Annotated in this window: 115 protein-coding genes, 1 pseudogene and 1 riboswitch (2 of these 117 only partly in view); of the genes and pseudogenes, 57 read left to right on the top strand and 59 right to left on the bottom strand. The window is 45.5% G+C overall.

Annotated elements, in window-relative coordinates:
• The 6 genes from pilB to yacG form a co-directional block, all read left to right on the top strand.
• Positions 1-381 carry the final stretch of a type IV-A pilus assembly ATPase PilB gene (pilB, locus tag AC08OG_RS02345; RefSeq protein WP_292356090.1) on the top strand. 1,338 nt of this gene lie to the left of the window's left edge, so the window shows 381 of its 1,719 coding nt (coding positions 1,339-1,719); the start codon falls outside the window, past its left edge; it ends in the stop codon at positions 379-381.
• 3 nt (positions 382-384) lie between these two features.
• Positions 385-1,632: a type II secretion system F family protein gene (locus tag AC08OG_RS02340; protein WP_482929994.1), complete on the top strand. Its 1,248-nt coding sequence runs from the start codon at positions 385-387 to the stop codon at positions 1,630-1,632.
• 117 nt (positions 1,633-1,749) lie between these two features.
• Positions 1,750-2,505, top strand: coding sequence for a prepilin peptidase (locus AC08OG_RS02335; RefSeq protein WP_482929993.1), 756 nt, complete (start codon positions 1,750-1,752; stop codon positions 2,503-2,505).
• Between the two features lies 1 nt (position 2,506).
• The gene (coaE, locus tag AC08OG_RS02330; protein WP_482929992.1) at positions 2,507-3,115 is read left to right on the top strand and encodes a dephospho-CoA kinase; all 609 of its coding nucleotides are present in this window, start codon (positions 2,507-2,509) and stop codon (positions 3,113-3,115) included.
• A gap of 44 nt (positions 3,116-3,159) precedes the next feature.
• The gene (zapD, locus tag AC08OG_RS02325) at positions 3,160-3,930 is read left to right on the top strand and encodes a cell division protein ZapD (RefSeq protein ID WP_292356082.1); all 771 of its coding nucleotides are present in this window, start codon (positions 3,160-3,162) and stop codon (positions 3,928-3,930) included.
• Positions 3,931-3,932: 2 nt separating this feature from the next.
• A complete protein-coding gene (gene yacG / locus AC08OG_RS02320; protein WP_292356324.1) occupies positions 3,933-4,118 on the top strand; it encodes a DNA gyrase inhibitor YacG in 186 nt (61 codons plus the stop codon).
• A gap of 55 nt (positions 4,119-4,173) precedes the next feature.
• Here yacG and mutT read toward each other — a convergent pair whose 3' ends face one another.
• From mutT to AC08OG_RS02290, 6 genes are all read right to left on the bottom strand, one after another.
• A complete protein-coding gene (gene mutT, locus AC08OG_RS02315) occupies positions 4,174-4,575 on the bottom strand; it encodes an 8-oxo-dGTP diphosphatase MutT (protein ID WP_292401073.1) in 402 nt (133 codons plus the stop codon).
• A 3-nt stretch (positions 4,576-4,578) separates the two neighbouring features.
• Positions 4,579-4,764, bottom strand: coding sequence for a zinc-finger domain-containing protein (locus tag AC08OG_RS02310; protein ID WP_292356078.1), 186 nt, complete (start codon positions 4,762-4,764; stop codon positions 4,579-4,581).
• Between the two features lie 17 nt (positions 4,765-4,781).
• On the bottom strand, positions 4,782-5,894 hold the full coding sequence (nadA, locus tag AC08OG_RS02305; RefSeq protein WP_439502940.1) for a quinolinate synthase NadA: 1,113 nt from the start codon (positions 5,892-5,894) through the stop codon (positions 4,782-4,784).
• A 36-nt stretch (positions 5,895-5,930) separates the two neighbouring features.
• Positions 5,931-7,715 carry an aspartate--tRNA ligase gene (gene aspS, locus AC08OG_RS02300; RefSeq protein WP_292356075.1) on the bottom strand — a complete coding sequence of 595 codons (1,785 nt, stop codon included), beginning with the start codon at positions 7,713-7,715 and terminating at the stop codon, positions 5,931-5,933.
• A gap of 71 nt (positions 7,716-7,786) precedes the next feature.
• Entirely contained in the window at positions 7,787-8,419 is a 633-nt protein-coding gene (locus AC08OG_RS02295; RefSeq protein ID WP_292356073.1) for a DUF502 domain-containing protein, read from the bottom strand.
• A gap of 8 nt (positions 8,420-8,427) precedes the next feature.
• Positions 8,428-8,694, bottom strand: a complete 267-nt coding sequence (locus AC08OG_RS02290; protein ID WP_292356071.1) for an FmdB family zinc ribbon protein — start codon at positions 8,692-8,694, stop codon at positions 8,428-8,430.
• 731 nt (positions 8,695-9,425) lie between these two features.
• Between AC08OG_RS02290 and AC08OG_RS02285 the strand changes: the two genes are divergently transcribed.
• The 6 genes from AC08OG_RS02285 to AC08OG_RS02260 all read left to right on the top strand — a co-directional run bounded on the left by AC08OG_RS02285 (position 9,426) and on the right by AC08OG_RS02260 (position 13,613).
• Positions 9,426-9,872 (top strand): plastocyanin/azurin family copper-binding protein, encoded by a 447-nt coding sequence (locus tag AC08OG_RS02285; protein ID WP_292401080.1) that lies wholly within the window; start codon positions 9,426-9,428, stop codon positions 9,870-9,872.
• Positions 9,873-10,041: 169 nt separating this feature from the next.
• Positions 10,042-10,635 (top strand): ubiquinol-cytochrome c reductase iron-sulfur subunit, encoded by a 594-nt coding sequence (gene petA, locus AC08OG_RS02280; RefSeq protein WP_292401083.1) that lies wholly within the window; start codon positions 10,042-10,044, stop codon positions 10,633-10,635.
• Between the two features lie 5 nt (positions 10,636-10,640).
• On the top strand, positions 10,641-11,846 hold the full coding sequence (locus tag AC08OG_RS02275) for a cytochrome b (protein WP_439503195.1): 1,206 nt from the start codon (positions 10,641-10,643) through the stop codon (positions 11,844-11,846).
• Positions 11,843-12,553, top strand: a complete 711-nt coding sequence (locus tag AC08OG_RS02270) for a cytochrome c1 (protein WP_439502942.1) — start codon at positions 11,843-11,845, stop codon at positions 12,551-12,553. The genes AC08OG_RS02275 and AC08OG_RS02270 overlap by 4 nt, the downstream gene beginning before the upstream one ends.
• A 32-nt stretch (positions 12,554-12,585) precedes the next feature.
• Entirely contained in the window at positions 12,586-13,206 is a 621-nt protein-coding gene (locus AC08OG_RS02265) for a glutathione S-transferase N-terminal domain-containing protein (RefSeq protein ID WP_292356061.1), read from the top strand.
• Positions 13,206-13,613: a ClpXP protease specificity-enhancing factor gene (locus AC08OG_RS02260; RefSeq protein ID WP_292401087.1), complete on the top strand. Its 408-nt coding sequence runs from the start codon at positions 13,206-13,208 to the stop codon at positions 13,611-13,613. The genes AC08OG_RS02265 and AC08OG_RS02260 overlap by 1 nt, the downstream gene beginning before the upstream one ends.
• A gap of 1 nt (position 13,614) precedes the next feature.
• Here AC08OG_RS02260 and AC08OG_RS02255 read toward each other — a convergent pair whose 3' ends face one another.
• The 4 genes from AC08OG_RS02255 to AC08OG_RS02240 are packed head-to-tail and all read right to left on the bottom strand — an operon-like array spanning position 13,615 to position 17,190.
• Complete coding sequence (locus AC08OG_RS02255) at positions 13,615-14,991, bottom strand: sigma-54-dependent transcriptional regulator (protein ID WP_482929991.1); 1,377 nt, start codon at positions 14,989-14,991, stop codon at positions 13,615-13,617.
• A gap of 8 nt (positions 14,992-14,999) precedes the next feature.
• Positions 15,000-16,460 (bottom strand): sensor histidine kinase, encoded by a 1,461-nt coding sequence (locus tag AC08OG_RS02250; protein ID WP_482929990.1) that lies wholly within the window; start codon positions 16,458-16,460, stop codon positions 15,000-15,002.
• Positions 16,461-16,507: 47 nt separating this feature from the next.
• Positions 16,508-16,750, bottom strand: a complete 243-nt coding sequence (locus AC08OG_RS02245; protein WP_482929989.1) for a hypothetical protein — start codon at positions 16,748-16,750, stop codon at positions 16,508-16,510.
• Complete coding sequence (locus AC08OG_RS02240; protein WP_482929988.1) at positions 16,726-17,190, bottom strand: hypothetical protein; 465 nt, start codon at positions 17,188-17,190, stop codon at positions 16,726-16,728. Before AC08OG_RS02240 ends, AC08OG_RS02245 begins: the two co-directional genes overlap by 25 nt.
• A gap of 75 nt (positions 17,191-17,265) precedes the next feature.
• Here AC08OG_RS02240 and AC08OG_RS02235 point away from each other — a divergent pair, with 75 nt between their 5' ends.
• Positions 17,266-17,727, top strand: a complete 462-nt coding sequence (locus AC08OG_RS02235; RefSeq protein ID WP_439502945.1) for a DUF302 domain-containing protein — start codon at positions 17,266-17,268, stop codon at positions 17,725-17,727.
• A 38-nt stretch (positions 17,728-17,765) separates the two neighbouring features.
• Here the strand turns inward: AC08OG_RS02235 and AC08OG_RS02230 are convergent, their stop codons facing one another.
• The 3 genes from AC08OG_RS02230 to gltX all read right to left on the bottom strand — a co-directional run bounded on the left by AC08OG_RS02230 (position 17,766) and on the right by gltX (position 22,164).
• Positions 17,766-18,641: a quinoprotein dehydrogenase-associated putative ABC transporter substrate-binding protein gene (locus tag AC08OG_RS02230; protein WP_292401103.1), complete on the bottom strand. Its 876-nt coding sequence runs from the start codon at positions 18,639-18,641 to the stop codon at positions 17,766-17,768.
• Positions 18,642-18,776: 135 nt separating this feature from the next.
• Positions 18,777-20,555, bottom strand: a complete 1,779-nt coding sequence (locus tag AC08OG_RS02225) for a methanol/ethanol family PQQ-dependent dehydrogenase (protein WP_482929987.1) — start codon at positions 20,553-20,555, stop codon at positions 18,777-18,779.
• A gap of 205 nt (positions 20,556-20,760) precedes the next feature.
• Positions 20,761-22,164 carry a glutamate--tRNA ligase gene (gene gltX / locus AC08OG_RS02220; protein WP_439502947.1) on the bottom strand — a complete coding sequence of 468 codons (1,404 nt, stop codon included), beginning with the start codon at positions 22,162-22,164 and terminating at the stop codon, positions 20,761-20,763.
• A gap of 91 nt (positions 22,165-22,255) precedes the next feature.
• Here gltX and AC08OG_RS02215 point away from each other — a divergent pair, with 91 nt between their 5' ends.
• Both AC08OG_RS02215 and AC08OG_RS02210 read left to right on the top strand, forming a co-directional pair.
• A complete protein-coding gene (locus AC08OG_RS02215) occupies positions 22,256-23,188 on the top strand; it encodes a quinoprotein relay system zinc metallohydrolase 2 (RefSeq protein ID WP_292400500.1) in 933 nt (310 codons plus the stop codon).
• A 64-nt stretch (positions 23,189-23,252) separates the two neighbouring features.
• Positions 23,253-24,005, top strand: a complete 753-nt coding sequence (locus AC08OG_RS02210; protein ID WP_292400503.1) for a quinoprotein dehydrogenase-associated SoxYZ-like carrier — start codon at positions 23,253-23,255, stop codon at positions 24,003-24,005.
• Positions 24,006-24,084: 79 nt separating this feature from the next.
• On the opposite strand, the gene AC08OG_RS02205 is transcribed toward AC08OG_RS02210, so the two are convergent.
• The gene (locus AC08OG_RS02205; RefSeq protein WP_292354675.1) at positions 24,085-24,444 is read right to left on the bottom strand and encodes a hypothetical protein; all 360 of its coding nucleotides are present in this window, start codon (positions 24,442-24,444) and stop codon (positions 24,085-24,087) included.
• A 214-nt stretch (positions 24,445-24,658) separates the two neighbouring features.
• On the opposite strand from AC08OG_RS02205, the gene AC08OG_RS02200 reads away from it, so the two are divergent.
• From AC08OG_RS02200 to htpX, 5 genes are all read left to right on the top strand, one after another.
• Positions 24,659-25,525, top strand: a complete 867-nt coding sequence (locus AC08OG_RS02200; protein WP_292411173.1) for an NAD(P)-dependent methylenetetrahydromethanopterin dehydrogenase — start codon at positions 24,659-24,661, stop codon at positions 25,523-25,525.
• 310 nt (positions 25,526-25,835) lie between these two features.
• Positions 25,836-26,576 carry a beta-ribofuranosylaminobenzene 5'-phosphate synthase family protein gene (locus AC08OG_RS02195; RefSeq protein WP_482929986.1) on the top strand — a complete coding sequence of 247 codons (741 nt, stop codon included), beginning with the start codon at positions 25,836-25,838 and terminating at the stop codon, positions 26,574-26,576.
• A gap of 9 nt (positions 26,577-26,585) precedes the next feature.
• The gene (locus AC08OG_RS02190; RefSeq protein WP_292400512.1) at positions 26,586-27,491 is read left to right on the top strand and encodes an NAD(P)-dependent methylenetetrahydromethanopterin dehydrogenase; all 906 of its coding nucleotides are present in this window, start codon (positions 26,586-26,588) and stop codon (positions 27,489-27,491) included.
• A 24-nt stretch (positions 27,492-27,515) separates the two neighbouring features.
• Complete coding sequence (locus AC08OG_RS02185) at positions 27,516-28,619, top strand: ATP-grasp domain-containing protein (RefSeq protein WP_482929985.1); 1,104 nt, start codon at positions 27,516-27,518, stop codon at positions 28,617-28,619.
• Between the two features lie 54 nt (positions 28,620-28,673).
• A complete protein-coding gene (gene htpX, locus AC08OG_RS02180) occupies positions 28,674-29,555 on the top strand; it encodes a protease HtpX (protein ID WP_292354666.1) in 882 nt (293 codons plus the stop codon).
• Positions 29,556-29,622: 67 nt separating this feature from the next.
• Here htpX and AC08OG_RS02175 read toward each other — a convergent pair whose 3' ends face one another.
• The 6 genes from AC08OG_RS02175 to glyQ are packed head-to-tail and all read right to left on the bottom strand — an operon-like array spanning position 29,623 to position 36,001.
• The gene (locus AC08OG_RS02175) at positions 29,623-31,704 is read right to left on the bottom strand and encodes an EAL domain-containing protein (protein ID WP_439502952.1); all 2,082 of its coding nucleotides are present in this window, start codon (positions 31,702-31,704) and stop codon (positions 29,623-29,625) included.
• Positions 31,691-31,840, bottom strand: a complete 150-nt coding sequence (locus AC08OG_RS02170) for a hypothetical protein (RefSeq protein ID WP_482929984.1) — start codon at positions 31,838-31,840, stop codon at positions 31,691-31,693. The genes AC08OG_RS02175 and AC08OG_RS02170 overlap by 14 nt, the downstream gene beginning before the upstream one ends.
• A 5-nt stretch (positions 31,841-31,845) precedes the next feature.
• The gene (locus tag AC08OG_RS02165) at positions 31,846-32,442 is read right to left on the bottom strand and encodes a lysophospholipid acyltransferase family protein (RefSeq protein ID WP_482930516.1); all 597 of its coding nucleotides are present in this window, start codon (positions 32,440-32,442) and stop codon (positions 31,846-31,848) included.
• The gene (gmhB, locus tag AC08OG_RS02160) at positions 32,442-32,981 is read right to left on the bottom strand and encodes a D-glycero-beta-D-manno-heptose 1,7-bisphosphate 7-phosphatase (RefSeq protein ID WP_292400527.1); all 540 of its coding nucleotides are present in this window, start codon (positions 32,979-32,981) and stop codon (positions 32,442-32,444) included. Before gmhB ends, AC08OG_RS02165 begins: the two co-directional genes overlap by 1 nt.
• 9 nt (positions 32,982-32,990) lie before the next feature.
• A complete protein-coding gene (gene glyS, locus AC08OG_RS02155; RefSeq protein ID WP_482929983.1) occupies positions 32,991-35,069 on the bottom strand; it encodes a glycine--tRNA ligase subunit beta in 2,079 nt (692 codons plus the stop codon).
• Positions 35,066-36,001, bottom strand: a complete 936-nt coding sequence (gene glyQ / locus AC08OG_RS02150; RefSeq protein WP_292354657.1) for a glycine--tRNA ligase subunit alpha — start codon at positions 35,999-36,001, stop codon at positions 35,066-35,068. Before glyQ ends, glyS begins: the two co-directional genes overlap by 4 nt.
• Positions 36,002-36,179: 178 nt before the next feature.
• On the opposite strand from glyQ, the gene gshB reads away from it, so the two are divergent.
• The 3 genes from gshB to AC08OG_RS02135 are packed head-to-tail and all read left to right on the top strand — an operon-like array spanning position 36,180 to position 39,209.
• Positions 36,180-37,124, top strand: a complete 945-nt coding sequence (gene gshB, locus AC08OG_RS02145; protein ID WP_482929982.1) for a glutathione synthase — start codon at positions 36,180-36,182, stop codon at positions 37,122-37,124.
• The gene (locus AC08OG_RS02140) at positions 37,121-38,167 is read left to right on the top strand and encodes an FAD:protein FMN transferase (RefSeq protein ID WP_482929981.1); all 1,047 of its coding nucleotides are present in this window, start codon (positions 37,121-37,123) and stop codon (positions 38,165-38,167) included. The genes gshB and AC08OG_RS02140 overlap by 4 nt, the downstream gene beginning before the upstream one ends.
• A gap of 4 nt (positions 38,168-38,171) precedes the next feature.
• Entirely contained in the window at positions 38,172-39,209 is a 1,038-nt protein-coding gene (locus AC08OG_RS02135) for an energy transducer TonB (protein WP_482929980.1), read from the top strand.
• A 4-nt stretch (positions 39,210-39,213) separates the two neighbouring features.
• On the opposite strand, the gene AC08OG_RS02130 is transcribed toward AC08OG_RS02135, so the two are convergent.
• Entirely contained in the window at positions 39,214-39,837 is a 624-nt protein-coding gene (locus AC08OG_RS02130) for a CYTH domain-containing protein (protein WP_292400543.1), read from the bottom strand.
• Positions 39,834-42,653 (bottom strand): excinuclease ABC subunit UvrA, encoded by a 2,820-nt coding sequence (gene uvrA, locus AC08OG_RS02125; RefSeq protein WP_482929979.1) that lies wholly within the window; start codon positions 42,651-42,653, stop codon positions 39,834-39,836. The genes AC08OG_RS02130 and uvrA overlap by 4 nt, the downstream gene beginning before the upstream one ends.
• Before the next feature lie 50 nt (positions 42,654-42,703).
• Between uvrA and AC08OG_RS02120 the strand changes: the two genes are divergently transcribed.
• From AC08OG_RS02120 to ppnN, 10 genes are all read left to right on the top strand, one after another.
• A complete protein-coding gene (locus AC08OG_RS02120; protein WP_482929978.1) occupies positions 42,704-44,089 on the top strand; it encodes an MFS transporter in 1,386 nt (461 codons plus the stop codon).
• Positions 44,090-44,125: 36 nt separating this feature from the next.
• Positions 44,126-44,626 (top strand): single-stranded DNA-binding protein, encoded by a 501-nt coding sequence (gene ssb / locus AC08OG_RS02115; RefSeq protein WP_292354642.1) that lies wholly within the window; start codon positions 44,126-44,128, stop codon positions 44,624-44,626.
• 266 nt (positions 44,627-44,892) lie between these two features.
• Positions 44,893-44,993: riboswitch (guanidine-I (ykkC/yxkD leader) on the top strand.
• Between the two features lie 60 nt (positions 44,994-45,053).
• Positions 45,054-46,121: a putative urea ABC transporter substrate-binding protein gene (locus tag AC08OG_RS02110; protein WP_292748475.1), complete on the top strand. Its 1,068-nt coding sequence runs from the start codon at positions 45,054-45,056 to the stop codon at positions 46,119-46,121.
• Positions 46,122-46,145: 24 nt separating this feature from the next.
• Complete coding sequence (locus AC08OG_RS02105) at positions 46,146-46,973, top strand: ABC transporter permease (protein ID WP_482929977.1); 828 nt, start codon at positions 46,146-46,148, stop codon at positions 46,971-46,973.
• Positions 46,970-47,707, top strand: a complete 738-nt coding sequence (locus AC08OG_RS02100) for an ABC transporter ATP-binding protein (RefSeq protein ID WP_482929976.1) — start codon at positions 46,970-46,972, stop codon at positions 47,705-47,707. The genes AC08OG_RS02105 and AC08OG_RS02100 overlap by 4 nt, the downstream gene beginning before the upstream one ends.
• A gap of 41 nt (positions 47,708-47,748) precedes the next feature.
• Positions 47,749-48,489, top strand: coding sequence for an urea amidolyase associated protein UAAP1 (locus AC08OG_RS02095; protein ID WP_482929975.1), 741 nt, complete (start codon positions 47,749-47,751; stop codon positions 48,487-48,489).
• A gap of 20 nt (positions 48,490-48,509) precedes the next feature.
• Positions 48,510-49,148, top strand: coding sequence for an urea amidolyase associated protein UAAP2 (locus AC08OG_RS02090; protein WP_482929974.1), 639 nt, complete (start codon positions 48,510-48,512; stop codon positions 49,146-49,148).
• An 87-nt stretch (positions 49,149-49,235) separates the two neighbouring features.
• A complete protein-coding gene (gene uca, locus AC08OG_RS02085; RefSeq protein ID WP_482929973.1) occupies positions 49,236-52,832 on the top strand; it encodes an urea carboxylase in 3,597 nt (1,198 codons plus the stop codon).
• Positions 52,832-54,625 (top strand): allophanate hydrolase, encoded by a 1,794-nt coding sequence (gene atzF, locus AC08OG_RS02080; RefSeq protein ID WP_482929972.1) that lies wholly within the window; start codon positions 52,832-52,834, stop codon positions 54,623-54,625. Before uca ends, atzF begins: the two co-directional genes overlap by 1 nt.
• Positions 54,626-54,785: 160 nt before the next feature.
• A complete protein-coding gene (gene ppnN / locus AC08OG_RS02075; RefSeq protein WP_439502964.1) occupies positions 54,786-56,147 on the top strand; it encodes a nucleotide 5'-monophosphate nucleosidase PpnN in 1,362 nt (453 codons plus the stop codon).
• Positions 56,148-56,156: 9 nt separating this feature from the next.
• Here ppnN and AC08OG_RS02070 read toward each other — a convergent pair whose 3' ends face one another.
• From AC08OG_RS02070 to AC08OG_RS02060, 3 genes are all read right to left on the bottom strand, one after another.
• Positions 56,157-56,537 (bottom strand): nuclear transport factor 2 family protein, encoded by a 381-nt coding sequence (locus AC08OG_RS02070; protein WP_482929971.1) that lies wholly within the window; start codon positions 56,535-56,537, stop codon positions 56,157-56,159.
• A gap of 77 nt (positions 56,538-56,614) precedes the next feature.
• On the bottom strand, positions 56,615-57,205 hold the full coding sequence (locus AC08OG_RS02065; RefSeq protein WP_482929970.1) for a hypothetical protein: 591 nt from the start codon (positions 57,203-57,205) through the stop codon (positions 56,615-56,617).
• Positions 57,206-57,216: 11 nt separating this feature from the next.
• Complete coding sequence (locus tag AC08OG_RS02060) at positions 57,217-58,689, bottom strand: AmpG family muropeptide MFS transporter (protein ID WP_482929969.1); 1,473 nt, start codon at positions 58,687-58,689, stop codon at positions 57,217-57,219.
• Positions 58,690-58,911: 222 nt separating this feature from the next.
• Between AC08OG_RS02060 and dinB the strand changes: the two genes are divergently transcribed.
• The 3 genes from dinB (at position 58,912) to AC08OG_RS02045 (ending at position 60,780) form a co-directional block, all read left to right on the top strand.
• On the top strand, positions 58,912-59,523 hold the full coding sequence (gene dinB, locus AC08OG_RS02055; RefSeq protein ID WP_482929968.1) for a DNA polymerase IV: 612 nt from the start codon (positions 58,912-58,914) through the stop codon (positions 59,521-59,523).
• Positions 59,495-60,010 carry a DinB/UmuC family translesion DNA polymerase gene (locus tag AC08OG_RS02050; RefSeq protein ID WP_482929967.1) on the top strand — a complete coding sequence of 172 codons (516 nt, stop codon included), beginning with the start codon at positions 59,495-59,497 and terminating at the stop codon, positions 60,008-60,010. The genes dinB and AC08OG_RS02050 overlap by 29 nt, the downstream gene beginning before the upstream one ends.
• 101 nt (positions 60,011-60,111) lie before the next feature.
• Entirely contained in the window at positions 60,112-60,780 is a 669-nt protein-coding gene (locus AC08OG_RS02045) for a hypothetical protein (protein WP_482929966.1), read from the top strand.
• Positions 60,781-61,405: 625 nt separating this feature from the next.
• On the opposite strand, the gene AC08OG_RS02040 is transcribed toward AC08OG_RS02045, so the two are convergent.
• Positions 61,406-61,753, bottom strand: coding sequence for a cupin domain-containing protein (locus tag AC08OG_RS02040; protein WP_292354615.1), 348 nt, complete (start codon positions 61,751-61,753; stop codon positions 61,406-61,408).
• Between the two features lie 181 nt (positions 61,754-61,934).
• On the opposite strand from AC08OG_RS02040, the gene recQ reads away from it, so the two are divergent.
• Positions 61,935-64,061 carry a DNA helicase RecQ gene (gene recQ, locus AC08OG_RS02035; RefSeq protein WP_482929965.1) on the top strand — a complete coding sequence of 709 codons (2,127 nt, stop codon included), beginning with the start codon at positions 61,935-61,937 and terminating at the stop codon, positions 64,059-64,061.
• Between the two features lie 834 nt (positions 64,062-64,895).
• On the opposite strand, the gene AC08OG_RS02030 is transcribed toward recQ, so the two are convergent.
• Positions 64,896-65,063 (bottom strand): DUF6435 family protein, encoded by a 168-nt coding sequence (locus AC08OG_RS02030; RefSeq protein ID WP_482929964.1) that lies wholly within the window; start codon positions 65,061-65,063, stop codon positions 64,896-64,898.
• A gap of 55 nt (positions 65,064-65,118) precedes the next feature.
• Positions 65,119-65,898 carry an exodeoxyribonuclease III gene (locus AC08OG_RS02025; RefSeq protein ID WP_292403912.1) on the bottom strand — a complete coding sequence of 260 codons (780 nt, stop codon included), beginning with the start codon at positions 65,896-65,898 and terminating at the stop codon, positions 65,119-65,121.
• Positions 65,899-66,006: 108 nt separating this feature from the next.
• Between AC08OG_RS02025 and rpsT the strand changes: the two genes are divergently transcribed.
• Positions 66,007-66,267, top strand: a complete 261-nt coding sequence (gene rpsT / locus AC08OG_RS02020) for a 30S ribosomal protein S20 (RefSeq protein ID WP_292354608.1) — start codon at positions 66,007-66,009, stop codon at positions 66,265-66,267.
• A 62-nt stretch (positions 66,268-66,329) separates the two neighbouring features.
• On the opposite strand, the gene proB is transcribed toward rpsT, so the two are convergent.
• The 4 genes from proB to rplU all read right to left on the bottom strand — a co-directional run bounded on the left by proB (position 66,330) and on the right by rplU (position 69,206).
• A complete protein-coding gene (gene proB / locus AC08OG_RS02015) occupies positions 66,330-67,460 on the bottom strand; it encodes a glutamate 5-kinase (RefSeq protein ID WP_292354606.1) in 1,131 nt (376 codons plus the stop codon).
• Between the two features lie 2 nt (positions 67,461-67,462).
• Positions 67,463-68,512 (bottom strand): Obg family GTPase CgtA, encoded by a 1,050-nt coding sequence (gene cgtA, locus AC08OG_RS02010; protein WP_292354604.1) that lies wholly within the window; start codon positions 68,510-68,512, stop codon positions 67,463-67,465.
• A gap of 96 nt (positions 68,513-68,608) precedes the next feature.
• Positions 68,609-68,866 carry a 50S ribosomal protein L27 gene (rpmA, locus tag AC08OG_RS02005; RefSeq protein WP_014705802.1) on the bottom strand — a complete coding sequence of 86 codons (258 nt, stop codon included), beginning with the start codon at positions 68,864-68,866 and terminating at the stop codon, positions 68,609-68,611.
• A gap of 28 nt (positions 68,867-68,894) precedes the next feature.
• Complete coding sequence (rplU, locus tag AC08OG_RS02000) at positions 68,895-69,206, bottom strand: 50S ribosomal protein L21 (protein ID WP_069295453.1); 312 nt, start codon at positions 69,204-69,206, stop codon at positions 68,895-68,897.
• A 166-nt stretch (positions 69,207-69,372) separates the two neighbouring features.
• On the opposite strand from rplU, the gene ispB reads away from it, so the two are divergent.
• The 7 genes from ispB to AC08OG_RS01965 all read left to right on the top strand — a co-directional run bounded on the left by ispB (position 69,373) and on the right by AC08OG_RS01965 (position 75,068).
• Positions 69,373-70,341 carry an octaprenyl diphosphate synthase gene (gene ispB / locus AC08OG_RS01995; RefSeq protein ID WP_292403898.1) on the top strand — a complete coding sequence of 323 codons (969 nt, stop codon included), beginning with the start codon at positions 69,373-69,375 and terminating at the stop codon, positions 70,339-70,341.
• A gap of 62 nt (positions 70,342-70,403) precedes the next feature.
• Entirely contained in the window at positions 70,404-70,706 is a 303-nt protein-coding gene (locus AC08OG_RS01990) for a (2Fe-2S) ferredoxin domain-containing protein (protein ID WP_292354597.1), read from the top strand.
• Positions 70,703-71,560 (top strand): presqualene diphosphate synthase HpnD, encoded by an 858-nt coding sequence (gene hpnD / locus AC08OG_RS01985; protein WP_292403896.1) that lies wholly within the window; start codon positions 70,703-70,705, stop codon positions 71,558-71,560. The genes AC08OG_RS01990 and hpnD overlap by 4 nt, the downstream gene beginning before the upstream one ends.
• 12 nt (positions 71,561-71,572) lie before the next feature.
• The gene (hpnE, locus tag AC08OG_RS01980) at positions 71,573-72,844 is read left to right on the top strand and encodes a hydroxysqualene dehydroxylase HpnE (protein WP_482930570.1); all 1,272 of its coding nucleotides are present in this window, start codon (positions 71,573-71,575) and stop codon (positions 72,842-72,844) included.
• A gap of 72 nt (positions 72,845-72,916) precedes the next feature.
• On the top strand, positions 72,917-73,282 hold the full coding sequence (locus AC08OG_RS01975) for a hypothetical protein (protein ID WP_292403890.1): 366 nt from the start codon (positions 72,917-72,919) through the stop codon (positions 73,280-73,282).
• A gap of 8 nt (positions 73,283-73,290) precedes the next feature.
• Entirely contained in the window at positions 73,291-74,052 is a 762-nt protein-coding gene (locus AC08OG_RS01970) for an SDR family NAD(P)-dependent oxidoreductase (RefSeq protein WP_439502975.1), read from the top strand.
• Between the two features lie 89 nt (positions 74,053-74,141).
• Complete coding sequence (locus AC08OG_RS01965; RefSeq protein WP_292403883.1) at positions 74,142-75,068, top strand: GGDEF domain-containing protein; 927 nt, start codon at positions 74,142-74,144, stop codon at positions 75,066-75,068.
• Here the strand turns inward: AC08OG_RS01965 and rluB are convergent.
• The 14 genes and pseudogenes from rluB to AC08OG_RS01895 form a co-directional block, all read right to left on the bottom strand.
• Positions 75,065-75,985: a 23S rRNA pseudouridine(2605) synthase RluB gene (rluB, locus tag AC08OG_RS01960; RefSeq protein WP_292403880.1), complete on the bottom strand. Its 921-nt coding sequence runs from the start codon at positions 75,983-75,985 to the stop codon at positions 75,065-75,067. The two genes, AC08OG_RS01965 and rluB, sit on opposite strands and share 4 nt — an antisense overlap.
• A gap of 401 nt (positions 75,986-76,386) precedes the next feature.
• Entirely contained in the window at positions 76,387-77,604 is a 1,218-nt protein-coding gene (locus tag AC08OG_RS01955; RefSeq protein ID WP_292403878.1) for a tryptophan--tRNA ligase, read from the bottom strand.
• Between the two features lie 35 nt (positions 77,605-77,639).
• Positions 77,640-78,319, bottom strand: a pseudogene (locus tag AC08OG_RS01950) (site-2 protease family protein).
• On the bottom strand, positions 78,312-79,586 hold the full coding sequence (gene serS, locus AC08OG_RS01945) for a serine--tRNA ligase (protein WP_482929963.1): 1,275 nt from the start codon (positions 79,584-79,586) through the stop codon (positions 78,312-78,314). Before serS ends, AC08OG_RS01950 begins: the two are co-directional and overlap by 8 nt.
• Before the next feature lies 1 nt (position 79,587).
• Positions 79,588-79,878 carry a DUF190 domain-containing protein gene (locus tag AC08OG_RS01940; RefSeq protein WP_292354578.1) on the bottom strand — a complete coding sequence of 97 codons (291 nt, stop codon included), beginning with the start codon at positions 79,876-79,878 and terminating at the stop codon, positions 79,588-79,590.
• Entirely contained in the window at positions 79,875-80,249 is a 375-nt protein-coding gene (crcB, locus tag AC08OG_RS01935) for a fluoride efflux transporter CrcB (RefSeq protein ID WP_292403871.1), read from the bottom strand. Before crcB ends, AC08OG_RS01940 begins: the two co-directional genes overlap by 4 nt.
• Before the next feature lie 136 nt (positions 80,250-80,385).
• A complete protein-coding gene (gene fba / locus AC08OG_RS01930) occupies positions 80,386-81,456 on the bottom strand; it encodes a class II fructose-bisphosphate aldolase (RefSeq protein WP_482929962.1) in 1,071 nt (356 codons plus the stop codon).
• 24 nt (positions 81,457-81,480) lie between these two features.
• Complete coding sequence (gene pyk / locus AC08OG_RS01925) at positions 81,481-82,947, bottom strand: pyruvate kinase (protein WP_482929961.1); 1,467 nt, start codon at positions 82,945-82,947, stop codon at positions 81,481-81,483.
• Positions 82,948-82,965: 18 nt separating this feature from the next.
• Positions 82,966-84,150 (bottom strand): phosphoglycerate kinase, encoded by a 1,185-nt coding sequence (locus AC08OG_RS01920; RefSeq protein ID WP_292403861.1) that lies wholly within the window; start codon positions 84,148-84,150, stop codon positions 82,966-82,968.
• 119 nt (positions 84,151-84,269) lie between these two features.
• Complete coding sequence (gene gap / locus AC08OG_RS01915; protein WP_482929960.1) at positions 84,270-85,268, bottom strand: type I glyceraldehyde-3-phosphate dehydrogenase; 999 nt, start codon at positions 85,266-85,268, stop codon at positions 84,270-84,272.
• A gap of 203 nt (positions 85,269-85,471) precedes the next feature.
• The gene (tkt, locus tag AC08OG_RS01910; RefSeq protein ID WP_292354566.1) at positions 85,472-87,460 is read right to left on the bottom strand and encodes a transketolase; all 1,989 of its coding nucleotides are present in this window, start codon (positions 87,458-87,460) and stop codon (positions 85,472-85,474) included.
• A gap of 26 nt (positions 87,461-87,486) precedes the next feature.
• Entirely contained in the window at positions 87,487-88,041 is a 555-nt protein-coding gene (locus tag AC08OG_RS01905; protein ID WP_292354565.1) for a thioredoxin family protein, read from the bottom strand.
• Between the two features lie 195 nt (positions 88,042-88,236).
• Positions 88,237-89,394, bottom strand: a complete 1,158-nt coding sequence (locus AC08OG_RS01900) for a M48 family metallopeptidase (protein ID WP_482929959.1) — start codon at positions 89,392-89,394, stop codon at positions 88,237-88,239.
• Between the two features lie 2 nt (positions 89,395-89,396).
• Complete coding sequence (locus AC08OG_RS01895) at positions 89,397-90,713, bottom strand: YjgN family protein (RefSeq protein ID WP_482929958.1); 1,317 nt, start codon at positions 90,711-90,713, stop codon at positions 89,397-89,399.
• Positions 90,714-91,074: 361 nt separating this feature from the next.
• Here AC08OG_RS01895 and mrcB point away from each other — a divergent pair, with 361 nt between their 5' ends.
• Both mrcB and AC08OG_RS01885 read left to right on the top strand, forming a co-directional pair.
• On the top strand, positions 91,075-93,291 hold the full coding sequence (mrcB, locus tag AC08OG_RS01890) for a penicillin-binding protein 1B (protein ID WP_482930569.1): 2,217 nt from the start codon (positions 91,075-91,077) through the stop codon (positions 93,289-93,291).
• 19 nt (positions 93,292-93,310) lie between these two features.
• On the top strand, positions 93,311-93,871 hold the full coding sequence (locus tag AC08OG_RS01885) for a tetratricopeptide repeat protein (protein WP_292403847.1): 561 nt from the start codon (positions 93,311-93,313) through the stop codon (positions 93,869-93,871).
• On the opposite strand, the gene dapB is transcribed toward AC08OG_RS01885, so the two are convergent.
• The 7 genes from dapB to AC08OG_RS01850 form a co-directional block, all read right to left on the bottom strand.
• A complete protein-coding gene (gene dapB / locus AC08OG_RS01880) occupies positions 93,872-94,681 on the bottom strand; it encodes a 4-hydroxy-tetrahydrodipicolinate reductase (protein WP_292354556.1) in 810 nt (269 codons plus the stop codon).
• Between the two features lie 85 nt (positions 94,682-94,766).
• A complete protein-coding gene (gene dnaJ / locus AC08OG_RS01875) occupies positions 94,767-95,876 on the bottom strand; it encodes a molecular chaperone DnaJ (RefSeq protein WP_482929957.1) in 1,110 nt (369 codons plus the stop codon).
• Between the two features lie 81 nt (positions 95,877-95,957).
• A complete protein-coding gene (dnaK, locus tag AC08OG_RS01870; protein ID WP_292354552.1) occupies positions 95,958-97,880 on the bottom strand; it encodes a molecular chaperone DnaK in 1,923 nt (640 codons plus the stop codon).
• A 100-nt stretch (positions 97,881-97,980) separates the two neighbouring features.
• The gene (grpE, locus tag AC08OG_RS01865; RefSeq protein WP_292354550.1) at positions 97,981-98,538 is read right to left on the bottom strand and encodes a nucleotide exchange factor GrpE; all 558 of its coding nucleotides are present in this window, start codon (positions 98,536-98,538) and stop codon (positions 97,981-97,983) included.
• 102 nt (positions 98,539-98,640) lie between these two features.
• Positions 98,641-99,366, bottom strand: a complete 726-nt coding sequence (dnaQ, locus tag AC08OG_RS01860) for a DNA polymerase III subunit epsilon (protein ID WP_439502983.1) — start codon at positions 99,364-99,366, stop codon at positions 98,641-98,643.
• Positions 99,367-99,369: 3 nt separating this feature from the next.
• Positions 99,370-99,813, bottom strand: coding sequence for a ribonuclease HI (gene rnhA, locus AC08OG_RS01855; protein ID WP_292354546.1), 444 nt, complete (start codon positions 99,811-99,813; stop codon positions 99,370-99,372).
• Complete coding sequence (locus tag AC08OG_RS01850; RefSeq protein WP_292354544.1) at positions 99,813-100,538, bottom strand: class I SAM-dependent methyltransferase; 726 nt, start codon at positions 100,536-100,538, stop codon at positions 99,813-99,815. Before AC08OG_RS01850 ends, rnhA begins: the two co-directional genes overlap by 1 nt.
• Positions 100,539-100,562: 24 nt before the next feature.
• On the opposite strand from AC08OG_RS01850, the gene gloB reads away from it, so the two are divergent.
• Positions 100,563-101,333, top strand: a complete 771-nt coding sequence (gene gloB / locus AC08OG_RS01845) for a hydroxyacylglutathione hydrolase (protein ID WP_482929956.1) — start codon at positions 100,563-100,565, stop codon at positions 101,331-101,333.
• Here the strand turns inward: gloB and AC08OG_RS01840 are convergent.
• The 3 genes from AC08OG_RS01840 to AC08OG_RS01830 are packed head-to-tail and all read right to left on the bottom strand — an operon-like array spanning position 101,330 to position 104,002.
• Positions 101,330-102,172 (bottom strand): mechanosensitive ion channel family protein, encoded by an 843-nt coding sequence (locus tag AC08OG_RS01840; protein ID WP_292354540.1) that lies wholly within the window; start codon positions 102,170-102,172, stop codon positions 101,330-101,332. The genes gloB and AC08OG_RS01840 overlap by 4 nt on opposite strands.
• A 1-nt stretch (position 102,173) precedes the next feature.
• Entirely contained in the window at positions 102,174-103,193 is a 1,020-nt protein-coding gene (locus tag AC08OG_RS01835; RefSeq protein WP_292354538.1) for a quinone-dependent dihydroorotate dehydrogenase, read from the bottom strand.
• 5 nt (positions 103,194-103,198) lie between these two features.
• Entirely contained in the window at positions 103,199-104,002 is an 804-nt protein-coding gene (locus AC08OG_RS01830; RefSeq protein WP_482930568.1) for a DUF2797 domain-containing protein, read from the bottom strand.
• A 323-nt stretch (positions 104,003-104,325) separates the two neighbouring features.
• Between AC08OG_RS01830 and AC08OG_RS01825 the strand changes: the two genes are divergently transcribed.
• On the top strand, positions 104,326-105,933 hold the full coding sequence (locus tag AC08OG_RS01825) for a LysM peptidoglycan-binding domain-containing protein (RefSeq protein ID WP_482929955.1): 1,608 nt from the start codon (positions 104,326-104,328) through the stop codon (positions 105,931-105,933).
• 2 nt (positions 105,934-105,935) lie between these two features.
• Positions 105,936-106,400, top strand: a complete 465-nt coding sequence (trmL, locus tag AC08OG_RS01820; protein WP_292354534.1) for a tRNA (uridine(34)/cytosine(34)/5-carboxymethylaminomethyluridine(34)-2'-O)-methyltransferase TrmL — start codon at positions 105,936-105,938, stop codon at positions 106,398-106,400.
• Positions 106,401-106,424: 24 nt separating this feature from the next.
• Here the strand turns inward: trmL and AC08OG_RS01815 are convergent, their stop codons facing one another.
• The 3 genes from AC08OG_RS01815 to AC08OG_RS01805 are packed head-to-tail and all read right to left on the bottom strand — an operon-like array spanning position 106,425 to position 108,253.
• The gene (locus AC08OG_RS01815; protein ID WP_482929954.1) at positions 106,425-107,360 is read right to left on the bottom strand and encodes a YncE family protein; all 936 of its coding nucleotides are present in this window, start codon (positions 107,358-107,360) and stop codon (positions 106,425-106,427) included.
• Between the two features lie 6 nt (positions 107,361-107,366).
• Complete coding sequence (locus tag AC08OG_RS01810; RefSeq protein WP_292403906.1) at positions 107,367-107,882, bottom strand: SRPBCC family protein; 516 nt, start codon at positions 107,880-107,882, stop codon at positions 107,367-107,369.
• Positions 107,883-107,920: 38 nt separating this feature from the next.
• Positions 107,921-108,253 (bottom strand): hypothetical protein, encoded by a 333-nt coding sequence (locus AC08OG_RS01805; RefSeq protein WP_292403826.1) that lies wholly within the window; start codon positions 108,251-108,253, stop codon positions 107,921-107,923.
• Positions 108,254-108,475: 222 nt separating this feature from the next.
• On the opposite strand from AC08OG_RS01805, the gene AC08OG_RS01800 reads away from it, so the two are divergent.
• The 7 genes from AC08OG_RS01800 to AC08OG_RS01770 all read left to right on the top strand — a co-directional run.
• A complete protein-coding gene (locus AC08OG_RS01800; protein ID WP_292403824.1) occupies positions 108,476-109,444 on the top strand; it encodes a sensor histidine kinase in 969 nt (322 codons plus the stop codon).
• Between the two features lie 46 nt (positions 109,445-109,490).
• Positions 109,491-110,144 carry a response regulator transcription factor gene (locus AC08OG_RS01795; protein WP_292354526.1) on the top strand — a complete coding sequence of 218 codons (654 nt, stop codon included), beginning with the start codon at positions 109,491-109,493 and terminating at the stop codon, positions 110,142-110,144.
• Positions 110,145-110,415: 271 nt separating this feature from the next.
• A complete protein-coding gene (locus AC08OG_RS01790; protein WP_482929953.1) occupies positions 110,416-112,233 on the top strand; it encodes a methanol/ethanol family PQQ-dependent dehydrogenase in 1,818 nt (605 codons plus the stop codon).
• Between the two features lie 176 nt (positions 112,234-112,409).
• Positions 112,410-113,207 (top strand): methanol oxidation system protein MoxJ, encoded by a 798-nt coding sequence (moxJ, locus tag AC08OG_RS01785; protein ID WP_292354521.1) that lies wholly within the window; start codon positions 112,410-112,412, stop codon positions 113,205-113,207.
• A gap of 9 nt (positions 113,208-113,216) precedes the next feature.
• Positions 113,217-113,840, top strand: a complete 624-nt coding sequence (gene moxG / locus AC08OG_RS01780) for a cytochrome c(L), periplasmic (protein ID WP_292354519.1) — start codon at positions 113,217-113,219, stop codon at positions 113,838-113,840.
• Positions 113,841-113,962: 122 nt separating this feature from the next.
• Complete coding sequence (locus tag AC08OG_RS01775) at positions 113,963-114,238, top strand: methanol dehydrogenase (protein ID WP_292354517.1); 276 nt, start codon at positions 113,963-113,965, stop codon at positions 114,236-114,238.
• A gap of 82 nt (positions 114,239-114,320) precedes the next feature.
• Positions 114,321-115,343: the 5' portion of an AAA family ATPase gene (locus AC08OG_RS01770; RefSeq protein WP_292403814.1), read on the top strand. The gene runs 12 nt beyond the window's last position; the window shows 1,023 of its 1,035 coding nt (coding positions 1-1,023); its start codon is at positions 114,321-114,323; its stop codon lies off the right edge, out of view.

The following is a 115,343-nucleotide window of genomic DNA, read 5'->3' as shown; positions in this document are numbered from 1 at the left end:
ATTGCTTCTGCAGTAACGTTGATTATTGCCCAGCGTCTGGCGCGTCGCCTATGTCAGCATTGTAAAACTGTGGAACCGTTACCAAAAGAAACGCTGATCGAAGAAGGTTACACACCGGAGCAAATTGCGACAGATTTCAAAGTTTACCGTGCTGTAGGTTGCGATCAATGCACCGAGGGGTATAAAGGTCGTGTTGGTATATATCAGGTAATGCCAGTCTCGGATGCAATGGGAAGAATGATTATGGAAGGCGGTAACTCCATGCAACTGGCGGATCAGGCAAAAGCTGAGGGTATTGCAGATTTACGGGCTTCCGGTTTGAAAAAAGTCATGGCCGGATTAACCAGCTTGGAAGAGATTAACCGCGTCATTAAGGAATAAACCGTGGCCACAGCAGCTAAAGCTAAACTTAAACCTAAAAAAGCCGAATTACCGACCCTGTTTATCTGGCAAGGAACAAATAAAGCCGGCCGCAAGGTTAAAGGTGAACAGGCCGGTGAAAGTATTCAGGCCGTTCGCGCAGATTTACGTCGTCAAGGTATTATGCCGGACAAAGTACGTCGTAAACCCAAGGATTTATTTGCTCCACGCAAACCCAAAATCAAACCGGCTCACATAGCCATCTTCAGCAGAATGCTGGCCACCATGATGTCTTCGGGTGTGCCGATGATGCAATCACTGCAAATTATTGGCGAAGGCCATGAAAATGCCAGTATGCAGGAAATGATTCTGGCGATTAAAGCCGATGTTGAATCAGGCACCAGTCTGGCGGAGTCATTAGCGAAATTCCCATTATATTTTGATGATCTGTATATCAGTCTTATCAACGCCGGTGAACAATCCGGTACGCTGGAAGCCTTATTGCACGAGATCGCGACATATCAGGAAAAGACTGAAGCACTGAAATCGAAGATTAAAAAAGCGCTGGTTTATCCAACTGCCATTATGGTGGTGGCTTTTATCGTGACGGCGATTTTGATGATCTTTGTTATCCCACAGTTCCAGGCTTTGTTTACCGGGTTTGGTGCGGACCTGCCTGGCCTTACTAAACTGGTCATCAGCATTTCCCAGGTATTTCAGGATTACTGGTGGTTAATTTTCGGCAGCATTATTGGCTCGGTGATGGGCTTTATGGCAGCACGACGCCGCTCTCGCAAGGTTCAGCATTTTATGGATCGTATGTTATTAAAACTGCCGGTTATTGGTGATGTATTAACAAAAGGTGCAATTGCCCGTTTTGCTCGCACATTTTCAGTTATGTTCAAAGCCGGTGTGCCAATGGTGGAAGCGATGACCTCGGTAGCAGGTGCCACGGGTAATATCGTCTATAACGAAGCCACTTTGGAAATGCGTGATGATGTCTCAACCGGTACCCAATTAAATAAAGCCATGACCGATACCGAGCTGTTTCCCAATATGGTGATTCAGATGGTTTCCATCGGTGAAGAATCGGGTTCTTTGGATGCGATGCTGGCGAAAGTCGCAGATTTTTTCGAACGTGAAGTCGATGATGCTGTTGATAATATGACCGCGTTGATGGAACCGTTTATCATGGCCTTCCTGGGTGTATTGATCGGTACACTGGTTATTGCCATGTACTTGCCGATTTTCAAACTCGGCGCTGTCGTTTAATCCTATGTCGCTAATTTATCTGCTGGAAACCTCCAGCATTTTTTTATTGCCAGTATTTTCATTCTGGGATTACTGGTCGGCAGCTTTCTCAATGTAGTCATTCACCGACTGCCGCTGATGATGCAGCGTGAGTGGGCCCAACAGTGCCATGAATTGATTGGAACATCTGAACCTGAGACAGATGAACTTACGTTAAGCAAACCGCGTTCTCGCTGTCCGCATTGCGGTCATGCGATTACTGCATTGGAAAATATTCCGGTAATCAGTTATCTCGCTCTGAAAGGTCGTTGCAAGGAATGCAAAGCGTCAATATCCAAACGCTATCCGCTGATCGAATTATTCACTGCAGTGATCTCTGCGGTGGTGGCATGGCACTTTGGTTTCAGCATTGCCGTAGTAGGTGCATTACTGTTTAGTTGGGCTCTGCTCGCTTTGACCTTTATCGATGTTGATCATCAACTGTTGCCAGACAGCATTACTTTACCCTTATTGTGGTTAGGTCTCAGCTTTAACCTGTTTGCTACCTATACCGATATTAGCTCTGCCGTTATTGGTGCCATTGCCGGTTATCTGGCGCTTTGGCTGGTGTATCACGCCTTTCGTTTGGTCACAGGTAAGGAAGGCATGGGCTATGGCGATTTTAAGCTGCTGGCAGCCTTGGGAGCCTGGATGGGTTGGCAGGCGTTGCCCATGATTATTTTATTATCCTCTTTAGTCGGTGCAGTGGTTGGCATCAGCCTGATTTTGTTAAAACAACAGCATCGGGATATTCCTATTCCATTTGGTCCTTATCTGGCAGCAGCCGGCTGGTTGGCGCTGATATGGGGCGACACTCTGGGTACCGCATATCTGAATTGGAGCGGATTAAGCTGAGATGGTGTTTCGGGTTGGCCTAACCGGCGGCATTGCATCAGGCAAATCAACTGTCTCAACATTATTTGCAGATCTGGGCGTTACCGTTATTGATGCCGATATTATTGCCCGCGAACTGAGCCAGCCTGGTACAACCCAATACCAGAAAATTGTTGAGCAGTTTGGCAATCATTACGTACTTGCAGGTGGTCAGTTAAACCGACCAGCATTACGTAAGATGCTGTTCTCGGATGCTGCAGCCAAAAAAACGCTTGAACAGATCCTGCATCCAGCAATTCGCCAACAACTGTTACAACAGGCAGCAAATGCCAAAGGCCGTTACTGTATTCTGAGTGTACCGTTGTTAGTTGAAGCCAAGATGCAGTCGTGCGTGGATCGTATTTTGGTCGTTGATGTGGATTACCAAACTCAACTAACCCGTCTGCAAATCCGAGACAATCTAACCATTGAAGAAGCTGCTCAACATCTTGCGGCTCAATCAAACCGCGAACAGCGATTGCAATGTGCTCACGATATCATCGACAATAGTGATGGAATTGAAAAATTGAAATTTCAGGTTACTCAACTGCATGCGTTATATTGTCAGCTGGCAGAGACGACGCAAAATTAATCCTGGTCATCAAGCTGACCTTATGTAAATGATAAAAACACACTATGTCCGACGTTATCACATACGAACAACCACTGAATGAACGCATAAGAACATTCCTGAGATTGGAATTTCTGTTGGCGCGCGTGGATTATGCCATTCAGCATGATGATGAAATGAGTCATCGTGAAGCCATTGATGCCATGTTGAGTATGTTGCAGGTATTTGAGCGTGGCGATATGAAGTCTGAAGTGACCAAGGAAGTTGAACGGCTGATTACCAATTTGTCAGCGTTGGAAAACTCGCCCGGTGTTGATAAAGACACATTGGATGCATTACTTGCAGAGTTGGACCAGACACTCGATGCCTTGCAGATTCGTAAAACGTCCATTGGTCAGGTTTTAAAAGAAAATGAATTTCTTTACAGCATCCGTCAGCGATCCAGCATTGCCGGCGGCACCTGTGATTTTGATTTACCTGCCTACCATTACTGGTTACAACATTCCTCTGTTGAACAACGCCAGCAACAATTAAATTACTGGCTGGAACAGTTTGTAGCAGTACGCGGAGCGATTAATATTTCGCTGCAACTGATTCGTGGCAGTGCCGGTTTCAGCGGTGCTCAAGCAGAGAAGGGATTTTATCAACGCAGCCTGGACAGTAATCTGCCAACCCAGTTAATTCGGGTTCGTATTCCGTCAAGCACGCCTTATTACCCGGAAATAAGTGGTGGCAAACATCGTTTCACGGTGCGGTTTATGACGTTTGATATTAATCAACGCCCCCAACAAATTAATGATGATGCGGATTTTCAGCTTAGCTGTTGCACGATGTAATTATGGTATTGAAAGTAAATTGTCCCCAATGTGGACGTAAAGTTGAATGGATTGATGACAACAAATGGAAGCCGTTCTGCTGTGAGCGCTGTAAATTAATTGACTTGGGTGAATGGGCAGCGGGAAATCACCGCATACCTGGAGAGCCGGTTATTGATCCTGAAGACGATCCCAACTCATTTCATTAACGATTGCTGTTGCTCAGCATTAACCACCTGCCAGCCTGTAAACGAGCACTAGTTGCTAAACAAGGTAGAGATTAGTTAACCGCTCAATAATCTGCATATTTGCAGCGGGAAATTCCCTTACCGATAATTCAGCTAATGGACACCACACTAATGGCTGTCCTTCCTTGCCCGTTGCGTCACCGGAAAACTCGGTCACTAACCAGACATCAAGCTCAACCTGCAATTCTGGATAGTCATGAACGATCTGCATTAAAGGTTCAGCCTGCTCAACCTGTAAACCCACCTCTTCGTAAATCTCCCGTTGCACAGCTTCTAACCGGGTTTCATTGGCTTCACGCTTACCGCCAGGAAATTCCCACAGATCACCTTGATGCTGATGCGCATGACGGCGTGCAATTAAAACCTGTTCATCATTATTAACAATAATCGCGACAGCGACTTGTAGACGTTTTTTCATCAATCAATTTTTCAATACAAATAGCGTGCCGCAGTATGGACACAGCACTTCACCATGGCTTTTGATTTCAAGATATACCCGTGGATGGGCATTCCATGCCGGCATATCCGGCATGGGACAACTAATGGGTAAATCTTTTTTGCTCACTTCATAGCGTCGCTGTGTACAGGCTTGTTTGCTCTCTGACATAACGCGCTACTCCTGAATTAAATTGGTAAGGCGAGCATCCGATCCAGCGCCAGTTTGGCTTCTTTGGCAGTCACCGGATCCACTGACACCTGATTCACCACATGACCTTCCACCAGGTTTTCCAATACCCATAACAAATGCTGCGGATCAACACGGAACATCGTTGAACACATACAGACAGTGGGCGACATAAAATGCACCGATTTACCCTGGTCCTGGAAACGTTCATGTAAACGGTTCACCAGATTCAATTCGGTACCCACCAGCCAGCGCGTGTTAGGTTCACTGTTGGCGATCGTGTTCACTATATATTCAGTGGAACCGACATAATCTGACTTCTGACAGACTTCAAAACTGCACTCCGGATGAGAGATGACTTTGGTTTCCGGATATTTTTCCAGAAAGTTATCAATTTGTTGTGGCTGGAACATCTGATGTACAGAACAAAAGCCTTTCCACAAAATAATTTTGGCTTTTTTCAATGCTTCCGGCGTCAAACCGCCAAGAGGCTTATCAAAATCCCAAACGACCATTTCTTCGAGTGGAATACCCATTTTATAACCGGTATTACGACCAAGGTGTTGATCGGGGAAAAACAGGACTTTTTCGCGCTGAGCAAATGCCCAATCCAAAACATGGGGGGCATTGGTTGACGTACAGACAATGCCACCATGTTTACCACAGAAGGATTTCAGATCTGCAGCAGAATTGATGTAAGTGATTGGCGTAATCATCTCATCTGGATTAAGTACTTCACTCATTTCCTGCCAAGCGCGATCAACATTTACTCGATTCGCCATATCCGCCATAGAACAACCAGCAGCCAGATCGGGCAAAATCGCGATTTGATCAGGACGGGAAAGAATGTCCGCTACTTCCGCCATAAAATGCACGCCGCAAAACACGATGTACTGAGCGTCTGATTCGGCAGCATTGCGTGACAGTTTAAGCGAATCACCTGAAAAATCCGCATGTTTGAAAACTTCATTACGCTGGTAGTGATGCCCCAGAATAACTAAATCATCACCCAATTTCTGTTTAGCGGCAGCTATACGTTGATCGCATGCCTCATCATCAATTGAGAAGTATTGTTCAAACGGGATTGCCGTTGTTGCTAGTTTTGTAGCCACTTCGCTTTCCTCTTAAATCCGCTATTGCTTTTTTGCTCAGACTTCTGCTGTTGGCACTTTACGCAGACGAATATTCAATTCTTTAAGCTGTTCATCACTGACCGGGCTTGGTGCATTGGTTAACAGGCAAGCTGCTGATTGTGTTTTCGGAAAGGCCATTACATCACGAATCGATGCTGAGCCCGTCATTAACATCGCCAGACGGTCCAAACCAAATGCCAAACCGCCATGCGGTGGACAACCATATTTCAATGCCTGTAACAGGAAGCCAAATTTCTCTTCCGCTTCTTCAGCAGGAATACCCAGCATTTCAAATACTTTCTGCTGCACATCTGTTTTATGAATACGAATCGAACCGCCGCCCAATTCAGTACCGTTTAATACCATGTCATACGCACGGGACAAGCACTTGCCTGGATCGTTGCTTAATAAATCAATATCTGACTCACGTGGCGCAGTGAAGGGATGATGTAAGGCATACCAGCGTTGCGTTTTGTCATCCCATTCAAACATCGGGAATTCAACCACCCATAACGGGCGCCAGCCATGTTCAACCATATCTAAATCATGGCCAATTTTGACACGTAAAGCACCCAAAGATTCATTCACAACTGAAGCTTTATCGGCACCAAAGAAAACAAGATCACCGGTTTCAGCTGCCGTTCTTTGCAGAATCGCATCAACCACATCATCGGGTAGGAATTTCAGAATAGGTGATTGCAAACCTTCCCGGCCAGCAGCAAGATCATTCACTTTAATGTAAGCCAGACCTTTTGCACCGTAAATGCTGACAAATTTGGTGTAATCATCAATTTCTTTACGGCTTAAAGAGTTACCACCCGGAACGCGTAAAGCAGCCACACGTCCATTTTCATCATTGGCTGGTGCAGAGAAGACTTTAAAATCAACTCCCTGCATCAAATCACTTACATCAACGAGTTCTAATGGAATTCGCAGATCCGGTTTATCACTGCCATAACGATCCATAGCATCCGCATAGGTCATTCTTGGGAAAGGATTCGGTAACGGTTGCTCTAATACATTGGCAAACAAATCGCGGATCATTTCTTCCATTAATTGCATTAAATCCTCTTCTTCAACAAAAGAGGTTTCAATATCCAATTGCGTGAATTCCGGCTGGCGATCAGCACGCAAATCTTCATCACGGAAGCAACGAACAACCTGATAATAGCGATCCATACCAGCCACCATCAACAGTTGTTTAAATAACTGTGGAGACTGTGGCAATGCAAAGAAATCTCCTGGATGAGTACGACTTGGGACCAGATAGTCGCGCGCGCCTTCCGGGGTGGCTTTGGTCAGGATAGGTGTTTCAATATCCATAAAGCCGTGATTGTCGAGATACTGGCGTAATTGACGGATAATCTGTGAACGAAAGCGCAGCTTTTGCAGCATTTCCGGGCGACGTAAATCGATATAACGATGACGCAGCCGGATATCTTCATTAACTTCAGCCTGTTCCGTCAAAGGGAATGGCGGAGTTTCAGAACTGTTCAGAATAGTCACGCGCTTGGCGATGATTTCGATTTTACCGCTTTTTAAATCGGTATTTTCGCTGCCCGCAGGACGGGGGTTAACCACACCTTCAATTTGTAACACATATTCACTGCGTACTTTTTCAGCCACGGCAAAACTTTCGGCATCTTCCGGATTACAAACGATTTGCACCAGACCTTCACGATCACGCAAATCAATAAAGATAACCCCACCATGATCCCGGCGACGATGCATCCAGCCTGCAACTTTTACCGTTTGTTCAATCAAAGATTCGTTTACATCGCCGCAGTAATGGCTACGCATAATTATTCCAACATCCAAAAATACTGTTTAACACTACACCTTTTATATAAATAAAAAGTGTCCGAAATTTTCTATTCAGTGAGCTGCTGATCCTGACGTTTCTTTTGATAGGCTAGTGAGTTTGGCACCACCACGCCCATCGAAATAATCATTTTCAACCCCTCTTCTACCGCCATATCCAATTCAATAACATCAGACTCCGGCACCATCAACACAAACCCCGAGGTAGGATTTGGTGTGGTCGGAATAAACACGCTGATGACATTGGCAATGGTTTTATCCTGCACCTCACCCAGATCATCCGATGTCATAAACGCTAAGCTCCAGACACCTTTGCGTGGATATTCCACCAATAATACTTTTCGAAACGATTTGGCATCCGTTGCCAGCACCGCTTCCATGATTTGCTTAACCGCTGAATAAAGCGTTCTGACCAGCGGGATTCTTGCCAGTAATGATTCCCAGAACGCCACTAATCGACGCCCCAATAAGTTAGCCATTATCATGCCGGTGATTAAAACCAGCGCCACTGCCAGTAATACTCCCAAACCGGGAATATGAAAGCCGAGCAGCCTATCGGGCTGAAAGGCGTCCGGCAACAGCAACAGACTTTTATCTAAAAAACCAACTATCGCCCGGACCACTAAAAAAGTGACCCCAAGCGGCATCCAGACCAGCAGGCCTGCTATTAAATATTTACGCATTTAAATTTTTAATGACTGCATCCTGTTCCACAGGTATGAGCTGCGGCAGATGAACTGTCTGAGGTTCCACTGTCGGCGAGGTTCCGTTTTGACCCCGATTTAAAATCTGTTTCATACCAGCCCTGGCCTTTAAGACGAAAACCCGCGGCTGAAATCAGCTTTTTCAAGTTGGGTTGATGACATGCTGGACATTCCACCAACGCATCATCACTGATCTTTTGCAACGCTTCAAAGTTATGATTACAGGCATCACAGCGATATTCATAAAACGGCATGAGGTTACTCCCTAAAAATGAATCAACAAACAACGCTGCTTATAAATGCGGCAAGAAATATTTGTTTCAAGCTTAAAAGGGGTTGATTATACCGAAAATTTGCGAATTCAGTCTTTGGCATTTTAACGTAACTGAATATGGCAACCGACTAAACGGACATTCCGGGATATTCATATGCCCGACAGTGCTTTGCCATCCATAATCTTTTGTTGAAAAGTAGCTATCACAAGTAATATTTGCCTAACAAGTCAGATACCTGCATCGGCTACCGAAAACTCTTTGAATCCAAAAGCGCTGGCTATTATCAATTAAACAGCGAAGCTATCCCTTGTAAATAACTGACTGCGATAATTCACAACCAACCTTAACTAATTGGGTGTAACCAGCAGAAACTGACCGTCCCCCTCTTCATAAGATCATTAGGAAGTAATTTAAAATCAACACCACCAAGTTTTTACCCTGAATTTTATTAAATCATCATCTCTATTAATTTCAGGCAGTTGGCTGCGTTCAAATCAGGGAGAAAACATTGTGTTAAATGACACAAATTTTCATTTTTCCATGGACATATCCCATAAACAGTCAGTATAGTCTGGCGTTTTTGTGCTTGTCCTGCCAAGAAAATAGCGTGCTAAAACACGTAACTAAATGTGTTCAGTGTGTGTTCAGCTTCATTATGGGAGACTGGCTCCGCACTGAGGCAAATAACTCAATAAAGAGAGGAAATATTCATGAAATATAGTAAATCACTGATCGCGGCTGCATTAGGTGCTGCATCTTTGTTTTCTGCGGCTGCAATGGCTGAAAATCATGTTGTATCAGCATCACTAACTTCATTTGACCCAATGGTTATCAAAGTTCAACCGGGTGATACTGTATCTTGGGACAAAATGAATGGTCATCTGGTCAATACTACATTCACTGATTCAGACGGCGAACACCAATATATCCCTGAAGGTGCTGAAGGTTTTATGTCCCAAATGGGCGAAAATTTTCAAACCCAGCCATTAACAGTTGAAGGTGTTTACATGTACAAATGTGATCCTCACTGGGGTGCTGGCATGGGTGGCTCTATTATTGTTGGTGAGCCAACCAACTTACAAGCTATCGTTGATTCAAAACCAAAAGGTGCCCTGAAACGGCTTGTGAAAAAAACACAAAAAGCTGTTGGAGAGTAACACTTACTCTACCTTTTGAGGCTTTTCTAAAGCCCGCATGAAAATGCGGGCTTTTTTGATCCAAAAAATTCCTTGCTATGCTAAAATTTAATGGTTTTATCTCAGCAATCCCAAGGCATAATGCTCTGCTGGATTCACATTAAATAACATATCAGGGGATATTCATCTGATGAGTGACACTATAGATACTGGCAAAAGACGGTTTTTAACAGCCGCAGCTAGTGTAGTAGGCGGTGCTGGCGCAGTGGCTGTAGCCATTCCTTTTGTATCATCCATTGCACCAAGTGCCAAAGCTGAAGCGGCTGGTGCTCCAGTACAAATTGATATCAGCCAGCTGGAACCCGGCCAATTACTAACGGTTGAGTGGCGTGGCAAACCGGTATGGATTTTCCGCCGTTCAGAAGAAATTTTGAATGCGCTAACAACCTTAAATGATGAGCTGCGTGATCCACAAAGCGAACAGACCCAACAACCTGAATATGCGCAGAACGAAACACGTTCTATTCGTAAAGAAGTAATGGTAATGGTCGGTATCTGTACTCACTTGGGCTGTTCCCCAACCTATCGACCTGAAATAGCTCCTGAAGATCTTGGCGCAAATTGGAAAGGTGGATTCTTTTGCCCCTGCCATGGTTCAAGATTTGACTTAGCCGGACGGGTTTTCCAAGGTGTTCCTGCACCAAGCAACCTTGTAGTCCCCCCTTACCATTTCCAAGGTGACAATGTTGTTATTGTTGGTGAAGATGCCCAAGGAGCTGCATGATGTCTATGATTGATTGGATTGACGCCCGCTTCCCGGCAACAAAAATGTGGAAGGAACATCTTTCGGAGTATTACGCACCGAAAAACTTTAACTTTTGGTATTACTTCGGCTCACTCGCCTTATTGATTCTGGTTCTGCAGATTGTTACCGGTATCTTTTTAACCATGAATTACAAACCGGATGCGGAACTGGCTTTTGCCTCGGTTGAATACATTATGCGTGACGTCGAATGGGGCTGGTTGATTCGTTACCTGCACTCTACTGGGGCTTCCGCCTTTTTTGTTGTTATCTATTTGCATATGTTCCGTGGCCTGATGTACGGATCCTATAAACAACCGCGAGAGTTGATTTGGATTTTCGGCATGCTGTTATATGTTGTGCTGATGGCTGAAGCCTTTATGGGTTATTTGTTGCCCTGGGGTCAAATGTCTTACTGGGGCGCTCAGGTAATTATTTCCTTATTTGGCGCATTACCGATTATTGGTGAAGATCTGGCTCTTTGGATTCGTGGCGATTATGTGGTCGCTGATGCCACCTTAAACCGGTTTTTTGCCATGCATGTTATTGCCTTGCCAATCGTGTTGCTTGGCTTGGTAGCAGCGCATATTCTGGCTCTTCATGAAGTCGGTTCCAACAACCCGGATGGTGTGGAAATCAAGAAAAACAAAGATGCAAACGGTAAGCCAGTTGATGGCATCCCATTCCACCCTTATTACACTGTGAAGGATTTGGTAGGTGTTGTTGTCTTCCTGTTTATCTTTTCATTAGTGTTGTTTTATATGCCGGAATTTGGCGGCTGGTTCCTGGAAAAAGATAACTTTATTCCTGCCGATCCATTAAAAACACCGGAACATATTGTCCCGCTTTGGTACTTTACGCCGTTCTATGCCATTTTACGTGCGGTGCCAGATAAGTTGTTCGGTGTTATTGCCATGGGTCTGGCGATTGTTGTGTTGTTCCTGCTGCCCTGGCTGGACCGCAGCAGAACCCGCTCTATTCGCTATAGAGGGCCTTATTTCCGTATCGCTCTGGTAGTGTTTGTTATTAGCTTTTTAGCATTAGGTTACTTAGGTACTCAGCCTGCAACGTTTCTTTATACTTTGATGGCTCAGATCTTTACCGTTCTGTATTTTGCTTTCTTTCTCCTGATGCCGATTTACACGAAATTTGATAAAGATAAACCTGTGCCAGAAAGGGTGACGACCAAATGAGAAATCTGATTTTTGCTGCTCTTGTTTCGATATTCAGTGTGTTCTCGACGCTCGCCATTGCAGCGGGGCCGTCATCAAAACTGGATACTGTCGATATTGATTTGACTGATAAAGCCTCTTTGCAACGTGGCGCTCACACGTTCGTTAATTACTGTCTAAGCTGTCATGGTGCATCGTTGATGCGATATAACCGTATGGCAAAAGATTTGGGACTTACCGATGATCAAGTCACTGAAAACTTGATGTTTGCCACCGATAAAATTGGTGACACCATGCAAATAGCAATGCGAGCTGAAGATGCCAAACGCTGGTTTGGTGTTGCGCCACCAGATTTATCGGTGATTGCTCGAGCAAGAGGTACAGACTGGTTATATACCTACCTGCGTACATTCTATCTGGATGAGAGTCGGCCAATGGGCACTAATAACCTGGCTTTCAAAGATGTTGGTATGCCACATGTCCTTTGGGAACAACAGGGATACCAGGCTATCGACGAGGATGGTCATTTAAGTGTTGAACAAGAAGGTGCGCTGACTCCTCGTCAATACGATATGATGAGCCGAGATCTAGTCAACTTTCTTGCTTATATCAGTGAACCATCTAAATTACAGCGTTTAGCGCTGGGTAAGTGGGTCTTGCTCTATCTTGCGATATTCTTTGTGATCGCACTGGCACTGAAAAAAGCTTACTGGAAAGACGTTCACTAACGCTACATTCCAAAATATAAGCAGTACAGCTAATGACAACACGTAATCGTAAACCACTGATGACATTGTACTCAGATGTACAATGTCCCTTCAGTCACCAAACCCGTATCGTTGTTCAAGAAAAGCAAATTGATTGTCAGATTGTAGATCTTGTTGATGGCCACTGGCCAGAAGAGGTGGCCTCAGCAAATCCATACGCTCAGGGCCCGACATTGTTTGATCGGGATATTGTGATATTTCATTCCCGAATCATTATGGAATATCTTGATGAGCGTTTCCCTCATCCGTCACTGATGCCTAACGATCCAGGTGCAAGAGCTCAGATGCGACTGATGTTGCATCGTCTGGAAACGGACTGGTTTTCCATGTGGCCTCAATTATCCGGGCGTGATAAATCACCAGCAACCAAGGCAAAAAAAACGCTACGTGAGGATTTGACCGTTCTGGCACCATTATTCGAACAATACGACTTTCTCATGAGCGACGAATTTTCATTAATTGATTGTTACGTTGCTCCGTTATTGTGGCGATTACCGCATTTGGGGATAAAATTACCTGATTCCGCCAAAGCGGTTGAACGTTATGCAGAAAAAATATTTAATAGAGATACCTTCCAGGCCAGTCTGAGCACAGCGGAGAGAGGAATGCGCTAATGAGCATGTCTTCACAAAAGCCTTATCTAATCAGAGCCATTTATCAATGGTTGCTCGATAACGATTGCACACCCTATTTACTGGTGAATACGGATTATGAAGGGGTTGTGGTTCCAGAACAGTATATTCGCGATTCGCGCATCGTTCTTAATCTGGCGCCAGATGCTATCGACGGCCTGAATATGGACAATGACTGGGTAAGTTTTTCAGCAAGATTTTCCGGCAAGGCCATGAATTTATTTATTCCGGTTATTGCCATTCAGGCGATTTATGGAAAAGAAAATAACGAAGGTATGTTCTTTCCAGAAGAAGAGCATCCCACGCCCCCGCCGCCAAAAGCTAAAGAACCAGGTAAACCAACCAATAAAACGACTAATGGCAAGCCAAGCTTAAAACTGGTCAAATAATTTAAAGCTTGTATTTCTCCATACGATAACGCATTGCCATACGGGTTAATCCAAGCTGTCTGGCCGCTCTGGAAACATTACCTGAACTTCGGTTCAAAGCCGTTTCCAGTAAATATTTTTCCACCTGATCAAGTGTCATTTTTTCGAACTTGGAGCCCCCTTGTTCGTCTTGGTTGTCACGGCCAAATGCTTTCAATGACAAATCATCAGATTCGATGACACTCTGTTTACAGAGCATTACGGCTCGCTCCAAAACATTCTCCAGTTCGCGGATATTACCAGGCCAATCATATTGTTGCATTTCACGCATTGCATCATATGCAAGTCTTGGTTGTTCGACGCCATAACGTTTGGCAAATTGCTCGATAAAAAACTGTGCAAGTTCCGCTATATCCTGTTGGCGTAACCGCAGCGGTGGCAGCTTAATCTCTACAACATTTAACCGAAAATACAAATCAGCTCGAAACTCGCCCGAAATCACCAATTGATGAAGGTCGCGATTGGTCGTAGCAATAATATGGGAATTCACCGAAATTTCTTTGGTGGATCCCAGTCTGCGAAGCTGTCTACGCTCTATGACATTCAGCAGTTTGGTTTGAGTAGATAACGATAATTCTGCAATTTCATCCAGTAATAACGTCCCATCCTCAGCGACTTCAATCAAACCGGGACGAGCAGGAGAGTTGGTTTCAAGGGTGCTGGGTGACTGACCGAATAATTCAGCTTCGATTGAAGCTTCCGGTAATGCAGCACAATCGACTTGGACAAAAGGCCGATTATGCCGCTGACTTATTTGATGAAAATACCTGGCTAGAACGCCTTTGCCACTACCTGTCTCTCCGGTAATTAATACGACAGGAGTAGTATCCTTATTTTTATCCATGAGCTCAGAGAGCTGTTTTGCCTGCTGCCGAATAGCTAGGATTTCCTGACTAGTACCAATCAAATTAATTGGTTTGTGAGTCTTTTGTTCACGCTGTTCAGAATAATGTAACTGAAGACTGATAGCGTGATTGTGAACCACCTTCTCAATCGTCATCATCAGTTCATCCAAATCCACCGGCTTTTTGAGATAATCTGAGGCGCCGAATTTCATTGCATTAACCGCGTCTTCCAGCTCGCCATAAGCAGTCATCATGACCACAGGCAAGTTCTGCAGTGGATGTCCTGACACACGAATTTCAGCCAGTAAATCCAGGCCATTGCCATCAGGTAACCTGACATCCAATAGCAATACATCGATTGATTCCTGACGTAACAGTTTTTTTCCATCACTGATGTTATCGGCAATTTTGGCTTGATGACCTTCCCGTTCCAGCCGTCGTTTAACCGATTTCGCAAACAGGCTTTCGTCCTCAATTAATACAAAATTAAGCATGTAACATCCTATTGACGAGTCAGCGTTTTATCCAGGTGCAAGGTCAGTGAAACTCGCGCTCCACCCTCCGGAATATTTTCAAAAATCAAATCGCCCTGATGCTGTTTAACCACTTTCTGAGCAAAAGGAATACCCAGTCCGCAATTCAGCTTTTTATGCATTTGGCTGGTCTCTGCCTGAGGCGTTTCGCTAAAACCCGGTCCTTGATCTTCAATCTGCAATCCAATTAGCTGAGGTTTTTCCCAATAATGAATATGAATGGTTGAATTAATGGGTGACACTTCAATTGCATTTTGAATCAAATTGAAAATAGCCTGCTCCATCAGATTATTATCTATATTAATCAGCCTGGCCTCTTGCTGCCAGCCATGACGATTTACATGGATGTATTTATCATTGAGTTGCAGGGCTGTCAGGGATAAAGCATTATCGGTGAGTTCGGTGAGTGTCGCCTCAACAAGATTGGGTTTTAACGGGTGCAGGTACATCAGTAGCGAGGTGACCCAGTTTTCCAGTCGATCTACCGCAATGATAATGTCTTTCAGCACGACTCGACCTTCTTCATTCGCTTCTTCGATAGAGACTTGTGCGGCCGCACGGATCCCTGCAAGAGGATTGCGTATATTATGAGCGACCAAAGGCACTAGTTCGCCTAATGCGGCTTGTTTTTTGGTTTCTATCAATTTGTCACGATTACTGGCCAATTCGTCAGCCATGCTGTTAATAGCCTGCGAAAGTCTTTGCAGTTCGTCGACACCTGTTAACGGAATATGATGATGAAAATCGCCGGTACTGATTATTTTGGCACCTTGGGTAACATTACGTAGTGGCGCCAGCATATTTCGACGGACAAACCATTTGGAGATAATGAGTAGAACTAATGCCAACATAATTGGCAAGGCTTCGCTGAGCAGCATTTTGCCAAACATCCGTTCATCAGAGTCAGTTAACTGCTGCTGTTGCTGTTGAAGATAGTGCTCGATATCGCTGAAAACCATTTCAAGTTGCTGAAAGGTTTGCTGTTCAAGCTGTTCATCTAACCAGAGTTTGTCATCATTGCTCAGTTTATCGTTATTCAGGAAACGTCGGGTTTCCTGATAAAACTTGTTATAGGCATATTCAATTCTGACGATCAAAAGCGCTTCGTCTGGCGAGCTCGAAAGCGCTTTTAAACGAGTTAGATAAGAATTAATCTGATCAACAAATTGGTAATATTGTTCTACTGCAAGCTCATCATTTAGAAAAACAACATCAAAGACTTCTTTTAGCTGACGATAAAGATCACCACGTAAATGTTGTACATGAGTATTGATTGAACTTAAACGCAGCGACTCTTCTGAACTTTTCTGCCAGACAAGTGCCCAGTTAAAGCTCATTAAGGCTGTCATGATAATTAACACCACAAAGCTGAGCTCATGGAACCTTAAGGCACCTTGAATGGATTGGAGTTTTTTTAAAAGTCTTTTCATTAAAAAAACGGGCACGAAGGCCCGTTTCATAAATTGTTACCTATCCGTTACTGGGGTTCAAAACCGGTAAATGTGACTTTTTCCTCAACCAGGACTGGGTCACCTTCTTTCCAGTTTTTACCGTCTGGCACAACAGTTTTTAATTGATAAATCTCACCAGGAATTTCTTCCGACATAGTAAAAATATAATATTTGGAAGAATACAATTTATAACGATCATTCTTGGGATCTTTGATATACGGCTGCACGATGTATTGCCATGCTTTTACTTTCTTGCCGTTGTAGTCCACTTCAATTTGCTTCTTGTCAGCCCCTTCAGCAAAAGACCAACGAAGCAGCCGTTGAAAATAACGCCACTCCCCCCTGTTAACCGATTCATTTCATGAATGTCATATTCCAGAAACAAAACAAAGACACTATTACCCCGTTGGTCCAGGCGTGGTTCGTAGGGGCGTTTATTCTCGCCGGTAAAAAACTCAAAATAGGTATCTGCACGACCAGTATTACGAATATTATTGACCATCATTTCAATCGTGTCAGTGCGGTCCCCATCAACAAAACTGGTTTTAGAAAATTTATATTTCAGCACTCCCGGCTGATCAATATTTTTTAAATGCGCTTTATCAAATAACTCATTATTGATTTCTGACATGCCCGGCGCTGCAAACGCTTTGCCACTTATCAGCAATATTAATCCGAACAAAAAAACGATGTATTGGTTTGTCTTCACTGTTTGTTACCTCATGAATTTTTATAGGTGTTATGCTTAAATTCTTATATTCCAATTTATTATTTTTATTTGCTTATGACTCTACTTGAACGCCTAAAGATTCCCGCAATTGTGATTTCATGCGTATTACTTATTATCGCATGCCAGTCGGCAAACACTAATCGAATACTTGAAAAAAACAGTCCATATAATTATCAAGACACACTGGTAAATCTGGACATAGCCATCTCCGAGTATAATTACCGGATAATTCATAAAAGCGAAATTGGTTCTGCGATCCGTGAACGTGGCGATAAAAACTTCCCGTTATCTACTGTCATTAGCTTTTGTAATATTACCCACGCAAAAGAAATGATGTTGATTAATGAACAACTTATCAATGATATGCCCTGCATCATTACTGTTAGGGAAAGCAACAGTGGGGTGATTATTGGCACCAGATTAATGGATGAAAACGTGTCTGATAAAGATCAGGCAAGTTTTGCCGCCCGGATTAATGATGATCTGAAAAAAATAATAGAGGCTACTGTTTTGTAGCCTCTATTTTTCAGATATTGATTTAGTCCAACAGTGTATTAATCGTCATCATCCTTACGCGGTCTTTTCGCGGGAGTCGGACTAACGTTTTCCAAAGATGGTAAATTGTATTCAGCAATAATGGCATCAATCTCATCTTTATTCTGATCGATAAATTTATTCAGTAATTTATTCCAGTCTCTATTCGAATAACGAGTTGCCATACTGAAGCTGAATACATGCAACTGACCCAGTTCATTTAATGGATTTACCGTAATAGGCACATCCGATACCTTGGCATAGTAACCGGCTATTGGTCCCCACATCGGGATAACATCAATTTTACCAGCCGCTAAATCCTCTATCGCTCTACCTGGGCTTTCATTTACATCACCGCTCATCAATTGGTAATAAACAATATTCTCCCCCAAGCCCATATCAATTAAAGCTTTGGTAGAAATGGCACGATCAAACAAACCAATTTTTAAGGGTCCATGTTTTTCATTTACCTCTTTTAAATCTGACAGCTTAGTAATTTCATAACCTTCGCCACTCCGATAGGCAATCGCTTCAATAGAGCTGAAATACGGTTTGGTGGGTAATAGAAAATCCGTGTGTTCGGGAACGCTCATGGCGAGATCACACATATAGCCACCACGTTCGGGATGTTCTTTTTTAATCGTGTTACGTGAAAAACCGATGCGTTGTGGGAACCAGTAATATTCAACCGGAATTCCTAATTTTTCACCTAATAGTTCAGCAATTTTATTATCGAAACCTTCCTTGTTTTTATTGGAATAGGGCATATTGTTAGGATCCGCGCAGACCCTTAATACTTCTTGTCCCTGAATTGGCTTCAAATCTTCAGCATTAACTGCAAACGAGGCACCCAGTAGAGCAGACGCCAGGATTGCCCATTTTTGTAGTTTTATCATTCTCTCTTCCTTATTGCTTATGGGAATTTGTAAGACATTTCCTATGCCGTTTTTGTTCAAAAAAAACCCGGCATCTTTAAAAGATACCGGGTTTTAGGGTTTAACTTAAGTATATTTTTTAATACTTAATTGGTCTTACAGGCTAAATACGCTCAGAACACCACCCAGGTTAGTCCAGCTAGACAGTGCACGATATGCACCAACTGCGCCCAGACCGTCTGAATCATTTTCCAAACTTGGGATAGCCATACCGATACCAGCCCAACCACCTACACCAGACAGGATAGAAATATACTGTTTGTTGTTGTGTTTGTAGGTATTAACGTTACCGATAATGCCTGATGGAGTTTTAAATCTCCACAGTTCACGACCTGATTGGGCATCAACTGCTTTCAGGTAACCTTCCAGCGTTCCGTAGAACACTACATCAGAGGCAGTTGCCAAAGCACCTGACCAGACTGAGAAGCGCTCTGGGTTTGACCAGACGATTTTACCTTCACGAGCATCCCAGGCAATGAAGTTACCCAAGTGTGTATCACCTTCTGGTGGGTACATGCTCAATGTCGCACCAACGTATGGTTGACCCGCTACGTATTCAACTTCGAATGGTTCGTAGTCCATGCAAACATGGTTGGTTGGGACGTAGAACAGACCGGTACGTGGTGAATAAGCCGCTGGCTGTTGATCTTTTGTACCCAAAGCTGCTGGGCAGATACCAGTGGTGTTAACGTCTTCACCGTTACGTGCAGTTGAGTATTTCGCTACACGATCATGCAGACCGGTTTTCAGGTTCACGCCGTTTGACCAGTTAACCGCTGGGTCATATTTTTCAGCAACCAGCAATTCACCTGAAGCACGATCCATGGTGTATGCAAAACCGTTACGGTCAAAGTGAACGGCAGTTTTACGCATTTTGCCATTAACTTTTTGGTCAGCCAGGATAACTTCGTTAACGCCGTCATAATCCCACTCATCGTAAGGCGTCATTTGGTAAACCCATTTCGCCATACCGGTGTCTAAATCACGACCGAATAGAGACATTGACCACTTGTTATCGCCTGGACGTTGTACAGGGTTCCAGGTAGATGGGTTACCTGTACCGTAATAGAACATGTTCAGGTCAGGGTCATATGAATACCAACCCCAAGTAGTACCACCACCGATTTTCCATTGATCACCCTGCCAAGTTTTCAAAGAAGAATCTTTGCCAACTGGTTTCAGCATGGAAGTGGTTTTTTCTGGGTCAATTAACATTTCTTCGTCAGGACCGGTGCTGTACGCTTTGTACTGCACGTTACCATCTAAGTCATATGCTTGAACGTAACCACGAACACCAAATTCACCGCCTGAAATACCGACAATGATTTTGTCATCAAAAACGTGGGCAGCAGCTGTGCTGGTTGCACCTACTTTTGGATCGTCACGTTTGTCAGACCAAACAACTTCACCTGTTTCCATGTCCAATGCCACCAGAGTGGTATCAGCTTGGTTCAGGAAGATTTTGCCATCGCCATAAGACAGACCACGGTTAACGGTATCACAGCACATGACTGGTACAGTTTCATCGTAGTTTTGTTTTGGCTCATATTTCCATTTGATGGCGCCATCGTTGTTCAAATCCAGTGCGAAAACGATGTTTGGAAACGCTGTATGAACGTACATAGTGTCGTCCATGACCAAAGCATTACCTTCGTGGCCACGTAAAACACCAGTTGAGAAAGACCAAGCCATGTTCAAATCTTTGACGTTGTCTTTCGTGATTTGAGTCAGTTCGCTGTAACGCGTATTGGCATAGTCACCAGCGGGCATAACCCAGTTATTGTCATTTTTTTGCATTTCAAGGAGCTCATCTGCAGCCACCAGACCTGGTGCTGCTAATCCCATCATTGCAATTGATAATGTTTTCAGCTTCATAAAGTTGTCCTCTATTGCTTTTTAGTTTTGTACGTCACGATTTGTTCGGATGAACCTCATGCGTATGACGAACCATAATCCGACTTCCCGGGTTCGTCAAGAACTTTACACAACTTTTTTATGAGTATTTCCATCTTATTTTCGGGAAGATTTTCCCGACAACTTAAGCTTTTGAAATTTAACAACTTTATTTTTTTGCTAAAAATCAGGCATGATCTTTGATCCAGCTAATTGCACACTGAATAGCGGTGAGTGCGCGCTCTCGACCATAGAGCTCTAAAGTCGCATCCAAGGAAGGAGAAATCGTATTTCCTGTTATCGCAACCCGTATTGGCTGTGCCACTTTGCCCATACCAACTTCATGTTTGTCAGCACAGTTCTTGATGACTGAATGAATCGGTTCAGCCAGCCAATCTTTGAGCTCAGTCAATTCTGCCAATACGGCTTCTAATAATGGCAAGCTGGCTTCAGTCAGATTTTTCTGTGCAGCTTTTTCATCATAGGCATCCACATCGCGATAAAAATACACGCTAGACTCTGCCATCTCTTTAAGCGTCTTGGCACGTTCCTGCAGCAATACCACAACATCAACCAAAGCTGGACCATCAGTAGGATCAATACCTAACTCTCCCATATGCCAGCTGAGGTGCTGTGCAACATGTTCTGGCTCGCTGGTTTTGATGTAATGTTGATTTAACCAGAGTAATTTATCGGTATTAAAGCTTGAGGCAGCTTTATTGACGTCTTGAATATCAAATAGCTGGGTCATTTCCGCTAAGGAAAAGATTTCCTGATCACCGTGCGACCAGCCTAATCTGACTAAATAATTCAATAACGCTTCGGGAAGATATCCTGCATCCCGATAACTCATCACACTGACGGCACCATGCCGCTTGGAAAGTCTAGCTCCATCGTCACCCAAGATCATTGGGACATGTGCAAATACGGGTGGTTTAGCACCCAAAGCTTTAAAAATATTGATTTGTCGTGGTGAGTTGTTTAAATGATCATCACCACGTATTACGTGGGTCATCTGCATATCCAGATCATCTACGACCACTGTTAGATTATAAGTAGGTGTGCCGTCTGGACGAGCAATAATTAAATCATCCAGTTCACTGTTTTCAAAAACAACATTGCCACGGATCGCATCTTCAACAACCACTTGACCAACGGTAGGGTTTTTAAAACGAATCACCGGCTCAACACCTTCGCGAGGAGTTGTTATATGGCGGCACCGACCGTCATAGCGAGGTTTCTGCTTATTGGCGCGCTGCTCTTCACGCATTGCTTCCAGTTCGTCTTTACTGCAATAACAGTAATAAGCATCGCCCTGATCCATTAGTTGCTGGATAATTTCCTTGTAACGATCAAAACGTTGCGTTTGATAAAACGGGCCTTCGTCATAATCCAACCCCATCCATGTCATGCCTTCGAGAATCGCGTTCACTGATTCAGCTGATGAGCGTTCGATATCGGTATCTTCAATCCTTAATACAAAACGACCGCCATGTTTTCTGGCATATAGCCATGAAAAGAGTGCGGTACGGGCCCCGCCTACATGTAGATATCCTGTTGGGCTGGGTGCAAAACGCGTACGAATTGTCATAATCAAAAGTTCTCTGCTAGCTATGTGGATGTATTGCGATAAAGTGCGTTATTGTAACAGTTCAGACGCTGACAATTAGTGAGTCATCAACATGCGTATATTAATTTCCTTTCTATCTATTACTGTTTCATCCTTTGCCTTTGCCAGCAGTCTTCAGGCAGACAGCTATAAGGTGCAGCAGGTTGCTGAAGGTATTTTTTACCACCAGGGCAGCCACCAAGAAGCGGATGCTGAGAATCTGGGCGCCATTGCCAATGTTGGTTTTATCATTGGTGAGCAATGCATTGCCGTCATCGATAGCGGCGGCAGTTTTCAGGAAGGTAAGTTATTGCGTAAAACCATCCGCCAGCATAGTGACTTGCCGATCTGTTATGTCATCAATACCCATGTGCACCCGGATCATATTTTAGGAAATGCAGCTTTTAAGACCGATAAGCCGGAATTTGTTGGTCACGAAAAATTACCGGCTGCAATGGCCAGTCGACAGCAACACTTTGCCAGACAGTTTTCGGAGATTTTGGGTGATGCCTACAAAGGCACCGAGTTTATCGAAGCGAAGACCCTGGTTAAGGTTGGGTCACCATTAACATTGGATCTTGGTAACCGACCACTGATTTTAACCGCATTTACCACGGCGCATACTGATCATGATTTAACCGTTTATGATGAAAAAACCAGTACATTATGGACCGGCGATTTATTATTCGTTGAACGTATTCCGGCCTTGGATGGCAGTATTAACGGCTGGATTGATGCCCTTGATACCTTAATTGAACATGATGCGACAATGATCATTCCTGGTCACGGCACAGCTTTTAACGGTGAAAACTCAAAAGGCTGGCAGGATTTACTGCGCTATCTGACCACCGTACGTGAAGAGATTAGGGTCATCATTAATGATCTGGGAACCATTGAACAAGCCATTGACTCGGTAGGCACGCAAGAAGCTGAAAAGTGGAAACTTTTTGAAGAATATCATCGTCGAAATGTTACCGCTGCTTTTGTAGAACTAGAGTGGGAATAATAATTATTAGGAGAGCGAAAATGATGGGGCGAAATACATTTTTTGGGCTGTATTTGCAGTTTTTATGAGTCATAGCTTCATTGCAAATGCTGCAACAGCTGAAGAGGATTTATGGTCAGCGCTTAAACAAACCTATTTTGGTGATCGTGAAATTCATGAAAATGCCGATGATGTTTTGATCCTTGAAGCGCCTACCCGGGCTGAAGATGCTGCCATTGTTCCAATCAGTGTCAAATCGGTTCAGCCACAGACTGCTGAGAGATACATTAAAAACATACATATCATCATTGATAAAAACCCGATGCCGTATTCTGCGAATTTCCATTTATCACCGACACTGGGTGATATTGATATCGCTACACGGGTCAGGGTCGATCAGTACACCGATATGCGGGCTATTGCAGAAATGAATGATGGTTCTTTGCATATGGTGTCAAAATTTGTCAAAGCCTCAGGAGGATGTAGTGCTCCTGCAGGTAAAGACATGGAAGCCGCTATGGCTCGACTGGGCAAAATGCAGATTCGTATGCGAGAAGCCAACATTGGCGAAACAACAAAGGCACAGGTAGTTGTAAGTCACCCGAATAATAGTGGCTTACAGTTTGATCAAAAAACCCGTGGCTATATTCCACCGCATTATGTGAAAGAAATCATCATAGATTTTGATGATGAAAACCTGATTACACTTGAGGCTGGCATTTCTATAAGTGAAGACCCAAGTATCCGGTTTAGCTTCACGCCGCAAAAACATGGTGTGTTAAAAGCGATGGTGAATGACACTAAAGAAATGACTTACAGCATGGATAAACAAATATAGCGGACATTTTCACTACGCACATCCATAAAAAAAGGCCGTTTTAAACGGCCTTTTTCTTGTCGCTGATATCAGTCAGAAATTATTGGATTCGACATTCTTTATAAGCTGAAGCCGAGACTTCTTCGTATTTATCTATACCGCCACTTAAACCTTTATCATCGCGGAACTGTGCCCCTTTGTCTGCTGGCATATTTTGGTACATATAAGCGGTGTTGACATCTTCGAACTCAGTCTGAGTAAAAGCTTCATCAAGTTTGTCCACTACGCATGAACATTTATGCACACCTTCATAGACGTTTAAATTTGTATTTGCCTGCATACAATCATTGACGTATTGCACCTTAGTCACCGTTGAAAAATCCATATGGTCATCGGCAATAGCGGAGGCACTTAACATGGTCATACTGGCAAACAGGACTGTCAGACTGGTTTTCTTCATTCTCTACTCCTAAAATTTTATTATATGGTGCTGCTGTGACTGGTAATTTGGAAGACAAGTTCCTACACATGAACAGGATATTGCCACTTTAACGTATTGCCAATCAAACTTTTTGATAGAGCATAATGGCAGTTTAATTTCCTCACAGAAACAACATAGGGTAAAATCCAGCGTTTATTTATCTCACATCAAGCCATGCTAAACGCAGGAGAACATGATGAAAAAATTACTGCTTCATCTCGATACTGATACCGTCGCGAGCACATTTGATCAAGCTGTTGCCTATGACTCCGGCGTGGATAATATTATCGCGCATGGTGGAGCAACGCGTGACAATGTCACCTCTCATGTTCATGGCATGATTTTTACCCGCGGTGGAAAGAACCTGAAAAACAGCGCAATTTTTATCGGTGGTTCAAATGTAGCTTCCAGTGAGCTTGTCGGTGAAGCTGTAAAAAAAGCATTCTTTGGCCCCGTTCGAGTTTCGGTCATGCTGGATCCAAATGGGTCTAATACCACCGCAGCAGCAATTGCCCGAAAAGTAATGACTGACTACGATATTACCGGCAAAAATGTAGCGATTCTTGGGGCAGGACCTGTGGGACAACGAACTGCCTTGTACCTGTTAAAAGAGGGTGCAAGCAAAGTCACCCTAACCTGCCGTAGTATGGCGCGAAGCAAAGCCACTGTTGAACATATGAAAAAAGCCTATGGGGTTGATGTGATTCCCGGTGAAACACGGAGTGATGAAGCCGTTGCTGCATTACTTAAAGACGCCCATGTGGCTATTGCTGCCGGTCCGGCTGGTGTTTGTATTGTCCCCGAGGCTACCTGGACTGCTAGCAAAACGCTCGAAGTGATTGCTGATGTTAATGCGGTTCCACCGTTGGGTGTCGAAGGTATGGAAGTGATGGATAATGGGACGGAAAAACAGGGAGTGCGTTTTTACGGTGCTATTGCGATTGGTAACTTTAAAATGAAGGTACATCGAGGAGCAGTGGCATCACTGTTTGACACCAATGACTTGTTTTTGGACGAAACCACTATCTACGATATCGCCTGTAAAATTGATAACGCCTAGTGATAGCAATGCAACAACCGGTTTCACCTGTTAAGCTTCAGACGATTTGTATACAGGCTCCGGCAAGACTCCACCTAGGTTTTCTGGATCTAAATGGCGGCTTAGGCCGTCATTTTGGCAGTATCGGTTTGGCAGTAGATAGTCACTATACTAAACTCAGCCTTACTGATTCTGATGATCAGCCCCCTCAGCACCCCCTGTTACAGACTCTATTCGTAACAAAATCACTAAACTGATTAATCAGTTTTATCTCACGTTAGGATCGAATATCCCGACTGATTTACGCCAACTCAACCTCACCATTCACTCATTGATTCCAGAACATGCGGGGCTCGGCTCAGGCACTCAGCTCGCTCTGGTCATTGGTCAGATACTGGCGAACCATCATCAGCTGGATATTCCCACCGCAAAAATTGCTCTGGCAATGGATCGTGGAAAGCGATCAGGAATTGGGATCAGTACCTTTGATACCGGTGGTTTTGTAGTAGATGCGGGCTTAGGGCCTAACTCACAGACACCGGTCAGATTATTTCAGCAGGACTTCCCCTCTCAGTGGCGACTGGTGATGTTGATGGATAAAAGCCATCAGGGCATTCATGGTCAAACTGAAATCCAGGCATTTCAGCAATTGCCAACGTTCCCTTTACAGCACTGCCAGCGTATTTGTCACCTGACGTTGATGCAGCTACTCCCCGCATTAATTGAGCAGGATATTCAATTATTCGGTTCCGCCGTGAGCGAAATTCAAGCCCTGATTGGTCAACATTTTGCCCCAGCACAAGGTGGCCAGTACACCAGCAATGCCATAGCCGTCTTAATGGAACACTGCAAGTCCCTTGGATTTACTGGCATGGCACAAAGCTCATGGGGTCCAACATCCTGCGTATTTACCGAGAGTCAGTCTCAGGCGGATCAGCTTATCGACGAGCTACGTGGCGTGATTGACGCAGATCCTCAATTGCAGAATATTGAATTAATCAGTGCTGCTGGCGTTAATAAGGGTGCTGGCATTACAATCGACGGCAAAACTTTACATTTTAATAAACAGTGAGGGATTAACATGTCCAAGCGCTCCATCATTCATATGCTCAACCCTATGAAACAAAACAGTCCGTTTGATATCAACATGGCATTGGATGCCGGTTATGACATCATCATGCCTTACAACAATGTTGAGTTGAAAGAGGTGGCAGGCTTAACACAAGATGCTATTTTTTCCCGTGGCCCTGCTGGTGTAAAAAAGACGGGTATGTTTATCGGCGGAAGAGATATTGGGCTGGCGATGGATATGCTTGATGCAGCCAAGTCTGCAATGGTCCCCCCATTCGAAATTCCAGTATTTGCTGATCCAAGTGGCGCTTTTACCACTGCAGCGGCGTTGGTGGCCTGTGTCGAACGTGAATTAAAGAAACATTTCAAGCAGGATTACAAAGGTTGTAAAGCAGTTGTTTTCGGCGGTACCGGTCCAGTGGGACTTGCCACCGCAGTAATTGCGGCACTACAAGGTGCTGAAACCACTATTGTTGATCACTTTTCACTGGATACAGCCCTGCAGTTTTCTGATGAGGCCCGTAAACGTTACGGTGTGAGCTTACGAGCCACCACTGCAGCATCTGACGCAGATAAAGCCCGTCTGTTAAGTGATGCTGATGTGGTTTTCTGTGCAGCTAAAGCTGGTATTCAGGTATTGAATGCTTCAGTACTGAGCGATGCTAAAAAGCTTAAAGTGGCCGGCGATGTGAACGCCGTTGCACCTTTGGGGATTGAAGGTGTCGAGTTAATGGATAACGGCGAACCGCTGAAATTTGCCCCACAATGCCCAAATGCTGTCGGTATCGGTGCACTTGCAGTTGGTAATGTGAAATATAAACTGCAGCAAGCATTACTCAGAGAAACACTGGAAAGTGATAAACCTGTTTATCTGGATTTCCGTAATGCCTTTGAAGGTGCTCGTAAACTGGTTTAAGCATAGAAAGTACAGGAGCCAGTAATGGCTGAACATCCGAGGCTCCTGTTGATCGTTGCACAAAGCGCAAGAATGCTGGCGCAATCGGCTAGACGGGAGGGTTATACCCTCCGTGTAGCTGATTGCTTTGCTGACATTGATACTCTCGACGCTGCGGATAGATTTCTGAAACTATCTGCGTTGGATAACCTTGAAGCACATCAATGGCTACAGACTATTATTACCTTAAGTGATGATGAGCCATGCTGGTTAATCTGTGGCACCGGTGTCGAGCGTTTTTATCCTGCTCTTTCACAGTTACCCGCTCATATAAAATTTGCAGGCCCCTCATATGAGTGCTTTGAGCAGATTTGCCTCCCTGAAAAATGGATTGCAATACTGGAAAAATTATCTTTACCGCATCCGCCAACAACATTCCAAAAACCCCAGGCGGCAAATAGTAAATGGCTAGCCAAATCGGCTGCCAGTTGGGGAGGAACACACATTGTTGAAGCAAATTTGGTAGCAGAAAGTCCCGACCGATATTATCAGCAATATATTGAGGGCATCAGTGGGTCAGTGCTGTTTCTGGCTGCAGCAGATGACATTCAGTTATTACTTTTCAATGAGCAATTTCCTGTTAATCTCAGCCTGTATAACTTCAGTCTAAACGCTATCTCAAGTGGCCTTCAAATTGACTTAAAACAACAAAGCTTTCTCCATCAGACACTACAAAAACTGACCGAACATCTGTCGTTAATCGGTTTGATGTCATTGGATTTTATACTCACGCCATCAGGTGAAATTTTTCTGCTGGAGCTGAATCCACGTCCTACCGCTTCCTGTCAGTTATTGCCGGATCATGCTCCCATTATCAGTTGGCAGTTGATGAGTTTGACGGGTGTTATGCCTGAAACAGCGGTTGAACTTACTGCAAAAAAACGAATCTTATGGTTTTGTTTTGCCCCGGAACAAATCAATATCCCGGAGGATTTTGACTGGCCAGAGTATTGCCATGACTTGCCTGCCGGAGGAAGTGTTATCGATAAAGGTGACATCATTTGCAGTTTAATGCTGGACGAAACCGAGCAGAATAATGCTCATCGCCTGGCCACTATCTTGGTTCAAAATTTAGTGGTTGCCGCTTGAAAACAGCCCATTGCTGACCCATATTACTGACAACTTAATTTCAAGGAATCTCGAATGAAACGAATCATGTTGTACCTTGCCACCAATATTGCGGTGTTAGCGGTATTAAGCGTGACAATGCGACTGCTCGGTATTGATAGTCTTTTGGATGAGCAAGGTTCTGGTTTAGATATGACTTCCTTGCTTATTTTTGCGGGAATTATTGGCTTCAGCGGTTCATTCATTTCTCTGGCTATTTCCAAATGGACAGCAAAACGCCTGACCGGCGCAGAAGTAATTACTTCACCCAAAAATCAAACTGAAAAGTGGTTGGTGGATACTGTGTCACGTCAGGCACAACAGGCAGGAATAGGCATGCCTGAAGTAGCCATTTATCAATCACCGCAACCCAATGCTTTTGCCACCGGCATGAATCGTAACAATGCCCTGGTCGCGGTCAGTAGTGGGTTGATGCAATCGATGACACAGGATGAAGTAGAAGCTGTTTTGGCACATGAAGTCAGTCATGTAGCGAATGGCGATATGGTGACCATGGCGTTGATTCAAGGTGTGGTGAATACATTTGTTATCGTATTATCCAGAGTGATTGGCCATCTGGTGGACCGGACGGTTTTCAAAACCGAACGAGGACATGGTCCAGCTTTCTGGATTACCTCAATCATTGCTGAATTAGTGCTGGGTATTCTCGCCAGTATTATCGTGATGTGGTTCAGTCGTCAGCGGGAGTTTCGTGCCGATGCCGGCGCAGCAAGGCTGGTTGGCTCGGGAAAAATGATTGCTGCCTTACAACGCCTGGCAGGCACTGCCGAAGAGGCTTTACCTGATCAATTACATGCATTTGGTATTTCAGGTGGACGTGCAGGGATTTCGGCATTATTTATGACGCATCCTCCACTTGAAAAACGGATTGAAGCATTACGTTCCGGTCGTATTTAAGGCTTAACAGGCTGATTTTGCACTTCAAATCAGCCTGTTATATTTATCAGAATCTTCTCTAAACTGATTAGAGATCTTCGTCTTCAAAGTTGTAATCAAGCTTATCTGAAGGCTTATGAATATAATAACCTTGGGCATAATCAACACCCAACCGCCATAAAAGAGCAAGACTGACTGCGTCTGAGACAAACTCGGCAATACAGGGTTTTTCAGCCTGCTTTGCCATATCGATTATCGCTTTTATGGCTGCCTGATTTTCACTATCGTTCGCCATATTTTCGACAAAATTACCGTTGATTTTCAGATAGTCAACATCAAGCACATTCAGACTATGCGAAAATCCTATACCGGAACCAAAATGCTCTAATCCAAATTCACAGCCAATGGCCTTAAGTTTGGCAATAGTATTTTTGGTGTCTTCAATATTATCCACGGCGGCTGTTTCACTGATCTCAAAGATCAGCGCATGTCCGGTCAAATTATGTGCTGAAAGAGTGGCTGATAACCAGTCTACATAATCTTTTTCATGCAGAGTCTGTTCAGAAAGTTTAATAAAAAACCGTGTTTTGGGATGCGTTTTTTGATGTTCTGACAGCATTTTAAGTGCTGTACGAATGACCCATTTATCCACCTCTGCCATCATCTGCAACTTGACAGCATGCTGAATAAACTCCTCCGCTCGCAAGATTTTGTTTCCGTCCTGCAATCTTAATAGAACGTCATAGAACTCTTGTTGAGGACCGTGCAAAGCAACAATGGGTTGAAAATGAATATTGAATAAATCGTTGTTCAGGGCATTTTGCAACACTGTTTTCCAAGCAGAAAGTTCGCCTGAATCACTCTGGGGCATTTTCTCCTGGAATCGAGCTGTCTGATTTCCGCCAGCATGCTGGGCAATAGTACAGGCTTTATCAGCATTCTCCAGAGCTGTTTGGGCTGAGGCGACATTTTCACTGATACGCGCTATCCCAATACTACAGTGCAAATCGATCATTTTACCGTTGGTATGTGAAACAAAATCAGCAACGCTCTTCAAAAAAACATCAGCTCGTTTATCCACAAAACTTTCGTCGGTGCTGGGGATGATAATGGTAAAGATCTGATCACCGTAACGGCCGACCGTTTCACCCTCTTCGGCTGTTTGTAGCAATAGATCGGCAACACTTTTAATCAGAACATCGCTGGTCGCCAGACCTAGAAGCTCTTTAATTTGCTGAAAGTCATCGAGCACCATATAAAGCAAAGCAGAATCCTGCTGGTTTTCAGCTGCCTGGTTAACTGCAGACTGTAACGCATCTACAAAACGCGTTCGGTTGTATAGTCCGGTCAGAAAATCAAAGTCACGTAAACGTTGTAGTTGATCATTGTCTTCAACAAGGGCGACATTACGATCACGAACAACAACCTGAGTACATTCTTCTCCTTCTACCTGTGCATGGCTGAACTCGATATCCGCATCAAATGCATAACCACCACTCTTCAAACACTGAGCTGTGACCGTAGCCGGTTTTGAATCGACTTGCTCAGTAAACTGACGAAATACCATTTTAAATTTGGCATGGTCGTCAGGATCAATCAAATCAAGAATTGGCAAACCATCAATGTCTTCCTGTTCTTTATAACCAAACAGATTCAGGTAGGCACTGTTAACATATAAATGCATACCCTCGTGCATATAGGCCACGGCATCTCTGGAGCTTTCCAGTAAAGCTCGGGAGCGTTTTTCACTCTCGCGCAATGCACGTTCATTGCGTCGTCCAAGACGTCGCATAAACAGATTATCCAGTTCACGCTCAACAACGAACTTCAGCCGTTCAATGTCATCTTTCAAGACAACATCCTGAACGCCGGTCCGGAACAATTCTTTTTCAGCGGCTTTATTTTCAGTAATCACAATGCATGGTAAATCCTTACCCAGGCGTTTGATTACGTTAACAATTTCAACAGGAGCCAGCGCTGGCAAATTATCACGGCAAATAAGCAAATCCCAGCTTTGCTTGCTTAATGACTGCTCCAATGCATCAAAATCATCTTCACGCCCTGCTCTGACCGCATGGCCTGCACTGCGTAATATATTAATAATAGCGTCAGCTTCGGTAAGCGAATCGTCAATAATTAATAACCGTAAAATACCTTCAGCTCTCGCCACGCTGCTCACCTTTAGTAAATTGCACCGGTGTTTTCCCTTCCAGTTGGGTCATGGTTAATGTCATCCAATCGTAAGCCTTTTGATTAACGGCAGTAGCTGACAAATCCTGAATATCTATCTTAGCGCCAATCACCATTTTGATCACGCCTGGACGTTTAAGAAAGCCTTTTTTGCCCAAAAGCTGCCGGCATTATGCGCCACCGGAACGACTGGAACAGCTGCTTCCACCGCCAAACGGGCTCCACCCACCCCAAACCGCCCCATCGTGCCAGGCGGTAAACGCGTCCCTTCAGGAAACACCACAACCATTGCGCCTGATTGTAACCGTTCCTTGCCCTGCTCAATTACCTGATGCAAAGCCTGACGGCCGGCATTTCGATCAATGGCGATTGGCCGCAATGAAGCAAGTCCCCAACCAAAAAAAGGAATCCATAATAATTCACGTTTCAACACCCAGACCTGAGGAGGAAAGACAGCCTGTAACGCCAACGTTTCCCATGCGGATTGGTGTTTGCATAAAATCACACAAGGTTCTGTCGGAATATTTTCTCGTCCTTCAACTTCCAGCCTCAATCCACAAATAATTTTTAACAGCCAGATATTCATTACCGCCCAACGACTTACTACCCAATAGCGCTGTTTAAACGGTAATGGCCAGATTAGCACGCCAATCACCGAGAATAGAATGGCTGTTATTGCGTACACGGTCAGAAAGATGAATGAACGGAAAATTTGCATCAAATTACGATTTCCAACAATGCATCAGCAACTGCAGCCAGGTTGTCATATACAGGTACATCCTTGGGGATACCTTTCTTCAGAGTCTTTTCACCCTTTCCGGTGCGCACCAGAATGGGCTTGGCGCCAGCAGACTGTGCTGCCTGAATATCTCTCAGCGAATCGCCGACCGCAGGCACATGATCCAGATTCACCCGCAGTCGATGGGCAAGCTCTTTAAATGCTGCGTCTTTAGGTTTACGGCAGTCACAATTATCATCCGGCCCATGTGGGCAGAAAAAAATGGCTTCAATGCGTCCCCCAACCTGCGCCAGCATACGCCGCATTTTACTGTGAATACGATTGAGGGTTTCGACATCCAGAAAGCCTCTGGCAATGCCGGATTGATTGGTAATGATTACCACCCGGTAGCCAGCATAATTCAGTCTCGCAATAGCTTCCAGACTACCTTCAATAGGCTCCCATTCAGACGGAGATTTAATAAAATCATCCGAATCATGGTTTATCACACCATCACGATCGAGAATTATCAGCGACATATACGCATCCTAATTTTGTAATCGGGAAATATCCGCCACACCCAGAAACAATGCCCGAGTCTGATTCAGTAACGCCAGACGATTATGACGAATTGCTTCATCTTCTGCCATAACCATAACTTCGTCAAAAAACGCATCAATACTGTCGCGCATATCGGCCAGACGACGTAATACACCGGCGTAGTCGGCCTTTTGCATCATCGGAGCAACATCTGCAGAGACTTGTTGTAAGGTCTCAGCCAGTTTTTGTTCGGCGGTTTCTTCCAGTAAATCAGGATTTAATTGATGATCCGCTTCGTAGGCACCGTTTTTCCGCAGAATATTATCAATCCGTTTATTGCCTGCAGCCAGCGCTTCGGCCTGCTCCATCTCACGGAAAGCGGACACAGCCTGCATACGCTGCATAAAGTCCAATGGACGCGTGGGTTTCAAAGCAAGCACGGCTTCAAATACATCACCATGATGGCCGGCATCGGCCGCATAGCCGCGTAACCGATCAAACAGATATTGCATCACCGGCGCCACGATTTCTGTTTCAGTAAGCTGTTTATCGTAACTTTGCACTGACTGTTGTAAAAGTTCAGCCAGATCCAAATCCAGATTATTCTCGATGATAATTCTCAGTATGCCTAACGCCGCACGACGTAAGGCAAACGGATCTTTGGCACCTGATGGTGGTTGACCAATACCAAAAAGTCCGCACAAGGTATCGATTTTTTCGGCAAGACTTAATGCCTGTCCGGTTTTGCCCTGTGGCAAAGCATCACCGGCAAAACGTGGCAGATATTGCTCATCCATCGCTGCAGACAACTCTTCCTGCTCGCCATCAAAACGAGCATAGAAGCTGCCCATAATGCCTTGCAGTTCGGGAAATTCACCGACCATTTCAGTGACCAGATCACATTTGGCCAACATGGCAGCGCGTTCAGCCAGTGCTACATCACCACCAATTTTGCCCGCAATAAAACCAGCCAGTTTCGCAACACGTTGGGATTTATCAAAGACCGTGCCCAGTTGATTCTGGAACACGATGCTTTTCAGTTGTTCCTGACGATCCGCTAAGGGACGTTTTCTATCGGTATCCCAGAAAAACGCAGCATCGCTTAACCGGGGTAGAATTACCCGTTCATTACCGGCAATAACTTGCGCCGGATCGCGACTTTCAATATTACACACCGTAATAAAAAATGGCAGTAACTTGCCAGCCGCATCTTCTACCGGGAAATATTTTTGATGGCCCTGCATTGAAGAGATCAGTGCCTGCGAGGGCAATTCCAGAAAACGCTTTTCAAACTCCCCCGATAATGCAACCGGCCATTCCACCAGCCCGGTGACTTCATCGAGCAATTCATCATCAATAATGGCCTGACCACCCAGTTGGCTGGCCAATTCTTTGACCTGTCCGCGAATGGCTTCGCGACGCTCAGCAAAATCAACCATCACATGGCCTTCGCTAAGCAATTGTGGCGCGTAGGTTTGTGGACTACTGATTCGAATTGCCTGTGGATGATGGAAACGATGTCCATAACTAAGCTGATTGGATTGTACGCCCAGCAAGCTGGCCGGAATAATCTCATCCCCCAGCATCAAAATCAGCCAATGTACAGGCCTGACAAATTCTTCGGATAAACTGCCCCAACGCATTCGTTTGGGTATGGGCAATGCCGCCAAAGCCTGTTTGACTATCTCCGGCAGTAAATCAGTGGCAGCCTGTCCCGACTGTTTTTCGCGATAGACTAACCAGGCACCTTTATCCGTTTCCAGCGTTTCCAGAGCATCGACATCCACACCACAGGAACGGGCAAACCCCTGCAACGCTTTGGTCGGGTTACCCTCTTCGTCAAAACCGGCGGTAACAGCAGGTCCACGTTTTTCAATCTGCCGATCCGCCTGGTGGCTCTGCATTTCTGTGATGACAACGGCTAAACGACGTGGACTCGCATAGGCTTTTGAAGTTGAGAAAGTGAGTTCAGCCTCCGCTAATCCTTTTTCAACACCTTTCAGTAAAGCTTCACTCAGAGTCGAAAGGGCTTTAGGCGGTAATTCCTCAGTGCCAAGTTCTAACAGGAAATCACGTACATCACTCATGACTGCACCTCATCCTGTTTGCTTAACATCGGAAAGCCCAGGGATTCACGTCGGTCATAGTAAGCCTGAGCTACTGCTCTGGCCAGTGTTCTGACCCGCAGGATAAAGCGCTGTCGTTCTGTAACCGAAATCGCTTTACGTGCGTCGAGCAGATTAAAGGTATGTGATGCTTTTAAAACCATTTCATAAGCAGGTAATGGCAAGCCCGCTGCAATCATTCTTTCACTCTCTTTTTCACAGGTATCGAACTGCTGAAACAGATGTTCGGTATTGGCATGTTCAAAGTTGTAGGTCGACATTTCAACTTCATTCTGGTGAAACACATCGCCATAAGTCACTTTACCTAATGGACCATCTGCCCAGACCAAATCATAAACACTTGCAACGCCTTGCAGATACATGGCGATACGTTCCAGACCATAGGTGATTTCGCCGCTGACGGGTTTACATTCGAGGCCGCCAACCTGTTGGAAGTAGGTGAACTGTGTCACCTCCATGCCATTGAGCCAGACTTCCCAGCCGAGGCCCCAGGCACCTAATGTTGGTGATTCCCAGTTATCTTCTACAAAACGAATATCGTGAATAGTGGTATCAATTCCCAGCATTCTTAATGAGCCCAGATACAGCTCCTGAATATTCAATGGAGAGGGTTTGATCAAAACCTGAAACTGGTAATAATGCTGCAGTCGGTTCGGGTTATCACCATAACGTCCATCTGTTGGGCGACGGGATGGTTGTACATACGCCGCACTCCACGGCTCCGGGCCAATAGCTCGCAGGAAGGTTGCCGGGTGGAATGTGCCCGCTCCAACCTCCATATCATAGGGTTGCAATAACACACAGCCTTGTTCTGCCCAGTATTGTTGCAGACGTAGAATCAGTTCCTGAAAAGTTTTTGGCGTGGCCGCCACAGTTGCCGCAGAATCACTCATTGAGAAAATTGTCTTCGCATAACTAAAAATGTACTGATTATAGCGAATAAAGCAGTGGCTTGTAGAGACAACTCAGTAATGAATATTCAGGCTCGACGGTTTGACTAATGCGACTGTCACCGCAAAGAAACAGATACGGTACAATGCAGCGACCCATTAATCGTTAAAGAGCAGAATTATGTCGCGACATATCGGCATCGTGATGGATCCCATTTCAGCCATCAATATCAAAAAAGACAGCAGTTTTGCGATGCTGTTGGCCGCCCAGGCCAAAGGCTGGACGATTCAGTACATGGAACAACAGGATCTGTATCTGAGCCAAGGCAAAGTGATGGCCAGCATGCGGGATTTACAGGTCACAGAAGATGCCAACAACTGGTACCAACTTGGCGAACCAACAACCCGCAAACTTAGCGAACTTGATGCCATCCTGATGCGCAAAGATCCACCATTTGATATGGAATATATCTACAGCACATACCTCTTGGAACAGGCTCAGTCTGAGGGTGTATTGGTGGTGAACCATCCACAAAGCCTGCGTGATGCCAACGAAAAACTGTTTACCGCATGGTTTCCGCAATGTTGTCCGCCCACCTTAGTCACCCGAAAAAAACAATTGATGCGTGAATTTCAGCAACAACATGGCGATATTATTATCAAACCATTAGATGGCATGGGCGGCGCTTCCATTTTCAAAGTCAGTCAAGGCGATCCGAATTTTTCGGTGATTGTCGAAACGCTGACCGAGCAAGGCAAAAAATCGGTGATGGTGCAACAGTATTTACCGGCTATTAAAGACGGTGATAAACGTATTTTGTTGATTAACGGTGAGCCGGTGCCCTATGCGTTAGCCCGTATTCCTGCCGATGGCGAAACGCGCGGTAATCTGGCAGCGGGAGGGAGAGGTGAAGGCCGACCTTTAACAGAAAGAGACCGCTGGATTTGTCAGCAGGTTGGGCCAAAATTACGCGAAAAAGGTCTGTTATTTGTTGGTTTAGATGTGATTGGCGATTATCTGACCGAGATTAACGTCACCAGTCCAACCTGTATTCGTGAACTGGATCGGCAATTCAACCTGAATATTGCCGGTGATTTGATGAATTGTATTGAGGCACATTTATGAAGACTGTTTTAAACAGCCTTATATTGGTGATTGGTTTAAGTTTATTAAGTGCATGCGGTGATCAGGATCGCGCCTTACAAGCCAAGTTTTATGCGTTTGGCACCGAAATCGACATCAGTCTGTACGGTGTTGATGAAGAAACCGCAGCCAAAACCATTGATGCTCTGGAGCAATCCTTTTCAGAAGTAAATGACCTGTGGCATGCCTGGCAGCCCAGTGTATTAACCAAAATTAATGATGCAATCGCAGCAGAACAGCCTATTGCAGTGGATGACAATGTTGCCAGCGTGATTTTACTTGCCCAGAAACTGGCGAGAGACAGTGGGCATTTGTTTAATCCGGCAGCCGGTAACTTATTTGCATTATGGGGTTATGAACAGGATGACTGGTTTGAATCCCATCCACCTCCTGCACAGGCTGATATCGATGCATGGCTGGCCGTCAGCCCGACGATGGATGATATCGTTATCGAAAATGGTCAATTAACCAGTAACAACACTGCTGTCAGACTCGGTTTTGGTGGTTTTGCCAAAGGTTATGCGGTCGATAACGCCATCGCGATTCTGCAACAACAAGGCATTCAAAATGCTGTCGTCAATATTGGTGGCGATTTACGCGCCATAGGCACACATGGTGAACGTCCCTGGATTATTGGTATTCGCCACCCCAGACATGACAGAGTGTTAGCCTCAGTGGCAGTCAGTGATGATGAAAGTGTTTTCAGTTCCGGTGATTACGAACGATTTTTTACCTACGAAGGTAAACGCTACCCACATATACTGGATCCACGTACCGGTTATCCAGCTGATCAGGCAATGTCCTCAACGGTAATTCATGAAAATGCTTCAATGGCGGATGCCGCTGCAACAGCAATATTTGTGGCCGGAAGTGACTGGCCAACCATTGCAGCAGAAATGGGAATTGATATGGTAATGCTGGTGACAGAAGATGGTCAGGTTGAAATGAGTCCTGCTATGCAGAAACGCGTCAGATTAACCGGACATGATGCCGAACCGGTGATTCGCGAAATTCCCCACGAGTGAGCGAATGATTTCGACCAGCAGTGCCACTGATCGGATGATACTGACCCTTATCGGGTCGGTTATTTTGCATGTTATCGTGGTGTTTACCATCAGTTTTAATGTTTTTTCTCCACCGACCAACGCCCCGGTTAATCAGCTTGATATCACTTTGGTCAAACAACAAACCGAGCAGGCACCAGAAGAAGCCAGTTATCTTGCCCAGGTCAATAATGAAGGTGGCGGCGAAACCGATGAAAAATCACCTGAACCTACGCCGGAGCTAGCGGTACCGATTGCCGAAGAGGCTCCCGCATCAACAGATCCCGTATCTCCCGCGGTTACGGAACTGGATCCGGTTCCTGTAGAACCGGTTAACCCCGAACCTGTAGTGGAACCGGCTCCGCCAGTTGAACCATCCACTCCAGCAGAAGCGCCAGCTGAAAAGGTGGTTCCAGAGCCACCAGCTGAAAAAACAGTTGTTGAAGCAAAACCCGAACCCAAAACCACCAGCAAAAAAGTCACGGCTGAAAATGCTGATCGTAAGGTAGAGACTTCTGAAATTGTCGCTGAAGAGACCGTTGAAGAAACGGCAGAGATTACACCAAACATTTCCGGGGCAGAGCTGATTGCCCGTGCAAGAAGCGAAATCGGATCACTGCAAAGCACACTGGAATATAATAGCCGTGCGTTAAGTGAAACCCCAAAAAAACGTCGCATATCAGCAGCTACCAAGGAATATTCTGCCGCCGCCTATATGCGGGCCTGGGCAATGAAAGTCGAACGAATTGGTAACATGAATTATCCGCAGGAAGCCAAGGATAAGGGCGTTAATGGCAGCTTGATGTTATCAGTGGATATCAAACCGGATGGCAGTGTTCCCCCCGATGGCATTGTAGTATCACGCTCGTCCGGGCATAAGGTACTGGATGATGCCGCCGTGCGAATTGTGCGTTTAGGTGCTCCGTATGCCGCAATCCCCGAGGATGTTCTGAAAAATAATGACATGCTTACCATTATCCGCACCTGGAAATTTGAAAGTGCCCGAGGCCTGTCGGCCCGTTAGTTCTTCAGTCCGTATTTTGTTGTTGATATAACTGATACCCCGTCTCGGCCTTACTGCGGTTGTTATAACTCAGCGGCAATTCCGACTTCAGCTTTTCTGCAATTTGCTGTAAGACTTCCAGTGAGCCGTGACGTAACTCCAGTTCGACTTCATGTATGACCGCCCTATTGTTACCCGAAACAGCTTCGCCAAAATCATACGCCAGCTCAATCAGGGTATTCTGATCGGCCTCCAGCATAAGGATATCCCGGTCAAATTCGGTATAGAACAGACGCTGCAACTGCTTCCAGCTGCCACTGTCATCGACAATCGGCGCTAAGGGTGTCTGGCGAAGCAATGGCAGATCAAACTCACCATTGATGATCGGATGTTCCCACTCTTCACGCTGATGCAGACCATCTTGAACCTTGCCACTGGTTTTCACGGTTTGCAGCCATTGATCGTCGATCTGTCGCATACGCAAAGCGATGCCCTGCTGTTTCAGTTTCAGTTGCGGGGTATCAAAATATTCCGTCCGCAAATGCAACTGCTTTTGCTCACTGACCAAAGCTTGCAGCCATTCCAGATCAGCAAGATTCAGTTTGGTCTCGCCATTCACGGCGAGTTTCATTTCCTGTTCAAGACTCATTTCAGTAACGGCTTCAGATAATGTCCGGTATGCGAACGTGGGTATTCAGTGATTTGCTCCGGCGTGCCGACAGCAATCACTTCACCACCGCCAGCACCACCTTCAGGGCCCATATCAATTACCCAATCGGCGGTTTTTACCACATCCAGATTATGCTCAATCACCACGATAGTGTTACCCCGGTCGCGTAAGTGATGCAAGACTTTCAGCAGTTGCTCAATATCGTAAAAATGTAGCCCGGTGGTCGGCTCATCTAGGATATACAGCGTTTTACCGGTATCACGTTTGGATAATTCTTTGGCCAGTTTGACCCGCTGCGCTTCACCGCCGGAAAGCGTTGTAGCGTTCTGCCCCAGCTTGATATAGGTCAGGCCGACATCGATCAGGGTTTGCAGTTTTTTTGCCACCACCGGAATATTTTCAAAAAACACATTGGCATCTTCGATAGTCATATCCAACACTTCAGTGATGGTTTTACCTTTATAGCGAATATCCAGGGTTTCCCGATTGTAGCGCTTACCTTTGCAGACATCACAAGGCACATAAATATCGGGTAAAAAGTGCATTTCGACCTTAATCAGACCATCACCCTGACAGGCTTCACAACGGCCACCTTTAACATTAAAGCTAAATCTTCCAGGTCCATAACCTCTGGCCCGTGCTTCCTGAGTACCCGCAAATAACTCTCGTATCGGGGTAAAAAGACCGGTGTAAGTAGCAGGATTAGAGCGTGGCGTCCGACCAATCGGACTTTGATTAATCGCCACCACTTTATCCAACTGTTCCAGGCCGAGAATATCGGTATGCGGTGCGGGTTCTTCAGAAGCACCATTCAATGTCTTGGAAGTCAGCTTCAGCAGCGTTTCATTAATTAATGTGGACTTTCCTGAACCAGACACGCCGGTTACACATGTCATAAGTCCTATTGGAATATCGACATCGACATGTTTCAGGTTATTACCGCAGGCCCCTCGCAAGCCAATGGATTTACCGGCATGGGCGGTTTCGCGTTTCGCTGGTATTTCAATTTTTCGCCGACCAGAAAGGTACTGTCCGGTAAGCGAATGCTCACTTTTCATAATATCTTCTGGTGTGCCCTGCGCCACAATTTCACCGCCATGAACACCGGCACCCGGCCCGATATCCAAAACATAATCGGCACTGCGAATCGCGTCCTCATCATGTTCAACCACAATCACCGTATTTCCCAAATCACGCAGCCGGGTCAGTGTTCCCAACAGACGATCATTGTCACGTTGATGCAAGCCAATGGAGGGTTCATCGAGGATATACATCACACCGACCAGACCGGCACCGATCTGGCTGGCCAGCCGGATACGCTGCGCTTCACCACCAGATAAGGTATCGGCACTGCGCGCCAGCGAAAGGTAATCCAGCCCGACATTAACCAGAAAACTTAATCGGGCACTAATCTCGCTGACTATCTTGCTGGCTATCTCGCCTCGTTTACCCGGCAACTGTAATTGCTGGAAAAACTCGGTGGCTTCACCAATCGGCATCGCCGTTATTTCTGGTAAATTGGTTTCATTGATAAATACATTTCGAGAGGCTTCGCGTAAGCGGTTGCCATGACAATCCGGACAGGCTCTGATTGAATGGAATTTCGCCAGTTCATCGCGCACACTACCTGATTCAGTCTCATGATAGCGGCGTTGCAAATTGGGGATAATGCCTTCGAATGAATGTTTACGACTTACCCGCTTGCCACGATCACTGATATAACTGAAATCAATTTCAGTACGACCACTGCCATACAAAATCACTTGCCTGACATTTTCAGGTAATGAATCAAATGCCGCATCAATATCAAATTGAAAGTGATCGGCTAGCGATAGAATCATTTGATAATAATAGGCATTACGACGATCCCATCCACGAATGGCACCGGCGGCCAAACTGAGTTCAGGGTGTGCAACGACTCGGGAAGGATCTACAAACTGCTTGATACCCAGACCATCACATGTCGGGCAGGCACCGGCCGGATTATTAAAGGAAAACATGCGCGGTTCGAGTTCAGCAATCGAATAACCACATTCAGAACAGGCAAAACGGGCCGAAAACAACGTTTGATCGGCATCATCATCCATCGAGACCACTTTGGCCACACCATCGGCTAATTTCAAAGCCGTTTCAAACGATTCCGCTAGACGCTGTTGCAGGTCTTCGCGTACTTTAAAACGGTCAACCACGGCTTCTATCGTGTGTTTTTTGCGTAATTCAAGCTCTGGTGGATCGTCCAACTCAACGACCTCACCATTGACTCTGGCACGAACAAACCCTTGCGCCCGCAGCCCTTCAAACACAGACAGATGTTCGCCCTTGCGATCCTGAATCACCGGTGCCAATAGCATTAAACGTTTGCCTTCGGGCATCGCTAATACAGTGTCCACCATCTGACTGACGGTCTGGGCTTCCAGCGGCAGATGATGCGTTGGGCAGCGCGGCTCACCGGCTCGCGCCAGTAATAATCTTAAATAATCATAGATTTCAGTGATGGTGCCGACAGTGGAACGTGGATTATGCGATGTCGACTTCTGTTCAATCGAAATCGCCGGTGAAAGGCCCTCGATATGATCCACATCGGGTTTTTCCATCATCGATAAAAACTGTCGGGCATAGGCTGACAGCGATTCCACATAACGCCGCTGACCTTCTGCATATAAGGTATCAAAAGCCAGTGACGATTTGCCTGATCCAGACAAGCCGGTAATCACAATCAGCGCATCTCTGGGCAGGTCCAGATCGATGTTTTTCAAGTTATGCGTACGGGCGCCGCGAATACTGATTTTTTTCATGCCTGTTCCGTAGTAAAATCCAACGGATCAATATACTCTGTCACCCTATCATGACGCAAAAGCAAGCCACACCTGACGCACTTAGTGCGCTGGAGAAACGTACTATTTCCGGTTTATCTGTCATCTTCGCCCTGCGTATGCTGGGTTTGTTTATGATTTTGCCGGTATTTTCGCTCTCCGCTCAACAATATTCACACAGCACGCCTTTACTAATAGGTCTGGCGATTGGTGCCTATGGTTTAACGCAGGCGCTGTTGCAAATTCCATTTGGCATGCTCTCCGACCGGATTGGTCGTAAGAAGGTCATATATCTGGGGTTGATCCTGTTTGCTCTTGGTAGCCTGTTAGCCGCTATGGCAGACTCAATCTACACTGTCATTATTGGAAGATTATTACAAGGCAGTGGCGCGATTGCCGCCGTAGTGATGGCCCTCACCGCAGACCTTACCCGCGATCAGCATCGCACCAAAGCGATGGCTGCCATTGGTATCAGCATTGGCTTATCTTTTTCAGTGGCGTTAGCCAGTGGTGCGGCTTTAGAAAGCTGGATTGGACTGGATGGTCTCTTCTGGGCCACTGCATTAATGGCTATTTTTGGCATGCTGGTATTGCATTGGTGGGTACCCACGCCGTATAAACATAAACAACATCAGGATATGAAACCTGCCCGTGCGCAAATTGGTGAAGTATTGGCCAATACTTCGATTATGCGGCTGGTGGCCAGTATTCTGATTCTCCATTTATTACTCACCTTAAGCTTTTTCGCGCTGCCGATCGCCTTGCAGGATTTTGCTGGCGTGGCCAAAGCGGATTTAGCGTTAACCTATTTACCAGTGTTATTACTGGCGTTTATCTGCATGGTGCCGTTTATTCTGATCGCCGAAAAACAGCGCAAAATGAAAATGGTGTTTATCGGTGCAATCGCTGTCCTGGCTGTTGCTCAAGTAGGTTGGGCGTTATTGCCAAGCTCATTAGCGATGCTGATGATTTGCTTATGGTTATTTTTCACCGCATTTAATATTCTTGAAGCCAGCTTGCCTTCGATGATGTCCAAACTCAGTCCGATTAAAAACAAAGGCACCGCGATGGGCATCTATTCCAGCGCGCAATTTATTGGCGCTTTTCTGGGCGGTATATTGGGTGGCGTTATATATAGTTTCGGTGATATCAGCTGGATCTTCTGGTCAGCGGGGCTCATTAGTGCATGTTGGTTAATTATGATGTTGCCGATGCAAGCCCCAAAACATTACAGTAGCCGCATTGTTCCATTAAACGAAGTCACCGCCGAGACCGCTGATGAATTTGTAGAACGGCTGAATGCTATCAAGGGCGTGGTTGAAATCGTCATTGTGCTGGAAGAGAGGATTGCATACGTCAAATACCTCGCCGATGATGTAGATCTACATGAACTCGAAGCATGTCTGATTTATGCGTAAAATGAACCAAAATTTGAATTAGTAAAGGAATTCACCATGTCAGTAAACAAAGTTATTCTGGTTGGCAGACTCGGGGTCGATCCTGAAAGCCGGGCATTTCCTAATGGTGGTTCGATCTGTAATTTGCGGATTGCGACCTCAGAAAGCTGGCGTGACAAACAAACCGGTGAGCGCCAGGAACGTACCGAATGGCATCGTGTCGTGTTACGCAATAAACTGGGTGAAATCGCTCAGCAATATCTGCGTAAAGGCTCACAAGTCTATATTGAAGGCCGTATTCAGACCCGTAAATGGCAAAACCAGCAAGGTCAGGATCAATACACCACCGAAATCGTTGGTAATGAAATGACCATGCTGGACAGCAAAGGTGCGGGTGGTGGCGGAAGCAACGATAATCAGGATTACAACCAAAATCGCCCTTCTCAACCAGCAGCGAAAAGTAACTACAACAATCCACAACCTGCTTCAGCATCTGCGGGTCCGGATTATGGTTCAGGCGGCGAAGCGGATTATTACGATGATGATATTCCGTTCTAATCATTAGCAGAAACCTACAAAAAGGCCCCTGAAATAGGGGCTTTTTTTGGAAAAATGATCCGATAAAACTGCTCTAACCGCTCCATAATTGAGCATTATAATTTAAATTCGCACAATTCTGGTGCAACAAACATTTACTGTCGTAACCTAAAAACAAGTCAAGCTATTGTTTTTAATTAATATCTAAACACTTTATGAAGTTGGCCTGGATCCTGCGTTTACAACTGCAGCGTGTTAGAGGTGTTTTTATCACACCAAAAGAACAGCAATAGGGTCTCTAGGGTTCCGGTTATGTAAATAACGTCTGGACCGAGAGTGACCGACCTTCACAGCGAAGGTTACACGGAGGGATAAAAGCCCGGGAGATTGTTTGAATAAAACATCTCTTTCATCGTGTTCTTAAACTAAGCTGTGAGGTACTACCAAAATGAAGCGCACTTTTTACCGCATCGGCAGCGTTTTGCTGCTTTCACTCTCTTTTATTATTTCCCCATTAGCAGCACACGCTGAAACCAAAGATAAATTCAGTATTGCCTGGACAATTTATGCTGGCTGGATGCCATGGGATTACGCTGACAATGCAGGCATCGTTAAAAAGTGGGCCGATAAATACGATATCGAAATAGATGTCGTGCAGATCAACGATTACATCGAGTCTATTAATCAATATACCGCTGGCCAGTTTGATGGTTGCACCATGACCAATATGGATGCCTTGACCATTCCTGCTGCGGGTGGTGTGGATAGTACAGCCTTAATCATCGGTGACTTTTCCAACGGCAATGATGGCATCGTGCTGAAAGGCGCAGATAAAAAGCTTGCTGATATTAAAGGTCAACGGGTCAATCTGGTCGAATTATCCGTTTCGCATTACCTGTTAGCGCGTGCTTTGGATAGCGTCGATATGAGTGAACGCGATGTGACCGTAGTCAACACCTCAGATGCCGATCTGGTAGGCGTATTTAATGCATCGGATGTCACCTCTACAGTCACCTGGAATCCATTACTGTCAGAAATCACTGCTATTCCTGATACCACCAAGGTATTTGATTCCTCTGATATCCCGGGCGAAATCATCGACCTGTTAGTAGTGAATACAGAAACGCTAGAAGCTAATCCGGCTTTTGGTAAAGCGTTAACCGGCGCCTGGTATGAAATCATGGCCAAAATGCAAGCAGGTGATGAAGAAGCCTTAACGATGATGGCTGAAGCATCAGGAACCGATCTGGCAGGCTATCAAGCACAGCTGGATGCAACTAACATGTTCTACACAGCCGCTGAAGCGGTCAGTTTTGCCAACAGCGATCAGCTGCAAGCAACGATGAAACACATTACTGACTTCTCATTTGATCATGGTCTGTTAGGCGATGGCGCGATGGATGCCGATTTTATCGGTATTGCCTATCCTGATGGTGACGTGGCAGGTGATAAAAACAACGTCAAACTCAGATTTGATTCCAGTTTCATGAAAATGGCTGCGGATAACGCCCTTTAGGTTAAGAAACACAGGGAGTTTCTCGTGAAGAGACTGATCAATCAGCGTCCAGGTACTCTAGGAAAATACTTGCTGGGTCTATTGCCATTCGTTGTTATTGGGATTGTTTATTTTTACTTTTCCAGTGAACGTCTGGCAATTAATCCGAATGATAAGTTGATGCCATCAATGCAGTCTTTTATCGATGCGGTGTCTTATCTGGCATTTGAGCCCAACAAGCGTACCGGTGATTATGTACTGTGGGCGGATACTGCTGCCAGCCTGCAAAGACTAGGACTCGGTGTCGGCATAAGTGCTTTGACCGGTCTGATTATCGGCATTCTGGTCGGCATTATTCCATTGGTCAGAGCTGGGATAGCACCGGTGATAACCATCATTTCACTGGTGCCACCTTTAGCCATTTTGCCAATATTGTTCATTATATTCGGGTTGGGTGAACTCTCCAAAGTGATGCTGATTGTGCTCGGCATCACGCCCTTTCTGATCCGCGACGTACAACTCAGGGTGATGGCATTACCGCATGAAATCATCATTAAAGCCCAGACATTGGGCGCCAACAGCTGGCAACTGATTCTTCGTGTGGTATTACCTCAAGTGTTACCCAAGCTGATTGATGCCGTTCGCTTGAGTCTGGGCTCGGCCTGGTTATTTCTGATTGCGGCAGAAGCCATTTCTGCCACCGAAGGACTGGGCTACCGTATTTTTCTGGTTCGACGCTATATGTCGATGGACATCATTTTGCCTTATGTGGTGTGGATCACCTTGTTGGCCTTTTTGATGGATTACCTGCTGAGACGCCTGTCAAAAAGCGTCTTCCCCTGGCATTCGACCGACCAGGGGGAAAGCAAATGAACGATATCAAGATCAAAAATCTGTGGAAGGAATACGGCGACAATATTGTGCTGGAAAACATTAACCTTGATGTCAAAGCTGGCGAATTTGTCACGCTGGTGGGTGCATCAGGTTGTGGCAAAACCACTTTTCTGAAAATGCTGTTGGGCACTGAGCAACCCACGCGAGGTGAATTGCTGTTAAACGGTAAACCAATAGCTAATGAACCGGGTGCTGATCGCGGCATCGTGTTTCAGAAATACTCGGTATTTTCCCACCTTAACGTCGTCGAAAATGTGATGCTGGGTGAGGAACTGAAGGAATCCCCCTTACTGGGACGCTGCTTTGGCAAAAAACGTCAGGCTATTCGTGAACGGGCGATCGCGTTGTTGGAAAAGGTCGGTCTCAACCACGCTTTAACCAAATATCCCAGCGAATTGTCAGGTGGTATGCAACAACGGCTGGCAATCGCCCAGGCTTTAATTAAACAGCCACAAATTCTGTTACTGGATGAACCCTTCGGTGCACTGGATCCGGGTATTCGATCCGATATGCACGAGTTGATTCTGGAGATATGGCGCGAGACCAATATCACGATATTTATGATCACCCATGATCTCTCCGAAGGTTTCTCCCTGGGCACCCAACTGCTGGTCTTTGATAAACAGCGACATGATCCGGATCAGCCTAACCGCTATGGGGCGTCGATAACTTATGACATACCGGTAGGACGTTCCAAAAAAACAAATCAATAATGATTTTCAAGATACGTTGATGACACAACAGGCTATAAACAATGACTGAAATTACCCAAGACAAAGACGTTTTATATCAAGACACGCTTCCAGGTGGAGCTCACTGGTCAATGCTGATGCGAAAAGGCACCATCCTGCGGCTGATTGACCAGGAAGGCGGCGCCAATGTCGGCATGTTGTTTTACAACCCCGAGAATACGCTGGAACGCTACAACGCTCCCGACACCTTGAAATGTCAGCATACCTTCAAACTCACCAAAGGCCATTGCCTTTATTCTGATATGGGCCGCATCTTTTGCTCAATTACAGAAGATACGCTTGGCTGGCACGATACCGTGGGTGGCAATCTGACCAATGCTGCGTTGGAGGAAAAATGGGGCATCAAAAATTACCAGCAGTTTCGAAATGATTGGACCATCAGTGGTGAACAGGCCTTTTTAGTCGAATTGGCCAAATATGGTCTGAATAAACGCGATATGGCAGCCAATCTTAATTTGTTTAGCAGTATCAAAACAGATGATCTGGGCAATATGAGCTATGTCGAAAACCACAGTAAAGCCGGTGATTATGTGGATCTGCGCTTTGAAATGGATACCCTGGTGCTGTTCCACACCTGCCCACATCCGATGAACACGGCAGCGACCTATCCGAAAAAACCGGTTATCTATCAAATTCGAAATGCTGCCGCCCTCACTGAAGACGATCTGTGCCTGAATGCCTGTGCCGAAAACCAGCGTGGTTTTGAAAACAATCGTCTCTATCACCTGTGTGGTCATCATTAACGAAAAAGGACAAACAGATCGTGATTAAAGAAAGTCATTTGAATATTAATCAGGCAGCCCGTTACGAAGAACTACTGGCCGGTGATTATTGGATGCAACCGCTGCTGAAAAACCAGACGTTGCGCATTGTCGATTTACATGGAAATCAGGCAGCAGATACATTGTTCTATAGTGTTGCTGATCCTGCTGAACGCTACAGCGCGATAGATACCATTCGCGAACAAAAAAATGTTTACCTGACTGCCGGTACCACCTTACTGACCAATATGGGAAATCCCATGTTAACCATTACCGCCGACACCTGCGGTCGTCACGATACCCTGGGCGGAGCCTGTGCTACGGAATCCAACACCGTGCGATACGCACTGGAAAAGAAAACCATGCATGCCTGTCGGGACAGCTGGATGTTGGCTGTTGCTGAAAACGAACAGTTCGGCATCAGCAAACGCGATATCACTCATAACATCAATTTTTTTATGAATGTACCGGTCACTAAACAAGGTGGGTTGACCTTTGCAGACGGTATTTCTGAAGCCGGTAAATACGTTGAAATGCAGGCTGAAATGGATGTCATCGTGTTGATTTCTAATTGTCCTCAGCTTAATAACCCTTGTAACGCCTACAACCCGACACCGATAGGTCTTTACATCTGGGATTGATGATTCACACAGTAATAACGTGTTTTAAGACGACTTGAAACGCGCCGGTTATCAGTGGGACGACCCACACCTTGAGATGATAAAACCATGTTCAAGAAGATTTTAATTGCCAACCGCGGGGCTATTGCCACCAGAATTATTCGCACACTGCAGCAAATGGGCATTCAGGCTGTCGCCATCTATGCCGAAGCCGATCGTGACTCATTGCATGTCAGCTCTGCCGATGAGGCCTTTTCGCTTGGAGAAGGCCGCGCTGCAGACACTTATCTGAATCAACAACGCATTCTCGAAATTGCCAGAGAAACCGGTGCCGAAGCGATTCACCCCGGTTATGGTTTTTTGAGTGAAAACTCCAACTTTGCACGACTTTGTGAAGCCAATAATCTGGTATTTCTGGGGCCCACACCGGAACAGATGGAAGCCTTTGGTCTGAAACACAGTGCCAGAGCGCTGGCTCAGCAAAACGATGTGCCGTTATTGCCAGGTTCAGAATTACTTGAGGATATTGAACAGGCGCTTGCTATTGCTCAGACCATTGGTTATCCGGTGATGTTGAAATCCACCGCCGGCGGTGGTGGTATCGGTATGAGTCGTTGTGATACCGAAGATGAACTGAAAAATGCTTTCAATTCCGTCAAACGGCTTGGCGCCAATAATTTTTCCAATGATGGCGTGTTTATCGAAAAATTTATCACCCAGGCCCGGCATATTGAAGTACAAATCATTGGCGATGGTCAGGGTCATGTGCTGGCACTGGGCGATCGGGACTGCTCCAGTCAGCGACGTAATCAGAAAGTTATCGAAGAAGCGCCTGCGCCGAATATTCCAGACAACGTTCGTCAGTCTATGCATGAGGTTTCCGTCCGGCTGATGGCCGCTGTCCATTACCGCAGTGCCGGTACCGTGGAATTTGTCTACGATGCCCAGTCACATGATTTTTATTTTCTGGAGGTTAACACCCGGTTGCAGGTTGAGCATGGTGTAACCGAAGCCATCTATAAAGTGGATCTGGTTCGCTGGATGATTGAAGTCGGTGCTCAGGAAAGTACACTGCCTGCTGAAGCGCCTAAACCTCATGGCCATGCCATACAGGTACGCTTGTATGCCGAAGATCCATTCAAAAAATTCCAGCCATCAGCCGGTCTGTTAACCGAAGTAGAATTTCCTGAACTGCCAGACTTACGTATCGATCACTGGATTAAACCCGGCATTGAAATCTCGCCGTTTTTTGATCCGATGCTGGCCAAAGTTATCAGTTATGCCGAAACACGCGAATCAGCGCATGCAAAACTGCTTTCAGCACTTAAACAAATCAGCATCTATGGCATTGAAACCAACACCGACTATCTCAGCCATATATTGAATGATGCGGCCTTTTTATCCGCCAGCATTACCACCCGTTATCTGGACAGCTTTGTCTATTACCCCAATACTTTCAGCGTGTTATCGCCTGGCACCATGACCACAGTACAGGATTATCCCGGCCGGCAAGGTTATTGGGATATTGGCATTCCGCCTTCCGGCCCTTATGACAACTGGTCTTTCCGGTTGGGTAATCGTCTGCTTGGCAATACCGAAGACTGTGCCGGATTAGAAATCACGCTGAGCGGTCCTGAACTGGTGTTTCACTGCAGCAGCCAAATTATCATTACCGGCGCCACCATTGAGGCCAAACTCAATGGCGAGCAGATTGATTGCTGGCAAATTTATTCAGTGTCTAGCGGCGACAAGCTTACGCTGGGTCAAATCAAAGCCGCCGGTACAAGAGCTTATCTGCTGGTCGCCGGTGGTATTCAATGCCCGAATTATCTTGGTTCACGATCCACCTTTACCCTGGGTCAATTTGGCGGCCATGTTGGTCGCACGTTAAAAACCGGCGATGTTCTTCATTTATCAGACGAAACAGCAGCAGTTGATTTAACAACAACACCTGCCGAATTAATTCCGCAAATCACCACTCATTGGGAGATTAAGGTCATTTACGGCCCGCATGGCGCGCCGGATTTCTTTACCGAACAGGATATTGAAACGTTTTTTGCCGCTGACTGGAAAATTCACTATAACTCCAGCCGAACAGGCATAAGACTGATTGGGCCACGTCCGGAATGGGCCAGAAATACCGGCGGTGAAGCGGGCTTACATCCTTCCAATATTCACGATAATGCTTATGCAGTCGGCACCATTGATTTCACTGGCGATATGCCAATTATTCTTGGACCCGATGGACCGTCATTAGGGGGCTTTGTCTGTCCCGCCACCGTTATCACGGCAGAACTGTGGAAAATAGGCCAATTAAAAGCCGGTGATACGGTGCGTTTTATTCCAGTGTCGATAGAAACCGCCAGAGCCATGGAGCGGGCTCAGCAGGAATCGCTTGCTCAACTGTCACAGCAACCTGTAGAGGTCGCCCCTACAGAAATTGGCTCACCCATCTATGACACGCTGGTCTCACCGGAAACGGGTATCGATGTCTGTTACCGGTTGGCGGGCGATCATTATCTTCTGGTCGAATATGGTGAACTGAAACTGGATATCAATCTGCGTTTTAAAGTGCATGCTTTGATGTTGTGGTTACAGCAACAAAATATCAAAGGATTACATGAACTGACACCCGGCATACGTTCACTGCAGATTCACTACGATGGTATGCAAATTTCTCTGGAAACCCTGGTCGGTATTCTCAAACAGGCAGAACAGGAAATCAGCAATATCGAAGAAATGGATGTGCCTGCACGTATCGTGCATTTACCCATTTCCTGGAATGACGAAGCCTGCCAGCAAGCTATCCAGAAATACATGCAATCGGTGCGGCATAACGCGCCCTGGTGCCCGGATAATATTGAATTTATCCGCCGTATTAATGGGCTGAGCTCGGTCGATGAAGTGAAGCGTATCGTGTTTGAGGCTAGTTATCTGGTGATGGGTCTGGGTGACGTCTATCTGGGCGCTCCGGTGGCAACACCGCTGGATCCAAGACACCGTCTGGTCACCACTAAATATAACCCTGCCCGGACCTGGACTGCCGAAAACTCCGTTGGCATCGGTGGGTCGTATCTGTGCGTTTATGGCATGGAAGGTCCGGGTGGCTATCAGTTTATCGGCCGGACCCTGCAGATGTGGAATCGTTATCTGAAAACCGCTGAATTCACTAAACCCTGGTTGTTGAGGTTTTTCGATCAAATCAAGTTTTATGAAGTCACTCACGATGAACTGGTGCAGATCCGTCGTGATTTTCCGCAAGGCAATTACCCACTGAAGATCGAAGAAACCACCTTCAATCTCAAACGCTATAACCAGTTTATTGAGCAGCATAAAGAGTCGATTGACAGCTTTACCCGCCAGCGTGAACAAGCCTTTGAAGAAGAACTGGAACACTGGAAACGCGAGGGTCTTTTGCATTTTGATAGTGGCAATGAACCGCAGATCATTGAGGAGGAAAGTACGCCACTGCCCGAAAATGCCATTTCCGTTGATAGTCCACTTAACTGCAGTGTGTGGAAGGTAGAAGTGGAAATCGGTTCGTCCGTACAAGAAGGCGATGTATTGATGATCCTGGAAGCGATGAAAATGGAGATCCAGATAACCGCGACCCAAGCCGGTACCATCACAGAAATTAAACGGCAGGCCGGCGCGCAGGTTGGTATGGGTGATCGTCTGGTCGTTATTTCCGGGGAGGCAGAATAATGGATATGACCATTGATGCCATTCATCAGGCTTATCGTGATGGTAAGCTCTCTCCGCATAAACTAATTGATGAGGTGCTGAAACGCGTCGCCACCTATGCTGATCGAAATATCTGGATAACTCTGTTATCCCGCGAAGCCATCCAACCTTATCTGGACAATTTAATCGGCCAATCACCTGATAAATTGCCCTTGTACGGAATTCCATTTGCGATAAAGGACAATATTGAATTAGCCGGTGTCGATGTCACTGCTGGCTGCGAGGCCTATCGCTATACAGCAGCGCAATCCGCTCATGTGGTGGAATTACTGATTAATGCCGGAGCGATTCCGATTGGCAAAACCAATATGGATCAGTTTGCTACCGGGCTGGTCGGTGTGCGTTCACCGGATAAATGGGGCGCCTGCCAGAACAGTTTTGATCCAGAGTATATTTCCGGCGGTTCCAGTTCAGGTTCTGCGGTAGCGGTCGCATTAGGACTGGTGAGTTTTTCTTTAGGCACCGATACTGCTGGCTCTGGTCGGGTACCGGCTGCATTTAACAATCTTATTGGTTTAAAACCGTCGCGTGGTTTGCTCAGTAATCACGGCGTAGTGCCTGCCTGTAAAAGTCTGGATTGTGTGTCTATTTTCAGTCTGACCACAGAGGATGCAAACCGGGTATTTGAAGTGGCGGCGGCATTTGATGCGAAAGATGATTACTCCCGGCAAAATAAAGATACTAACCGGCGAAATTATGGCCATCTCTCAGCTGAAAGCTTTAACTTTGCTATTCCGCAAACCGGTCAATTAGCGTTTTTTGGCGACCAGGAAACTGAGCAGGGCTTTTATAATACGGTTGAAACGCTGAAAAAACTTGGCGGCATCTGTCATGAAATTGATTTTGAGCCGTTTCTGACGGCTGCCAGATTGTTATACGAAGGCCCGTGGGTGGCTGAACGACGTCTTGCCACTGCCAATGTTAAACGTGAAGACATGCTGCCGGTTTTACAACACATTCTCGATAGCAATAACACCGCTTCAGCCGAGGATCTGTTTAGTGCTGAGTACCAACTACAGCACTGCAAACAGCAGGTCACCCCGGTACTGGAAAACGTTGATTTTATTCTGACACCAACCACTGGCACGATTTACAAAATCAAAGAGGTTCAGGCCGAACCAATTAAACTTAATAGCCAGCTGGGTTATTACACCAACTTTATGAATCTGCTCGATTGCAGCGCAGTTGCCGTTCCAGCAGGTTTCAACTCAAACGGGTTACCGTTTGGCGTGACACTGTTTTCCAGAGCTTTCAGTGATACCCGACTGTTGTCTTATGCCAATCGACTGCAACAAACATTGAACTTACCGCTCGGAGCAACCGCGTTGCCGCTGGCTGAATCTCAAGCGTTAAACGCCGGGGTTATGGACCGGATCCAAGTCGTTGTCTGTGGAGCACATCTGGAGGGACAACCACTCAATTGGCAATTGCGGGAGCGTGGCGGCAAGTTAATACGCGGCACACAAACCACTACAGATTACCGACTTTATGCACTCCCCGGCGGACCACCAGCCCGACCAGGACTGGTCAGAGATGAACAACAAGGGGAAGCGATTGAAGTTGAGTTATGGGAGTTACCCACCGCCAGCTTTGGATCGTTTGTCGCGGGGATCCCTGCCCCATTAGGTATTGGCAAGGTAAAACTGGCGGATCAGCAATGGTATACAGGCTTTATCTGTGAGCCCTATGCCATCAGCCACGCCACCGATATCAGTCATCTTAAAGGCTGGCGGGCTTACGTTCAGCAGCTATAAGTCGCTTCATGTTTAAAACAAACCGGGTCGGAAAACATCCGGCTCGGTTTTTCTGCAGCAAAAATACTGGCCGCTATTTCAACGGGCATCGACTATTCCATTGATTCCCAATCACAACAGTGGGAGTATGTTAGCTCGCCTTTTTTATCTATAGAAGTCTATGAACAAAATCCAATACACCACGATTCGCCCATTAAGAACCTTAAATCTGCTCTCTCAGGAAGAAATCCAACGCATCAGCAATACCAGCGAAGATTTGCATCGATTATTTCGCGATTGCGCTCTAGCGATTTTAAATACCGACAGTCATCAAGATGATGCCGAGCAAATCTTTCATACCTATGCAGATTTCGATATCAAACTGGTGCCACAATCACGTGGTGTGGTCTTGGAAATCAAAAATGCCCCGGCACAGTCTTTTGTCGACGATAAAATCATTCGCGGTATTCAGGAGCATTTGTCATCGGCGTTGCGCGATATTATCTATACCGATTTCAAAATTCTTGCCCGGCAAACTTCACCGACATCAGGACAGATTACCGATAGCGTGTTTATGATTCTGCGTAACGCAGATGCCATCAAGCCAAATATGACACCAAATCTGGTGGTGTGCTGGGGTGGTCATTCGATTCCCCGTGAAGAATATGATTACGCCAAACATGTGGGCTATGAACTGGGCTTGAGAAATCTCGATATCATTACTGGCTGTGGTATTGGTGCAATGAAAGGCCCGATGAAAGGTGCTGCGGTGGGCCATGCCAAGCAACAATTCAAAAACGGTCGTTATATCGGTATCAGTGAGCCGGGGATTATTGCCTCAGAATCACCCAATGCCATCGTTAATGAACTGGTGATCATGCCGGATATTGAAAAGCGGCTGGAAGCATTTGTCCGTCTCGGCCACAGTTTTATTGTGTTCCCAGGTGGCGTTGGTACGGTCGAGGAAATTTTCTACCTGCTAAGCATTTTGCTGCACCCGGAAAACAAACAAGGTATTCCGCTGGTGTTTGCCGGCCCCGAATCCTGCCGTGACTATTTCGAGACACTGGATAAATTCCTGCGCCGTTGTCTGGGTGATAAAGTGGCTGAACTATATCAAATCGTCATTGGCGAGCCCGCCACAGTGGGCCAAATCATTCGTGATTCCGTGGATCAGGTACACCTTGCCCGTCGTGAATCGCAGGATGCCTATTATTTCAATTGGCAACTGCATATCGATCCGATGCTGCAACAGCCGTTTATTCCTACCCATGAAAATATGGCATCGCTGCGGTTATATCCCGATATGCCAGGTCATGAACTGGCCAGCAATTTACGTTCGGCGTTTTCCGGGATTGTTGCCGGTAATGTAAAAGCGTTTGGTATTCGCGAAGTAGCCAAACATGGTCCTTACATCATTAACGGCGATCCGGATTTAATGCGAGCCATCGATGACTTGTTACGTATCTTTGTCCGTGAAAAACGTATGAAACTGGGACAGGACGAAAATGCTTACAAACCGTGTTACAAGCTGCTGGATTAATCCAGCAGCTCAGGTTTCATCATGCAGATGAAAAACTTTATTCATAACCTGCCATTTGCCATCAATTTTTAACAAATTAAAAAAATCGGTAAAGCGATGACCGGTCCAGTTATCTGATTCGAGTCTGACACTGGCTGCCGTACCAACCACATCGATATGGGTAATTTTTGATTTCATGTCTTTGGCTGGACCATTTTCATCATTCCAGTCATACAAGCCCTGAATGGGACCGGCAAATAAATCCGGACCAACATAACCGTAAATAGTGGCATCCTGATGAAATGCCGGTTTCATAAGTTCACCACGGCCTGCCACAGCACCATCAATATAAAGCTGAATCAGTTTGCTGATGGCCTCGTAATCATCGATTGAAATAGCGTTATTCGACATAATTAACTCCTTCTTGTTGATTCAAGCAGTCAACATAGCATAAACATTTCGGGGAGATTTCCCGCTAAAATCAGTTGTCAGGAAATGATTTTCAGTTGTTTCACGTAAATTAATTCACAGGCATTGGCACCGGTATCATCCCGAGTTAACGAACTGCGCCAGCGCCAGCCATCATCGGCATTCACATTTACCAGATAGCCCTGCAGCGTAATTAATTGTCCCGGACGGATCTGCTTAAGCGTTCTGGCGACTTCATCATTCGCCGGAATCAAATGCATATTGGCGCTTTGGGTTTCAATGTTCCGACGAGGAATCGGAAATGAATCGACCTGCCAGAAATACCAGCGACCGGACTGGCGAATGTTGATCTGTTTAACAACTTCAGGATCCGCCATTTCTCCCCAGCCCAATACCAAATCGGTGGGTGATAAATCAGTTTCACGTCCTAACCAATAATCTTCCCGTGCCAGTACTCTGGCTTCCAGGGTAAATTCAGCCATCGGCTGTATTACATAGTCATCAAAAGGAATAGACGGAAGATCTGCTACTTCGGCTTGTAAAGGTGCTTTATCTATGACTTTATCAGGCGCGGCGTAATGGATGGCGTCGGGTGAACAGTAACGCCAGCCAACAAAGATCACCATGATAATGAAGAGCCAACGCCACATAAGCTAATCAGCTAACCATCAATTCGAAAACGGCGGGCAGCCAGGAAGACCAGCAGCAATACTGGTACCCCCATTAAGGCAGTCATCAAAAAGAACTGCTCATAACCAATGCTTTCAACCATCGTCCCGGAATACCCTCCAAGGATTTTCGGCAATAAGGTCATTAATGAACTGAAAATGGCATATTGCACCGCGGTAAACGAGATATTGGTCAGGCTGGATAAAAATGCAATAAAGGCGGCACTCGCCATACCGCCGGACAGATTATCAGCAGAAATCACGATATATAGCATCCAGATATCATTGCCCATTTGGGCAAGCAGCATAAACAACAGATTGGTCAATGCCGATAAAACCGCCCCTAAAAACAGGATGCGCATCACCCCAAAACGTAACGCTAGAATACCGCCAAGAAAACCACCAACAATGGTCATAAACAAACCAAATGTTTTCACCACCGTGGCAATCTCTGGCTTGGTGAAGCCCATATCCTGATAAAAAATATTGGCCACAACACCCAGCACAATATCGGATATTCGATATAACCCAATCAACGAAAGCAGCAACAACGCCATCGATAGGCCGTAGCGTTTGAAGAAATCCTGCACTGGTTCAACATAGCTTCGATGCACAATGCTTTTCTGCGCCCAGCCCATCAAGATCAACACTCTGGCAATAATCACGGCCACCATGGTGGCCAGCACTAAACGCACTAACTCAACACCAACCGCCGACATAGGGCCATTATTAAAAACGTTAAGTAACTGCAGACGTGCCTGACCAGCCCAGTCGCTGGTGAGATAGAAACAGGCAATAAATCCGCTTATCGACAACGCAAAAGTCAGCATCAACCCCAGATAATCCCGCTTGCGCTCCTCATGAACCTTTTTATTTACTTCAGGTTCAGGGCTTAACAAGGTGGTGACCACACCAATTAGCATCAGTGCCGCCATAATTAAATAGCTTTGCCGCCACGCCAGATAATCGTACTCACCCATTTCAGAGCCAAAATAACTGGCCAGCATCAACGCACCAGCCCCAGCCATCAGCATACCGATGCGATATCCGGCGATATAACTGGCAGACATTAATGCCTGCAAACGGGTATCGGCAGACTCGATACGATAGGCATCAATCACCACATCCTGCGTCGCGGCTGAAAAGCCCAGTAACACAGCCGCAACAGCCATTAAGGTTAAGGAATGTGTTGCCGGATCAACCATCGCCATCATTATGATCGAAGCGATAATCATCAGCTGTGACAAAAATAACCAGCTACGCCGTCGACCTAACAGGCGATGCAAAATCGGTAATGGCAGAATATCTAGCAGCGGCGCCCAGACAAATTTAAATGAATAACCCAGCGCCGCCCAACTGAAATAAGTGACTGCGCTGCGATCGACCCCCGCTTCACGTAACCATAGGCTGAGAGAGGAAAAAATCAGTAATAACGGCAACCCCGCCGCAATGCCGAGAAACAGCATGGTGACAACTTGGGGGGTAAAAAAGCCCGCAGACTTTCTTGCCAGGAACGGATACTTGCAATCAAACGTAAGCTCACTGATGAGGTTTAATTCGCTAAAGTAACATTGACGCTTCCGGCAATCCACTCTGAAATGACTGTCGGATCAAGATTGCAATATCTATTGGCACATCAGCATGTGGTTTATGAGAAAATACCGAGAACTTACCAACACTAATTCTTAATGGCTAAACAACGAAAAATCATTCATGTGGATATGGACGCGTTTTATGCCTCGGTTGAACAACGTGACTTTCCCGAGTTAAAAGGCAAACCGCTAATCGTCGGTGGTCAACCCGACAGCCGCGGCGTAGTCGCTGCGTGCAGTTATGAAGCGCGCAAATTTGGTATTCATTCAGCGATGGCTTCATCAAGAGCTTATCGTTTATGCCCCGAAGCCATTTTTGTCCGCCCCCGTTTTGACGCCTATAAAGAAGTGTCCAACCAGATCCGCGAAATATTCTGGCGCTATGCCTCAGAAGTCGAACCGCTTTCTTTAGATGAAGCCTATCTGGATGTCACATATACCGAATCATTTAATGGCTCTGCTACCTTGATTGCCAAAGCCATCAAAGCTGAAATCCTCGCCGAGACTGGACTCACCGCTTCGGCTGGCGTCTCCTACAATAAATTTCTCGCCAAAATTGCTTCTGATATGGATAAACCCGATGGCCTTTATCTGATCCGCCCCGAGCAAGGTCAGGAATTTGTAAACAAACTACCCATCGGCAAATTTCACGGAATCGGCCCCGCCACCAGAAGCCAAGATGAAAAACCTCGGTATCCATACTGGTAATGACTTACGGCAGAAATCGTTAACTGAACTCACCGAGCGCTTCGGTAAATCAGGTCAGTATTATTACAACATCGCCCGGGCGATTGATGAACGTCCGGTACGCAGTCAACGTATCCGTAAATCATTGGGCAAGGAAACCACTTTTTCCAAAGATATCCTGTCAATTCCTGAGCTAACCAACATCCTGCTAGATCTCGCTCAGCAAGTGGTGGAAAGCTTATCCAAACACAATATGCAAGGCAGAACGGTTACCGTGAAAGTGAAATATGCTGACTTTCAGCAAGTCACCCGGGCTCAAACGCTGGACCACAGCATTAGCTTTGCTGATTTGCAGGAATGGATTCCGAAACTGTTGGCTCGGACGGAGGCTGCGCATAAACCGGTCAGGTTGGTGGGATTAAGTTTGAGTGGGTTTGATTTGCCGGTGGTTGATGAGAAGGGGCAGGCGCAGTTGGATTTGGGATTGAATGGTATGTTGCTTGAATGAATGAACCTGTTAGTTATAAAACGTAACCAAGTGTAATAATTGGTGAGGAAGAGTTAGGATCTTAACTAATTAAGAATAACTTTTGGCTTAAGGGGTAAGTTTTGGAATCTCTATTTGAACATCAAGAGTCACTAGATTTTTTAGTTCTGAGTTATTCATTATTAATGAATGAATCAGACAGAGGATCCGTCTTGATTGGTGTTTCAATGTTGGATGAGCAATTAACTAAGCTCTTTGAAGCCATACTTCCTGAAAATACTAGTAAAAAAAGAAAAAAAGAGATTTTTGATAGTAGAGGAGCGTTTGGAAATTTGTCTTCAAAGCTTGATATTGCTTACGTATGTCAACTTCTGCCAGCCGACCTAATAAATAGTATTCATCGGCTGAGAAAACTAAGAAATGATCTTGCTCACCAGATAGCACCTTTTACTATTGAAGAAAACTTAGAAGCCATTTATGAGGTATTTTCTCTCACTCGAGGCAATCTAGCTGCTGGAATGCTCCATTTATCCGAAGAATTTGTCTATAGCTATTTATTAGAGAAATTATTGACCGCAGAACATCCAACAGTTCAAGGTAAAAAACTTTTCGACTCAAAGGACGATGCCATTTTATTCTTGAGTGAGGATAAGAATATAAAAAAGAAGCTTTCTGAAAAAAGAATCAAAGTCATGTTTGTGATTGGTGTTTCAAGCTTGGCTGCACTCATCATTTATCATCGAGATAAAATTATTGCTAAACATGTATCAGAAGCCCAGGTGCCATTATAGCCCGTGGGTTGGGTTGAGTCTGCGAAACCCAACAAATCAAAATGTTTTGGCACAAAGTTTCGCCCTATGGGGCGAGTTCATTTTCTTTGTTTGCCCAAAGAAAACGAACCAAAAGAAAAGGCACCCCTTGTGTTGGCCTGCGGCTCCACTGCGTTGCGTTTTTTGTCAGGGAGACTCACCAAACTCGCTTCGCTCAAACAGGTAAGTCTCTAATCCTGACAAAAAGCCGCTACTCGTCAACACAAAAGGGGGATCCACGAGCAACACCACGCTTGAGGCATTTTCCTCGATGCCCTTATGCGAAGCCGAGCATCGCAGAGCTGGTCGGATCAGCATGACGGCTGTTTGAGCGCAGCGAGTTTCCGTCATGCCCGACCAGATCGAGAAGCGCAGGGAACCCGCAGGGCGAGCATGGGCTGCCCTTTTGTTTGGTTCGTTTATTTTGGGCAAGCAAAATAAATGAACGCCCCGCGGCAGCGATAAAGTCGAAAATATAATTCAGATTGTTGGGTTTCGTACCTCAACCCAACCTGCATATATCACTAGATTCCCGCCTGCGCGCGAAGACAGCTATCTGTTGAGCTGCATTGAAGTTAGCCCATTCTTAGAGAGATCAAAAAACGTTTTAGGAATTTGATTTAAATTTATTTTTTAAAATCTTAAAACGGCTAAGAGCACATTTCACAAAATTGCCATCCTGGTGCTTAAATTGCTTCTTCAAAGCTTTTTTAACTTCCCAAGTACCTTTATACCCATTCGGGAAAACCACTAAATCACCGGCTTTAAAAGTTGTTGGTGAGCCACCATCGTTAGGCGTCATGACACATTCACCCTCAACGATATAAGCGATTTCTGTGGTGACAAATGACCATGGGAAAACCGATACGCCTTTTTCCCATGTTGGCCAGTGAGCCACGCCCAGTTGTTTTAAACGAGCTTCACTGGGGTTGCTGTCCACTGTTATTTCTTTCATTTTATTTCCTAAAGATTGAGATGTATCCCCAAAACCTGACTGTTTTGAGATAAGCGATTTGTGATTTGCCTGCGCTATTTTGCCTGCCTTTGAACGATAAACCGAATTTATCGTCCCTATCCCATGTTAAACCAAGCACAATTTGCCATAATGCCCCTTTCCTTTTATCACTGAATTTCTTATGCAGCATGTCGGGCAACCCGCGCTGGAAGTGTTACAAAACGTTTTTGGTTACAGCGCTTTTCGTCACAATCAGCAAACTATCGTTGACCATGTGATTGCCGGTGGTGATGCCTTGGTGTTAATGCCGACTGGTGGTGGTAAATCTTTGTGTTATCAGCTCCCCGCACTGATTCGCCCGGGGACTGGTGTTGTGGTGTCACCATTAATTGCCCTGATGCAGGATCAGGTGATGGCGTTGCAACAACTGGGCGTTAACGCGGCATTTCTCAATTCCAGTTTATCCGCTGCTGAAGCAAATGCCGTTGAGACTCAGCTTGAAGCCGGCCAGATAGATTTGCTGTATGTGGCTCCAGAGCGTTTATTAAACGAACGCACCCTGTCGATGCTGTCGCGGATTCAGGTTTCACTGTTTGCCATTGATGAAGCGCATTGTGTATCGCAATGGGGCCATGATTTTCGCCCGGAATATCAGCAACTGCGCATGTTGCATGAACGTTTTCCCGATATTCCACGTATTGCGCTGACTGCTACCGCCGATAAACGCACTCGTATTGAGATCATCGAACAGCTCAATCTGCATGACGCCAATGTCTATCTGAACAGTTTTGATCGAAGCAACATTTTTTATGCCATTGCCGAAGCCAATCAGGCCAAACAACAGCTTTGGCAGTTTATTGAAACCCAGCATGCCAATGATGCCGGGATTGTTTATTGCTTGTCTCGTAAAAAGGTCGAGGCAATTGCTGAGTGGTTGAGCGACCAGGGTCGCGTCGCTTTGCCCTATCACGCCGGTTTATCATCAGAGATGCGTGCAAAGCATCAGCAACGGTTTTTACGCGAAGAGGGCGTGATTATTGTTGCCACCATTGCGTTTGGTATGGGCATTGATAAACCCGATGTACGCTTTGTCGCGCATTTGAATTTGCCAAAAAATATCGAAGCCTATTATCAGGAAACCGGCCGCGCCGGGCGTGATGGTTTACCAGCAAATGCGTGGATGGCCTATGGGCTGCAGGATGTCATCACCCTGCGTCAGTTTATGCAGAATTCTGATGCGCCGGACCTTATCAAACGAGTCGAACATCACAAGCTCGATGCCATGTTGGGCTTATGCGAATCCATCAGCTGCCGGCGGCACGCCCTGCTCGCCTATTTTGATGAAACGTCACCGGAAACCTGCGGTCAGTGTGATAACTGTCAGAATCCGCCAGAGCATTTTGATGCTACTGAAGTTGCCCAAAAAGCCTTGTCATGTGTCTATCGGACCGATCAACGCTTTGGGGTGAATTATCTAATTGATGTGTTGGTGGGCAGTGAAGATGAACGCATCAAGACCAACCAGCATGATCAGCTCAGTACGTTTGGTATTGGCTCAGATCTGACCGCTACGCAATGGCGCGGTATCTTCCGCCAACTTATCGCCACCGGCTATCTTGATATTGATATCAATCGTTATGGTGCATTACGTCTGACTGAAAAATGTCGGTCGATTTTACGCGGCGAACAAAAACTGCTGCTGCGTAAACAGCAAGCCAAACAAACGCTCAGCAAAAAAGAGAAAAAACAATCTACCGTGCGTCCTCAGGATCAGGAGCTATGGGATACGTTACGCCAGTTACGAACCGAGATCGCCCAACAAAATGGCGTGCCGCCTTTTGTGATTTTTCATGATTCAACGCTGCAGGAAATGTGTCAGACCAGACCTAATGATATGCAAGCCATGGCACGTATTTCCGGTGTCGGCGCTCAAAAACTGGAACATTACGGTCAACGGTTTTTAACAGTTATTCAGCAGTTTCCATTATCGGAATTATTAAATAACGGCTTACGTGACACGGTGAATCAGACATTGATGCTGCATGAACAAGGAATGAGCCCTGATCAAATAGCGAAACAGCGTGAGTTAAAAGTCAGCACGATATACAGTCACCTGTCAGATGGCATTGAAGCGGGTTTGCTGGATGTTAAAAAAGTGCTGGATCTGGCTGATAATGAATTTAATGAAATCATCTCGACCATTGAGTCACTTGGTGATGAAGCAGATAGTTTAAAAACCGTTTTTGAAGCGTTGGATGAAGCCTATGATTATGGGGTGATTCGTTGTGTCAGGGCTTCTATTTATTAACGTTTTTAGCTAATTTGGCCTTCATTGCATTCAGCAGTGATTTCTAACCATCTTCTTTTGTGCTGCCGCTAAAGGAGCTATCTCAAGATTAGAAAATCAATAAGTTCTTCTAATCGATTCACCATTAAGATTTCGCATGAATGCGAGTCAGGGAATTGCGTGCCCAATTCCCTAACAACCCAAGGGCACCCCTTGTGCTGGCCTGCGGCTCCACTGCGTTGCGTTTTTTGTCAGGGAGACTCACCAAACTCGCTTCGCTCAAACAGGTAAGTCTCTAATCCTGACAAAAAGCCGCTACTCGTCAACACAAAAGGGGGATCCACGAGCACCACGCTTGAGGCATTTTCCTTGATGCCCTTATGCGAAGCCGAGCATCGCAGAGCTGGTCGGATCAGCATGACGGCTGTCTGAGCGCAGCGAGTTTCCGTCATGCCCGACCAGATCGAGAAGCACAGGGAACCCGCAGGGCGAGCATGGGCTGCCCTTTTCTTTGGTTCGTTTCTTTTGGGCAAACAAAAGAAATGAACTCGGGCTTTAGTCCGAAATTGCTAAGTTGAAAGTCACAATACAAGTTATTGAGCGATCGGGGGTAACCCATGTAGTTGAATTAACCTGTTACCGATGTATGTGAATCCCAAAACTGTCTTTTTGTTTGGTTCGTTTATTTTGATTCGCGACATCCCTGTCGCTCACCCTTCGGGTGCCTCCGGCATCCAAATTCATTCCCGATGAATTTGTGGGTACGCAAAATAAATGAACGCCCAGCGGCAGCGACAAGGTTGAAAATCTCAATCCGATTGTTGAGTTTCGTACCTCAGCTCAACCTACTCTAGATTAAGATTCAAGCCGCTTGATTTCATCTGCCAATACTTGAGACTCCTCGGTAAGCGTAGCAAATTTCCGTATATCACCCCTGCGCTGTGCGAGCATGGCTTGCTCCTGTTTTTGAGCAAGTTGCTTTTTTAGTTTTTTGACAGGATCCGACTTGAATAATGAAAACATGGGTTGTTTCTCTGAGATAGATGCTAATCAGAGAGAAACAAACACTGAAAGTTCATTAATCATTTAGCTTGTAATCGTAATCAATGGTCAACGGCGCATGATCCGAGAAACGTTCATCCCGATAAATATTAGTGGCTTTGACTTTACCTTTGAGACTCGGGCTCAGAATATGGTAATCAATGCGCCATCCGGTGTTATTGGCCCAGGCCTGTCCACGATTCGACCACCAGGTGTACTCGTGCTCTGCTTGTGGTAACTCGCGGAAAGCATCGACAAAATTCATCTCATAAAACAACTTGTCCAGCCAGGCGCGCTCTTCCGGTAAAAAGCCGGAGTTTTTCTGATTGCCTTTCCAGTTACGGATATCTTCGTTTTTATGGGCGATATTCCAGTCGCCGCAAATAATGTAATCACGACCGGATTCTTTCATTTCCTGCATTTTATTTTCGAAAAACTCCATGCAGCGATACTTCACCTGTTGGCGTTCATCACCAGATGTTCCTGATGGCAGATAGAGGGAAATCACGCTGAGCTTGCCAAATCTGGCTTCGATATATCGACCTTCTATATCGAACTCGGCATTGCCCATACCGGTAATAACTTCATCCGGCTGAAGACGGCTGTAGATTGCTACGCCGCTGTAACCTTTTTTGACCGCGTCGTGGTAATAGCAGTGGTAGCCTTCAGGAGTGAAAATCTTGTCTTCCAGCTGATGTACTTGCGCTTTTGTTTCCTGAATACACACAACATCGGCATCTTGTTTTTTTAACCAGTCAAAAAATCCTTTTCGCGCAGCGGCTCGGATCCCGTTCAAATTCGCTGATATAATTCGCATCATTCACTCGTGCTTGAAAAAAGACAGCATCATACCATTTACAAATGGAAGCAAAATCAGGATAATGCCCGGTTCATATACAAATAGCTGATTCTTAGGAGAAACACTTTGGCAAACTCAGCACAAGCAAAAAAACGCGCCCGTCAGGCGGAAACTCACCGTCAATTGAACGCTAGTCAGCGTTCAGCGATGCGTACTAAAGTAAAAGCACTCAGAAAAGCGATTGCTGTTGGTGATAAAGAACAAGCCGTTGCTGCATTTCAAGCTGCAGTTCCAGTTCTGGATCGCATGGCTCGTAAAGGCCTGATTCATAAAAATACTGCTGCACGTGGCAAAAGCCGTTTAAACAACGCTGTCCGCGCAATGTAATTGACTGTTCTATAGAATCAGCTAAAAAAACCGGCTCGCGCCGGTTTTTTTATGTCTGTCATTTATCCCGTGACGACCAGATTATCCCGATGAATTAATTCCGGTTCATCAACGTATCCTAATAAGCTTTGAATCGCCTGACTAGGCTGCCCCATAATCCTTACGGCCTCATCAGCGCTGTAATTCACCAGGCCGCGAGCCACTTCCCGCCCCTGCAGATCTGTGCATAAAACCAGTTCACCACGGGTAAACTGTCCATCTACCTGACGCACACCTACCGGTAAAATACTTCGACCTTGCTGTTTTATTACCGCGACAGCACCATCATCAAGCATCAGACGACCTTTAGGAACCAAATGTCCGGCAAGCCACTGCTGACGAGCTTTAATCGGTTTAATGTCGGGCCATAGTAATGTGCCCACGCCCTGACCTGCCGCCAGATGACGTAAATTCAGTGGATGTTTGCCAGATAGAATCACCGTAGTCGCGCCGGATCTTGCCGCGCGTCTGGCCGCCGCTAATTTGGTTGCCATACCACCACGGCCTAATTCGCCTTTACTGTCACCCGCCATACCATCCAGATTTGGATTATTGGCCGCAGAGGCTGCCAGCATTCTGGCATTGGGGTTTAATCGTGGATCACTATCAAACAAGCCATCCTGATCGGTCAGGATAACCAAAACATCGGCTTCAACCAGATTAGCGGTCATGGCTGCCAGAGTGTCATTATCACCAAATCGGATTTCGTCAGTGGCAATGGTATCGTTTTCGTTAACAACCGGCAGAATGCCCATCTCAAGCAAAGTATGCAATGCACTGCGCGCATTCAAATGGCGGCCACGATCCGCTAGATCAGAGTGAGTCAGTAGAATTTGTGCGGTGTGAATGCCGTGTTGTTCACACGCCGTGGCATAAGCATGGATAAGTCCCATCTGTCCCACACTGGCTGCAGCTTGTAACTGATGCAAAGCATGTGGACGTTTTCGCCAGCCCAGTCTTTGCATACCCGCGGCAACTGAGCCGGAGGTGACCAGAACGATCTCTTTACCCTGACTTCTCAATTCGGCAATTTCGCCACTCAGCCAGCGAATACGATCCACATCCAGGCCTTCTCCGGGCTTGGTTAATAAAGCACTACCAATTTTAATCACCCAACGTTTGGTTGATAAAAGTTGCTGATGCGGATTTTCCACAGTTATTCCTCGATGGGTTTAGCGGGAGGCTGCTCACTCTGACGTAAATCATCCAAGTATTGCATGATATCTTCACACAACTGCGCGCAACCTTCACCAGTCTGTCCACTGATTTTGTAGACAGGTCCTTGCCAATCAAGACGGGTCAACACTTCCTGTGTAAGTTCGTCACGGATATCATCCGGGACCAAATCCATTTTATTCAGAATCAGCCATTGCGGCTGCTTGCCGAGGGCATCGCTGTAATGGAGTAATTCACGGTTAATAATTTTAACGCTTTCCACTGGATCCTGTTTCACATCAACTGGGGCCATATCAACCAGATGTAATAGCAATCGAGTGCGGGTTAAATGCTTAAGGAACTGAATACCCAAACCGGCACCTTCAGCTGCACCTTCAACCAGGCCGGGAATATCGGCAATAACAAAGCTGCGTACATCTCTGAGTGTCACCACACCTAGATTTGGATGCAACGTCGTAAAAGGATAATCGGCTACTTTTGGTTGGGCGGCAGAAACCTGACTGATAAAGGTGGATTTTCCGGCATTTGGTAAACCCAATAACCCGACATCGGCTAATAATTTCATTTCAAGGCGTAAGGTACGCTCTTCGCCTGGGGTTCCATCTGAGGTTTGGCGCGGTGCACGATTGATACTGGATTTGTAGCGGGCATTTCCCAGACCGTGCCAGCCACCTTTTGCCACCATAAGCTTATCGCCGTGTTTGGCTAAGTCACCAATCAGTTCATTGGTGTCTTCATCCCAGGCTTCGGTACCTACGGGCACTTTAATAACCAAATCTTCGCCACGGGCACCGCTGCAAAGTTTGCCGCGGCCATGTTCGCCACGCTGGGCTTTAAAGTTACGTTTATAGCGGAAATCGATAAGAGTGTTTACTTGTGTATCTGCCAGCAGATACACATCGCCCCCGTCACCACCATCACCGCCATCCGGACCACCGAAGGGGATATATTTTTCACGACGAAAGCTCAGGCAACCATTACCGCCGGCACCCGCGCTGATTTTTATTTTCGCTTCATCAACAAATTTCATACTGCCGACCAGATAATTTTTTAATAATTGCCACAAACAAAAAACCCCGCATCAGCGGGGCTTTCAGCTGTTTGCCCCAACGGGCTAACAAATTCTTTATTCAGCGATGACGCTGACAAACATGCGATTGTTCGCACCTTTGGTTTCGAATACAACTTTACCATTGGCTGTCGCAAACAATGTGTGGTCTCTACCGATACCAACGTTACGACCTGCATGGTAACGAGTGCCGCGTTGACGAACCAGAATGTTGCCGCCTAATACTGCTTCACCGCCAAAACGTTTAACACCAAGGCGTTTCGACTCGGAGTCGCGACCGTTGCGGGTACTACCACCAGCTTTCTTATGAGCCATGTTAAATCCTCTTTAAATTTGTCAAATCTTAGGCAGTGATGCCAGTGATTTCAATTTCTGTATAAGATTGGCGATGTCCCATCTGTTTCCGATGGTGCTTACGACGACGGAATTTGATGATTTTAACTTTGTCCGCACGACCAACTGAGGCCACAGTTGCTGTTACTTTTGCGCCATCTAAGAAGGGTGCGCCGACTTTAATGTCTTCGCCTTCACCGATCAATAAAACTTCACCCAGTTCAATGGTATCACCCACTTCACCTGGCAATTTTTCAACGCGGAGCTTTTCGCCCTCTTTAACTCGGTACTGCTTACCACCAGTCGCGACAATAGCGTACATCGCTTTCTCCAAAAAATAAATGTTATTGTGGGTAACCCAACAAAAGACCGGGAATTTTAACCGCTTTCTACATTCAGATCAAATGCAAATTGAATTATTTGCGAATCGCTGTTACCCGTGAGAAAGTACGCGTTTAATTCATCTAGAACAGGCAGACAAACGCCCCGTGGATATACAATCCATTTACGCACTCATCCAGCAGGATATGGATTCAGTTGACGCCATGATACAACATCGGCTGCAATCTGAGGTTGTATTAATTAATCAGCTTGGCCATTACATCATCAATAGTGGCGGCAAACGCTTGCGCCCGGCTATTGCTTTGTTAAGTGCCCGTGCCTGCAATCATCAGGCAACTGCGCATATTAATCTTGCCACCATCATTGAATTTATTCACACCGCGACCCTGCTGCATGATGATGTGGTCGACAATTCAACGATGCGCCGGGGCCAGGAAACGGCCAACAGCGTATGGGGAAATGAAGCCAGTGTATTGGTGGGTGATTTTCTTTATACCCGCGCATTTGAAATGATGGTGGAACTGGATTCGATGCGCCTGATGCAAATCCTGTCACATACCACTAACGTGATTGCCGAGGGTGAAGTCTTACAGCTACTTAATGTGCATGATGCAGACACCACTGAAGAACGCTATCTGCAGGTCATTCATCATAAAACCGCCAAATTATTTGAAGCGGCTGGGCAGCTAGGTGCGTTAATCAGTAATGCCTCTGCGGAAATTGAAACGGCATTAGCGCAGTATGCGATGCATCTTGGCAGTGCCTTCCAACTGGTGGATGACTTACTCGATTACAGCGCTTCCAGTGAAACTATTGGCAAAAATATTGGTGATGATCTTGCTGAAGGCAAACCGACGTTACCGCTGATTTATGCCATGCAAAATGGCTCCAGGGAACAGTCCGCGGTCATTCGTGAAGCAATTGAACATGGCCAACGTGATAAAATCAATGACATTATTGACATTATCCACAGCACTGGCGCCATTGACTACACCGCCGCGGCAGCCCGCAAGGAAGTCGAGCAGGCCAAGGCCTATCTCAGTATCGTTCCAGATTCACAATACAAAGCGGCCTTAATCGGATTGGCTGATTTTGCTGTTTCCCGCCACTTTTAAATACGGCTATGAGTAGATATTCATTTTGTATATTTAACTTAGCTTGGTTAGGCTGAACGGCTATGGCTGAAATATATAAATATCATATGTTCATTTGCACCCATCAACGCGATGATGGCAGCGATTATTGTGAAGAACACGGCGCACAGTCACTGCGTGATTATGCCAAGCAACGGGTTAAAGAACTCAAACTGAAAAAAGTCCGGGTGAATAATTCAGGTTGCCTGAATCGCTGCAAATTAGGTCCGATCATGGTGATTTATCCGGAAGGTGTCTGGTATCAATATCATGATAAAGCAGATATCGATGAAATCATCGACACTCACCTGGTCAACGGCAAAATTGTTGAGCGACTATTAAAATGACACCGCAACAATATTGCCGGGATAAAGCGGCGAAAAGTGGTTCAAGCTTCTATTATAGTTTCCTTTTTTTACCCACAAAAAAGCGCAATGCCATTATGGCTCTATATGCTTTTTGTCGTGAAGTTGACGATGCGGTTGATGAGATAAGTGATCCGTTAGTTGCAGCACAAACTCTCGCCTGGTGGCGTCAGGAAGTAGCAAATACCTTTCTCGGACAAGCCACTCATCCCGTTGGAAAAGCCCTCGCTGAGACCCTGCAGGATTTTGATCTGCATGAAGAATATTTTCACGAGATCATTGATGGCATGGAAATGGACTTAACTCAACATCGTTATCCAGCCTATAAAAATCTGGCCTTATATTGTCATCGAGTTGCCAGTGTTGTGGGTTTACTGTCAGCACAGATATTTGGTTTTTCCGATCGAAGTACGCTGAAATTTGCCGAGAAACTGGGACTGGCTTTTCAACTCACCAATATTATTCGTGATGTTCGTGAAGATGCTGAGCGCGGCCGTATTTATCTGCCTTTGGACGAAATGCAACAATTTGGTGTCAGCGAACAAAGTATTCTGGATTTACAACAAACCGAAGCGCTGACAAAGTTACTCGAGTTTCAGGCGCAGCGTGCCGAGCAGTTTTATCAGGAAGCGATGCAGCTGCTGCCCACGCAGGATCGATATCATCAATGCACCGCACTGATTATGGCCGAAATTTATCGCACTACTTTGCAGGAAATTGCCATTGATAATTTCCAAGTAATGAAACAGCGAGTCTCACTTACTCCGATTCGTAAATTATGGCTGGCCTGGTGCACTTACCGACGTGAAAAAAAGCTCGCCAAAAGCCAGAATTAATATGCCCCCCTCATTATTGGTGGTGGATGGAGCGGACTTGCAGCGACTGTCCGTTTAGCCGAAGCTGGGCAAAAGCCTATTCTGTTCGAAGCAGCAAAACAACTTGGCGGGCGGGCCCGCACCATCAAATGGCAAGATCTCGAAATAGATAATGGTCAGCATCTGATGATTGGTGCATACCAAAACATGCTCGATCTGCTTCAGCGAATCGGTATTGAAGAAAACAGCGTTTTTCATCGTAAAGCTTTGGATCTACACATCCTTGATTCGAAGTTCCCCCCATTACATTTATCTGCAAACCGCCTTTTACCCTGGCAACTTGCTCTTTTACCCAGACTTTATTCCAGTCTCGGCTGGCAAGAATTACGGCTTTTTTTACGATTAGCACGTCAACTTAACGCTCCCTCATATACACATAATATTACTGTAGAGCAGTGGTGTCGCCAGACAGGCCAATCGGCAAGACTTATCACGCAGTTGTGGGGCCCGTTATGTCTGGCGATTTTAAATACACCGATAGAACAAGCTTCAGCCAGTGTTTTTGCTGCAACTCTCAGGGATAGTCTTACCGCAAAAAGAAAATCGGCTGATTTGCTGATCCCGAAAAAACCGCTGGGTGATGTACTGCCTGAACCTTCGAGACGTTTTATAACAGAGCATGGTGGGGAAGTTAGGTTACAGAGTCGTATTGAAAAAATTATTATTGAGGCTGGCAAAGTGGCTGGGATTATTACCGGTAACAAAGAATATATTGCTGCAGATAATATTATTGTCGCCGTCTCCCCCGGTATTCTCTATAAGCTTTTAGGTGAGCAGCTTAATCTTCCACCAGTTTCTGAATATCCAATAAGTACAGTCTATTTGCAGTATTCACCGCAATTCCGGCTAAAGGAACCAATTATCGGTTTGAGCAATACCTTACCCCATTGGGTCTTTGACAGATCAGATCAGTCTCCGGGATTAATTGCTGTCGTTATCAGCGGCCCTGGAGAACATGAATCACTGACTAAACAGCAACTGACTGAACAGGTCGTTTTAGCATTAACAGAGCTTTTACCGGAATTACCGGCTAACTATCACACCGCACATGTTATTCGTGATAAAAGAGCTACATTTTGTTGCGGAGTGGTTGAAAACAACCAAAGACCAAGCTGTAAAACAACTATTGATGGCCTTTGGATCGCTGGTGATTACGCTGAAAATCCCTATCCAGCAACACTAGAGAGTGCTGTTATGAATGGCTATCGGGCCGCTGAAAAAATTTTAGCGGGAAAATTCTCCTAACAACATGTCGATATCCTTGCGATTGCTTGTTATACTCGAAGATTAGTTCATTAAACCTAAAGAGGGGATGTCATGTTAAATCGTATGCGTTTAATTTTTACCGGTCTTTTTCTGAGTCTGGCACTGATCGCCTGCAGTGATGAAAGCGATACTGCTGTTACCGATAGTAGCGAAACAGAGACATCATCTCCTGCAACTGTTGAATCTGCTCCTGAAGCAACAGAAGCAACCTCCGAAGGTAGCGAAGACGGTATCCAAGCTGGAATGACCAGAGACGAACTTATCTCAGCTTATGGTGAACCAGATATTGCTCAGGAAAGAACATTAGACCAAATGAATATGGAAACACTTGAGTGGCATAATGATGACGCTACCATCATTGCACAATTACTTGATGGTAAAGTTACCTACGGACGTATTATTCCCAAATCTGAATAAAGACCTGTATGTTGTCACAAGCTGAGCAGTCCATACTCAGCGGTAAAGTTGTGCTTGTTACCGGTGCCCTTGGTGGCATCGGTAGCGAAGTCGCTTTGGCCTATGCAAGACATGGTGCGACGATTATTCTGCTAGACAAAAATATTGCTCAGTTAGAAAAATTGTACGATGTCATTCTGCAGGAAAGCGGCATTGAGCCCGCAATATTTCCAGTGGATTTTAAAGGTGCGACAGCGGATGACTATCAGCAACTTGCACAGACCATAAAAGTAACTTTTGGTCGACTAGATGGTTTAGTGCATTGCGCAGCAGATGTAGGACAATTGGCTCCAATCGCCAATCAGGACATCAAACAATGGGCAGAAACACTTCAAGTTAATTTGACGGCCGCCTTTTTACTGACGCATGCCTGTCTTCCCCTGTTACAAACCACCGAACAGCAAAGTTTTATTATTTTCACTACCGACAGTCAGCATGATAAGGCCTATCGAGGTGCTTATGGATTGAGCAAAGCGGCTATTGAATGTTTTTGCCAACAGTTAGCCCTGGAAATGGAAGCTGCCGCGAAAGTCAGGGTGAATTGCATTGAACCTGGCCAAGTAAAAACTAAATTGCATGCACGGGTTTATCCAGCAACAGATCCTCAACACCTCCCCGAACCAAGCGCGGTCATACCGGCATATCTCTATCTTGCCAGTGACCAAAGCGGCCATTTACATGGCCAATGTGTGAATGCGCAGATGGAATTGCCCGTCAAAGTTTTGGCATAACTCTATAACACGTTGTATTTATTGATTAATTTAACCATGGCATATATTTAGCATGGTTATTGTAAATTATCTTATTTACGAGCGTGCTCATGATTCATTCATTGCCTTCAGACACTACAAATTTGCGTCGCCTGGAACAGAATACCGTTTCAGTTGTACAAGCGACTCCTGTTTCAGTGGAACGCGAAGATGCGTTGGCAAAACTCCCCTTAATTCTGCAAACTTCACTGGATACCAGACAGCTCCTCAGATTGTTTGACGAGCAAATCAAACCATTACTCGCCCACAGTGGTCTTCAGTTTACGCATCCAGATAATAAATTTGAGTTCAGATTGGGCGCCAAGCGTCATCATAAATGTAATTATCAGCTTGAAATTGATCATGAATATCTTGGTCAGTTGACTGTCAGTCGCGGATATCGCTTTTCTGATAGCGAAATCAATCTGGTAGAGGATTTATTGTGCAAACTTGTATACCCACTGAGAAACAGTCTGCAATACGCTCGGGCATTAGATGCTGCTTTGACGGATATGTTAACGCAGCTTCCTAACCGGCAGGCTTATAAAAACACCATTGAACGTGAAATAGACCTGGCTCATCGACTAAAACTGCCGCTATCGCTGATGGTGCTTGATATTGATTACTTCAAGAAAATTAATGACAGTTTTGGGCATCAGGTCGGTGATGATACGTTATGCCGGGTAGCGGATACATTATTGTCCAGTTTACGTCGCAGTGATGCACTGTTTCGAATTGGTGGTGAAGAATTTGCGATAGTACTCAGCCATAGCAATCATGAAGCAGCTTTGCAGGCGGCAGAAAGATTACGCTTGGCGATTAATGAGTTGAACCAGACCAATACCGAACAGAAGTTTCCCATTTCAGTCAGTATTGGTCTGGCAGATTTGTGTGTCGGTGAATCAGCCGATAACTTGTTTCTTAAAGCAGATGAGGCCTTATATCAGGCAAAATTTGCTGGTCGCAATCAGGTCATATCTTCCCGCGAGATATTTTAACGGTCATTACGTCCACGAATCCGTGGGCCTCGTTTAGCCGGTTGATCATCAGCTTTTCTTGATCTGGGTGAAGCCTTTTTTGCCGGTTTATCTGGCCACTTGGATTTTGGCGCTTTTTCTACCTCCACATCCTTGACTGCCGCCACTTTTTCCACACTACCGCGTTTAGTGGTTTTTGTTTTTAAACCAGCTTCTTCATATAGATATTCCAACTCTTTGCCTTCCAGCATCATCCAGCGGCCAGGCTTGAGTTTATTTGGCATGATGACCGGACCGTAACGCAGACGAACCAAACGGCTTACCTGCACGCCCTGGCTTTCCCACAGTCGTCGGACTTCACGGTTACGGCCTTCCTGAATCACTACATGAAACCAGCTGTTTGCACCTTCACCACCACCTGGCTGAATATCAGAAAAATGGGCTTTACCATCTTCCAGTTCAACACCATCGCGTAAGGTTTGCATCATCTCCGAAGTGACTTCCCCAAGGACACGAACTGCATACTCACGATCCATTTCATTGGATGGATGCATTAACTGATTAGCCAATTCACCATCTGTGGTCAGGATGATCAAACCACTGGTATTCAAATCCAGACGTCCCACACTGACCCAGCGACCTTCTTCCGGCACAGGTAAAGATTGATATATGGTTCTGCGGCCTTCCGGATCACTGCGAGTACACACTTCACCTACCGGTTTGTGATACAGCAAAACCTGCGGCATGCTTTGTTGCCAGATGCGCTTGGATGATAAAGGTCGCCCTTCAAGTGTGACTCTATCCTTTTCAGTAATCTGATCACCCAGCGTTGCTGGAACACCGTTGACCTGTAATTTTCCATCTTTTATCCAGCTCTCAATCAAGCGTCGTGAGCCATAGCCGGCACGTGCCAGTACTTTTTGTATTCTTTCAGCCATAATAGTTTTTCCTTGGGCCAGTTTATTTTTCATCGCCAACACTGCTGGAAACGAGATTTGTTTATAACAAGGCGGAAATGATGAAATGTACTCATTCTACATAGGTCATTTCTAACGCAGATGTAGACAAATCTCGTCCCAGCCCTATGGGTTGTGACTGAAAATGTGCCACTTCCGTCCACGAATGGACGATATACCGCGCGTCTAGGGAGGTGCGCACCGGTCTAATATGTTAATCGTTTATTGTGGGCCACTACCAAAACGCCGGGAGCGTTTTTGAGCGCAAGTCCCACTAGGGGTGAGATACATGGAATTATCTCACAACCTCTCTTCTCTCACCTTGTTTGGCTGGTTTTCAGTCATAACAGAGGTGGCTATTAAAGATAACTTGTCCCTGTAGACTATTTATAAGCCAGCCCCATTGCTGCACGAACTTCGCTCAATGTTTCCTGAGCCACTTCTCTTGCTGCAGCACTGCCATCATCAATAATACGTCGTACATCTTCTGGATGTCTGCTGAAATCATCTGCCCGTTCACGGATAGGTTTGAGTTCGGCAATCACCGAATCGATCAATGGACCCTTACAATCAAGGCAACCGATTCCAGCCGAGCGGCAACCTTCCTGAACCCATTTTTTCTGACCTTCATCTGAATAGACTTCATGTAATTGCCAAACCGGACATTTATCGGGTTCACCCGGATCGGTGCGGCGTACACGGTTTGGATCGGTTGGCATGCGCTTAATTTTTTCGGCGACAGATTGATCAGATTCACGCAAAGAAATGGTATTGCCATAGGATTTGGACATTTTCTGTCCATCCAGTCCTGGCATTTTAGGAGCCGGTGTCAGCAGCGCTTTTGGTTCGGGCAGGATGACTTTACCGCCACCTTCCAGAAAACCAAATAAACGCTCCATATCACCAAGCGCCAGACTTTGCTGATTTTTTAAGAGTTCACGAGCAGTCTGCAACGCTTCTGCATCACCCTGCTCCTGATAGGCTTTACGCAAATGGTTATATAACTTGGCGTTTTTCTTACCCATTTTCTTTACGGCAGCTTCAGCTTTTTCTTCAAAATCCGCTTCACGTCCATAAATATGATTAAAGCGACGGGCAATTTCACGTGTTAACTCAACATGCACCACTTGATCTTCACCAACCGGTACCTGACCTGCCCGATAAATCAAAATATCAGCACTTTGCAGCAGCGGATAACCTAAAAAACCATAGGTCGATAAATCTTTTTCTTTAAGTTTTTCCTGCTGATCTTTGTAGGTTGGTACGCGTTCCAGCCAGGATAAAGGCGTGATCATCGATAATAATAAATGCAGCTCAGCATGTTCCGGCACCCGTGATTGCAGGAATAATGAAGCGGATGATGGCTCAATTCCGGCAGCCAGCCAATCAACGACCATTTCCCAGACACTGTCTTCAATCACTCGACTATCTTCATAGTGAGTCGTCAACGCATGCCAATCAGCAACGAAAAAGAAGCAATCAAATTCGTGTTGTAATTTAATCCAATTTTTCAGCACACCATGATAATGCCCCAAGTGCAATTGCCCTGTCGGGCGCATGCCTGAAACAATACGACGTGACTGATACGCTACCGTGTCCAAAATAATCTCCTGATGAGCTTGCTCAATTCAGTGTTTTATAAAATAAAGAATACTTGCATTGGCATATCAAAAATAAATGCCAGCAATCCCATATAAGCCTGCATCAAAGGCCATAAAATCATCATAACGATGCCAAAATAGAGTAACGCCAGCAAGATAAAAAAGCCGTAAGGTTCAACTTTTTCCACTCGCCATGCCAGGTGAGGCGGCAAAATGCTGACTAATACCCTGCCCCCATCTAGTGGAGGCAAAGGTAACAGATTTAGCAACATCAACATGCCATTCACTAATACACCCGCCACACCCATGTAAATCATCGGTCCGGAAATCAGTACGTCATTCACTGCCAACACCAGACCCAGCTTGGCGACCATGGCCCATAAAAAACCCATTACCAGATTTGCTCCGGGTCCGGCCAAAGCCACCCAGGCCATATCTTTTTTGGATTGCGCAGATTCTGGAAAGTCACCGGGACGGGTTTAGCCCAGCCAAACATAAATCCGGTAAACATAAGCAATAACCCCGGAACCAGAATAGTACCCAGCGGATCAATATGCTTGATTGGATTGAGTGTCAGACGCCCCATCATCTGGGCCGTTTTATCACCCAGTTTTAACGCAGCCCAACCATGAGCGACTTCATGTACGGTAATCGCAAATAAAACCGGTAATGTCCAGATAATGATCTTCTGGATCAGACTAAACTCGTCACCCATGAATTTTATCTACACCGCCCATATAGGCACGAAGTGGCTCGGGAATAATGACGCTACCATCGGCCTGTTGATGATTTTCCAAAATAGCCAACAAGGTGCGGCCGACAGCCAGCCCTGATCCATTAAGCGTATGAACCAGTTCGGGTTTTCCCGTTTCAGGGTTCCGCCAGCGCGCCTGCATGCGACGTGCCTGAAAATCACCAAAGTTACTGCAGGATGATATTTCACGATAGGTATTCTGGCTGGGTAACCAGACTTCCAAATCATAGGTTTTAGTAGACGCAAAGCCCATATCACCTGTGCAAAGCAGCATTTTACGGTAGGGTAAACCCAGCATTTGCAGGATTTTTTCAGCTTGTCCGGTCAATTCCTCATGTGCTTCAGCCGATGCTTCCGGCGCAACAATCTGTACCAGCTCAACTTTTTCGAATTGATGCTGACGAATCAAACCACGCACATCCCGCCCATGTGAACCGGCTTCACTGCGAAAACACGGTGTATGAGCGACAAACTTCAATGGCAACTGTGCAGCATCAACAATACTGTCACGCACAATGTTGGTTACTGGAACTTCAGCGGTTGGAATCAGATAGAGCTGGCCATCATCAACGGCAAACAAATCTTCAGCAAACTTGGGCAATTGTCCGGTACCACGCAATGAATCAGCGTTGACCAGATAAGGCACGTAGGTTTCAGTATAGTCATGCTCGGTAATATGGGTATCCAGCATCAACTGGATTAATGCCCGTTGCAGACGGGCCAGTTGTCCGGTTAACGTTACAAAACGCGCCCCCGTAATTTTGGCCGCCGTTTCAAAATCCATCTGCTGCAGACCGGCGCCCAGATCCACGTGATCTTTCGGTTCAAAATCAAATTGACGCGGCGTACCCCAACGAGAGATTTCTACATTGTCGTTTTCATCTTTACCGGCAGGCACATCGGCCTGCGGGATATTCGGCACTCCCATTGCCAGCTCATTAAGCTGTTCCAGAACTTTAGCTAATCTCGCCTCGGCAGCTTTATGCTGATCGCCTAAATCATCAATTTCGGCCAGTAATGGCGCAATATCTTCACCGGAAGCTTTTGCCTTACCTATCATTTTGGAACGAGCATTGCGCTCGGTTTGCAATGTCTGCGCATCAAGCTGTGCCTGACGGCGTTCTGCTTCCAGGGTTTCCAGCAATCCAACGTCAAGCTGAAAGCCACGACGAGCCAAACCTTTTGCAACTTCCTGCGGTTCGGTACGTAATAATTTGAGGTCTAACATGTTAAATTCCGCTTTGAACTGGCCAGCTGACAATATGATCAGCCTCAACCAGTGTTTTTATTGTGGTGATGATATCGTTTATTTGTTCCGGTTTATCAAAAAGTTCAATAACCATCGGCAGATCCGACGAAAGATCCAATAATGAAGCTTTATGTACTAACCCATCTGACCCCAGACCCGCGATGCCGCGAAATACGGTAAAGCGAATTTTATTCTGCTCAAGCCATTTAATGACCTGCCGTACTTCATGCCGACCATCAGATAAATAAATTCTTACCAATGTCAGATTCATAGCTGTCTTCCAAGACTAATACCCAACCAGGTTGCTGCCAGACATAATACAACGCTTAAAAACACATTTAATCCCGCTTTAAGAAAAGCACCATTTTCCATCAACGTAAACGTTTCCAGAGAAAAGGTTGAAAACGTGGTAAATGCACCGAGTAATCCAACCAGCAAACCAGCACGCCATTCCGCCGCTACGGCAAGTTTTTCAATCAGCAGAATGAACAGCACCCCGATAAGCAAAGAACCCAGGACATTCACTGCTAATGTTCCATAGGGAAAGTCACGACCGAATAATTTATAAACGCCGTTAGACATAGCAAAACGCATTATAGCGCCAACTGCGCCACCTACAGCGATAGCAAAAAGTTGTAACACGGGTTATGCCCTGTAATTAGCAAGTGAGTTATTTTACCTGAATCACGGCAAAGACTGGCAGCGAATGTCAGTAGACACGCTTTTCCAGCATCAGCAAATTCCAGAAAATGCTGCAAAAGCCGCTAGCAAATCAACGTTAATTTAACTTAGGAGTAAGTTCTCCACTGCGATAACGTTCTACCATGTCATGTAATGAAATAGGTTTGATTTTACTGGCATGGCCAGCACTGCCAAACGCTTCATAGCGTGCCTGACAAATCGCCTGCATCGCTTTGGTTGCTTCCTTGTAAAATTTACGCGGGTCAAACACCGCTGCATTTTTTTCATCGGTCAAAAACTGGCGGATAGAACCGGTTGAAGCCATCCTTAAATCAGTATCAATATTTACCTTACGCACACCGTATTTTATGCCTTCAACAATTTCTTCCACTGGCACGCCATAGGTCTGGCCAATATTTCCACCATGGGTATTAATGATTTCCAGCCAGTCCTGCGGCACAGAACTGGATCCATGCATCACAAAATGGGTATTGGGCAAACGTTGTTGCAAGGTCTTCAAATGACTGATGGCCAGCACTTCACCAGTGGGTGGCTGAGTAAATTTATAAGCACCATGACTGGTACCAATGGCAACCGCCAACGCATCTACCTGGGTTTGCCTGACAAACTCAACGGCTTCATCGGGATCGGTTAACAACTGACTGTGATCTAATTTACCTTCAGCACCATGACCATCTTCCTCACCCATCATGCCGGTCTCCAGTGACCCGAGACAGCCAAGCTCACCTTCGACTGAAACACCACAGGCATGAGCCATTTCACTGACTTTACTGGTCACGTTTACGTTGTAGTCAAAATCTGAAGGAGTTTTCATGTCTTCCAGCAGGGAGCCGTCCATCATCACCGAACTGAAACCGGATTGAATGGAACGCGCACAAATTGACGGATTGGCACCATGATCCTGGTGCATCACCAAGGGGATATGCGGATAGGCTTCAATCGCAGCCAGAATCAAATGCCGAAGAAAGGGCTCACCAGCGTAATCACGTGCTCCGGCACTGGCTTGCATTATTACTGGACTGTCGACGGCATTAGCGGCCTGCATAATGGCATGTACCTGTTCCATATTACTGACATTAAATGCGGGGATGGCAAATTGATGCTCTGCCGCGTAATCAAGTAACTGTCGCATAGAAACGAGTGCCATTATCTAATCTCCAACCATTCATATTTATTCACAACTACTGCCTGAGGGACGTGGTTCAACCAACGTTCCAACTTTGACAATTTTCATTGCACTGGTACTACCTTGAACTTCGAGGTCTCCCTTGGTGATAATCACTATATCACCCTCTTTGACAACACCTCGACGCTGTAATTCTTCTATGGCCTCTTTGTTCAAGGCCGAGTGGTCCGTATGTTCAACCACAAAACTTACCGGGTAGACACCACGGTAAAGCGTGACCCGCCGTCGGGTAGCCACATGAGGAGTTAATGCAAAAATTGGTATTCCCGAGCTAATACGTGACATCCATAATGGCGTGGCTCCGGATTCTGTCATCGTGGCAATAGCTTTAACATCCAGATGATTCGCCGTATACATCGCAGCCATCGCAATAGCTTCATCAATTCGTGCGAATTTTGAATCCATGCGATGACGTGAAACACGTATTTCACGCTGCTGTTCCGCCTGCAGACAGATACGATCCATCGCTTCAATGACTTTAACCGGATAATGTCCGACTGCGGTTTCCCCCGAAAGCATCACCGCATCGGTACCATCCAGCACGGCGTTGGCCACATCAAACACCTCGGCACGGGTTGGAATGGGGCTTTCAATCATCGATTCCATCATTTGCGTCGCAGTGATAGTCAATCGATTCATGCGTCTGGCTTTAGCGATTAGCTGTTTTTGAATCGGCGGTAATGCAGCATCCCCCATTTCCACGCCTAAATCACCTCGTGCGACCATAATGCCTTCTGAGGCTTCAATAATGGCATCAATATCATCCAGCGCTTCAGCTCGTTCAATTTTGGCAATAATCCCGCCATAGCCCCCGGCTTCACGCAACAGACGACGTGCCAAATGAATATCTTCAGCACTTCGTGGAAATGAAACGGCGAGGTAATCAGCCTGCATTTCAGCAGCTGTTTTTATATCGGCCATATCTTTAGCTGTCAGCGCTGATGCCGATAATCCACCTCCCTGCCGGTTAATACCTTTATTATCTGTGAGCATGCCTCCCACGGTAACGCGACAGTGAATCTGTTGATCAATAACTGATTCAACCCATAACACAATGCGGCCATCATCCAATAGCAACGTGTCACCACGCTTAACATCATGGGGCAGGGATTTGTAGTCGACCCCGACTTGAGTGCTATCACCGTCATTGTCTGCCAGGGCTGCATCCAGAGTAAAAGCTTCTCCTTCAACAAGTTTCACACCACCATTCTTAAATCGAGAGATGCGTATTTTCGGTCCCTGCAAATCGACTAATACGCCAACCTCACGTCCAAAGTCGCTGGCACGGTTACGCACCCTGTCAGCCATATCAATATGCGATTGCGATGAACCATGCGAGAAATTAAGCCGTACAACATCCATGCCTGCCGATATCATCGCGTCAAGAACGGCATGATCTTTTGTCGCAGGCCCAAGGGTTGCAACAATTTTCGTTCTTCGACGGGCAGCCATAATTAGTTACTCATTAATTTACTCGCGGGCACGTTGCTCAAGAATTTCCACTGCAGGTAACTTCTTGCCTTCAAGGAATTCCAGAAAAGCACCACCACCGGTAGAAATATAAGAAACATCGTCACAAATTTTGTATTTAGACACTGCTGCCAACGTATCACCGCCGCCAGCAATCGAGAAAGCGTCTGATTCCGCTATTGCCATCGCTATTTCTTTGGTGCCTTCACCAAACTGGCTGAATTCAAAAACACCTAACGGACCATTCCATACAACCGTACCAGCTTGTTTAATAATTTCAACCAGCTCCGCAGCAGATTTTGGTCCGATATCAAAAATCATGTCGTCATCTGTTACCTTATCGACTGATTTTAATTCCGCTTCTGCATTTTCGGCAAAATGTTTACCGCAGACCACGTCTTTGGGTACGGGTATATTGCCGCCACGGCTCACAGCTTCTGCTGAAAGCTTTTTACAAGTGTCGATCAGATCCGGCTCATAGAGCGATTTACCAACGTTATAACCAGCTGCCGCAATAAACGTATTGGCAATACCACCGCCTACGATCAATTGATCCACTTTCTTCGACAGGGTTTCCAACACGGTAAGTTTGGTAGACACTTTTGATCCGCCTACAATAGCAACCATTGGCCTGGCAGGATTATCCAGTGCTTTGGATAAAGCTTCCAGTTCTGCAGATAATAAAGGCCCGGCACAGGCAATCGTGGCATATTTGGCAATACCATGCGTTGAAGCCTGAGCTCGATGGGCGGTACCAAATGCATCCATAACAAACACATCACACATTTTGGCCATACGTTTTGCCAGATCATCATTATTGGCTTTTTCACCAATGTTGAATCGTACGTTTTCACACAAAACAACTTCACCCACTTCGACTGGAATAAATTCTGGCTCCAGCCAGTTCTGTTCCAGACGTACCGGTTTTTCCAAGAGAGCCGAGAGATAATTGGCAACCGGTGCTAGTGAATATTTATGTTCATATTCTCCCTCAGTCGGACGTCCGAGATGAGACATAATCATAACTTTGGCACCTTTCTCCAATGCCAGATTTATGGTCGCTAAAGAAGCATGGATGCGTGTGCCATCTGCGACAACACCCGATTTGAGTGGAACATTCAAATCTTGTCGGATCAACACACGTTTTCCAGCCAAGTCCAAATCGGCCATTTTTATTACTGACATAAGGTATTGCCCTCTTGTGTAAATTTTGTGAACCCGTTCTGATTATAGCCTTCAAAATACATAAAAAAAGGCCTCCTTCACAGGAAGCCTTGAATTAATGGTTGAATGGCTACAATGAATTAAGGCGCAACATGCTCAACCAGACGCATCATATTGCAGGTATAACCATATTCATTGTCATACCAGGCGACTACTTTTACAAAGGTGCCATCAAGCGCAATACCTGCACCTGCATCAAAATTTGAAGGGGCGGTATGACCACGGAAATCTGTGGAGACCACATTTTCTTCGGTGTACCCCAAAACACCTTTCAATTCACCTTCAGCGGCAGTTTTCATTGCTGCGCAAATTGATTCATAGCTGGCATCGTTGTTTAATTCAACGGTTAAATCAACCACTGAAACATCGGAAGTAGGCACCCGAAAAGCCATCCCGGTCAATTTGCCATTTAATTCCGGCAGCACTTTACCTACTGCTTTTGCGGCGCCGGTAGATGACGGAATAATATTTTCCAGAATACCGCGACCTCCACGCCAGTCTTTCATTGACGGGCCATCGACAGTCTTCTGTGTTGCTGTGGCAGCATGCACCGTGGTCATCAAACCACGCTTAATACCAAAACTGTCATGCAGAACCTTGGCAACCGGTGCCAAAGCGTTAGTTGTGCAGGAGGCTGCTGAAACAATTGCCTGACCGGCATAACTGTCATGGTTCACGCCATAAACAAACATCGGCGTGTGATCTTTGGAAGGTGCAGATTGCACGACTTTTTTAGCGCCGGCAGCAATATGGGCCTGACAGGAATCTTCCGTCAGGAAAAAGCCGGTGCATTCAATAATTAAATCGGCACCAACTTCATCCCATTTCAAATCAGCAGGGTTGCGCTCAGCGGTAACACGAATGGTTTTACCATTAACAACCAGATGTCCGTCTTTAACCTCAACATCACCTTCAAATCGGCCATGTACAGAATCATATTTGAGCATATACGCCAGATAATCGGGATCAAGTAAATCGTTGATTGCCACGACTTCGATCTCAGGGAAATCTTTTGCTGCAGCACGAAATGCCATACGGCCGATACGGCCAAAACCATTAATACCCACCTTGATAGTCATTCTGTTTCCTCTGAATAGGTTTGATATTGTGCCTCAGAACTGAAATCTTACCGAAAACTGCAGTTATGAGACTTGGAACTGCTTATCTTTCATCACCGCCCGCAATGGTGCGATGAAAGATAAACAGACCCATTTAAAAAAATGACCAGTAGATTTGCATCTACTGGTCATCTCCATTTAGCTCGCTAAAAACAGTTCTTTAATTACAGAACTGATTTAACAGTTTTAACAACGTTTTCGACAGTAAAGCCGAAGTGTTTCATCAAAACACCGCCTGGAGCAGATTCACCGAAGGTATCGATACCAACAGTGCCGCCTTCCAGACCAACGTATTTACGCCAGAAGTCAGTTACACCGGCTTCAACAGAAACACGTTTCACTCCTGGAGTCAGGATGCTGTCTTTATAAGCCTGATCCTGACGATCAAAGACGTTCGTTGAAGGCATAGAAACAACACGTGCATTTACACCGTCGCCTTTCAGCGCTTCTTGTGCTTTAACGGCCAGATCCACTTCTGAACCAGTTGCGATCAGAATCACGTCAGCTTTACCGCCTTCGGCTTCTGACAACACATAAGCACCTTTACGAATCGCATCAAAAGCAGCTGTGTCGTGTTTACGACCAGGAATACCCTGACGGCTCAATACCAGACTGGTTGGGCCATCCATACGCTCAACAGCTGCAGTCCAGGCAATCGCAACTTCAGTTTCATCAGCAGGACGCCATACATCCATGTTGGGGATGTAACGCAGACCAGCTGTATTTTCGATTGGCTGATGCGTAGGACCATCCTCACCCTGACCGATAGAGTCATGGGTCAATACCGCAATGGTACGAATTTTCATCAAGGCAGCCATGCGCAGCGCTGATTTGGCATAGTCAGAGAACATATGGAAAGTACCACCATATGGCAGCAGACCACCGTGCAATGCCATACCATTCATGATGGCAAACATACCAAACTCACGAACACCGTATGAAATGTAGTTACCCATCTCTTTACCAGACACATGTTTAAAGCTTGAACAGCTGGTCAGGTTTGAACCGGTTAAGTCAGCAGAACCACCAATGAATTCTGGCAAAATAGGCGCCAATGCAGCGATAACGTTTTGTGATGCTTTACGTGAAGCAACACTTTCTGCTTTTTCGTTCAGATCAGCAATGACTTTGGCTGATGCTTGTTTCCAGTCAGCAGGCAATTCACCGGCCATACGGCGTTTAAATTCTGCTGCCAGTTCTGGATATTCTTTAGCATAAGCATCGAATTTCTTGTTCCACTCAGCTTCAGCGGCATCGCCTTTCGCTTTAGCATCCCAACCTGCATAAACATCTTCTGGAATAACAAATGGCTCGTATTCCCAACCCAGTTGCTTACGGGTCAATTCAACTTCTTCTTCACCTAATGCTGCACCATGGCAATCATGGCTTGAACATTTGTTTGGTGAACCATAACCAATGATGGTTTTGCAGCAGATCAATGATGGTTTATCAGTGACTTTCTTCGCTTCTGCGATGGCTTTGTTGATTGCATCAGCATCATGACCATCAACAGATTGAACATGCCAGCCATAAGCTTCAAAACGCTTAACAGTATCATCGGTGTACCAGCCATCAATGTGACCGTCGATAGAGATATTGTTGTCATCCCAGAATGCGATCAGATTGCCCAGGCCCCATGTACCGGCCAAAGAACATGCTTCATGAGAAACACCTTCCATCAGACAGCCATCACCCATAAATACATAGGTATGGTGGTTAACGATGTCATGACCAGGTTTGTTGAACTGATGTGCCATTAACTTTTCAGCCATCGCAAAACCAACGCCGTTGGTAATACCTTGGCCTAATGGACCCGTCGTTGTTTCTATACCTGGAGCATAACCGTATTCAGGGTGACCCGCGCATTGTGAATGCAATTGACGGAATGTTCTCAGGGAATCCATTGGCAAATCATAGCCACTCAAATGCAGCAATGAGTAAATCAGCATAGAGCCGTGGCCATTAGACAAAATGAAACGGTCACGATCAGCCCATTTCGGGTTGTTCGGGTTATGTTTCATGTGGTCATTCCACAATACTTCAGCGATATCCGCCATACCCATTGGGGCACCCGGATGGCCGGAATTCGCTTTTTGCACTGCATCCATACTTAACGCACGGATTGCATTTGCTAAATGTCTACGTGTAGCCATTATCTACGTTCTCCTATTAAAAAAAATTAAGCTGCCCGCCATTTGATGGAACAGCCCATACTGGGTATCTGTTGTTCTGGACCATGACCGGTTTGAGCAACTTGTTTCATCGCTTCATATAAGTCACGGCGTACGTCCGCTGGAGCGGCTTCTTTGCGGCTGGCATCAAGGCGACCACGGTATTGCAACTTCAAATCTTTGTTGTAACCAAAAAAATCAGGAGTACACACCGCGCCATAAGCTTGAGCAACCTCTTGGCTTTCGTCATACAGATAAGGGAAAGAAAACCCGTTTTGTTCAGCAACAGTTTTCATGTTGTCAAAAGAGTCTTCTGGATAATCAGCGACATCATTGGCAGAAATTGCCACAGAATTGATGCCCAGCTGTTTAAGTTCGTTGGTATCACGGATCAGTCTATCCATAATGGCTTTGACATAAGGACAATGATTACAGATGAACATGATTAACAAACCATTCTCACCACGACAGTCTTCCAGTGTCCAGATTTTGTTGTCTGTGCCCGGCAGGGCAAAATCTATGGCCGCTTGGCCAAAGTCACAGACGGGTGTCTCTAAAGCCATTAAGATCTCACTTTAGTTCCTGTTTTTAGGCAATTTCGGTGATCTTTAACCACACGAAACCAATTTGGAGTTCAGCATATTACCAGACAATTTAGATAATGCGAAATAAGCCAATTCGCCAGAATAAGTTCGCTAGGTTTTTGTATATTGAGACAAAACCGATATATTCGCAGCACTTGTTTTAGTCAGCACACTTTATTCAGCGACTTCATTGACCAACATTGCTCTGCGCTCAGCATTATCAGGGTGAGAATCAAGATAACTTTGCCAACCCGCTGCCTCAGCAGTTGGTGTGACAAGCCAGCCTTTCTGTTGAGCCTGTTGTAAGCCTCCAGGAGTTTCACACAGGGATGATTGCGAGTTATCTTCAGCTTGTAAGGAAAAATAGGCACGACATCTGATATTGAGTCCAATACGATCCAATAGATCAGCCAAATGAAAGCCTGCTATCTGATTGGAGTGCATATATCGCAAAGCAAAGCGATCCGCTTCGCGCTCAAAATCTCTTGAATAGGCACTCTGCATCATCACGATAGGCATGCCCATAAAGACTTCGGCAATCCCTGATGTATCACCGACAAAAGCCATTGCCATCACCACTAGCAATGAACTCTGCATCACCGACTGGGTTCCATGCCTGTGGGCCACATGGCCAATCTCGTGCAACAGTACCGCAATCAACTCTTCAGGTTGCTCTGCCAGTTTCACCAGCTCATCGGTGAACACTATTGTGCCATCCGGCAAGGCAAAGGCATTTGCACCTAAATTACCACCTTGTCGAAACTGGATATTTATCGGTGTATCGGCTTGCTCACTAAACGACTGAAACTTTGCTAAAAGTATGTCTCGTTGCTGTTGAGGCAGTTCTGAGGGAGACAAAACCGTCTCATCCAGCAACCGAAGTGTATGACTTGCCGCCTTATCAGAAATAGTTGAGGGTAACCAAAAAGCCATTTTTTTTGCTGCAGCTGGCACACCATATTGCATCATGACGTAGCCAAACCCTACGAACAGTATCAGCGCAAAGAAAACCAGTTGCCAGCGACTTTCAAGCAGATGAATGAGTCGGGAAAAGCCATGACCTTTGACAATAAGCAGCTGATCGATGGTCTCATTATCCAGACTTTCAAATTTCTGACCTTGCTGAAAATACAATTGTCGGCTAGTGTTACCCAAACGTGAGGAAATTTTCAGCTCATTCAGTGAACAGCAAGCCAACTGAGTGCCATCCGACCGGTCTACAACTTCAATATCCTGCTCGGAAATATGCCGTAAAAATGCAGCGCGCTGTCTGGAAACACCTTCTTCATACCAGAAGCCATCGATCCGTACACGCTGCCAAAGCGGTTGCATTATTAAAAACCGACATCCATATCAAACACATCACTGACACCTTCACCCAACGGCCCCACACGCTGACTGACAGCATTGGAAAACTGATTCAAATCGCCTGCCACCAGCATTTTAGTGTGTTCCGCTTTATACGCAGCTACCCGAACTTTTGCCCATGGAATAAACAGGCCTAAAGTGAGCACAATCGCCACAGTATTACTCAAAACCAACCACATATAAGACGCTGTGGTGTAGTTGGCAGAAAAAGCATGAGAAGAGAGTGTGGCATGGTTAAAACGTAAATTTGTCGTCTTAACGGTAAAAAATACAAACAACGTGAGATACATCATCACGCTTAACAGCATCGTCAGAATCCCCACGGCTTCCCGGTTTAAAAGCGTTACCAGCAGAAATACCCCAAAGGACGTCATAAGAACGATGCCAAACATCGCCAAAGCAATTTTATAGTAGGCACTGGCTTGAGGTTCGAACTCAAATGCCGTATCACCATAGCGCATATTTCTCACCAGAAAACACTGCTGTTTATAAATGGCATAAGGCATCAGCAGAGAAAAAGTCACTAAACCGAGAATCGGCCAGAGAATATAAACCTTGAAGGCTTCACTATATTGGCCATCAAATCCAAACCGCACATTGCGATATTCACTATAAAAAGCATTGAATGTCAGTGATTTTACGACCAGCCAGGGAAATAACACGATGAACAGTAGACCAAATATCACGCCTGTAGCCGGGAAAAGTGAAGTGGTAACAATATAGAACACAAAAAAAGCAAAGGCTATCAGTCGCCCTTTGAGAATCTGCAACGGAACGGCTTGATAGCTAAAGCTTGCTCCATCAAGCTGAGTATTTGCATAGAAGTACTGTTTATTACGGACTTTGGCCCAGGCTGAATATATGCCCAAAGTCATAATCGTGAGCACGATATTAACTATCCAAATCCGGAAATATTCAGCACCTTGACCACTGAAAAAAAATGCCCTTTGTCGAGGCTCAACTTCAGCAGCTATCTCAACATCCTGCGTTGGAGCCAAACCATCATTTTTTGCAGCCTGCTCCATAGCCGGCAGTCGTGGTTCTTTTTTATCATGCCTTATCAAGTAGGATTCGGCACCGGCACTCTGCAACTCTTCCTGTTGTCGCTGAGCCTGCTCGTAACCCACCCCCTTCAACACAATCGCATGTTTCTGCTGGAACAGTTCGCTAACAGCATTTTCTGTTAAGGCAAGTAATCTCGCTAGATTATGTATCACTTCCTCAATATTGAATCCATCCAATAATTGTCCACTAAGCATCACGTCATAACGTAACTCTGACACGTTAGACCTCCTTGTCTGTTTTAATGAGTTTTGCCGAAGTATAGAAGCAAGCAGAATTGTCAGCAACTTTTCGCTTTCATAGTCATAAATAATGATTACAGAAGTAACTATTGAAAGACTTTGCTAATATAAGCGGCACATTGACGATATTGCAGCCAAACTAAAGTCTTTATGGTTTGCCTGACACGTTTCGACTGCCATTCTTTCTACTCTCACTCCTCAGGTTATGGTAAGTAAAAAAAATCCCCCTCCATCCCAGCAGCGGCGTAATCCTCGCTCTAAAAAAACGTAGAGCCTTAATTTCTAAAGGCACACTGTTCAAGCTGCTGTTTATTATTCTGCTTTTGCTAGGGGGGCAACACTGTATCTGGATCAGCAAATCCGCAGTCAGTTTGAGGGGAAACGTTGGGCTTTACCCGCTAAAGTCTTTGCCAGACCACTGGAGTTATATGTTGGCGCACCAGTGTCACTCAACGATTTGAAAATAGAACTTAAAGCGTTGGGCTATCAGTTTGTTGATAAGGTCAGCGCACCAGGGGAAGTCGCTTTTTCTGCTTCACGGGCAACGTTGTCGACTCGTGGTTTTCACTTCCCTGACGAACTTGAACCAGCCAGGCAACTTATTTTAGAGTTCAGTGGTGACAGCTTAAGTCAGATCCGTTCAGCAGATCAGCAGTCACTAACATTAATCCGGCTTGAACCCGCCTTAATCGGCGGTATTTATCCACTTAATAATGAAGATAGAGATTTAATTCAGCTTGAAGAAGCGCCGCAGGCGTTTATTGATGCATTAATCGCGATTGAAGATCGGGATTTTTATGATCATTTTGGTATTTCACCTAAAGGTATTGCGCGTGCAACATTAGCCAATATTCGTGCAGGGGCATTTGTGCAGGGTGGCAGCACCTTAACCCAGCAATTAATTAAGAACTTTTATCTGACAGCCGATCGTACTTTGCTACGCAAAATGCTGGAATTGCCAATGGCGATGCTCCTCGAATTTCATTACAGCAAAGACGAAATTCTCGAAGCCTATTTGTATGAGGTCTACCTGGGTCAATCCGGCAATCGTGCCATCCATGGCTTTGGACTTGGTGCGGCACATTATTTTGCCCAGCCAATACAGGAACTCAAATTACATCAATTGGCGTTATTGGCCGGTCTGGTAAAAGGACCATCCTATTACGATCCACGACGTAATCCTGAGCGTGCCAAAGTCAGGCGGAATCTGGTACTGAGTGTTTTGCATCAGCAAGGTTCAATCACTGATGAAGAATACATGCTGGCCTCAACGGCTGAGCTGGATGTGGTTCCGGCTGGTAGTTCGATGAAAGAGGCTTATCCGGCCTATATTGATTTAGTAAAACGGCAATTACGCCGAGAATATAAAGATGAAGATCTTGGCTCAGAGGGGCTAAAGATTTTCACCAGTCTGGATCCCATCAGTCAGCATAAAGCAGAAACTTCTCTGGTCAGCACCATTGAAGATTTAGGCAGAACCTATGGTGAAAGTCTGGCGAAACTTCAGGGCAGTATGGTGGTGACTGATCCACAAACAGGGGAAGTACTGGCGTTGATAGGCGATCGTAATACCCGCTACCAGGGATTCAACCGTGCCTTAGATGCCAGTCGGCCAATTGGTTCGCTTGTAAAACCTGCTGTTTATCTTACCGCTTTGGAGCAGGGATATACCCTGATAAGTGAACTGGACGACTCACCTTTCAGCCTGACCTTGCCCAACCAGCAAACCTGGTCCCCCAAGAACTATGATGGACAACCCCATGGCGTAGTCCCAATGCATGAGGCTTTGACCCATTCCTATAATCTGTCGACCGCGCAACTGGGCATGGAGCTGGGGGTAGAAAAAGTGATCGACACCCTGAAACGTCTCGGGGTTGATCGACCTATGGATGCATATCCATCATTATTATTAGGTGCGCAGAGTTTATCGACACTGGAAGTTGCCAGCATGTATCAGACGATTGCTGCAACCGGGTTTCAAATTCCACCTCGTACTATTCGGACTGTCACCGACAGCGCAGGTGAACCGCTTTCCAGCTATCCATTTCAATTACAAAAAAGTAATGATGAGAAACCCATGTTTTTGCTGCAGTACAATTTACAGCAAGTTACCCGAAGTGGTACCGGCCGTAGCATTTACCAACAGTTGCCGATTAATATCAATACTGCCGGCAAAACCGGAACATCAGATCAACAGCGTGACAGCTGGTTTGCCGGGTTTACCGGTAACCGTCTCGCTGTAGTCTGGCTGGGTCTGGATGATAATAGTCCGATGCCGATCACTGGTTCCAGTGGGGCCTTACGTGCTTGGACACGGTATATGGCACAGGAACCGTTACAATCCTACGAACCGGTGATGCCTGAAGGTATTAAAATGCTCTGGATTGATCCGTTAAGCGGAAAACTTGCCGATGGTTTATGCGAGAATGCCACCCAAATCCCGTTTATCAGTGGCACACAACCGACAGAAACTGCTGCCTGTACCACACCGGAAGAAACTTTTATCGACAATCCAATCAAACGGTCAATCGATTGGGTCAAAGATATTTTCAGATAGGTCCGTTATGCCAATAACCATGCACAAAATGCTTTTTATTATGGCCAGCCTGGTCATGTTTTTATCTGCCTGTAGTACCACACCCGTCAGCCAAAGACCTGCGGTGGAGAGCAGAGATGTACCCGTATCTTCACCAACAACTGAATCAGCAAAAACCAGTCCAGTGCCAAGCCAGCAGGCTAATCCACAAGCCATGCCACTTCCACCGGACAAATCTACAGGCACTGATATACCTGCCACTACACCTGTTCCAGCACCAACCAATCCTGCCGTGCTGGCGTTATTAAGTGATGCAGAAAAATATCAACAGCAGGGAAACATGTCGGCAGCGCAATCACGTTTGCAGCGAGCCCAACGTATCGCCCCCAGCGATCCAAAAGTCTACTATCAGTTAGCCAAAGCACACTATGAACTGGAAGATTTTCGCCTTGCGGAACAAGTTGCTTTAAAAGGTCTGTCCTATGCCAAAGGCGATAATACCGAGCTGAAACGCTTCTGGTTATTATTGGCGGAGATTCGCACTAAAAAGGGCGATAAAGCTGGTGCCAAAACAGCGCGCGAACAGGCCGCCCGCTATTAATTAATTCCGCAGATCTAACACATCCTGCATATCAAACAGACCGGTTTGCTGTTGCATCAGCCATTTGGATGCACGCATGGCGCCGTAGGCAAAGGTCATTCGGCTTGATGCTTTATGGGTAATTTCCACCCGTTCGCCTTCGGCAGCAAATAACACTGTGTGATCGCCAACGATGTCTCCGCCGCGGACTGTCGCAAAACCAATAGTATTGCGATCGCGTTCGCCGGTACGGCCTTCACGGCCATAAATAGCACAGTCTTTTAAATCGCGGCCCAACGCATCTGCAACCACTTCCCCCATTCTTAAGGCAGTACCGGAAGGTGCATCCACTTTATGGCGGTGATGGGCTTCAATAATCTCAATATCAACGCTATCCCCCAATACACGGGCAGCCATATCAAGTAATTTCAGTGATAAATTCACCCCAACACTCATATTGGGGGCTAGTAAGGTAGCAATGCGACCGGCTGTTTGCTGAATAATCTGTTTTTGCGCTTCATCAAAACCCGTTGTACCAATCACCGGGCGGCACTGATTCTCTGCACATAACGGCAGGAGAGCCATGGTGGCCTCAGGAATGGTGAAGTCTATGATCACATCCGATTGCTGAGTTGCTTGATCAAGATCTGCTGACAACACTACCCCTAATTTACCGACTCCAGCCAATTCACCGGCATCCACACCAATTAATGATGACTCCGCTCGATCAATGGCAGCAGATAGCTGCAAACCATCTGTTTCAGCGACGGCTTGAATCAGGCAACGGCCCATGCGGCCAGCGGCACCGTTAATAGCAATATTAATAGCCATGGTTTATATCCTTATGGCGGTAAATCAGAAAATAAAAAAGCTGGCTGGCAAAAATAGCCCAGTCAGCTTCCTATTGGCAAATATCTTATTCAAAAAAACGTTTTACAGCATCAAGCCACGATTCATGTTTTGGACTGTGGGTTGCCCCGGAACCTTCCATCGTTTCGGCAAATTCCTGCAATAACTCTTTTTGTTTTTTTGATAATTTAACCGGCGTTTCAATAATCACGCGACACATTAAATCGCCAACTTCACCGGTACGCACTGATTTGACACCTTTACCGCGCATCTTGAATTGCTGGCCGGTTTGCGTACCTTCAGGCACTTTCAGCACAGCTTTACCCTGCAAAGTGGGCACTTGCAATTCCCCGCCCAGACAGGCGGTGGTGAAACTGATGGGTACATCGGCAAACAGATTATTACCATCACGGGTAAATACATCGTGACGTTTAACCGCTACTTCGACATATAAATCACCGGCTGGAGCACCACGGCTTCCCGCTTCTCCTTCACCGGCAAGACGAATGCGATCACCCGTATTAACACCGGCGGGCACTTTAACGGAGAGTGTTTTATGCTCTTGTACGACGCCTTGACCATGACAATCATGACAAGGGTCCTGAATCATCTGACCCGTTCCGCGACAATGTGGACAGGCTTGCTGAACAGTGAAGAATCCTTGCTGAATGCGAACCTGACCATGTCCACCACAGGTCGTACAAGTAACAGGTTGTGTGCCAGGTTTGGCCCCGGAACCATCACAGGTTTTACATTCAACATTGACCGGTATGCGAATTTTCGCAGTCGTTCCAGCAACAGCTTCTTCCAGCGTCAAATCCAGGCGATAGCGCAAATCGGCTCCACGGAAGCTTTGTCCACCCGGACCGCCACCGCCGAAAATATCATTAAATACATCGCCAAAAATATCGCTGAAACCGCCCGAACTTCTGAACCCGCCGCCTGAGCTGTTATCTACTCCAGCATGACCAAACTGGTCATAAGCAGCACGTTTTTGGGAATCAGACAGAATTTCGTAAGCTTCTTTGGCCTCTTTGAACCTGGCTTCAGCGGTTGCATCATCCGGATTACGATCAGGATGATATTTCATCGCCATACGACGATATGCTTTTTTGATTTCAGCTTCTGTCGCAGTGCGCGATACACCAAGAAGGTCGTAATAGTCTTTTTTGGCCATGTTTAGTTTTTCTTGTATCTCTTAAACAAGACAGGCGTAGGCTCAATGCCTACGCCTGTTTTCAGTTAATTGTGTGAAAGATTATGAATTTTTCTTGTCGTCATCGACTTCTTCAAATTCGGCATCTACCACATCATCGTTTTGTGCTGTGGAATCATCTGTTGCAGCACCTTCACCAGCTTCTGCGTTTTCAGCATAAGCACGTTCAGCCAGCTTGCCTGCAGCTTCTGACAACGCAGCAGTTTTGGCTTCGATATCGGCTTTATCTTCACCTTTCAGAGCCTGTTGTAACTCTTCAATGGCCGCTTCAATCTTGGCTTTTTCATCGGCTTCCACTTTATCACCCAGATCAGTCAGTGATTTGTTGGTCGCATGAATCAAACCATCCGCCTGGTTGCGTACTGTGACCAGTTCATGGAACTTACGGTCTTCATCAGCATGCGCTTCAGCATCTTTAACCATTTTTTCAACTTCATCGTCAGACAGACCGCTGGAAGCTTTAATCACAATGGATTGCTCTTTACCTGTCGCTTTATCTTTAGCAGACACGTTCAGAATACCGTTAGCATCAATATCAAAGGTGACTTCGATTTGTGGTGTACCACGTGGAGCGGGTGGAATATCCGCCAAATCAAAACGTCCCAGTGATTTATTGGCTGAGGCAATTTCACGTTCACCCTGCAATACATGGATGGTAACGGCCGGCTGATTATCATCTGCTGTCGAAAACACCTGATTCGCTTTAGTTGGGATGGTGGTGTTTTTCTCAACCAGTTTGGTCATTACGCCGCCCATGGTTTCGATACCCAGGCTTAATGGGGTAACGTCCAGCAACAATACGTCTTTCACATCACCAGCCAATACCGCAGCCTGAATCGCAGCACCAACGGCAACCGCTTCATCCGGATTCACGTCACGGCGTGGTTCTTTACCAAACATTTCTTTAACCGCTTCTTGCACTTTCGGCATGCGGGTTTGGCCACCAACCAGAATGACATCATTGATGTCAGACAATTTCAGGCCGGCATCTTTCAATGCCATTTTGCATGGTTCCATACTGCGTGAAATCAAGTCTTCTACCAAAGATTCCAGCTTGGCGCGGGTCAAACGGATTTCCATGTGTTTAGGACCACTGGCATCTGCAGTGATGTAAGGCAGATTAATATCCGTTTGTGAGCTGGAAGACAGCTCAATTTTGGCTTTCTCGGCAGCATCTTTCAAACGTTGCAGAGCCAATGGATCTTTACTCAAATCAACGCCCTGATCTTTCTTGAATTCAGCAACCAGATAATCAATGATACGTTGGTCAAAGTCTTCACCACCCAGGAATGTATCACCGTTGGTGGCCAGTACTTCAAACTGATGCTCGCCTTCGATATCAGCAATTTCAATGATCGATACGTCAAACGTACCACCACCCAAATCGTATACAACAACTGTGGAATCACCACGTTTTTTGTCCATGCCGTAAGCCAGCGCTGCAGCGGTTGGTTCGTTGATAATACGTTTGACTTCAAGACCGGCAATCTTGCCAGCATCTTTAGTGGCTTGACGTTGTGAGTCATTGAAATAGGCCGGAACGGTAACAACCGCTTGAGTGACTTCTTCACCCAAAAATTCTTCAGCGGTTTTTTTCATTTTCATCAAAACGCGAGCTGAAATTTCAGGCGGAGCCATTTTTTTACCATTGGCTTCTACCCAGGCATCACCGTTATCCGCTTCAACGATTTTATACGGCACCATATCAATATCGCGCTGTACTACATCGTCTTTAAATTTACGGCCAATCAAACGCTTGATTGCGTACAAAGTGTTTTTGGCGTTAGTGACAGCCTGACGTTTGGCAGACTGACCTACCATCACTTCGTTATCTTTGTTGAATGCAACAATTGACGGGGTTGTGCGATCACCTTCACTGTTTTCGATGACACGGGCTTTGCCGTCTTCCATCACCGCTACACATGAGTTGGTCGTACCCAAGTCAATACCAATAATTCTACCCATAATCTTTTCTCCATCGTACTAAGTTCGTCTGGCTATTCCAGCCGTTGTGATAATAGATGGGGCAGGAAATTTTGATTTCAAGCCCTTAAATTTCGTCCGGTTATTGAGAAACCACTACCATGGCAGGACGTAACAGACGCCCATTGAAACGGTAGCCTTTCTGCATGACATTCAATACCTGGTTAGCTTCTACGCCTTCTGCAGGCTGCATTGCCATGGCCTGATGCAGATCAGGATCGAAAGCCTCGCCCTCAGGATTAAGTTGTTCAAGACCGAATTTACCGATCGAGCTCATGAACATTTTGAGTGTCATTTCCATGCCATCTCGCACTGTTTCAAGCTTGGCATCTTCATTTTTTGCTGCGTTGAGACCAAACTCCAGGCTGTCGCAGATAGGCAATAGCTCTGTTACGAATTTGTCCAGCGCATGTTTGTGAGCGTTTTCCAGATCACGGCTGTGTCTGCGACGCATATTTTCCAGATCGGCTCTGGCACGCAATAATTCATTCCAATGTTCATCGGCTTTGTTGCGGGCATCTTCCAGCTGTTTTACAACATCTGCTTCAGATTCCGCTGGCTGAGCTGACTCAGCTGTTTCGGGTGAGGTTTCGACCGGCTCAGATTCCGCCGTCGACTTTTCGATTTCTTCGTTGCTCATGATTAATCAGATTCCGCTTTGCTCAACACAAAGCTGCTATTTGGGGGTCAAAAATCTGATTTCAAGCGGCGAACAGAACTTTTTGTGAAAACAAATTCAACTTTATTTAAGCCACACACAATTTCCATCACTGCTGGCCTGTAATTTTTCCAGCATCACCTGATGTGCTGCCAACTCGGTTGCGTCAGCCTCAATGACCTTTAATGCTGAACGAGGACGTTCAATTGTCGTGATCTCATTTTTCTCAGCATCGTGTTGCGGTTCGAATTGCTCTGCCGCCAGTGACAAGCTGACCTGTCCACCCGTCATCATCAGATAGACGTCTGCCAGAATTTCGGCGTCTAATAAGGCGCCATGTAACTCCCGGTTGGAATTATCCACCCCATAGCGTTTACATAACGCATCCAGATTGTTTTTCTGACCCGGATGTTTATCCCGCGCCAGTTTTAACGTGTCCATCACTGAACAAATATCGTCAATTTTGGCGGTGTGGCCTAACTTGGTTAACTCGTGATTTAAGAATCCAACGTCAAATGCGGCGTTATGAATAATCAATTCAGCACCTTCGACAAACCGCAGAAAATCCGCAGCAATGTCTGCAAATAACGGTTTATCGGCTAATGATTCATTGGTAATGCCATGAACCTCTATCGCTCCGGCATCGATTTCACGTTGTGGATTTATATATTGATGAAACGTCTCACCGGTCAGCCGTCGATTCACTAATTCAACGCAGCCGATTTCAATAATGCGGTGATCATCTGCTGTACTGAGGCCAGTGGTTTCGGTATCTAAAACAATTTGTCGTTGACTGGTTTGCTCTGCCATCGGTTAGTCCTGTAATGCGATTTGAGTACGTGCTGCTACCGCCAGCTGATCGGCACGTTCATTTTCCGGATGACCATCATGACCCCGAACCCATTGCCAGGATAATTTATGTGGCTGGGAGGCCGCATCCATGCGTTGCCATAAATCGGCATTTTTCACTGGTTGCCGGGCGGCGGTTCGCCAGTTTTTGGCTTTCCAGCCTTTCAACCATTCGGTCATCCCTTTCATCACATATTGTGAGTCAGTGGTAATGGTGACATGACAAGGCCTTTTCAATGCTTCCAGACCGGCTATGACTGCCATCATCTCCATCCGATTATTGGTGGTCAGTTTTTCACCGCCAGATAACTCCTTTTCGTTATCTTTGGCACGGAGTATGGTTCCCCAACCTCCCGGCCCCGGATTACCACTGCAGGCACCATCGGTAAAAATTTCAACGTGTTCCATTAATGCTCTTTTCGTGTTGCTGAGGGATTCACCAGTTGTGGTCTGGGAAATAATTTTCTATTTTGCCACCGGCTTTGTAATGGGGTCACCAGAAAAGTGCGTTTTTTTGCGACAATTGCAGTGACGCCACCAAGATATGGCCAGAGACGTCGCCCCCATCTTTCCAGAAAACCACCACGTTTTATCCAGCGTTCATTTTGCCATGGGGGACAATAAATGATCGATCGGGCTTCCACTACATCAAAATCCAACAATGACAGCCAGTCTTTTAAGCGCTGACGTGAAAAAAACTGTCCCCGCCACGGCAGACTATCCTGCCAGGAAAACAATCGACGTAAACCCCATACACTAAACGGATTAAAACATAGCACTACCAGTGTGCCATCTTCGTTTAACACTCTGTCGGCTTCGCGTAATAATTGATGCGGTTGGCGGGAAAATTCCACCACATGCTGCAACAGCATCACATCAACACTGTCAGACTTAAATGGAAGTTGCTCACTTTGCGCATGAAATTGTCCGCTGCTTCCCATTAATGCCTGATAACAAGGTCGTAAGGAAGTCGGTAGAATAAGGCTTTGTCCACCAAGCTGCAGCTGAAAAAAACCATGCAGCTTTGCCTGTTGATACTTTAGCCATTGCTGTTCCTGGCTTTGTATATAACGGGCAAGCGAAGATTGCCACCATTGTGTCATCTCGCGGTCTTGCTCTTTATAATTACACATAGGCCATTCCGGCGGAGTTAGATAATGTTACAAATTCATGCCGTAAAGGCATTTAATGATAATTATATATGGTTGATTCAGTCAGCCGAGAATCAGGATGTATTAATTGTTGATCCGGGCGATGCGGGTCCAGTGATTAACTTTGTAGAAAAAAACGATCTGCATCCTGCGGCCATCTTAGTCACACATCATCATAACGATCATGTTGGCGGTATCCGTCGCCTCGACGACCTGTATGATCTGCCCGTTTTTGGACCGCAACGTGAACACATCAAAACAGTCGATACACATTTGTACGCCCAGGCTGACCAACAATTGCATTCATCTTTTCCGCACTTCAGAGTAATCGATACTCCTGGGCACACTCCTGGTCATATCAGCTATCTGGTAGATGATAACCTGTTCTGTGGCGACACATTATTTGCTGGTGGTTGTGGTCGCCTGCTTGGAGGTACAGCAGAACAACTATTTGATTCACTCCAAAAAATAAAACAATTACCTGGCGATACACGCATTTATTGTGCGCATGAATATACGCTGGCCAATCTGCAGTTTGCCACAGCTGTTGATCCCACAAATAACGACCTGCTTGAACGCTTAACCAAAACGGAAGCGTTAAGAGAACAGCAGATCGCCACCGTACCATCACAGCTAAAAATGGAAAAACGCACCAATCCATTTTTGCGGTGTGATGATGCCGCAATAAAAAAAGCGGCTGAAGCTTACGCTGATCAGCCGCTTGATTCGCCTTTGGCGGTATTTAAGGTATTACGCGCCTGGAAGGATGATTTCTAGGCTGATTCATCTTTTTTAGTCTGGCTTGATTCATTGGCAGCATCCACATTATTAAAATGCACATCCATTTGTGGATAGGGAATACTGATGCCGTTTGCATCAAACGCCAGTTTGATGGTTTCGATCAGATCTGCTCTTACTGTGGCCAGATCCGATGCGTTAACCCATGGCCAGACATTGAAAGTAATGCTGCTATCGCCCAGTTCGGCCACACGGATAATCGGCTCGGGATCGTTAAGCACCAATTCATGCCCCGTGACGATATCGGTGATGATTTGTTTGGCTTTGAGCAAATCATCGTCATATCCGATACCAAACACCATATCAATGCGGCGGGTATCTCGGGCTGAGTAGTTGGTAATAACACCTGCATAGATATTGCCATTGGGCACAATCACTTCACGGTTATCCGGTGTTCGCATCACAGTGTTGAAGATAGTGATTTGCTCAACAATACCGAGTACGCCAGCAACCTCTACAAAGTGACCAATTCTGAATGGTCGATACATGATCAACATTACGCCGGCAGCAAAATTCTGTAATGAATCCTTTAGCGCCAATCCCACAGCCAAGCCGGCAGCACCCAGTACGGCTATCATCGAGGTGGTGTTTACACCCAATTGATCCAAGGCCGCAATCAACACAAACAGCAACAATAGGATATTAATGATCGAGCTGGAAAAATTAATCAGGATCGGATCAATATTGGCCCGGACCATAATTTTTCGGGACAGCTTCACTAACCAGCTAACCACTGTGCGACCCACAATGACAATGACAGCGGCAAAGAAAATATTCAGCAGAATGTCACCAATGACGCTGCCTGTTCCGGTTTCCATGTTATCTCCTCTTTTGAATGGTTTTGACGATATCTTGAATTAATTTTGGTCCCTGATAAATCAGACCACTATAAATTTGTATCAGTTGAGCACCCGCTTCCAGCTTTTGCATCGCATCTTCTGCGCTCATAATGCCACCAGCAGCAATGATCGGCATATCAGCCGGTAAAGCCTGTCGGAATTGTCGAACAATTTCTGTCGATTTGGCAAATACCGGTTTACCACTCAAGCCACCAGCTTCATCAGCGTGAGCCAAGCCTGCGACAGCTTCGCGGGAAAGCGTTGTATTGGTGGCAATCACGGCATCAATCCCGACCCGGCTGAAACATTCAGACAGTTGCTGAACTTCTTCCAGGGTTAAATCCGGTGCAACTTTGACCGCCATCGGCACATAACGCTGAAATTCTTCCGCAAGTTCCGCCTGACGATTTTTCAAAGCGCTCAGAAGATTATCCAGTGCTTCGCCAAATTGCAGATTACGTAAACCGGGAGTATTAGGAGATGAGATATTGATAGTGATGTAATCGGCATGAGGATAAGATTTTTCCAATCCTATCAAATAGTCATTCAGCGCTTTATCAACCGGCGTATCAACGTTTTTGCCAATATTGATACCAATAATTGCATCAGTTTGAGCGGCCTGAACTTGTTCCAGTAAATGATCTACACCAAGGTTATTAAAGCCCATTCGGTTAATAATCGCCTGTGCTTCTGGAAGTCGAAAAAGTCTGGGTTTGGCATTACCAGGTTGAGGTCGAGGTGTCACAGTACCCACTTCAATAAAACCAAAACCTAATACAGATAAAGCTTCCAGGTAGTCAGCGTTTTTATCAAGACCTGCAGCTAACCCCACTGGATTAGGAAAACGTAATCCCATTACATGCACCGGTACCGTCGGCATTTTGGGCATTAGCAGCCTCAACAATCCAGACATTTCCATCCACTTCAGGCTGTTCATGCCCAGATGATGTGATGTTTCAGCATCCAGTTTAAACATCAAATTTCGTAGCAGCGGATACATACAAATCAAGCCTTCATTGTTATTTGGTAGCCCGTAAATTTACGGATATTTAAAACGCCTTTATCCATAATCAGATATTGCCCTTTTATGCCCAATAATTTACCCGCAATTTCCGGTGTTTTATCAAAATTCATAGAACTGACTTTATCTGGATATTGCTGCACAGGGTAGCTTATTTCCAGGGTTTTTCCATCTGTCAGTGTGGTGATGGCATCCTCACCCAACTCCTGCTGTAAAAGCATGATTTGATCGGCACATTCAGCCTGTAATTGATCACGCTGCTCTGCCAAATCAATTGTGTCAGCAGGGCCGCGCAACATTTTTCGCCAGTCAGTGCGATCCGAAACATGATTTTTAAACAGGACTTCAACCAAACCGGAATGATAACGGCTACTCACTCGAAAAATGGGCAACGCCTGGGTTGCTCCCTGATCCAGCCAGCGTGTCGGCATTTGCGAAATTCGGGTAATACCCACTTTGATCCCTGAACTATTCGCCAGATAAACAATATGGTCCTGCATACACACCTGAACACCCCACTCAGGTTCACGACAGGTCCCTTGAGCAAAGTGACATAACTCAGGTTTCATAAAGCATAAATCACATTGCGCCAGTTTTTGTGAGCAGGGAAAACAGAACCCACCACTATAGCTTTTCTTGGTCATTCGCTGGCAGTTCTGGCAACGAATCTCACCCGCATAAATCAGCTGTATATTCGATCCAATAAGTGGATTCATCGGGAGCTGATGTTCTCCCAAAATCATTTGATAATTTACTGGCCCATCAGTTTCCGGCAGGGTCGCCTGCATCTTGTTTAGTTGTCCTGCAAATTCTGTCACGTAGCGAAACCTTTAATTTCAAATTAGAGGATAGTTTAACTTAGCAGGACAGCCAGACCTATCCACTGTCAGGTATTTATTCAAAAGGCTCAACTCATCACTGCTCTATAAATGTTATTGCGCTTTAGCAGAAGTAGCTTTGAAAAATAAACAAGCACTAAGGAATTGACGTTGAAATAAGGAGAATTCAGGTGCGGGCAGAAACAACCGGGAAGTTAAAGACTGGTCTTTAACCGTTTATTCCGGTATATATTGAGCACAATTATGTGCTTACGACATTATGATAAACCTTTATGTTAAAAACTAAAAATCGTCTATGGCCCCTGTTTGCAGTGCTTTCGGTACTCTTCACTGGCTGTAGTACAACCCCCAAACATACTGAAACTGTCAGCGCAGAACCGTCTCAGAAAACCTCCCATGGTCCATTAACAAAACACACCAACTGGAAAAAAAATCAGCTGACACAGCTGAGTCCGCTGGATTTGGATTTATCGGTACTTGAAGATTCGGAAATTGATCCTAAAGTCACTGATGTCTGGCAACGTATTCGTAATGGTTATCAACTGGCTGAATATCAGGATCTGGATCCGGAAACTCAAAGTCGCCTTACCTGGTTTGCCAATCATCCGGATTATTTCAACAAAGTTGTCGAACGTGCTCGACCTTATCTTTTTTACATTGTTGAAGAACTTGAAAGTCGCGATATGCCGTTGGAAATTGCTTTATTGCCAATTATTGAAAGCGGTTACCAGCCTTTTGCACTCTCATCTGGACAAGCGGCCGGTATCTGGCAATTTATTCCGGCTACTGGCCGTGTATTTGGACTGGAACAGAACTGGTGGTATGACGGTCGCCGTGATGTTATTCAATCCACCAATGCAGCCCTGGACTATCTGCAAAAGTTACATAACGACTTTAACGATTGGGAACTTGCCATAGCCGCTTACAATGCCGGTGAAGGTACAGTAGGTCGTGCCATCAAACGTAACAGAGAAGCCGGTTTACCGACTGACTTCTGGTCACTGGAGTTGCCTGCAGAAACCACAGCCTATGTACCTAAATTATTGGCCGTAGCAGAATTGGTAAAACAACCTGCTCAATATGACTTACAACTGTCGCCAGTGGCCAACAAACCCTATTTGAGCGTAGTAAATGTCGGTAGCCAGATTGATTTATCTCTCGCTGCCAATCTGGCAGATATCACACTTGATGAGCTTTATCTTTTAAACCCGGGCTTTAATCGCTGGGCAACGGCACCACAAGGCCCCCATGAACTGGTACTGCCTTCGACCAAAGCAAGTGCATTTGAAACAGCATTAATGGATATTCCGGAAAAAGAACTGCTGCGCTGGAAACGCCATGAAGTAAAACCCGGAGAGTCACTGAGCAAAATCGCCGCAATGCATCACACGACGGTTGCTGAGCTGAAAAAAGCGAATAAAATTAACAGCAATTTTATCCGTGCTGGAGCCCACCTGTTAATACCTGTTTCCACTGCTCTGGCTGATGAAGCTGAGGCAAATGCTCTGGCGAAACAGAAATTGCAGCAGGGGAAAAAATTTAATTATTCGGTCAAAGCGGGTGATACCTGGTGGAACATTGCCAAAGCGCATACTGTTGATGTGTTTGAATTAACCCAATGGAATAAAAAAACCCCTTCGGATGTTTTACATTCAGGCCAGCAATTGATTATCTGGCAACCCACTCAAACTGTTTCTAAGCTAAAAGCCATCAATTACACTATTCGTAATGGTGACTCACTTTGGACAATATCCCGTAAGTTTAATGTTACGGTGGATAAAGTTAAGGAATGGAATGGTTTAAGTGATCGCACTTTATTGCAGCCAGGACAAAAACTGACCTTGTACGTCGATCCAACTATCCAGATCAGCCATAGTTAATCGTGTTACACATCGCGCTCTATGAGCCTGAAATCCCACCCAATACCGGTAATATTATCCGTCTATGCGCCAACACAGGTGCACAACTGCATCTGATTGAGCCACTGGCTTTTGTTTTGGATGATAAACGTCTGAGAAGAGCAGGACTGGACTATCATGAATTTGCACCGGTTAAAGTGCATGCTGATTTTGCAGCATTTCAACAATGGCAGCAAAATCGACCTTTGTTTGCCTGCACCACTAAAGCGAAACAGTTTCACCATCAGGCAACTTTTATCGATGAAAGTATTCTGCTGTTTGGTCCCGAGTCACGTGGATTGCCAGCAACGCTATTGGACAATTTGCCTGATAGGCAGAAAATTCGGATCCCTATGTATCCAGAAAGCCGCAGCCTGAATCTTTCCAATGCTACGGCTATTATTCTGTATGAAGCCTGGCGACAGCTGGACTATAACGGAGCGGTATAAAATACCGCCCCTGATTTTAGATTTCTATTGAGCCAGACTAATCTTGCGTGGCCCTTCCTTAAGTGGGATTGAGCTGGTTTGTTTTCCTTGCTGTAAATCAATAATCGATAATGAGTTACTAAACCAATTAATGATGTAAGCATGCTGTTGATCCTTTGATAGCTCAACACTTTCCGGCATTTTTTCGGTTTTGATAGTCTGCGTTATTTGCAGACTTCCCGCATCAAACTCCACCAGCGTGTTGTCATTCTGATTCACAACATAAAACTGTTTTCCGTCGTCGCTCACCGTAACACCATACGGCGCTTTACCCGGTTGGAGATCAGCAATTTTTTCATAGGTTTTCGTGTCAATTACTGTCAGCGAATTATCTTTCACGCAAGTAACGTACAGATGACCATTAATTGGATTAAAGGCAACTGCATAAGGACGCTCACCCGTTTCTATGGTTGCATGCAGGTCCGGCGTATCAGCATCAAGCACCATTACAGAATTGCTTTCACGGTTTGCCACAAACACCTTGCGTCCATCGGGATCTATTGCAATCCCGGCAGGGCTCTCCCCAACCGCAAGTAGGTCCACCAATTGCCTGCTGGTAGTGTTAATCACTAATAATGCATTTCTGGACCAGTCCGTCACAAAAAGTTGAGACTTTTGGCTATCAAGCACCATAGCAAAAGGCTGACCACCTGTTTTTATCTCATGGATCAATTCAAAACTATTCAAATCAATTACTGACAATTTGCCTTGCTCAGGATGCGAGAGATAAATAGCGTCATTGGATTTATCGACAGCAACCATTACCGGACCACTAGAAACCTCAACCGCTTTTGTTATTTGAACTGTTTTTGAATCAAATAGAGAAAGATGATTCCCGGACTGGCTGCTGATATAAAAATCGTCAGCCAGTGCTACAGCAGGGAATATTCCCAGGCAAAAAATAATTGGTTTAATGAACATCACTGATTATTTTTCCAAGCTGGCTTTTAAACCTTCCAGCCCTGTCTTTGCGTATTCTGTCATGGCTTTAACAGCGGCTTCATCATTCAGATTTTCCGGCGGAAAATTGCCGGTATCAGCACGATAGAAACGACCACTCCAACTTACTTTACTTCCGGTGTCAGATGGTTCTACTTCGATACCAATCGTATAAAAGCTGACAGGCATCGCTTCAATATTTTCCTTTAATAAACGGTATCCAATGTAATGACGATCCGCATCTGATTCATCAAGACTTTCGGTAATTTCACCGCCTGACTTTAAGGTCACGATTCTTGTGGTTTCATCCTGCATGGTGATTGATTCCACTGCCGGATGCCATTTATCCAATTGGTCAAAGGCATTAACTTTTTGCCAGACAGTGGCAACCTCTGCATCAATAGTAATGTGTTCATCAACCCTTTGTGGCGTTGGTCCATGAGCAAAGACACTGCTGCTTAAAAGCACTAAACCCAAACTTGCCAGCGATAGTTTATTAATCATTTTATTCACGTTCTAACCTTTTTCATCAAAAAATAAATTTACTTAGGACTTCTGTTTGTATTACCTAGAGTCTCAATATAATTATTTATAATTCCAATCTGTGTGTATTTATATGTTTTATCAGTATTGCCAACTTTAACTATATTTTTATAAATCCAGAACTCTACCGTTCCACTTTCATTTTCTCGCTTCACTATCTCTGCAGGCTCTCCCAGTTTTTCTCTTACAAAACCAGAATCTTTACCTGAAAACATTTTCACAAACTCAAATTCACCTACAGGTAACGCTAACGCCTCTTCAGAATAGGCAATATTCAGAGAAAATAGGGCAATGAATGCAGAAATAACAACGGTGTTTAAAAAAATTTTCATTAAATTTTGCTCCAATAAAATCTCGACTTATCGTACAGATTGTCTGCATTGGCAAAATAGAGCAGATGACTCACATCAATTAGGGAATATGTCACGGTTATTGTTATGACTTTTTCCTGTTTTTTATTTTTTTATAATTTTCATCATTGTTGGCATATACATATCAAAAATAATCGTCATAAAATAGTCGTTTATCTCAAAATTAAATATAGGCGAAATTACATGATGTCACCTAAATTATCCCCTGGCGATAAAAGCAACAGGGGCAAAATTGATTTGGTTGTCATTGTGGGCGCGTCGCTACTGACCTATTTTGTTGCTGGATATTTCGATTTGGCTGAACGCTGGATTAACTGGGCAGCATTAGGAGAGTTTTATCAACTGGATGAAATTATTTTTGTGTTGCTGGTATTCAGTATTGGATTGATGTGGTTTGGCCGAAGACGTTATATCGAACTGCAAGACACCCTGAAGCGTAATCTTGAAATTAAAACCAAACTTGAAATGCAAAATGCTGATAATGCAAAGTTACTGTTACAAAACCGTGCTCTTATCAAACACATTACCCAGGTCAGGGAAGCAGAACGTAATCACCTTGCCTCAGAATTACATGATGTATTCGGACAATATCTTGCCGCAATTGATGTAAATGCTTCCGTTGCCATCAAGTACAAAACGGAAGATCCTAAACTTCAAGCAATCCTCAAGACCATCCAGGACAGCGCAAGCTTTCTGCGTAACGTTACCCGTTCACAGTTACGCAGCTTAAAACCTCCTGGTCTTGAAACCGTGGGACTCTCAGCAGCCATTGAAGATCTGATTGGGCAATGGCAAATGTCGTTTCCAGATTACGAGATCAATATCGCTATTGAAGTAGACGATCAGCTTGTTGACTATGACACCGCATTAACTATTTATCGCAGCCTGCAGGAAGCCTTAACCAATATTACCCGTCATGCAGAAGCCAGCTCAATTCATATCGATTTAATTACCCAAAATAAATCAGCCCAACGTAACGATATCAGTCTGACCATCCGTGACAACGGAATAGGGTTTGATCCCAATGAAGGTATGGGTAATGGACTTGGACTGATTGGTATACGTGAGCGGGTACATGCTTTAAATGGCCAGTTCAATCTGCATCCAGCAGATCCTAAAGGCACAGTTTTAGCGCTGCATATTCCGTTATGAAAATTTACCGTAAAAAATACATGCTAATAATGAGGTATCAGAAGAAATGAACAAACAACGTACCACCATACTATTAATAGACGATCATGCCATTCTCAGAGAAGGCTATCAGCAATTACTCGAGTCGGCCGGTTTCGAGGTGATTGGACAATCCGGAAATGCTGAAGAGGGGTATCAGGCGTTTATTGCTTTGCAACCTAAAGTCTGCATTATAGATTTAACCATGCCAGGCACCGGTGGTTTAGAGTGTGTCAGAAGGATCTGTAACCGAGATAAGGATGCTCGTATTCTGGTCTGCAGCATGCATGAAGAAACCACTTTGGCCATGCGTGCCCTTGAGCTTGGTGCGATTGGCTACATCACCAAATCATGCTCATCTGATGTGCTTATTGAAGCGGTAAAATCCGTTGCAGAAAAACGTCATTATCTCGGTGCCGAAGTTGCACGTTCCATTGCGATGGAAAAATTGATTAAAACGGATCAGAAAATTGATTCCCTGTCACATCAGGAATTTGCTGTTTTCAGGATGGTTGCTGAAGGTATGAGTATTGAGGAAATTTCAAAAAGTCTTACTTTGGCCCCTAAAACGGTATCAAATTATAAAACCAATATGATGCGTAAACTTGGCACAACCAAGCTCGCAGATATTATTTTCCTGGCCCAGAAAATTGGTTTGATCCACCCACCCAATAATCAATAACTTCGTAAAATGGCCTTACATCAAGGCAAAAGTTTATCACCCTGACAATTATGTGATGACTTCCCTATAACAGAGGTGGCAAGGCTCTCTATCCCATACCCCTACTAAAAACTGATGATATCAACGGTGCACAGCCGCATTTTGAATGTGTGCTGAGACACAGGGTCAGCGAAAGCTGACATCCAGTTAAAATAGGAGGATATATGAGAGAGAAAAACTAAGCCGGTTAACAAAAACCGGTTCAGCTGCATTGGTCAGCTCTGTCATCGGTATGATGACAGTAGGCGCTGCATTCGCCAATGACAAGCTGGTTGAACTTCAAAAGGATGAAGCTAACTGGGTTATGCAGGGTAAGAACTATTCTGCAGATCATTACAGTACTTCAAAACAAATCAACAAAAAGAACGTCAGCAAATTATCACCATCTTGGACATTCTCCACTGGTGTGCTGAATGGTCATGAAGGTGCGCCTTTGGTTATTGGTGACATGATGTATATCCATTCACCTTTTCCAAACAACACTTTTGCGATTAACCTGAATGATCCTGGCACCATCGTCTGGGAGCATAAGCCAAAACAAGATCCTGCTGCTCGCGCAGTTGCATGTTGTGACGTCGTAAACCGTGGTCTGGCTTACTGGCCTGGCGATGATAAAACTCCGGCAATGATCGTAAAAAGTCAGCTGGATGGTCATGTTGTGGCATTAAATGCTGAAACTGGTGAGCTACATTGGCAAGTCGAGAATGGTGATATCAGTGTTGGTCAAACCCAAACACAAGCACCATTCGTTGTAAAAGACCTTGTCATCCAGGGTTCTTCTGGTGCTGAGCTGGGTGTTCGTGGTTATGTTACCGCCTTTGACATTCACACTGGTGAAATGGCTTGGCGTTGGTATGCAACAGGCCCTGATTCAGAAATTGGCCTGGCGAAAGACTTTAACAGTGCTAACCCACATTACGGCCAAAAAGATCTGGGTCTGAAAACCTGGGAAGACGAAGCCTGGAAAATTGGTGGTGGTACTAACTGGGGTTGGTATGCCTATGACCCTGATTTAGAAATGTTCTACTACGGTTCAGGTAATCCTGCGCCTTGGAACGAAACCATGCGTCCTGGTGATAACAAATGGACTATGACTATCTGGGGTCGTGATGCTGATACGGGTTTAGCCAAATTCGGTTATCAAAAAACACCTCATGATGAATGGGACTACGCTGGCGTTAACGTCATGATGCTTTCTGAGCAAAAAGACAAAAACGGCAAAATGCGTAAATTGCTGACTCACCCTGATCGTAACGGCATTATCTATACGCTGGATCGTGAAACTGGTGATTTGGTTTCTGCCGACAAAATGGATGAAACGGCAAACTGGGTGAAAAAAGTGGATCTGGAAACAGGTCTGCCAATTCGTGACCCGGAATTCAGTACCAGAATGGGTCATCGTTCACGCGATATCTGTCCTTCAGCCATGGGTTTCCACAACCAGGGTATGGATTCATACGATCCTGAAAGACAAAACTTCTACTTAGGTATCAACCATCTTTGTATGGATTGGGAACCGTTCATGCTGCCTTACCGTGCAGGTCAATTCTTCGTAGGTGCAAACGTATGGAGTTATCCAGGACCTAAAGGTGATCGTCAACGTGGTATTGGTTCAGGCCAGGTTAAAGCATACAACGCCATTACTGGTGAATTTGCTTGGGAGAAAATGGAGAAATTCTCAATCTGGGGTGGAACCATGGCCACAGCTGGTGGCTTGGTATTCTACGGCACACTCGATGGCTTCATCAAAGCTCGTGATGCAGACAACGGTGATCTGTTGTGGAAATTCAAACTGCCTTCAGGCGCTATCGGTCATCCAATGACTTACACCCATGATGGTATTCAATATGTTGCCATTAATTATGGTGTAGGTGGTTGGCCTGCAGTTGGTCTGGTGTTTGACTTGAATGACCCATCAGCTGGTCTGGGTGCTGTAGGTGCCTTTAAAGAACTGGCACGTAACACTCAAATGGGTGGTGGTCTGATGGTCTTTGCTCTGGATGGTAAAGGACCTTACGACGATCTGAGTATTGGTGAATACGAAATGTAATCACTGACTCGCAATATAGCTTAGTTCATCAAGTTATATCGTCGTATTCAATCCGGCTGGCAACACAAAGACTGTGTTGCCAGCCCCTTCTGAGAGTGTAAGACATGTTAAACAACCATACTAAAACCAATAACAAAGCAGTCAGTTCAAAACGTTTAACGCAATGCAGCCTGATAATGGCTTCACTGTTGACTGTACTGACGCCAGCACATGCAAACAACGGATTACCGGAAACCTTAAAAGTCTGTGCAGCGGCGAATGAAATGCCCTACTCAAACAAACAGCAGCAAGGTTTCGAAAATGAAATCGCCGAAACGCTCGCACAGAGCATGGATATGCCATTGGAATTTGTCTGGTCAGACAAAGCAGCGATTTTTTTAGTGACCGAACATTTATTAAAAAATGAATGTGATGTGGTTATGGGGGTTGATAGCGATGATCCTCGTGTTGCCACCAGCGACCCTTACTACAAGTCCGGCTATGTATTTGTCTATCGCGCCGATAAAAATCTGGACATCAGTAACTGGGATAGTCCTGACATTCAAAAACTGAATCGTTTTGTAGTAGTGCCAGGTAGCCCATCAGAAGTGATGTTACGGGAAGTGGGTAAATATGAAGGCAACTTCAATTACACCAAATCTCTGTCAGGTTTCAAATCCCCACGCAATAAATATATTCGTCTGGAACCAAAAAAACTGATCGGCGAAGTGACCTCAGGTAAAGGTGATATCGCTCATCTATGGGCTCCAGAAGTAGCCCGTTATGTGCGTGATTCAGATACGCCATTAGAAATGGTGTTATCTCCTGAATTCGGAGAAATTGAAGGTGGTGAAGGTATTGTGCAGCACTACGATCAATCTGTAGCGGTGCGTGAAGGTGATAAAGCCTTGCTTGATGCCATTAATAAGGGCCTGGCAGATGCGGCACCTAAGATAACGGCCATCCTCAAAAAAGAAGGGATTCCGCTGCTTTGATAGCTTGTCATGCAGTCTCTTTTAATTAAACAGGATTATACAAAAACTATGATTAGCAATGTAAAACTTTTTAGTCGTAAAACAGCATGTTTACTAGGATTATCTATGTTGACAGCTGTCAGCATGACACCAATGACAGCGGAAGCTCAAGTGCAATTTCGCAATGCAACGACCGGGGCATTAATCGACTTCTCTTTTGGCAAAAAAGGTGAAGAAACTGAAGCCGTAAAACATTTTATGGAAACAGCAGAAAATAAATATAACCAAGATGAAGAAGCCATCAAAGTGGGTGAAAATTTATTTATGACTGCCTGTTCTGGCTGCCATGGTCACCATGCTGAAGGCAAACTCGGACCAGCTCTGGGGGATTCATATTGGACTTACCCTGCAGGACGATACGATAAAGGTTTTTTTGAAATTATTTATGACGGCGCCCGCTCAATGATGGGTCCCCAACGCAATAATTTAAGCATTGATGAAATACTGCATGTTATGGCGTATGTACGCAGTATTTACTGGGGAGAACCAGAAAAAGCCTTATGGTTATCAGAAGAGGAACGCGCCAATCTGGTTCCTGCAGAAATACCTGAAGATTTCAAAGAAGCATTAGAAAATTTCAATAAGACCCATTAATTAAGCAAGTTTAGAAATGCTAATGGCAGATTATAAAGATTAGTGATTGGTAGCGTGGCCATAGCCAGCATAGGGAACCACGTTACCAAGCATTATGTTGTCAAAACCAAAAGGAGAGAAATATGAAGAAAATTAAAACACTTGCCGTAACCGGCGCTACAGCACTATTGTTATCTGTTGGTATGTCAGCAATGGCTTACGACGGAACAAAATGCCAAGAGGCAGGAAAATGCTGGGAAGCCAAACCAGGGTTTCCTGAAAAAATCAAAGGATCTAAATATGATCCAAAACATAGCCAAACTGAACTGGATAAGCAAGACAGTGCAATGGAAGCAATGGAAGCTCGTAACGCTAAACGCGTAGAAAACTTCAAAAAAACGGGTAAGTGGTCTTACTAAACCCAAGCTGAGGCCAGTTTTAACGACTGGCCTCTTTTTTTGTTTTGTTTCTGACCTGCGAGTCAGTTTGGGCATACATCACATGAGCAATGTCGCTGAAAATTCCGAAAATCTTTTAACCGACTGGCATCAACAAGCCATCACCCTGCAAAAAAATATCAATCAGACAATATTAGGTCAGGAACACATCATTGATTTAATGGTTGTGGCTATTTTCTGTCGTGGCCATATCCTGCTTGAAGGTGATGTTGGCGTCGGTAAAACGACCTTGCTTAGAGCAACGGCAGAAAGTCTGGGTGGCAATTTTGAGCGTATTGAAGGCACCATTGATTTAATGCCACATGACCTGGTCTATTACACCCATATTGCCAATGATGGTAAACCGGCTGTGAGTGAAGGACCTTTACTCAAACATGGCGAAAATTTATCGATCTTCTTCTTTAATGAAATCAATCGTGCCAGACCTCAAGTACATTCATTGCTACTTCGGGTAATGGCTGAACGTAGCGTCAGCGCTTTTAATAAAACGTTCTTTTTTCCTCATCTGCAGGTTTTTGCTGATCGTAACCGCATTGAAAAAGACGAAACCTTTGAACTACCGGCAGCTGCCCGGGATCGTTTTATGATGGAACTGCACATAAAACAACCTACAGCAGAAGCACAGCTTAAAGAGTTGATGTTCAATACCCGATATTATGATGCCGACAAGCTCATCGACAGTGCTGACAAAGCGGTACTGCCGTTTCATCAGCTCAATGATATCGCTGTGGCTATTCAGTCTCAGATCCATTCCAGTGACACTATTCAGGATTATGGTTTTCACCTGTGTCAGGCACTTCGAAGACCACAGGATTATGGTATCCAGATCAGCGATATCGACACAGAAAAGTTAGTACTTGGAGGTATGGGACCACGTGGCATAAGTTATCTTGCCAGAAGTGCTCGTGCTCATGCATGGCTCAATCAACGTAATAGCGTCATCCCAGAGGATTTCCATGCGGTTATTCGGGCCATCAGTAAACATCGTATTTTTATCAATCCTGTTTACAACTATAACGGTGAAGCGATTATCGAAGAACTGATTAGTGGTGTACTGAATACTATT

The organism is Methylophaga sp. F7 (genome assembly GCF_056863975.1).
The sequence above is the reverse complement of the archived record's forward strand: the minus strand, read 5'-3'. Positions and strand labels throughout refer to the sequence as shown.

Bases quoted from the DNA above. Each gene is read 5' to 3' on its own strand.
- gshB (WP_482929982.1), top strand. From the start codon at position 36,180: ATGTCGCGACATATCGGCATCGTGATGGATCCCATTTCAGCCATCAAT.
- AC08OG_RS02130 (WP_292400543.1), bottom strand. From the start codon at position 39,837: ATGAGTCTTGAACAGGAAATGAAACTCGCCGTGAATGGCGAGACCAAA.
- AC08OG_RS02095 (WP_482929975.1), top strand. From the start codon at position 47,749: ATGACTGAAATTACCCAAGACAAAGACGTTTTATATCAAGACACGCTT.
- gap (WP_482929960.1), bottom strand. From the start codon at position 85,268: ATGACTATCAAGGTGGGTATTAATGGTTTTGGCCGTATCGGCCGTATG.
- petA (WP_292401083.1), top strand. From the start codon at position 10,042: ATGAGTGACACTATAGATACTGGCAAAAGACGGTTTTTAACAGCCGCA.
- dinB (WP_482929968.1), top strand. From the start codon at position 58,912: ATGGCTAAACAACGAAAAATCATTCATGTGGATATGGACGCGTTTTAT.
- gltX (WP_439502947.1), bottom strand. From the start codon at position 22,164: ATGACAATTCGTACGCGTTTTGCACCCAGCCCAACAGGATATCTACAT.
- AC08OG_RS02290 (WP_292356071.1), bottom strand. From the start codon at position 8,694: ATGCCGTTTTATGAATATCGCTGTGATGCCTGTAATCATAACTTTGAA.
- AC08OG_RS02170 (WP_482929984.1), bottom strand. From the start codon at position 31,840: ATGGTGATTGGCGCTAAGATAGATATTCAGGATTTGTCAGCTACTGCC.
- AC08OG_RS02335 (WP_482929993.1), top strand. From the start codon at position 1,750: ATGATGCAGCGTGAGTGGGCCCAACAGTGCCATGAATTGATTGGAACA.
- AC08OG_RS01900 (WP_482929959.1), bottom strand. From the start codon at position 89,394: ATGCAACCGCTTTGGCAGCGTGTACGGATCGATGGCTTCTGGTATGAA.
- cgtA (WP_292354604.1), bottom strand. From the start codon at position 68,512: ATGAAATTTGTTGATGAAGCGAAAATAAAAATCAGCGCGGGTGCCGGC.
- pyk (WP_482929961.1), bottom strand. From the start codon at position 82,947: ATGGCTGCCCGTCGAAGAACGAAAATTGTTGCAACCCTTGGGCCTGCG.
- AC08OG_RS02165 (WP_482930516.1), bottom strand. From the start codon at position 32,442: ATGCAAATTTTCCGTTCATTCATCTTTCTGACCGTGTACGCAATAACA.
- AC08OG_RS02040 (WP_292354615.1), bottom strand. From the start codon at position 61,753: ATGAAAGAAATAACAGTGGACAGCAACCCCAGTGAAGCTCGTTTAAAA.
- grpE (WP_292354550.1), bottom strand. From the start codon at position 98,538: ATGAGCAACGAAGAAATCGAAAAGTCGACGGCGGAATCTGAGCCGGTC.
- ppnN (WP_439502964.1), top strand. From the start codon at position 54,786: ATGAACAAAATCCAATACACCACGATTCGCCCATTAAGAACCTTAAAT.
- atzF (WP_482929972.1), top strand. From the start codon at position 52,832: ATGGATATGACCATTGATGCCATTCATCAGGCTTATCGTGATGGTAAG.
- aspS (WP_292356075.1), bottom strand. From the start codon at position 7,715: ATGCGTAGCCATTACTGCGGCGATGTAAACGAATCTTTGATTGAACAA.
- AC08OG_RS01905 (WP_292354565.1), bottom strand. From the start codon at position 88,041: ATGGCTTTAGAGACACCCGTCTGTGACTTTGGCCAAGCGGCCATAGAT.
- gloB (WP_482929956.1), top strand. From the start codon at position 100,563: ATGTTACAAATTCATGCCGTAAAGGCATTTAATGATAATTATATATGG.
- AC08OG_RS02120 (WP_482929978.1), top strand. From the start codon at position 42,704: ATGACGCAAAAGCAAGCCACACCTGACGCACTTAGTGCGCTGGAGAAA.
- glyQ (WP_292354657.1), bottom strand. From the start codon at position 36,001: ATGAGTGATTCTGCGGCAACTGTGGCGGCCACGCCAAAAACTTTTCAG.
- dnaQ (WP_439502983.1), bottom strand. From the start codon at position 99,366: ATGGCAGAGCAAACCAGTCAACGACAAATTGTTTTAGATACCGAAACC.
- AC08OG_RS02230 (WP_292401103.1), bottom strand. From the start codon at position 18,641: ATGATAAAACTACAAAAATGGGCAATCCTGGCGTCTGCTCTACTGGGT.
- AC08OG_RS01800 (WP_292403824.1), top strand. From the start codon at position 108,476: ATGATGTCACCTAAATTATCCCCTGGCGATAAAAGCAACAGGGGCAAA.
- tkt (WP_292354566.1), bottom strand. From the start codon at position 87,460: ATGGCTACACGTAGACATTTAGCAAATGCAATCCGTGCGTTAAGTATG.
- mutT (WP_292401073.1), bottom strand. From the start codon at position 4,575: ATGAAAAAACGTCTACAAGTCGCTGTCGCGATTATTGTTAATAATGAT.
- gmhB (WP_292400527.1), bottom strand. From the start codon at position 32,981: ATGTCGCTGATAATTCTCGATCGTGATGGTGTGATAAACCATGATTCG.
- AC08OG_RS01850 (WP_292354544.1), bottom strand. From the start codon at position 100,538: ATGTGTAATTATAAAGAGCAAGACCGCGAGATGACACAATGGTGGCAA.
- AC08OG_RS01810 (WP_292403906.1), bottom strand. From the start codon at position 107,882: ATGATTAATAAACTATCGCTGGCAAGTTTGGGTTTAGTGCTTTTAAGC.
- yacG (WP_292356324.1), top strand. From the start codon at position 3,933: ATGGTATTGAAAGTAAATTGTCCCCAATGTGGACGTAAAGTTGAATGG.
- AC08OG_RS01990 (WP_292354597.1), top strand. From the start codon at position 70,404: ATGGCTGAAATATATAAATATCATATGTTCATTTGCACCCATCAACGC.
- AC08OG_RS02030 (WP_482929964.1), bottom strand. From the start codon at position 65,063: ATGTTTTCATTATTCAAGTCGGATCCTGTCAAAAAACTAAAAAAGCAA.
- dapB (WP_292354556.1), bottom strand. From the start codon at position 94,681: ATGGCTATTAATATTGCTATTAACGGTGCCGCTGGCCGCATGGGCCGT.
- AC08OG_RS02260 (WP_292401087.1), top strand. From the start codon at position 13,206: ATGAGCATGTCTTCACAAAAGCCTTATCTAATCAGAGCCATTTATCAA.
- AC08OG_RS01805 (WP_292403826.1), bottom strand. From the start codon at position 108,253: ATGAAAATTTTTTTAAACACCGTTGTTATTTCTGCATTCATTGCCCTA.
- AC08OG_RS02185 (WP_482929985.1), top strand. From the start codon at position 27,516: ATGGCTGAACATCCGAGGCTCCTGTTGATCGTTGCACAAAGCGCAAGA.
- rluB (WP_292403880.1), bottom strand. From the start codon at position 75,985: ATGGCTGAAAGAATACAAAAAGTACTGGCACGTGCCGGCTATGGCTCA.
- AC08OG_RS02235 (WP_439502945.1), top strand. From the start codon at position 17,266: ATGACTCTACTTGAACGCCTAAAGATTCCCGCAATTGTGATTTCATGC.
- AC08OG_RS02215 (WP_292400500.1), top strand. From the start codon at position 22,256: ATGCGTATATTAATTTCCTTTCTATCTATTACTGTTTCATCCTTTGCC.
- moxG (WP_292354519.1), top strand. From the start codon at position 113,217: ATGCAGTCTCTTTTAATTAAACAGGATTATACAAAAACTATGATTAGC.
- AC08OG_RS01940 (WP_292354578.1), bottom strand. From the start codon at position 79,878: ATGAATCTGACATTGGTAAGAATTTATTTATCTGATGGTCGGCATGAA.
- AC08OG_RS01885 (WP_292403847.1), top strand. From the start codon at position 93,311: ATGCACAAAATGCTTTTTATTATGGCCAGCCTGGTCATGTTTTTATCT.
- AC08OG_RS02070 (WP_482929971.1), bottom strand. From the start codon at position 56,537: ATGTCGAATAACGCTATTTCAATCGATGATTACGAGGCCATCAGCAAA.
- AC08OG_RS02060 (WP_482929969.1), bottom strand. From the start codon at position 58,689: ATGCTGTTTCTCGGCATTGCGGCGGGGTTGCCGTTATTACTGATTTTT.
- rplU (WP_069295453.1), bottom strand. From the start codon at position 69,206: ATGTACGCTATTGTCGCGACTGGTGGTAAGCAGTACCGAGTTAAAGAG.
- rpmA (WP_014705802.1), bottom strand. From the start codon at position 68,866: ATGGCTCATAAGAAAGCTGGTGGTAGTACCCGCAACGGTCGCGACTCC.
- AC08OG_RS01830 (WP_482930568.1), bottom strand. From the start codon at position 104,002: ATGCAGGCGACCCTGCCGGAAACTGATGGGCCAGTAAATTATCAAATG.
- AC08OG_RS02265 (WP_292356061.1), top strand. From the start codon at position 12,586: ATGACAACACGTAATCGTAAACCACTGATGACATTGTACTCAGATGTA.
- AC08OG_RS01835 (WP_292354538.1), bottom strand. From the start codon at position 103,193: ATGTATCCGCTGCTACGAAATTTGATGTTTAAACTGGATGCTGAAACA.
- coaE (WP_482929992.1), top strand. From the start codon at position 2,507: ATGGTGTTTCGGGTTGGCCTAACCGGCGGCATTGCATCAGGCAAATCA.
- AC08OG_RS02050 (WP_482929967.1), top strand. From the start codon at position 59,495: ATGAAAAACCTCGGTATCCATACTGGTAATGACTTACGGCAGAAATCG.
- uvrA (WP_482929979.1), bottom strand. From the start codon at position 42,653: ATGAAAAAAATCAGTATTCGCGGCGCCCGTACGCATAACTTGAAAAAC.
- AC08OG_RS02065 (WP_482929970.1), bottom strand. From the start codon at position 57,205: ATGTGGCGTTGGCTCTTCATTATCATGGTGATCTTTGTTGGCTGGCGT.
- AC08OG_RS01775 (WP_292354517.1), top strand. From the start codon at position 113,963: ATGAAGAAAATTAAAACACTTGCCGTAACCGGCGCTACAGCACTATTG.
- AC08OG_RS01975 (WP_292403890.1), top strand. From the start codon at position 72,917: ATGTTAAATCGTATGCGTTTAATTTTTACCGGTCTTTTTCTGAGTCTG.
- moxJ (WP_292354521.1), top strand. From the start codon at position 112,410: ATGGCTTCACTGTTGACTGTACTGACGCCAGCACATGCAAACAACGGA.
- AC08OG_RS02225 (WP_482929987.1), bottom strand. From the start codon at position 20,555: ATGAAGCTGAAAACATTATCAATTGCAATGATGGGATTAGCAGCACCA.
- AC08OG_RS02285 (WP_292401080.1), top strand. From the start codon at position 9,426: ATGAAATATAGTAAATCACTGATCGCGGCTGCATTAGGTGCTGCATCT.
- AC08OG_RS01815 (WP_482929954.1), bottom strand. From the start codon at position 107,360: ATGTTCATTAAACCAATTATTTTTTGCCTGGGAATATTCCCTGCTGTA.
- AC08OG_RS01970 (WP_439502975.1), top strand. From the start codon at position 73,291: ATGTTGTCACAAGCTGAGCAGTCCATACTCAGCGGTAAAGTTGTGCTT.
- AC08OG_RS02190 (WP_292400512.1), top strand. From the start codon at position 26,586: ATGTCCAAGCGCTCCATCATTCATATGCTCAACCCTATGAAACAAAAC.
- AC08OG_RS02110 (WP_292748475.1), top strand. From the start codon at position 45,054: ATGAAGCGCACTTTTTACCGCATCGGCAGCGTTTTGCTGCTTTCACTC.
- AC08OG_RS02210 (WP_292400503.1), top strand. From the start codon at position 23,253: ATGAGTCATAGCTTCATTGCAAATGCTGCAACAGCTGAAGAGGATTTA.
- AC08OG_RS01920 (WP_292403861.1), bottom strand. From the start codon at position 84,150: ATGTCAGTAATAAAAATGGCCGATTTGGACTTGGCTGGAAAACGTGTG.
- AC08OG_RS02025 (WP_292403912.1), bottom strand. From the start codon at position 65,898: ATGCGAATTATATCAGCGAATTTGAACGGGATCCGAGCCGCTGCGCGA.
- dnaK (WP_292354552.1), bottom strand. From the start codon at position 97,880: ATGGGTAGAATTATTGGTATTGACTTGGGTACGACCAACTCATGTGTA.
- AC08OG_RS01840 (WP_292354540.1), bottom strand. From the start codon at position 102,172: ATGGAAACCGGAACAGGCAGCGTCATTGGTGACATTCTGCTGAATATT.
- dnaJ (WP_482929957.1), bottom strand. From the start codon at position 95,876: ATGGCCAAAAAAGACTATTACGACCTTCTTGGTGTATCGCGCACTGCG.
- fba (WP_482929962.1), bottom strand. From the start codon at position 81,456: ATGGCACTCGTTTCTATGCGACAGTTACTTGATTACGCGGCAGAGCAT.
- zapD (WP_292356082.1), top strand. From the start codon at position 3,160: ATGTCCGACGTTATCACATACGAACAACCACTGAATGAACGCATAAGA.
- AC08OG_RS02135 (WP_482929980.1), top strand. From the start codon at position 38,172: ATGATTTCGACCAGCAGTGCCACTGATCGGATGATACTGACCCTTATC.
- hpnD (WP_292403896.1), top strand. From the start codon at position 70,703: ATGACACCGCAACAATATTGCCGGGATAAAGCGGCGAAAAGTGGTTCA.
- AC08OG_RS01795 (WP_292354526.1), top strand. From the start codon at position 109,491: ATGAACAAACAACGTACCACCATACTATTAATAGACGATCATGCCATT.
- ssb (WP_292354642.1), top strand. From the start codon at position 44,126: ATGTCAGTAAACAAAGTTATTCTGGTTGGCAGACTCGGGGTCGATCCT.
- AC08OG_RS02310 (WP_292356078.1), bottom strand. From the start codon at position 4,764: ATGTCAGAGAGCAAACAAGCCTGTACACAGCGACGCTATGAAGTGAGC.
- AC08OG_RS02200 (WP_292411173.1), top strand. From the start codon at position 24,659: ATGATGAAAAAATTACTGCTTCATCTCGATACTGATACCGTCGCGAGC.
- AC08OG_RS02295 (WP_292356073.1), bottom strand. From the start codon at position 8,419: ATGCGTAAATATTTAATAGCAGGCCTGCTGGTCTGGATGCCGCTTGGG.
- AC08OG_RS02255 (WP_482929991.1), bottom strand. From the start codon at position 14,991: ATGCTTAATTTTGTATTAATTGAGGACGAAAGCCTGTTTGCGAAATCG.
- AC08OG_RS01965 (WP_292403883.1), top strand. From the start codon at position 74,142: ATGATTCATTCATTGCCTTCAGACACTACAAATTTGCGTCGCCTGGAA.
- AC08OG_RS02205 (WP_292354675.1), bottom strand. From the start codon at position 24,444: ATGAAGAAAACCAGTCTGACAGTCCTGTTTGCCAGTATGACCATGTTA.
- AC08OG_RS01825 (WP_482929955.1), top strand. From the start codon at position 104,326: ATGTTAAAAACTAAAAATCGTCTATGGCCCCTGTTTGCAGTGCTTTCG.
- AC08OG_RS02250 (WP_482929990.1), bottom strand. From the start codon at position 16,460: ATGAAAAGACTTTTAAAAAAACTCCAATCCATTCAAGGTGCCTTAAGG.
- serS (WP_482929963.1), bottom strand. From the start codon at position 79,586: ATGTTAGACCTCAAATTATTACGTACCGAACCGCAGGAAGTTGCAAAA.
- recQ (WP_482929965.1), top strand. From the start codon at position 61,935: ATGCAGCATGTCGGGCAACCCGCGCTGGAAGTGTTACAAAACGTTTTT.
- uca (WP_482929973.1), top strand. From the start codon at position 49,236: ATGTTCAAGAAGATTTTAATTGCCAACCGCGGGGCTATTGCCACCAGA.
- AC08OG_RS02270 (WP_439502942.1), top strand. From the start codon at position 11,843: ATGAGAAATCTGATTTTTGCTGCTCTTGTTTCGATATTCAGTGTGTTC.
- AC08OG_RS01790 (WP_482929953.1), top strand. From the start codon at position 110,416: ATGATGACAGTAGGCGCTGCATTCGCCAATGACAAGCTGGTTGAACTT.
- AC08OG_RS02100 (WP_482929976.1), top strand. From the start codon at position 46,970: ATGAACGATATCAAGATCAAAAATCTGTGGAAGGAATACGGCGACAAT.
- rnhA (WP_292354546.1), bottom strand. From the start codon at position 99,813: ATGGAACACGTTGAAATTTTTACCGATGGTGCCTGCAGTGGTAATCCG.
- glyS (WP_482929983.1), bottom strand. From the start codon at position 35,069: ATGAGTGATGTACGTGATTTCCTGTTAGAACTTGGCACTGAGGAATTA.
- htpX (WP_292354666.1), top strand. From the start codon at position 28,674: ATGAAACGAATCATGTTGTACCTTGCCACCAATATTGCGGTGTTAGCG.
- AC08OG_RS02275 (WP_439503195.1), top strand. From the start codon at position 10,641: ATGATTGATTGGATTGACGCCCGCTTCCCGGCAACAAAAATGTGGAAG.
- AC08OG_RS02140 (WP_482929981.1), top strand. From the start codon at position 37,121: ATGAAGACTGTTTTAAACAGCCTTATATTGGTGATTGGTTTAAGTTTA.